Annotated in this window: 91 protein-coding genes, 4 tRNA genes and 1 pseudogene (1 of these 96 running past the window's edge); 50 read left to right on the top strand and 46 right to left on the bottom strand. The window is 43.8% G+C overall.

Going from position 1 to position 115,343, the window contains the following annotated elements:
• Together DK846_RS05325 and DK846_RS05320 are read right to left on the bottom strand one after the other, a co-directional pair.
• On the bottom strand, window positions 1-1,966 hold the 5' portion of the coding sequence (locus tag DK846_RS05325; RefSeq protein ID WP_109967899.1) for a methyl-accepting chemotaxis protein. It extends 308 nt beyond the left edge of the window; 1,966 of the gene's 2,274 nt are visible here — the first part of the coding sequence; its start codon is at window positions 1,964-1,966; the stop codon falls past the left edge of the window.
• Between the two features lie 223 nt (window positions 1,967-2,189).
• A complete protein-coding gene (locus DK846_RS05320; protein WP_109967898.1) occupies window positions 2,190-2,468 on the bottom strand; it encodes an acylphosphatase in 279 nt (92 codons plus the stop codon).
• Window positions 2,469-2,612: 144 nt separating this feature from the next.
• Here DK846_RS05320 and DK846_RS05315 point away from each other — a divergent pair, with 144 nt between their 5' ends.
• The gene (locus DK846_RS05315) at window positions 2,613-4,211 is read left to right on the top strand and encodes a diadenylate cyclase (RefSeq protein ID WP_109967897.1); all 1,599 of its coding nucleotides are present in this window, start codon (window positions 2,613-2,615) and stop codon (window positions 4,209-4,211) included.
• A gap of 17 nt (window positions 4,212-4,228) precedes the next feature.
• Here the strand turns inward: DK846_RS05315 and DK846_RS05310 are convergent, their stop codons facing one another.
• Window positions 4,229-4,381, bottom strand: a complete 153-nt coding sequence (locus DK846_RS05310; RefSeq protein ID WP_109967896.1) for a rubredoxin — start codon at window positions 4,379-4,381, stop codon at window positions 4,229-4,231.
• 59 nt (window positions 4,382-4,440) lie between these two features.
• On the bottom strand, window positions 4,441-6,288 hold the full coding sequence (locus DK846_RS05305) for a hybrid sensor histidine kinase/response regulator (RefSeq protein ID WP_109967895.1): 1,848 nt from the start codon (window positions 6,286-6,288) through the stop codon (window positions 4,441-4,443).
• 140 nt (window positions 6,289-6,428) lie between these two features.
• Here DK846_RS05305 and DK846_RS05300 point away from each other — a divergent pair, with 140 nt between their 5' ends.
• From DK846_RS05300 to DK846_RS05290, 3 genes are all read left to right on the top strand, one after another.
• A complete protein-coding gene (locus DK846_RS05300; RefSeq protein ID WP_109967894.1) occupies window positions 6,429-7,331 on the top strand; it encodes a class 1 fructose-bisphosphatase in 903 nt (300 codons plus the stop codon).
• A gap of 65 nt (window positions 7,332-7,396) precedes the next feature.
• Complete coding sequence (locus DK846_RS05295; RefSeq protein WP_109967893.1) at window positions 7,397-7,633, top strand: LSM domain-containing protein; 237 nt, start codon at window positions 7,397-7,399, stop codon at window positions 7,631-7,633.
• A 7-nt stretch (window positions 7,634-7,640) separates the two neighbouring features.
• Complete coding sequence (locus DK846_RS05290; RefSeq protein WP_109967892.1) at window positions 7,641-8,009, top strand: helix-turn-helix transcriptional regulator; 369 nt, start codon at window positions 7,641-7,643, stop codon at window positions 8,007-8,009.
• Window positions 8,010-8,038: 29 nt separating this feature from the next.
• Here DK846_RS05290 and glgP read toward each other — a convergent pair whose 3' ends face one another.
• The 5 genes from glgP to DK846_RS05265 form a co-directional block, all read right to left on the bottom strand.
• Window positions 8,039-10,216: an alpha-glucan family phosphorylase gene (gene glgP, locus DK846_RS05285; RefSeq protein WP_109967891.1), complete on the bottom strand. Its 2,178-nt coding sequence runs from the start codon at window positions 10,214-10,216 to the stop codon at window positions 8,039-8,041.
• Between the two features lie 113 nt (window positions 10,217-10,329).
• Window positions 10,330-10,402: transfer RNA gene (locus DK846_RS05280), tRNA-Gln, on the bottom strand.
• Window positions 10,403-10,535: 133 nt separating this feature from the next.
• The gene (locus DK846_RS05275; protein WP_109967890.1) at window positions 10,536-10,931 is read right to left on the bottom strand and encodes a hypothetical protein; all 396 of its coding nucleotides are present in this window, start codon (window positions 10,929-10,931) and stop codon (window positions 10,536-10,538) included.
• The gene (xerA, locus tag DK846_RS05270; RefSeq protein ID WP_109967889.1) at window positions 10,924-11,838 is read right to left on the bottom strand and encodes a site-specific tyrosine recombinase/integron integrase; all 915 of its coding nucleotides are present in this window, start codon (window positions 11,836-11,838) and stop codon (window positions 10,924-10,926) included. The genes DK846_RS05275 and xerA overlap by 8 nt, the downstream gene beginning before the upstream one ends.
• Window positions 11,839-11,979: 141 nt before the next feature.
• Window positions 11,980-12,789 (bottom strand): apurinic/apyrimidinic endonuclease family protein, encoded by an 810-nt coding sequence (locus DK846_RS05265; RefSeq protein WP_109967888.1) that lies wholly within the window; start codon window positions 12,787-12,789, stop codon window positions 11,980-11,982.
• A gap of 195 nt (window positions 12,790-12,984) precedes the next feature.
• Between DK846_RS05265 and DK846_RS05260 the strand changes: the two genes are divergently transcribed.
• Window positions 12,985-13,746 carry a response regulator gene (locus DK846_RS05260; protein ID WP_181391636.1) on the top strand — a complete coding sequence of 254 codons (762 nt, stop codon included), beginning with the start codon at window positions 12,985-12,987 and terminating at the stop codon, window positions 13,744-13,746.
• A 37-nt stretch (window positions 13,747-13,783) separates the two neighbouring features.
• Window positions 13,784-16,684, top strand: coding sequence for a PAS domain S-box protein (locus tag DK846_RS05255; RefSeq protein WP_109967886.1), 2,901 nt, complete (start codon window positions 13,784-13,786; stop codon window positions 16,682-16,684).
• Between the two features lie 54 nt (window positions 16,685-16,738).
• Here DK846_RS05255 and DK846_RS05250 read toward each other — a convergent pair.
• Window positions 16,739-16,811: transfer RNA gene (locus tag DK846_RS05250), tRNA-Asp, on the bottom strand.
• A gap of 123 nt (window positions 16,812-16,934) precedes the next feature.
• Here DK846_RS05250 and DK846_RS05245 point away from each other — a divergent pair.
• From DK846_RS05245 to DK846_RS05235, 3 genes are all read left to right on the top strand, one after another.
• Window positions 16,935-17,552: a DUF5806 family protein gene (locus DK846_RS05245; RefSeq protein ID WP_219970636.1), complete on the top strand. Its 618-nt coding sequence runs from the start codon at window positions 16,935-16,937 to the stop codon at window positions 17,550-17,552.
• 5 nt (window positions 17,553-17,557) lie between these two features.
• Window positions 17,558-18,919 (top strand): phosphoglucosamine mutase, encoded by a 1,362-nt coding sequence (gene glmM / locus DK846_RS05240; RefSeq protein ID WP_245926477.1) that lies wholly within the window; start codon window positions 17,558-17,560, stop codon window positions 18,917-18,919.
• 247 nt (window positions 18,920-19,166) lie between these two features.
• Complete coding sequence (locus DK846_RS05235) at window positions 19,167-20,753, top strand: DEAD/DEAH box helicase (RefSeq protein ID WP_109967884.1); 1,587 nt, start codon at window positions 19,167-19,169, stop codon at window positions 20,751-20,753.
• Between the two features lie 59 nt (window positions 20,754-20,812).
• On the opposite strand, the gene cas1 is transcribed toward DK846_RS05235, so the two are convergent.
• Window positions 20,813-21,760 (bottom strand): CRISPR-associated endonuclease Cas1, encoded by a 948-nt coding sequence (gene cas1 / locus DK846_RS05230; protein ID WP_109967883.1) that lies wholly within the window; start codon window positions 21,758-21,760, stop codon window positions 20,813-20,815.
• Window positions 21,761-21,859: 99 nt separating this feature from the next.
• Here cas1 and DK846_RS05225 point away from each other — a divergent pair, with 99 nt between their 5' ends.
• The gene (locus DK846_RS05225; RefSeq protein WP_146201139.1) at window positions 21,860-22,135 is read left to right on the top strand and encodes a hypothetical protein; all 276 of its coding nucleotides are present in this window, start codon (window positions 21,860-21,862) and stop codon (window positions 22,133-22,135) included.
• A gap of 5 nt (window positions 22,136-22,140) precedes the next feature.
• On the opposite strand, the gene DK846_RS05220 is transcribed toward DK846_RS05225, so the two are convergent.
• The 5 genes from DK846_RS05220 to DK846_RS17425 all read right to left on the bottom strand — a co-directional run bounded on the left by DK846_RS05220 (window position 22,141) and on the right by DK846_RS17425 (window position 28,755).
• Window positions 22,141-23,061 (bottom strand): VOC family protein, encoded by a 921-nt coding sequence (locus tag DK846_RS05220; RefSeq protein WP_109967881.1) that lies wholly within the window; start codon window positions 23,059-23,061, stop codon window positions 22,141-22,143.
• 71 nt (window positions 23,062-23,132) lie between these two features.
• Window positions 23,133-24,344, bottom strand: coding sequence for a phosphoglycerate kinase (locus DK846_RS05215; RefSeq protein WP_109967919.1), 1,212 nt, complete (start codon window positions 24,342-24,344; stop codon window positions 23,133-23,135).
• A 780-nt stretch (window positions 24,345-25,124) separates the two neighbouring features.
• Window positions 25,125-26,354 (bottom strand): nucleotidyltransferase domain-containing protein, encoded by a 1,230-nt coding sequence (locus tag DK846_RS05210; RefSeq protein WP_109967880.1) that lies wholly within the window; start codon window positions 26,352-26,354, stop codon window positions 25,125-25,127.
• A gap of 117 nt (window positions 26,355-26,471) precedes the next feature.
• The gene (locus tag DK846_RS05205) at window positions 26,472-28,340 is read right to left on the bottom strand and encodes an ABC transporter ATP-binding protein (protein ID WP_109967879.1); all 1,869 of its coding nucleotides are present in this window, start codon (window positions 28,338-28,340) and stop codon (window positions 26,472-26,474) included.
• 211 nt (window positions 28,341-28,551) lie between these two features.
• Window positions 28,552-28,755, bottom strand: coding sequence for a hypothetical protein (locus DK846_RS17425; protein WP_146201137.1), 204 nt, complete (start codon window positions 28,753-28,755; stop codon window positions 28,552-28,554).
• A 941-nt stretch (window positions 28,756-29,696) separates the two neighbouring features.
• Between DK846_RS17425 and DK846_RS05190 the strand changes: the two genes are divergently transcribed.
• The 9 genes and pseudogenes from DK846_RS05190 to scmC all read left to right on the top strand — a co-directional run bounded on the left by DK846_RS05190 (window position 29,697) and on the right by scmC (window position 36,778).
• A complete protein-coding gene (locus tag DK846_RS05190) occupies window positions 29,697-30,131 on the top strand; it encodes a hypothetical protein (protein WP_109967876.1) in 435 nt (144 codons plus the stop codon).
• 778 nt (window positions 30,132-30,909) lie between these two features.
• Window positions 30,910-31,320 (top strand): hypothetical protein, encoded by a 411-nt coding sequence (locus DK846_RS17420; RefSeq protein WP_146201136.1) that lies wholly within the window; start codon window positions 30,910-30,912, stop codon window positions 31,318-31,320.
• Window positions 31,281-31,553 (top strand): annotated as a pseudogene (locus DK846_RS18390) (PqqD family peptide modification chaperone); the annotation flags it as partial. The gene DK846_RS17420 and the pseudogene DK846_RS18390, both read left to right, overlap by 40 nt.
• Window positions 31,554-32,110: 557 nt before the next feature.
• Window positions 32,111-32,593 (top strand): PqqD family protein, encoded by a 483-nt coding sequence (locus DK846_RS05180; protein WP_146201135.1) that lies wholly within the window; start codon window positions 32,111-32,113, stop codon window positions 32,591-32,593.
• 285 nt (window positions 32,594-32,878) lie between these two features.
• Entirely contained in the window at window positions 32,879-33,289 is a 411-nt protein-coding gene (locus DK846_RS05175) for a hypothetical protein (RefSeq protein ID WP_109967874.1), read from the top strand.
• The gene (locus tag DK846_RS05170; protein ID WP_109967873.1) at window positions 33,286-33,564 is read left to right on the top strand and encodes a PqqD family peptide modification chaperone; all 279 of its coding nucleotides are present in this window, start codon (window positions 33,286-33,288) and stop codon (window positions 33,562-33,564) included. The genes DK846_RS05175 and DK846_RS05170 overlap by 4 nt, the downstream gene beginning before the upstream one ends.
• A gap of 30 nt (window positions 33,565-33,594) precedes the next feature.
• A complete protein-coding gene (scmE, locus tag DK846_RS05165; protein WP_455429689.1) occupies window positions 33,595-34,683 on the top strand; it encodes a SynChlorMet cassette radical SAM/SPASM protein ScmE in 1,089 nt (362 codons plus the stop codon).
• 114 nt (window positions 34,684-34,797) lie between these two features.
• Entirely contained in the window at window positions 34,798-35,901 is a 1,104-nt protein-coding gene (gene scmF, locus DK846_RS05160; protein WP_109967871.1) for a SynChlorMet cassette radical SAM/SPASM protein ScmF, read from the top strand.
• 25 nt (window positions 35,902-35,926) lie between these two features.
• Complete coding sequence (scmC, locus tag DK846_RS17600) at window positions 35,927-36,778, top strand: SynChlorMet cassette protein ScmC (RefSeq protein WP_181391634.1); 852 nt, start codon at window positions 35,927-35,929, stop codon at window positions 36,776-36,778.
• 465 nt (window positions 36,779-37,243) lie between these two features.
• On the opposite strand, the gene DK846_RS05150 is transcribed toward scmC, so the two are convergent.
• Both DK846_RS05150 and DK846_RS05145 read right to left on the bottom strand, forming a co-directional pair.
• Entirely contained in the window at window positions 37,244-37,657 is a 414-nt protein-coding gene (locus DK846_RS05150) for a hypothetical protein (protein WP_146201134.1), read from the bottom strand.
• 709 nt (window positions 37,658-38,366) lie between these two features.
• Window positions 38,367-38,756 carry a hypothetical protein gene (locus tag DK846_RS05145; RefSeq protein ID WP_109967869.1) on the bottom strand — a complete coding sequence of 130 codons (390 nt, stop codon included), beginning with the start codon at window positions 38,754-38,756 and terminating at the stop codon, window positions 38,367-38,369.
• A gap of 684 nt (window positions 38,757-39,440) precedes the next feature.
• Here DK846_RS05145 and DK846_RS18120 point away from each other — a divergent pair.
• From DK846_RS18120 to DK846_RS05135, 3 genes are all read left to right on the top strand, one after another.
• Complete coding sequence (locus DK846_RS18120) at window positions 39,441-39,575, top strand: hypothetical protein (protein ID WP_281269816.1); 135 nt, start codon at window positions 39,441-39,443, stop codon at window positions 39,573-39,575.
• A gap of 285 nt (window positions 39,576-39,860) precedes the next feature.
• Complete coding sequence (locus DK846_RS05140; protein WP_109967868.1) at window positions 39,861-40,220, top strand: hypothetical protein; 360 nt, start codon at window positions 39,861-39,863, stop codon at window positions 40,218-40,220.
• Window positions 40,221-40,584: 364 nt separating this feature from the next.
• Window positions 40,585-41,331: a signal peptidase I gene (locus DK846_RS05135; protein ID WP_109967867.1), complete on the top strand. Its 747-nt coding sequence runs from the start codon at window positions 40,585-40,587 to the stop codon at window positions 41,329-41,331.
• Between the two features lie 272 nt (window positions 41,332-41,603).
• Here the strand turns inward: DK846_RS05135 and DK846_RS05130 are convergent, their stop codons facing one another.
• The 9 genes from DK846_RS05130 to ahaH are packed head-to-tail and all read right to left on the bottom strand — an operon-like array spanning window position 41,604 to window position 49,895.
• Window positions 41,604-42,227, bottom strand: coding sequence for a V-type ATP synthase subunit D (locus DK846_RS05130; protein ID WP_109967866.1), 624 nt, complete (start codon window positions 42,225-42,227; stop codon window positions 41,604-41,606).
• Between the two features lie 6 nt (window positions 42,228-42,233).
• Window positions 42,234-43,616, bottom strand: coding sequence for a V-type ATP synthase subunit B (locus DK846_RS05125; RefSeq protein WP_109967865.1), 1,383 nt, complete (start codon window positions 43,614-43,616; stop codon window positions 42,234-42,236).
• A complete protein-coding gene (locus DK846_RS05120; RefSeq protein ID WP_109967864.1) occupies window positions 43,616-45,364 on the bottom strand; it encodes an ATP synthase subunit A in 1,749 nt (582 codons plus the stop codon). The genes DK846_RS05125 and DK846_RS05120 overlap by 1 nt, the downstream gene beginning before the upstream one ends.
• The gene (locus DK846_RS05115) at window positions 45,355-45,657 is read right to left on the bottom strand and encodes a V-type ATP synthase subunit F (protein ID WP_109967863.1); all 303 of its coding nucleotides are present in this window, start codon (window positions 45,655-45,657) and stop codon (window positions 45,355-45,357) included. The genes DK846_RS05120 and DK846_RS05115 overlap by 10 nt, the downstream gene beginning before the upstream one ends.
• A 1-nt stretch (window position 45,658) precedes the next feature.
• Window positions 45,659-46,714, bottom strand: a complete 1,056-nt coding sequence (locus DK846_RS05110) for a V-type ATP synthase subunit C (RefSeq protein ID WP_109967862.1) — start codon at window positions 46,712-46,714, stop codon at window positions 45,659-45,661.
• Window positions 46,715-46,731: 17 nt separating this feature from the next.
• Window positions 46,732-47,307, bottom strand: coding sequence for a V-type ATP synthase subunit E (locus DK846_RS05105; RefSeq protein ID WP_109967861.1), 576 nt, complete (start codon window positions 47,305-47,307; stop codon window positions 46,732-46,734).
• Between the two features lie 13 nt (window positions 47,308-47,320).
• Window positions 47,321-47,578, bottom strand: coding sequence for an ATPase (locus tag DK846_RS05100; RefSeq protein ID WP_109967860.1), 258 nt, complete (start codon window positions 47,576-47,578; stop codon window positions 47,321-47,323).
• A gap of 18 nt (window positions 47,579-47,596) precedes the next feature.
• A complete protein-coding gene (locus tag DK846_RS05095; RefSeq protein WP_109967859.1) occupies window positions 47,597-49,579 on the bottom strand; it encodes a V-type ATP synthase subunit I in 1,983 nt (660 codons plus the stop codon).
• Entirely contained in the window at window positions 49,566-49,895 is a 330-nt protein-coding gene (gene ahaH / locus DK846_RS05090; RefSeq protein WP_109967858.1) for an ATP synthase archaeal subunit H, read from the bottom strand. The genes DK846_RS05095 and ahaH overlap by 14 nt, the downstream gene beginning before the upstream one ends.
• A 266-nt stretch (window positions 49,896-50,161) precedes the next feature.
• On the opposite strand from ahaH, the gene DK846_RS05085 reads away from it, so the two are divergent.
• Window positions 50,162-51,733, top strand: coding sequence for a methyl-accepting chemotaxis protein (locus DK846_RS05085; RefSeq protein WP_109967857.1), 1,572 nt, complete (start codon window positions 50,162-50,164; stop codon window positions 51,731-51,733).
• Window positions 51,734-51,835: 102 nt separating this feature from the next.
• Entirely contained in the window at window positions 51,836-54,004 is a 2,169-nt protein-coding gene (locus tag DK846_RS05080) for a hypothetical protein (protein WP_109967856.1), read from the top strand.
• 27 nt (window positions 54,005-54,031) lie between these two features.
• Here DK846_RS05080 and DK846_RS05075 read toward each other — a convergent pair whose 3' ends face one another.
• Window positions 54,032-55,957, bottom strand: coding sequence for a type II secretion system F family protein (locus DK846_RS05075; protein WP_109967855.1), 1,926 nt, complete (start codon window positions 55,955-55,957; stop codon window positions 54,032-54,034).
• The gene (locus DK846_RS05070) at window positions 55,954-57,915 is read right to left on the bottom strand and encodes a type II/IV secretion system ATPase subunit (RefSeq protein WP_245926476.1); all 1,962 of its coding nucleotides are present in this window, start codon (window positions 57,913-57,915) and stop codon (window positions 55,954-55,956) included. Before DK846_RS05070 ends, DK846_RS05075 begins: the two co-directional genes overlap by 4 nt.
• A 129-nt stretch (window positions 57,916-58,044) precedes the next feature.
• Here DK846_RS05070 and DK846_RS05065 point away from each other — a divergent pair, with 129 nt between their 5' ends.
• From DK846_RS05065 to DK846_RS05045, 5 genes are all read left to right on the top strand, one after another.
• Window positions 58,045-58,878, top strand: coding sequence for an RAD55 family ATPase (locus DK846_RS05065; RefSeq protein ID WP_109967854.1), 834 nt, complete (start codon window positions 58,045-58,047; stop codon window positions 58,876-58,878).
• A complete protein-coding gene (locus DK846_RS05060; protein WP_109967853.1) occupies window positions 58,875-59,573 on the top strand; it encodes a KaiC domain-containing protein in 699 nt (232 codons plus the stop codon). Before DK846_RS05065 ends, DK846_RS05060 begins: the two co-directional genes overlap by 4 nt.
• A 44-nt stretch (window positions 59,574-59,617) precedes the next feature.
• On the top strand, window positions 59,618-60,064 hold the full coding sequence (locus DK846_RS05055) for a hypothetical protein (RefSeq protein ID WP_109967852.1): 447 nt from the start codon (window positions 59,618-59,620) through the stop codon (window positions 60,062-60,064).
• Window positions 60,065-60,146: 82 nt separating this feature from the next.
• On the top strand, window positions 60,147-61,265 hold the full coding sequence (locus DK846_RS05050; RefSeq protein ID WP_109967851.1) for a TIGR04013 family B12-binding domain/radical SAM domain-containing protein: 1,119 nt from the start codon (window positions 60,147-60,149) through the stop codon (window positions 61,263-61,265).
• Window positions 61,266-61,270: 5 nt separating this feature from the next.
• A complete protein-coding gene (locus DK846_RS05045; protein WP_109967850.1) occupies window positions 61,271-61,912 on the top strand; it encodes a metallophosphoesterase family protein in 642 nt (213 codons plus the stop codon).
• Here the strand turns inward: DK846_RS05045 and cyaB are convergent.
• The gene (gene cyaB / locus DK846_RS05040; RefSeq protein ID WP_109967849.1) at window positions 61,902-62,429 is read right to left on the bottom strand and encodes a class IV adenylate cyclase; all 528 of its coding nucleotides are present in this window, start codon (window positions 62,427-62,429) and stop codon (window positions 61,902-61,904) included. The two genes, DK846_RS05045 and cyaB, sit on opposite strands and share 11 nt — an antisense overlap.
• A gap of 49 nt (window positions 62,430-62,478) precedes the next feature.
• Between cyaB and DK846_RS05035 the strand changes: the two genes are divergently transcribed.
• On the top strand, window positions 62,479-63,171 hold the full coding sequence (locus DK846_RS05035) for an FKBP-type peptidyl-prolyl cis-trans isomerase (protein WP_109967848.1): 693 nt from the start codon (window positions 62,479-62,481) through the stop codon (window positions 63,169-63,171).
• Between the two features lie 20 nt (window positions 63,172-63,191).
• Here DK846_RS05035 and DK846_RS05030 read toward each other — a convergent pair whose 3' ends face one another.
• The gene (locus DK846_RS05030) at window positions 63,192-63,665 is read right to left on the bottom strand and encodes a peptidylprolyl isomerase (protein WP_109967847.1); all 474 of its coding nucleotides are present in this window, start codon (window positions 63,663-63,665) and stop codon (window positions 63,192-63,194) included.
• A 280-nt stretch (window positions 63,666-63,945) separates the two neighbouring features.
• On the opposite strand from DK846_RS05030, the gene DK846_RS05025 reads away from it, so the two are divergent.
• Both DK846_RS05025 and DK846_RS05020 read left to right on the top strand, forming a co-directional pair.
• The gene (locus DK846_RS05025; protein ID WP_181391633.1) at window positions 63,946-67,071 is read left to right on the top strand and encodes a PKD domain-containing protein; all 3,126 of its coding nucleotides are present in this window, start codon (window positions 63,946-63,948) and stop codon (window positions 67,069-67,071) included.
• 251 nt (window positions 67,072-67,322) lie between these two features.
• Window positions 67,323-70,961 carry a PKD domain-containing protein gene (locus tag DK846_RS05020; RefSeq protein WP_109967845.1) on the top strand — a complete coding sequence of 1,213 codons (3,639 nt, stop codon included), beginning with the start codon at window positions 67,323-67,325 and terminating at the stop codon, window positions 70,959-70,961.
• A gap of 57 nt (window positions 70,962-71,018) precedes the next feature.
• Here the strand turns inward: DK846_RS05020 and uvrB are convergent, their stop codons facing one another.
• The 3 genes from uvrB to uvrA are packed head-to-tail and all read right to left on the bottom strand — an operon-like array spanning window position 71,019 to window position 77,472.
• A complete protein-coding gene (gene uvrB / locus DK846_RS05015) occupies window positions 71,019-72,947 on the bottom strand; it encodes an excinuclease ABC subunit UvrB (protein ID WP_109967844.1) in 1,929 nt (642 codons plus the stop codon).
• The gene (uvrC, locus tag DK846_RS05010; protein ID WP_109967843.1) at window positions 72,944-74,500 is read right to left on the bottom strand and encodes an excinuclease ABC subunit UvrC; all 1,557 of its coding nucleotides are present in this window, start codon (window positions 74,498-74,500) and stop codon (window positions 72,944-72,946) included. Before uvrC ends, uvrB begins: the two co-directional genes overlap by 4 nt.
• Window positions 74,501-74,556: 56 nt before the next feature.
• Entirely contained in the window at window positions 74,557-77,472 is a 2,916-nt protein-coding gene (gene uvrA / locus DK846_RS05005) for an excinuclease ABC subunit UvrA (protein ID WP_109967915.1), read from the bottom strand.
• A gap of 327 nt (window positions 77,473-77,799) precedes the next feature.
• Between uvrA and DK846_RS05000 the strand changes: the two genes are divergently transcribed.
• Complete coding sequence (locus DK846_RS05000) at window positions 77,800-79,131, top strand: tetratricopeptide repeat protein (RefSeq protein WP_181391632.1); 1,332 nt, start codon at window positions 77,800-77,802, stop codon at window positions 79,129-79,131.
• Window positions 79,132-79,194: 63 nt separating this feature from the next.
• Here the strand turns inward: DK846_RS05000 and DK846_RS04995 are convergent, their stop codons facing one another.
• The gene (locus DK846_RS04995) at window positions 79,195-80,013 is read right to left on the bottom strand and encodes a hypothetical protein (RefSeq protein WP_109967841.1); all 819 of its coding nucleotides are present in this window, start codon (window positions 80,011-80,013) and stop codon (window positions 79,195-79,197) included.
• A gap of 65 nt (window positions 80,014-80,078) precedes the next feature.
• Window positions 80,079-81,425, bottom strand: coding sequence for an AIR synthase-related protein (locus DK846_RS04990; protein WP_109967840.1), 1,347 nt, complete (start codon window positions 81,423-81,425; stop codon window positions 80,079-80,081).
• Between the two features lie 110 nt (window positions 81,426-81,535).
• Between DK846_RS04990 and DK846_RS04985 the strand changes: the two genes are divergently transcribed.
• The 3 genes from DK846_RS04985 to DK846_RS04975 all read left to right on the top strand — a co-directional run bounded on the left by DK846_RS04985 (window position 81,536) and on the right by DK846_RS04975 (window position 86,455).
• Window positions 81,536-84,310 carry a S8 family peptidase gene (locus tag DK846_RS04985; protein WP_109967839.1) on the top strand — a complete coding sequence of 925 codons (2,775 nt, stop codon included), beginning with the start codon at window positions 81,536-81,538 and terminating at the stop codon, window positions 84,308-84,310.
• 67 nt (window positions 84,311-84,377) lie between these two features.
• Entirely contained in the window at window positions 84,378-86,192 is a 1,815-nt protein-coding gene (locus tag DK846_RS04980) for a S8 family peptidase (protein ID WP_181391631.1), read from the top strand.
• 44 nt (window positions 86,193-86,236) lie between these two features.
• Window positions 86,237-86,455 carry a hypothetical protein gene (locus tag DK846_RS04975; protein ID WP_109967837.1) on the top strand — a complete coding sequence of 73 codons (219 nt, stop codon included), beginning with the start codon at window positions 86,237-86,239 and terminating at the stop codon, window positions 86,453-86,455.
• A 7-nt stretch (window positions 86,456-86,462) separates the two neighbouring features.
• Here the strand turns inward: DK846_RS04975 and groL are convergent, their stop codons facing one another.
• On the bottom strand, window positions 86,463-88,073 hold the full coding sequence (gene groL / locus DK846_RS04970; RefSeq protein ID WP_109967836.1) for a chaperonin GroEL: 1,611 nt from the start codon (window positions 88,071-88,073) through the stop codon (window positions 86,463-86,465).
• 12 nt (window positions 88,074-88,085) lie between these two features.
• The gene (gene groES, locus DK846_RS04965) at window positions 88,086-88,358 is read right to left on the bottom strand and encodes a co-chaperone GroES (protein ID WP_109967835.1); all 273 of its coding nucleotides are present in this window, start codon (window positions 88,356-88,358) and stop codon (window positions 88,086-88,088) included.
• A 135-nt stretch (window positions 88,359-88,493) separates the two neighbouring features.
• Here groES and DK846_RS04960 point away from each other — a divergent pair, with 135 nt between their 5' ends.
• Window positions 88,494-88,955, top strand: a complete 462-nt coding sequence (locus DK846_RS04960) for a winged helix-turn-helix domain-containing protein (RefSeq protein ID WP_109967834.1) — start codon at window positions 88,494-88,496, stop codon at window positions 88,953-88,955.
• Here DK846_RS04960 and DK846_RS04955 read toward each other — a convergent pair.
• Both DK846_RS04955 and amrS read right to left on the bottom strand, forming a co-directional pair.
• Window positions 88,919-89,449: a Mut7-C RNAse domain-containing protein gene (locus tag DK846_RS04955; protein WP_109967833.1), complete on the bottom strand. Its 531-nt coding sequence runs from the start codon at window positions 89,447-89,449 to the stop codon at window positions 88,919-88,921. The genes DK846_RS04960 and DK846_RS04955 overlap by 37 nt on opposite strands.
• A gap of 2 nt (window positions 89,450-89,451) precedes the next feature.
• Complete coding sequence (amrS, locus tag DK846_RS04950; RefSeq protein ID WP_109967832.1) at window positions 89,452-90,477, bottom strand: AmmeMemoRadiSam system radical SAM enzyme; 1,026 nt, start codon at window positions 90,475-90,477, stop codon at window positions 89,452-89,454.
• A gap of 118 nt (window positions 90,478-90,595) precedes the next feature.
• Here amrS and pyrH point away from each other — a divergent pair, with 118 nt between their 5' ends.
• From pyrH to DK846_RS04930, 4 genes are all read left to right on the top strand, one after another.
• Complete coding sequence (gene pyrH, locus DK846_RS04945; RefSeq protein ID WP_109967831.1) at window positions 90,596-91,300, top strand: UMP kinase; 705 nt, start codon at window positions 90,596-90,598, stop codon at window positions 91,298-91,300.
• A gap of 45 nt (window positions 91,301-91,345) precedes the next feature.
• Window positions 91,346-91,420, top strand: a tRNA-Pro gene (locus DK846_RS04940).
• 22 nt (window positions 91,421-91,442) lie between these two features.
• Window positions 91,443-92,081 carry an endonuclease III gene (gene nth / locus DK846_RS04935; RefSeq protein WP_245926475.1) on the top strand — a complete coding sequence of 213 codons (639 nt, stop codon included), beginning with the start codon at window positions 91,443-91,445 and terminating at the stop codon, window positions 92,079-92,081.
• Window positions 92,082-92,299: 218 nt separating this feature from the next.
• Window positions 92,300-92,815: a GNAT family N-acetyltransferase gene (locus DK846_RS04930; RefSeq protein ID WP_109967829.1), complete on the top strand. Its 516-nt coding sequence runs from the start codon at window positions 92,300-92,302 to the stop codon at window positions 92,813-92,815.
• Between the two features lie 29 nt (window positions 92,816-92,844).
• Here DK846_RS04930 and DK846_RS04925 read toward each other — a convergent pair.
• A tRNA-Ala gene (locus DK846_RS04925) sits at window positions 92,845-92,916 on the bottom strand.
• A 154-nt stretch (window positions 92,917-93,070) separates the two neighbouring features.
• On the opposite strand from DK846_RS04925, the gene DK846_RS04920 reads away from it, so the two are divergent.
• From DK846_RS04920 to DK846_RS04895, 6 genes are all read left to right on the top strand, one after another.
• The gene (locus DK846_RS04920; RefSeq protein WP_109967828.1) at window positions 93,071-93,745 is read left to right on the top strand and encodes an MTAP family purine nucleoside phosphorylase; all 675 of its coding nucleotides are present in this window, start codon (window positions 93,071-93,073) and stop codon (window positions 93,743-93,745) included.
• Between the two features lie 116 nt (window positions 93,746-93,861).
• Complete coding sequence (locus tag DK846_RS04915) at window positions 93,862-96,765, top strand: PAS domain S-box protein (protein ID WP_109967827.1); 2,904 nt, start codon at window positions 93,862-93,864, stop codon at window positions 96,763-96,765.
• A 252-nt stretch (window positions 96,766-97,017) separates the two neighbouring features.
• Window positions 97,018-98,067 (top strand): chemotaxis protein CheW, encoded by a 1,050-nt coding sequence (locus tag DK846_RS04910; RefSeq protein WP_109967826.1) that lies wholly within the window; start codon window positions 97,018-97,020, stop codon window positions 98,065-98,067.
• A gap of 74 nt (window positions 98,068-98,141) precedes the next feature.
• On the top strand, window positions 98,142-100,532 hold the full coding sequence (locus DK846_RS04905) for a methyl-accepting chemotaxis protein (protein WP_245926474.1): 2,391 nt from the start codon (window positions 98,142-98,144) through the stop codon (window positions 100,530-100,532).
• A 10-nt stretch (window positions 100,533-100,542) separates the two neighbouring features.
• Window positions 100,543-102,969 (top strand): hybrid sensor histidine kinase/response regulator, encoded by a 2,427-nt coding sequence (locus DK846_RS04900; RefSeq protein ID WP_109967825.1) that lies wholly within the window; start codon window positions 100,543-100,545, stop codon window positions 102,967-102,969.
• Between the two features lie 7 nt (window positions 102,970-102,976).
• Window positions 102,977-104,284 (top strand): hybrid sensor histidine kinase/response regulator, encoded by a 1,308-nt coding sequence (locus tag DK846_RS04895; RefSeq protein WP_109967824.1) that lies wholly within the window; start codon window positions 102,977-102,979, stop codon window positions 104,282-104,284.
• An 83-nt stretch (window positions 104,285-104,367) separates the two neighbouring features.
• Here the strand turns inward: DK846_RS04895 and DK846_RS04890 are convergent, their stop codons facing one another.
• Both DK846_RS04890 and DK846_RS04885 read right to left on the bottom strand, forming a co-directional pair.
• The gene (locus tag DK846_RS04890) at window positions 104,368-105,843 is read right to left on the bottom strand and encodes an RNB domain-containing ribonuclease (protein ID WP_109967823.1); all 1,476 of its coding nucleotides are present in this window, start codon (window positions 105,841-105,843) and stop codon (window positions 104,368-104,370) included.
• Window positions 105,844-105,904: 61 nt separating this feature from the next.
• Entirely contained in the window at window positions 105,905-106,552 is a 648-nt protein-coding gene (locus tag DK846_RS04885; protein WP_109967822.1) for an SHOCT domain-containing protein, read from the bottom strand.
• A 94-nt stretch (window positions 106,553-106,646) separates the two neighbouring features.
• Between DK846_RS04885 and DK846_RS04880 the strand changes: the two genes are divergently transcribed.
• A complete protein-coding gene (locus DK846_RS04880; protein WP_109967821.1) occupies window positions 106,647-108,266 on the top strand; it encodes a putative manganese-dependent inorganic diphosphatase in 1,620 nt (539 codons plus the stop codon).
• 21 nt (window positions 108,267-108,287) lie between these two features.
• On the opposite strand, the gene DK846_RS04875 is transcribed toward DK846_RS04880, so the two are convergent.
• From DK846_RS04875 to DK846_RS04865, 3 genes are read right to left on the bottom strand one after another with little or no spacing between them, the layout of a single operon-like run.
• Window positions 108,288-109,646 carry a cobyrinate a,c-diamide synthase gene (locus DK846_RS04875; protein ID WP_109967820.1) on the bottom strand — a complete coding sequence of 453 codons (1,359 nt, stop codon included), beginning with the start codon at window positions 109,644-109,646 and terminating at the stop codon, window positions 108,288-108,290.
• Between the two features lies 1 nt (window position 109,647).
• On the bottom strand, window positions 109,648-112,152 hold the full coding sequence (locus tag DK846_RS04870) for a DNA-directed DNA polymerase (protein WP_109967819.1): 2,505 nt from the start codon (window positions 112,150-112,152) through the stop codon (window positions 109,648-109,650).
• On the bottom strand, window positions 112,152-113,024 hold the full coding sequence (locus DK846_RS04865; RefSeq protein ID WP_109967818.1) for a malate dehydrogenase: 873 nt from the start codon (window positions 113,022-113,024) through the stop codon (window positions 112,152-112,154). Before DK846_RS04865 ends, DK846_RS04870 begins: the two co-directional genes overlap by 1 nt.
• Window positions 113,025-113,080: 56 nt before the next feature.
• On the opposite strand from DK846_RS04865, the gene DK846_RS04860 reads away from it, so the two are divergent.
• Window positions 113,081-113,968 carry a dihydroorotate dehydrogenase gene (locus DK846_RS04860; protein ID WP_109967817.1) on the top strand — a complete coding sequence of 296 codons (888 nt, stop codon included), beginning with the start codon at window positions 113,081-113,083 and terminating at the stop codon, window positions 113,966-113,968.
• Window positions 113,961-114,719: a dihydroorotate dehydrogenase electron transfer subunit gene (locus DK846_RS04855; protein ID WP_109967816.1), complete on the top strand. Its 759-nt coding sequence runs from the start codon at window positions 113,961-113,963 to the stop codon at window positions 114,717-114,719. Before DK846_RS04860 ends, DK846_RS04855 begins: the two co-directional genes overlap by 8 nt.
• The last annotated feature ends 624 nt before the right edge of the window (window positions 114,720-115,343 follow it).

Raw genomic sequence — 115,343 nt, 5'->3', positions numbered from 1 at the left:
CACTCTGGACAGACACTGCACTCTGATCCATTGTGCTTGATGCAAGTTCGGTTTTCTTCTGCAGACTCTCTATCATACCTGTGATATTTTCTGCTGATTGACGTGATTCGAGAGCTAGTGATTTGACTTCACTTGCCACTACTGCAAATCCTCTTCCTGCCTCTCCAGCCCGGGCTGCCTCGATTGCAGCATTGAGTGCAAGAAGATTTGTCTGGCTAGCAATATCTGAAATGACTTTTGTGATCTTACTGATGGTCTTCATCTCGTCCATAATCTCATGAACGATCTTTACAACCTGATCTGTGGAATGGGTTATCTCTTCCATTCCATTTTCAGCCCCTTTGGCGAGATCAGTTCCTTTCGATGAGAGATGACTCGTATCTATTGCCAGGTGATTCACTTCGTCAGCCCGTGCTGAAACATCTGTCACATTTATTGCGAGATCTTCCATGGCCTTCAGAATCTGTGCAATCCCATCCTTACCTCTCTCTGCGTTTAGACTCACAGCCTGGGCGATATCTGCGAGAGCATTTGTTCCCTGACTAACATCGTTAATACTTCCATGAGTCTGAGTGACGACTGAATTCAGGCTAACTACCTGCTCATTAATTATGCTGACTGCCTGAGAGACATTGGATCCGACCTGATCTAGCGCGATTTTAAAATCTGCCCAGTCTCCCAGCATGGGTAAAGCAGGATTTATCCGTCGTGCGAAATTATAATTAGCATAGGTTTCAGAAACCACCATTGCCTCATTGACAGGAATAACTACAGAGTCAAGAGTCTTGTTCATCCCTTCGATAATGGTTCTGAACTCTCCCTTATGACGCATTGGATCAGCCCTGACTGACAGTTTTCCATCCGTCCCAGCTTTTCCAAGAGCATTTACATCATCAATTAGTGACCTGATATTGTCACGCATCTTCATGAGGGGTTCATATATCTGATCCTGATCAGACGCCTTTTTAATCGAGGCTGTGAGATCTCCCTCTGAAATACGTGTTACATATACTATCAACTCAGTCAGCCAATCATGCACATTATTAATAGCATTCTTCAGTTTTGCGTGGTCTCCTACGCATTCTATCTCCATACGGTCGCTTAAATCACCTCCCTTTATCTTTCTCAAAACACGGTATCCCTGCATTACGGGGTTTATGATCGTGTTGAGCATATCATTTATCTCGGTGATTACCTCTGCATAAGCACCTTTGAACTTACTAGGATTGCCACGTTCGGTAATGGAACCATTCTGTGCGGCTTTTGTAATGCGAAGTATCTCATTCTGTAGTTCTATGATAACATCTGCGACACTATTTACGGCCGTTCTGATACGTTCATGATCTCCTTGATATGTCTGGTTTATCCGAGAATGGATATTGCCGTTGGAAATTTTGACCAGAACCTTGCTCATATCTCTGAATGGGTAAAGGATATCATCCAGCATCTCGTTTATTCTGTTTATTAATGTCTCAAGATCCCCATGGTATCCTTCAGAAGAGATTCGTGTGCGAAGATTTCCTTTCTTCATCTCTTCTGATATCTCGAGAATATCTCTGATAGCCCTGGATTCTGCACTATTATCTATGAAAGAAAAGATAAGAAAGTCCCCATAGGCCGGGTCTGTCTGGCGTATCGTTCCTTTCCCATCAAATGTAGTATTATCAGAACGGGAAAATCTCCACTCAATATTGAGAATTTTTCCTGGAGTAACACGGGAGAGGAGGGATCCAACATGATTTGCTGAGTCTGAACCATCTGGTTGTTTTAATGGAGAAATTCCAAGCAGATCCCTTCCGATGATAAATGATTTATCTAAAGATTTGAATAATTTCCCGGCTGTCTGGTTACAACCACAAAAGTGGTTTTCTTTCATGATTAGGACCGGGCAGGGAATATTATCAATCAATGATTGTACAGCAGGGCTGTCAAAAGAATTGACGATATCTAAAGAATCTTCGCCCATAATTTAATCTCCATAATTATGCCCGAGTGAAACAGGGCACGATGATTGACGATGTACCCAGTAGTATAGCATCTTATCCATACAGTATAAATAAATATACTCTTCTGTAATGTCAAGGTTCTCATAAGAAAACAGGAGATAATTAATTCTGTTTATCGAGCGGTAGAACTTATGTTAGAACATTCTCGATTATTGCATGGTTGTACTTCTTATATGCCCTTAATTATCTACGGATTTCAAATCCGGTGTCACCAATCGGGGTTTCCTTTTTAGTAATGAGGCGATCAACCCTGATTACGTATGAATCCCTGGCATACATCGCCTCAATCATTTCATTAACACTCTCTTCTTCACCTTCGATCACTACTTCAACCGTACCATCTGTACAATTCTTCACCCATCCGTTTAGATGGTACATGGCTGCAAGATCCCTGACAAACATCCGGTACCCAACACCCTGCACACGCCCCTCCGCAATAACCCGACTCCTCTTTATCGCCATATGAATCAGTACGACATCGTGTGATTCTGATCAATAAATGTGTATCATTACTTTCCAAGGTATCCGACAGACTAAAACATCATATAATAAATAAAAACATAGAACACCTTATCGCAGAATAACTGGTTAGTCAATGGGGATGGAATGATCCGGGTTCTTCTGATTCATGGCCCTGGCGGTGATATACTGGTCTCTGATCTCACCGGTCAGATGGAGGTTGACCTGGTCCAGGCTGCTTCTTTACAGGCGGGGAAGGTACAGGATGCCAGAATTGCCTTTGATATTATTCTAGTTCCTGGACCTGGATATCCGGGTTCTACAGAACCAACCCACTCTTTAGATCTAATACAATGGAATCATGACGTCAGGTCACGGGGAGATTCCAGTGTCTTTCTGCTCTACAATGTTATTGATTCCTCTCTCGTTGTTACTGATGTTACTGCTGGTATAACAATCATTTCTCCGGGTCAGGCTGCGTCCCGTTCACTGATTTCTTCAATAAGACAGGCTTCAAACCGGGGACGTTTGGAACGTTCATTCAGAACAGGATATGATCTTCAAAGACGTATCATTGCCTCGATGCCTCTTGCCTATTTTTATGTTGAAGATGGTAAGATCACTGATTTTAATCAGGCGTGTCTGAACCTTTTAGGAAGATCATCAGATCAAATAAAAGGACTCCATATTTCGGATCTGCTCTCTTCAGATGAAGAGTCAGGTACCCGGTATGAAGCGAGTTTAATCACCCCTGAAGGGCCAATCCCAGTGAGTGTTTTCATTCTACATAGGGATTCTGATGTATCGTCGGGAATAATTTTTCTTGAGGATCGTCGCGAACCTGAGGAACTTAAAGCCAGGCTTCGTGAGACCGAACGGGAATGTAGGGAGAAACTCTGGTTGTCTGAGACACTTGTTCTTAAGATGGATCCAGATGGCGTCATCACCTTTGCAAACAATGCGACTCTCCGGTGTTTTGGATATATGGATCTGGGACTTGAGGGAGATCACATCAGTATGTTACTCCCTCCCGGAGTTGATCATGAATCTGTTGCCCCTCTCAATCTTTTTCTTGGGGTGGCAAATGAATCTGAACCAACTGCTATCCATATCATGGAACATCAAAGAAGAGATGGTGGTAAAATCTACATCGCCTGGACAACAAAAGCATACTATACACCATCAGGGGAGCTTACCGGCCTTCTTTGTATTGGCACTGATATGACTGATCAGACCCCGGAAGGTGAAGGTCGAATCAGTACCCGGATTTGGCGTGATCGGGTGATTGAAGGGACAGATATAACTCCTGAAGTATTTGATGCCATTCTACAGGCATGTATTGAGATAGCACGTGAAGGTCGCGAAGGTAAACCTGTTGGTACAGCTTTTCTTGTTGGTGACCGTGATGGAGTGATGGCCCGCTCCCGTCAACTTATTCTTAATCCGTTTTATGGTCATCCAGCTGATATGCGGACGGTTATTAAGAAAGATGTACGAGAGATGCTAAAAGAATATGCCCTTCTCGATGGTGCTTTCGTTGTTTCAGGGGATGGTATGCTTGAGGCTGCCGGACGATACATTACTGTAGACGCCAGTCAGGCATCTCTTCCAAAAGGAATGGGAACCCGGCATTCATCAACAGCAGCAATAACAACAGTCACCCGGACAGTTGGATTTGTTGTATCTGAAAGTGGTGGCCGTGTCTCGGTGATAAAGGATGGAAAAATTGTAAAGGTTATTGGGTGAATTGATCCTTGACGGTTTCATACTGTAATAAACATGGATTTGTCAGCCATGCATATCGGGCATTTCCATGTATCTGGGACATCAGCAAAATCAACTCCAGCCTGAATTTCCCCGTCTCCGGTATCTGGATTATAGATATGTCCACATATCGTGCATCTCATTGATTTCATACCTCATATTCAGTTACCTTTCCCGATAAAGCTACATGGTAATTTGGGACCCATAGTGGTCAGGTTGACGGACGACGTCTGAATGATCCTGGTTGGAATCTAATCTCAAATACAACTCCCTTTCCGGGTTCTCCTTTCTCAGTAATTGACTCTCCAGATATTGCAAGGATTTCTTTGGCAAGAAAGAGTCCAAACCCCGTGTTTTTTCCATATCCTCTATCAAAAACCCGATCTTTTTCGCGAGTATCGATTCCAACTCCATTATCTTCGTACACGATAATCAAACATTCATTCTCATCCCGGCATGAGAACCGTGATCGTGTAACGTATTTTCCATGTCTCTCTGAGTTGTCAAGCAGACAGAAGAACACCCTTTCAAGGAGTGGATCAGCAAGCACCTCAAGACCTGTTAATGTTACGTCTATCTCAATAAATTCAATTGAGACACCGGCTGTTGCTCGTTTGATAACATCATTCACTTCCTGCCATGCCGGAGCCTTGATTCCGATATCCTGATATGTCCGTGTGAAAGAAATCTGGTCTGATATGGTTTTCGCAGTTGACATAACCCGTTTCAGCATGACACCGATATCAGGATCGGTGGTCATTTCTAATGCAATGTCTGTATAGCCAACAAGAGCTGATAGTTGATTTAAAACATCGTGCCTGGTTATACTTGAAAGGAGATTAAGTTTCAGATTTGTCTCTAAATATGCCTTTTCGATCTCTTTTCTGAATGTGATATCGCATTTACTCTCTCGGCGTCCAATCCAGGAGCCATCATCCCTAAATACGGACTGACAGATATGACTTAACCAGCGTTCTTCTCCTGAACGGGTAATGATCCGATAGTCTGTCTGGAAAGGACCGGTATCTTGGTTGAAACCACCCAGGTAATGGCGTTGTATCTTCTCCATGTCATCAGGATGAGTAATGTTGATTACAAGATCGGGATTTGAAATAAAATCAATAGGCAGATATCCCGTTATCCTCTCACAGGATGGCGAGACATACCGGTATATTCTTTCTGGACTTATCAATGCCTCCCAGTCATATGTGTAATCTGCTAACGTCCTGTATTTTTCTTCACTGGTATAAACGATCTCCTCAAACTTCTTACGATCACTGATATCAAAAATGACTCCGATAATTCCGCAAATTTTTCCGTCTCCAATTTGAAGGACATTTTTTGAAATGAGTATATTATTGGTCCCTCCCTGGTGATTCTCGAAACTATATTCATATTGCTGGACATATGGGTTTTCAATAATGAGTTCATCCATGTAGTGATAGTGGTCAGCGACCTCTCTTGGAAAGAAATCATAGTTTGACTTACCTACAATATCGTTTTTATTAATTCTAACGAACTTTTCAAATGCAGTATTACAATCAATATAAATTCCATTGAGGTTTCGTAAAAAGACTGGTAAGGGAATTGCATTTAAGACAACTCTATAATCTCTGACAGCGTAATCTGACTCTGATGATACATTATCTTGCATAGATATAGGCACAACCTCTTTCCACGAGGAAGAGGTTGATATTTGTGATAAAAAACGGTTAATGGCAGTATCCAATGCAGGGCAGAGTGAGATAGGATCAGTTTTTGGAAGGACAAGATCTGCCCCCTGACTAATTCCTTCAATAATCCCCGTTTCATCACCATGTTTTATCAGAATAATAAAGGGAGTTAAATTTTTTGAACTCCTGATCTCCCTTAAGAATTCAAGGCTCTCTTTCAAGTCAAAGCCAGAAATAATAATATCGATGCTGTGATGAACCAGTGTTTCTCGTGCCTCATTCCATGATGAAATAATATGGAGCGAATAGTTTTGGTTTTTTCCGAATTCCGTATAGATACCCGAACAAAAATCAAAATCTGTATCTATCAGAAGCAGTGAGACCAAGTAAAACCTCTGGGTAGAGAATATTCATTGAATATATAAAATGTCTTTGGATGAGTTTGAAAGACTCGGAGTGTTCTTATCTCCAGATCCAAGCCGGTATATACAATAATGATCCACCTTCATTGACACAGAGTAATAGAATGGTTTATCTTCAGAAATATCTCGAAGATTGTGGCTGTGATCCCGATCTTGTTCAACTCATCCGCCTCATCTCACGCCAGATGGAGCCAATCAGAAAAGCCTTTTTAGATAATCAGTTTTATGAACATACCCTGAATGCCTCAGGTGAAGTTCAGGCAGCTTTAGACAAGTGGGCTGATGCTCATCTGATCAAAGTTATTGGTGAATCTGGATACGTCAGGGAGATTGCTTCAGAAGAACAGGAAGACATCATAAGGTTTGAGAATTCCAGGCGTGAATATGCAATGGTGATGGACCCACTCGATGGCTCATCATTGATCTCAACAAACCTTGCCGTCGGAACTATTGTAGGTATTTACGAAAGTGGAGGGGTAATGCAGAAAGGTTCAAACCTCAAAGCTGCCTGTTACACACTCTTTGGCCCTCTGACTGTTCTGGTCGTTTCTGTAGGTAAGGGAGTTCAAAGTTTTGCCTGGGATCCTAAATCCGAGCATTATTACCTCTTGAAAAAGTCATTTGATATTCCTGAAGGGAAGATATATGGATCAGGCGGGGTGTATAAAGACTACATTCCAGCCCATGAAAAGGTTCTTAGTTACTTTGATGAAAAGGGTTTCAAGGTCAGGTACTCTGGTTCATTTGTTGCAGACTGTCACCAACTCTTAGTCTATGGAGGAATCTACACTTATCCTGCCCTTAAAAAGAGTCCCAAGGGTAAGCTTCGCCTACTCTTTGAAGCAAATCCGCTAGGATACATTATCACCCAGGCAGGTGGCGCCATAACTGATGGGTATCAAAGTCCACTAGATATACAGCCTGAAAAAGTTCATCAGAGGACTCCTATCTATATTGGGAGTGCGGGTATCATTAAAAAGATCGAAGAAATTTACAGGGAACAATAATTCCTTTGATCCCATCTCCCCTGTTTAGGAACCTTTAATATGCCAGGGTCCCTCACCTAAGGCAGATGGTTAGCAGCATTGTCCTTCCAATAAAAAAGGTATATTCTCTCGTTGACAGTACCATTTCAGTGGAGATGAAAGACGAAGGACGGATCTTCCAGGGCAGGCTGGTCGCCGTTGATGAGTATCTGAATCTGCATCTTGAAGATAGTATAGAGACAACTGATGCAGCAAATAGGCGTGACCTTGGATCGCTTGTCATCAGGGGTAACAACATTCTCTCGATTGCACCGGTAGCATAATCTGATCATGACCGGATCCGAAGAAGACGCTTTCAGGCTGATAGCTAGTCAGCCTGAAGGTGTTCTGCAGAGTGAACTCTGGAAGATGCTGGGAGTTGACAGCCGGAAATGCTCCCGTATCGTTAAAAAGCTCCTTGATACCAACCGGGTGGAGAGGATTGAGTACAGGCAGGATGGCATCAAGACATTTCGTCTGATAGCTAAGAAAGGCCCGGTTGACCCCCGCTGTCTTCTTGCCGGTGAAGAGTTAATCCCTTGTATAGCCTGTGATTTGGAATGCTCAGTGAATGAGTGTAATCTTCTCCTGGATTGGATGTATCAACTTGCAATCTCTGATGTTGAAGTTGAGAATCCTGAAGAGGAAGAAGAAGCATAACTGTAATACTTCCCTTCTGATTTTAAAAATTAATGGAATGGTTCGAATGCGTTATTGCATTCTGTGCATGAGATTGCCGGAATGTAATATTTATGCACGTACTCTTTCACCATTCTTCTGGCTGAAAACTTAGGTGCATTACTCTTTATCGTCTCTTTCATCATCTGCACCCAGGCATGGGGGACATTATCAAGATTTGTATCATAGTAGAGTGGAACGATCTCTTTTTCCAGAAGATCATACAGTTCAATGGCATCCTCCCAGTCACGATCTCCACCCGAGTTTTTTTGGTTATCTCCAAATATCCATCCGTTTTTCTTGTTGTATCCCTCAAGCCACCATCCATCTCCGATAGAGAGATTGAGTACTCCATTCACTGCGGCCTTCATCCCGCTTGTACCACTTGCCTCAAGAGGTGGAACCGGGTTGTTCATCCAGATATCAACACCCTGAACGAGATATTTGGCAATCTGTTCACCATAGTCTTCAATAAAAGCGATCCTTCCACCAAACTCTGGTTGTTGGGCATACTGGTAGATACGCTGTAATATCCGCTTTCCTTCATCGTCTGCAGGGTGTGCTTTTCCTGCAAAGATGATCTGCACTGGTTTCCAGGGATTGTTCAGAATTTTTTTAATGCGGTCAAGATCTCTGAAGATAAGATCAGCACGTTTATACGTTGAGAATCTTCGTGCAAACCCTATTGTAAGTGTGTTTGGATCAATCAGGGCCCCTCCGGCGACTACGTTTGCACAATCTGCCTGGTATTTCATCCAATCACGTCGCTTGAATTGGAGGATACGGTTTATCAGTTTTATTTTTAGATTATAATGGAGTTCCCAGAGTTTTTCATCAGGAATCCTGTCAATGAGTGCCCACACATAATCCTTGTCATGGTGATCGAGCCAGTCCGGACAGATAGGTGAGAGGTATCTGTTCATCAATTGGATCAACCGCGGGTTCATCCAGGTTGGAACATGGACTCCGTTGGTGATTGATCCAATTGGAACATCATCGAGTTTCTCTTCAGGCCAGAGGAAATGCCACATCTTTCTTGCAACTTCCCCGTGTTTTACACTCACTCCGTTTGAATAGGCAGACATCCTGAGGGCAAACGCAGCCATGTTGAACATGTCTGGTGGATCTTCCTGATGAGATCCTGCTTTTAGGAACTCATCACGTGTCATTGTCAATGCCCCATAATACTGACCAAAGTACTTATCAAGCATCCAATGGGGGAATTTGTCATGCCCAGCAGGTACTGGGGTATGGGTTGTGAAAAGGGATGTCTCCTTAACCTGACGCCAGGCCTCAGTGGGATCAAGTCCTGCCTCGACTTTCTGCCTAAACCGTTCCACAAGAGCGAACGATGCGTGTCCCTCATTCAAGTGAATCGCAGAGTACTGGATTCCTAATTCATGAAGGAGGTGAGTACCTCCTACTCCAAGAACAATCTCCTGTAGAAGTCGCATTTCGTTTATACTACTGTAAAGGCGGCTACTGATATTACGCAGGTGTGGGGGATTCTGTTCAATTTCTGTGTCAATGAGATAGAGAATGATCCTGCCGATGTCTACCCGCCAGATAGAGAAATGTATCTGCGGAGTGATGAACGGGACCTGTAGAATGAGTTGTTCTCCATCTTTGTTCAAGACCCGTTTGATAGGAGCGTTATCCCGGTCAAGTTTTTCTTCAACGTCCTCCTGCCATCCGTCACTTCTAATCCGTTGGTGAAGATATCCGTCTGAGTACATGAATCCGATAGCTACAACCGGAACTCCAAGATCACTACATTCTTTTAAATGGTCGCCGGCTAGAAATCCTAGCCCACCGGCATAAAATGGAAGTGAGTGCTGCAATCCGTACTCTGCTGAAAAGTACGCAATCTTATGACGTTGATGTTCAGGGTAATACTCGGTAAACCACTGATTTTTGGCTAGCATATACCTTTGGAATTTGGCAATGACAGCATCATATTGATTGGTGTACTCCGGATTTTCGCTTCCCTCCTGGAGAATTTCAGGCGGAAGCTGCTGCAGCATCAGTACCGGGTTATGAATACTCTCCTTCCAGCCCTGCTTGTTCAGGTTTTTAAATAGCATCTGGGCTTCCGGATGCCATGATGACCAGAGATTATAGGACAGGTCTATAAGTCCGGATAACCGGTCAGGGATATGATCAAAATCGATCCATCGAATGCCTATCATATGTGTAACTACTCCGGTACTCGGTGATAGGAGATTATTTGGACGAGTACATAACTGTTGTGATGGCTGGATATCATATACCAATAATCCATCATAAAATGTAAAAAAATAAGTACCCCCGGACGGATTCGAACCGTCGTCATCGGAACCAAAATCCGAGATGATTGACCGCTACACTACGGGGGTATTATGCCTATGAGTCCATGCTAACATATGACTACAAGGCCTGTATCTATTGGATCTGATCTCTTAAAGACCGTGCTGATTCATCCGGTTGCCGTGGTTGGTATACCCGAGTAGTTCAATCAATAACATCTGGCTATTTTCGTTTCAAAAAGCCTGGAAATAATTTTTCTATGTGATCAGCAACATCTGGATCAAGGCCTATTTTTCCTGCTCTGTGAACATGGTCGCGGATGAATGTATCTTTCTGTTCCTCGGTCAAGGTCCTGTATGACTCTTTAGTGCTTCTTCCTTCAGCTACCCAGGAGATCACATAGTAATGTCTGACATTATGTGTGTCTGTTGTAAGATAGAGATCCTCACCATGGGCGAAATCAGTCCCTGTCCGAGTAACATTTCGTGGCTGGCGAATAATGTTGACATCTGTATCAGGATTAATGTCAAGCCATTTTCCATCAGCAGTCCGTATAGTTTTTTTCATTCTCGTATCGGTAATGGGATGGCCTGATATACTATACTGCTGCTCACTCATGCTCTGAAGAAGAAAGTGGGAAGAAGTCATGATAGACTCTGCGACGCTCATCAAGATCAGTATGCAGATACACCTCGGTTGTCTTTATTGATGCATGGCCCAGATTTTCCTGTACGACTCTAAGGTTTTTGGACCTCCGATAGAGTTCACTTGCGTAACTATGCCTAATCTTATGAGGGGTGATACCTTCTGGTGCATATTTCCTAAAGATATGTTGCACAGTTCGCGGTGAGATATGGTGCCCCTGTTGCCCATAGAAAAGTGGACCTGTTAGGCGGTCTCCTATCATGAGATCAATATCATCCAGGGTCTCTTGATCGACAAATACCATTCTGATCTTTCCTCCTTTCCCTTTGACTCTGATCATCTGGTCATCGATATCAATATCTTCAACATTGATTGAACAAAGTTCTGATACTCGCACTCCGGTGGCATAGATGATCCTGACGATCAGTTTGTCCCTGGGGTCTGGGATTGATCTGAGTAGTCTGATAACCTGACTATGTTTGAGATATCTGAGTTCGACATCTTTCACTCGTGGCCGATCAATGCGAGGTACCGGATTTGCTGAGAGTACATCCTGCATGATCATAAACCTATAAAAAGAGGAGAGCGAGGAGAGGATCCTGTTCAGAGTGGTGGCATGATACTCCCTACTCTGAGTCAGGAATGAGAGGTATCCTGTGATCTCAATTGCACTGACTTCTACTTCGGTCTCAAGTCGTAAAGGATGTTTTTGAAATGACTCAGGGGTGATGGCAGCCCGGCTATTTCGGGTCATCCAGATGTAATGACCAAACCGTGTTAGTGTCTGGTCATAACTGACCAAAGTTTTCGCCGAATAATTGCGCATTTTCAGATACTGGATAAACCGGGGAATCCATTCTGAAAAATATCCTGAATTCACTTGATTATACGTATAATTTCTATTTTAATAAGTTTTACGCAGAATACCTATTCTGCGCAATCTATGAATTATAATATTCATATCATTTTTACGATCTCTCATCTTCATGATCCTAGCAGACTTGATCAAAAAAGGAAAGGATCAACATTCTGATCCTATGGCAACCTGTCGCATTATTATGGCTGGGTCATCAACTGGAAACTCAAGGCTAAGTTCAAGATCCTTATGAACAGTCAGGAATGATCTAAGAAGCCCTAAGTTAAAAATGTTGTCAGGATCATCAAAGAGAAGATGCTGTCTGTCTGAATCAGGTCCCGGACTTCCTGAAAGATGACTGAATTTCATTCCAAGTTGTGCCATTCCATCAAGAAGATCTAGGTACGGTATATCTCTGACTTTTGACGTACACCAGAGATGTGGAAAGTCAGGGCAAACCCCTTTGACAGTACCTGCTCCAAGAATTTTGAGTTCATCTGGGGTTGTACCAAGATATGTTGGGCCACGCTGAAGATCGGGAAGGCTTTCAAGGATATATCGTGGATCTGGGTACAGATCCAGGAAATTATGGAACCTGGCAATTGCTTCCTCCTTTTGGCCATGTCGATATCTTCCTGCATGAAGTACAATGATCTCTGAACCTGTCCGATCTGCCGACTCCAGGGTCTGACTCATCGCCGATTCGATGTGATCTCTTATATTGAATATCCCTGAAGAGTAGAGATCTGGATCACATGGGTTCACCTGATGGAAATGGTGTGGGGCATGGATCCGTATTTTTCCAGAGTATGGCTCAAAAATTTCTATGTTGGTCTGAAATGTTACATCAGACTGGGGTATTACCAATAACTGAATATGTCCGATGGCCTCATTGTCCAGAAGTTCTGCAACTGATGGAAAGACTTCAGGTTGGGTGAGCAGACAACCTGCTCCAAATCGTGTCGGTTTGATCATATTATGTTCCAGGCATCATTCCCGATATGTAAATTTAAGACCATGAGGTCTGCCACTTACTTACATACATATTCTCATCCAGGTTTTTACGATTATTTATACAGGAATTTTTTTCATAACCCCTATATCTCTGTATTACACATAACAATAGTATCCTGAACCCCCCCGTGTTCAATGAGTGCAGGAGTAACGCCGATGAATGATTCAAAAAAGGATTACAGCATCCTCATTGTTGAGGATGATCCAATCATAGCCCGCGTTCTTGAGACGATCCTCAAAGACAGTGGCTTTTCAGCTGATGAACCTGTAAACTCAGGTGAAAAAGCTATCTCACGGGTTGCAGCCAGAAAGCCTGGTATCGTGCTCATGGACATCGATCTTCTGGGTCATATATCCGGAATTGAGACAGCCCGCATCCTTTTTCATATATTCAATATACCGGTGATCTTTGTTACAGGCCATGATGAGGAAGAGGTTCTCATACATGCCAAAGAAGCAGATCCTTTCGGTTTTCTTGTAAAACCGATCAACCAGAATATCCTTAATACAACAATACAGGTAAGTATCAATCTGCACGAAAAACTTACAGGTACCACAGAAGGTAAGACTGGAGGCCTGACACAGATTCAATGTGAAGAGTTGACAGGATCGTTAAAACCTGTTGTCCTCTTAAATGACCGTAACCGCATCATATGGATGAATGATGCTGCAGAATTCCTACTTGAGAAATCATATTCTGATCTTCTGTTATCTGACGCTCCATCATTAATTATGATGGAAGATCCAACATCTGGCGAATCAGTAGATATTTTTTCACTTGATCCTGTATTTGAACGTCCACTTAAATTAAAACAAGTTCAGCATTCAAAACAGGTAGTGCCAAAGATATTTATGATCAATGATTCATTTGGAGATATCAGCGGATATTTCCTGGAGCTCAACCCGGCTAGCGAATAAAATCGTATCCTGAATTTTAATATAAATATATTATTTTATGAATCTGCGCATTAAGACATTGTTAATTCTGGGTCTTACGCTCCTTGGAGCGATTGCACTGATTCTTGGTCTCTCACATTTAGTTTTAACAGAAAGTTATGCAGGGTTTGAAGAGAAGAATACCCGTAACTCAGTTGTGCAGGCACTCAAAGCAATTGACTATGAACAGAGTCTCGTTGAATCAAAATGTGGAGAATGGTCACGATGGAATGAGACCTATTTTTTTGTTAAAGGAGATAATCAGGCATACATTGATCAAAATCTCAACCCTGATTCATTTGAAAACCTTGATGTCGATTTACTGGTCTTTCTGAATCTGAGCCATGGTGTCGTGTATGCAACTGGATATAACACCTCATCTCATCAGGCTCGAGAAATAAATGATAGCGAACTATCTTCTATCCTCTCCACTCCTTACCTCTTTTCACATGATGCTCTCATCAGCAGTAGATCTGGATTTCTTATCACTGGATCTGATCCACTTATAGTTGTATCTCAACCAATTTTGACAAGCACATATGATGGACCCTCTACAGGTTATCTCATATTTGGTAAGTATCTTGATCCTGAAGAGATTCACAAAGTATCTGACATAACATCACTTGATCTTTCAATCGTTCCCATATCTGATACTGATGAAGGCTCAGGGCTAGATTGGGGGGATGTCCGGAATATGAGTTCTATAACTCCCTTGGTACAATTTAATGTATCAGGCCCTGACAGAGTTGTTGGATCTATTCCGGTCAGGGATATTACTGGGACAAAAAAGTTTCTATTACAGGTTACTAGTGATCGGACTATCTATAATCAGGGTTTAATCACAATCGGGAGTTTTCTAGTTCTCCTGGTGGCTATAGGTCTCATCTTTATTGTTATTACATTGTTGTTCATGGATCGTCTGGTTCTCAGGCGACTTGCTGTTCTTATAACCTGTGCCCAAAAGAAAAATAAATCCTCTACCGAAGTTTTCGAATCCCCGTTATCCAGTGGTGATGAACTCTCTGAACTTGCACAAGCTCTAATTCCAGTTTTTGATAGGGTAACACGCTCGGAGACAGAACTTCTTGAGGCACTGCGTAAGACTGAAGAAAGTGAACGTAAGTATCGTGAACTTGCCGATTCATTACCTGAATTTGTCTTTGAAGTTGATTTATCTGGTCGCTTGTCATTTCTAAACCGGCTCGGATTTCAGGTCTCTGGATATACTCCTAAAGATCTTGAGGAAGGGTTATTTGCAAGAGATCTGGTCGCTCTTGAAGACCAGAAACGTCTTGCACAAAACATGGGCCGGATTTTGGCAGGTGAACGAATATCTGGTCAGGAATATATGGCTACACGTCGGGATGGCACCCAATTTCCCATGGTCTTCTATACTATCAGAGTCCTCGAAAATGAGGATGTTGTTGGATTACGCGGGTTTGCAATAGATATCACCGAACGTAAAAAGATGGAAGTATCAAACCGGAAACTTGCTGATATTGTTCAGCATACTCAGGCAGGAATAATTACCGGTATCCATGATGAGGTTGATGTTATCAATCCAGCATATGCTTTGATGCATGGGTATACCAGGGAAGAGATTTATTCTGTCCCTATGACCTCGCTTTTCTCATCTGATTTACGCAAAGACTTTCCTGCATATCTCCGTAAAGCTGAGTTGTATGGACATTTCGTGTTTGAAGCAGATCATCAGCACCGGGATGGGACTCTCTTTCCTACCCTGAATGATCTTACGCTCATCTCTGATATGGGGGGTATGCCATACTGGATCCTGAATGTGCAGGACATTACTGAGCATCGGCTTGCATGGAAAATTCTTATGGAGAGTGAATCACTCCGTGAATCACATCGTCAAATCAAAGATGTACTCTCCCGTCTCCCTGATGCAACGTTTGTCGTTGATAAGGATGGCTGGGTAATTCTCTGGAATGCTGCGATGGAGAGTCTTACTAAGATCACTGAAGACCAGATCATTGGTAGGGGACAGCAGGAATATGCGATACCATTTTATGGATACAAACGCCCCATGCTTCTGGATCTTATTCTCAAACCTGCCCTGCTTGCCGACCAATATTATACTGATTTATCTATGCATGATGGAACTCTCTCAACGGAAGAGTATCTTCCAAAGACAGTAAATGGTCCTATGTATCTTTCGATTGTGGCAAATCCGTTGTTCGATTCACAGGGAAGACTTATTGGAGCGGTCCAGAGTATCCGTGACGTTAGTTCCCGTAAACTTGTTGAAGAAGCTCTGATGAGAACCAACGAGAAACTCAACCTACTTTCAAGCATTACAAGGCATGATATCCGGAACCGGATTACGGTGTTATTTGGTATACTCCCGATTATAAAGAGGATGAGTACCAATCCGGAGATGACTGAAATGGTTGAAATGCTTGAAAAAGCAGCATATACTATCAGGGACCAGATTGAGTTCACCGGTGATTATCAGGATATGGGAGTTCATGCTCCTGAATGGCGGGAGATCGGTGAAATGCTCGATCAGATATCTAAGCAGGGACTAGTTACAGATGGTGTAATTGAGAATAAACTTCATGGTCTGTCTATCTACGCAGATCCGCTTCTTGAACGTGTGTTTTACAATCTGATTGATAATGCTGGGAGGCATGGGGGTCATGTATCACATATTCGTGCCTCTTATGTGAGTGATGATAAGCGGGTTATTATTACAATTGAAGATGACGGAACTGGGATTCCCTATGATCTCAAGGAACGGATCTTTGAACGTGGGTATGGGAAAAATACTGGTCTTGGTCTTTTTCTTGTCCGGGAGATCCTCTCGATAACCGGAATTACAATTAAGGAGATTGGAATCTCAGGCAGTGGAGCTTGCTTTGAGATTGTAGTACCAGATGGATGTTACCGTATCAACTAGCCTGTTTAATCTCTATATTATTTAACTACTGAATAAAAAAATCAAAGAAGGATACGCCCAGATCGGAATTCGAATCCGAGTCGTCGGCGTGACAGGCCGACATGATAGGCCACTACACTATCTGGGCACAAATTTGGTCGCTTGGAACCTTCTATATGTTATCACTTACAGCTTATAAATCCAGCATACGACTTTTCTCTTTAGATAATATCAGTGGTACTTATCTCATTCAGAGATCCATGGTAATACAATGGATTTGTCGCATCGTTCACATGATCCAGGCAAGTATCATAAGTTCAAGAAGGTAGACGGAGCCTCATACAACCAGGTGAATCAGTTTCTACGCAAGCGGACATTCATTACCGCGCGAGAATGGGCTATATCACGTCTTTGTGCTGACTTTCAGACCTCTTCGGGCGCAGAGATGACCTTCATCGGACGTAACCTGCCAGAACTTGTTCCCTTCATGACTGGTACCTATTCGCCTCAGGCGGTGAACCAGGCCCGGAGTTCGTTTAAGAAAAAGGTGAACAAAGCAGGAGCAACCTTCCTGTATGGTGCGATGTGTGGTTTTTATACTCCTGAAGAACTTGATGATCTCCTCTTTGAAGCTAGTGAGGTTGCCCGGTTTTTACTTGAAATTGAGAGTACAGCAATTGGAGTCGATGAAGAGATAGAAATTGAAGATCAGGTCACTGATATCATGCGCCAGGTTGCCGAAGCATCAGCACGATTATTGAAACTTCGGGAAGATCAACAGAAAGCAAAGTTAGAAAAACGACGCAAACAGACGAAAGAAGCAGATGATCAGAGTGATTCTGATGGCGTTGACATCGAAGTCAATGATTCAGAATCCGATATGATGTGATGTTCATGGCAGAAGCAAAGAAAAAACAGTTGTTTGGAACAAATGGGGTCAGGGGTGTTGTCGGTGAATTGATGACACCGGAATTGGTTATGAAGATCGCAATGGCAGTTGGGAGTATGCGCCCGGGCACGATTGCTGTTGGAAGAGATACCAGGACGTCGGGGCCAGCTTTTATCGAAGCTGCAAAAGCAGGTCTGATGGCAGTTGGATGTAATGTTGTGGATTGTGGGATTTTGCCGACCCCGGGTCTTCAGTATCTGGTGAAGGATCACTTTGATGCTGGAATTGTCATCACTGCCTCACATAATCCTGGAAATTACAATGGGGTCAAGGTAATTGAGCCCGATGGAACAGAAATGGGGGATGAAAATTCGATTCTCGTAGAAGAACGGGTTTTCTCAAGTTCTTTTGCGATTAAATCATGGGAAGAAGTAGCATCCAGCCGATCTGCTCCGGATATGTTTCAGGAATACATTGACGGTGTTGTTAGCAAAGTTCCTGCTGGAATAGGCAAAGGAATGACTGTCGCCATTGATCCCGGCTGTGGGGCTGCATACCGGACAACTGCATCTATTTTATCTGATCTTGGATGCCGTGTGCTGACTCTGAATGCACAACCTGATGGTCGATTTCCGGCACGCAATCCTGAGCCATCAGAAGAAGGTCTTGCTCCACTGGCTGATTTGGTTAAGTCAGTTGGAGCAGCATTTGGTGTTGCTCATGACGGAGATGCCGACCGTGCAGTTTTTATCGATGACAAGGGTCGGTTTGTTGAAGAGAATAAGGAGTTTGCCCTTATTGCTGATGCGGTCTGCCATGGAAAGTCCGGAATTATTGTAACACCAGTTAGTTCTTCCCGACTTATTGAACAGATTGGAAAACGTCACGCCTGTACAGTGGATTACACTGCTGTTGGGAGTATCTATGTGGCAAGGCGAATGAGATCTCTGATTGAAGCAGGAAAATCGGTGATCTTTGGGGGTGAAGGAAATGGAGGACTCATCTATCCGGATCATCAGTTTTGTCGTGATGGTGGCATGACTGCTGCAATGATGGTTCTTCTGCTTTCAATTAAAAAACAGACTTTGAGCAGTTTGGTTGATGATCTTCCCCCATCTGTAATGTTGAAGCATAAATTTCATACTGATAAAGCCCCGGCTATGATTGAAGTTGTCAGTAAGAAATTTTCAAGTGATAGGATCAATACAATTGATGGCCTTAGAATTGACAGAGATGATGCCTGGGCTCTTATTCGGCCTTCTGGGACAGAACCATTGGTTCGGTTATTTATTGAATCTCAAGATGAAACAGTAGCAAAAGCTTTTGAGAAAGAAATTCTGGATTCTATTAGCCCAATTTTAGCATAACGCTAAATTTTTTTACATTTATTTTATTCGATTTTTATTATATTAATCTCTATGCTTAAATCTAATATAGTAATATTTATATAATAAATATTATGTTGCTATATGCCACGTCAGATACAAAAAACGAAAAACAAAGATAATTTCCAAAAAATTATACCTCTGGAGATTGACTGATTATTATTCATAGAATCAAAGCAGAACTCCTGCCATCCGTGCATATATATGTCGAAAAGTCCCATGATGTGGGATGACTATATCCTCTTTTTCGGACCTAGATCTCTCGCCACCTATCCTTCGTGCCCTCTCCGATATGGGATTTGAAGAACCCACGCCGATACAAAAACAGGCGATCCCTCTCCTCATGGCCGGGCAGGACATTGCCGGCCAGGCTCAAACCGGTACCGGGAAGACAGCAGCGTATGCAATCCCGGGCATCGAACGATGTAAGGAGGAACTCAGGGCAGTTCAGGTCCTTGTCCTTTGTCCAACCAGAGAACTTTGTGTGCAGATCGCTGCAGAATACACCCGCCTTCTCAAATACAGAAAAGATATACATGTACTTCCGATATATGGCGGTCAGGCGATTGATGGACAGATTCGTGAGTTAAAACGCGGAGTTCATATTTGCATTGGAACTCCTGGACGGATTCTGGACCATATTGCGCGCACGACTCTCAGTCTGTCTAATGTTCATCTTGTTGTTCTTGATGAGGCTGATCAGATGCTTGACATGGGTTTCAGGCCAGACATTGAAAGTATTCTTTCATATGTTCCCCGAGAACGACAGACTGTTATCTTCTCAGCAACTCTCCCAAAACCAATTCTTCAAATATCACGCAGATACCAGCGTGATCCTGAAATGGTCCGGATTGCTCACAAAGAACTCACCGGTCCGGGAATTGATCAATATTTCATAGAACTGGTTGAATCAGCAAAGGACGATGCTCTCTTCAGGCTGCTTGATCGGCATACCCCTTCCAGGGCTATGGTTTTTGCCAACACCCGTCGGATGGTAGATCTCATCGCCAGCAAGCTAAAAGCACAGGGATATCTTGCAGAGGCTCTTCATGGTGACATGAAACAGCGTGAGCGGGATCGTGTTATGGGTGGATTCCGGCATGGATCTATCAGTATTCTTGTTGCAAGTGATGTGGCAGCTCGTGGTATTGATGTTGAAGATGTTGAGATGGTCTTCAATTATGATCTTCCACAGGACATTGAGTATTATGTCCACCGGATTGGACGGACAGCCCGGGCTGGTAAAGGTGGAAAATCGGTGAGTTTTGTAATGCCACGCGACCGTTGGAGGATGAAAGATATCCAGCGGCAGACCAACACACACATGCACCGAATGTCTATCCCAACTGCTGCAGAGATTGCAGAAGCACGGGCAAAAGAAACAATATCCAAGATAAAAACAGTTATTGGAAGTGAAGACCTCACAAAATATCAGGAAGTAATCGAGAGTCTCGTTGCAGAAGGATTTGATCCAGTACAACTGGCTGCAGCATTCCTGAAAGAAAAGAGTGCCTACACCGGTTCTTCAGGTGCTAACGAAGTAGTGGGTGGAGAGTTTTCAGAGCAACCTGGTTCAGCCCGATTGTTTATCTCTGCAGGACGCAAAGATGGATTCAGTCCTCGTGATATTGTATATGCAGTATCTTCAGCATGTAACATGCCTGAGCGTGCAGTGGGAGATATCCAGATGTACCCTGCATATTCCTTTGTTCAGATCCCATCATCATATGTAAACCGGGTAATATCCCGGCTTGATGGAGCAGAGATCAGGGGAGTCAGAATCGGTGTAAGCCCGGCAAAACCTCGGCAGCAATAATTTAGCCGAACTTTCCAAACTTTTTTGGACTCTATTTGTTCTACCAAATATTACTGTTCTTAAAATCTGTGTATTTGAAAGTTTGAGTTTCCGTTTATTGCTTCAACCAACGTTTTGACCTGTGTATCGATAACATCCTGTCTGATACTATGTTGGTACCGTTCAATAAGCCTCCGGATGAGCATCTCTGAAAGGATACAGCGTTTTTCTCCACATTCATATGAATCTTCTCTGATTTCTCCGGTATTAAGTAGATCAAGAGTTACGAGATCAATCATCCTGGTCTTCCAGCAATTTACAAGATCGGTTGCCAAAGATCGCTTTCCCCGATTGAGCATACCTTGATCTGGATCGAGATGCACTCCGATGAGTGCCCTTGTACAGTCTGTGGTGAGCATAGCGTATCCGAAAGAGAGAATAGCATTAACCGGGTCACGGTAAGGTCTGCTTGTTCTTCGTTTATAGTTCAGGTCAGGTGATATCAATCTGCTCATAATTTCATAATACATATCACCAATAAGCCTGTCAACTCTGCTTATTTCATCGATTTTTATAAGGCTGTCCAATTCATCTGCTGCTTGATTGAGTATATCCAGTTCACCACTGAAGAGAATTTTTCCATCTCCTTCTTCATTCCAGCGTTCAACAGTTAGCATCCGTTCACGTACCACTCCTTTTGCACAGGCAAGAGCATAACTAAAAGGTGTAGCCCGGGCCTGATTCTCCCTCATGGTTTCATCCATTGTATATCCATAGGGTTTCAGATACCCGGCGGGTTCACCATCAGATTCAAGAAATGAAATAAAAATGTGATGTTTTAATAAGGTGGTGATCGCTGATGTCTGAATCTGATGCCCTCCCATGATCATCAAATGATCGAGATTTGTGAGAGGGATATCGGTGGTAGCGCCATGGTACTGAACTGAAAGAATTTCACGGGTTGCCTTTATGTGCGATCCATGCCCCGCTACAACCTTCCATATTGGATATCCAGTTCCTTTTTTCATGGTATACCTGTGTGTGATGTCAACGGTCTATTGTCTGAAAACATAGAATTTTTCCGGAATGATATTATGAAGTGAAACTTTTATTTTTCATCAGATACGATGTATATTCAATTTATGGGCTTGAAAGTTTGGAGCATTACACTGGTCTTTACCCTCCTGCTGTTCATCTTCATCGGTTATTTAAGCGGCTTTCTCTCTTCGCTTAATTCATTAATGTTGCTTTCAGTTCTCATGATTCTCTTTGCCGCATATATTTCGCTGACCCGCAAAGATCCGATGACCAAGGTTCCAACCCCTTTGGAACTGGAGAAGATCAAGCGGAGAAGGTATGCGGAAGAAAGCGGAATTCGTTCTGATACCGATGAAAAACTCTGACTCTCCTATTTCATAATCTCAATCAAATAACCATCAGGATCCTGAAGGTAATTTCCAGATACCTCTTTTGAATTTGGAGGATGTATTGTGACACATCCTGGTTCACTGATTGCTCCTTCTCCTTTGTAAATCGCTGACAGACCCATGTGATCTAGTCCATATCCGCCGGCTATTATCGGGGTTCCATCCGGTTTTACAACCTGGTATAGGATAATTACTGGTGATCCCTCTGCTGTTCCCATCCAGGCATACTTCTTTTTCCATTCATTTTGGACAAGGGAATGAGGGGTAATATCGACCAGACCACATTTTTCCTGGTAAAATCTTCTGCTTGCCTGAATATTATTGACATAGATAACAGCGTGTCCGAGACCTGTGATAAATTCCCCTTTCCTGTCTGTTGATGTTATGAGTTCTATCATCCGCTCGTCAGGATCTTTGACAAAGAGTGAATGATTATTGGAATTTAGTGAGTAATCTAGCCCGTCTGTTCCAGTATCTCCATGCTGAAAAGAGAGATCTGCAATAGCCATATCCCAGGCAAGATCGTCGGTGTCAATATCAGATGACAGGTAACACGAGAATCCATACAGGGTATTTCCGGTAACTGATCTGATGTATCCTTTTTCAGGATGTGTTTGTTGGACCAGAATCAGGTTGACAGTTCCATCAGCGGTACTGCAGTGGCAGATATCTGTAAACATCTGTTGATATGCTGAAGGATTAGCCCGGTTTATAATATTCCTAACCAATACTGGACCTTTTGTTACCAGTGAATGTCCATATTTCAGTCCGGCTGATTGATCTTTAAGTGAGATTGGTTCTGAGACATTCATACGTAGGATTTTTTTATAAAAATCCATGCTCCGCTGTAGGTTTGTTACATACAAAGCAATATGAGTAAGTACTATCTGCTCGTCTCCCATTGGGTTCACGAATTCTCAAATCATATTCTGCGTCAAGAGGAATGAACGTGACTATTTGAGTCTGAAAAAAGTTATGAAAATTTGGCTGCACTTTTTTCAAGTGCTGCAATTGCTGGTAATTTTTTTCCGGTCAGGAATTCAATGCATGCTCCGCCACCGGTTGAAATATGTGTGAACCGTTTATCATATCCCATCTTTTCAATAACAGCTGCTGTATGTCCGCCACCTACAACCGAAAACTGGACATCTGCTGCAGCCTTGATAATTTCATAGGTACCAAGTGCAAAATCTGTCTCTTCAAAGAGACCTGCTGGCCCGTTCAGAACAACAGTTTTAGAATTTTTGATAATATCAAGACAGGATTTCAGGCCTGTTCCGCCGATATCAAGGATTGGACAGTCGGCAGGGATTTGGTCAACCGGAATCTCAACCCTAATACCATCTTTTCGGATTGCTACTGCCTCTGGAACAAAGACCTTCTCTCCGAATTCATCCAATATTGCCTTAGCAATTGCAATCTGATTATCATATCCAAGCTGAGTGATAAGATCCGAAGAAGGTTTACCTATTGTAATTCCCTGAGCTGCAAGGAAGATATTAGCAACTACGCCGATGGTAATGACACGATCAGCAATACCATTGGAAAGTACGTGATGAGCTACATCGATAGAATCATCAACCTTAGTACCACCCAGGATGAAGGTGACCGGCCTAGGAGCTCCCTCAAAGACCCGGGAAAGGTTTGAAATCTCTTTCTCCATAAGAAGACCTGCCACTGACGGCATAACCTCTGGAAGGCCCACTATGGTGGGTTGTGAACGATGTGCTGTTCCGAAGGCATCATTGACAAAAATATCTCCCATCTTAGAGAGGTTTCTGATAAGGAGTGTCTTTGCTGATTCTTCTCCGTTAAGCTTCAGGTTCTCCTCCGCATTGAACCTGACATTTTCAAGCATAATAACATCTCCAGGATGGGCATTTCTAACTGCATCCTGGGCAGTATGGCCGAAGATGTCATCGATGAATGTAACAGGTTTTCCCAAAAGCTGCTGGAGCCTTGATGCATGAGCCTCAAGGGAGGTGAAATCTTTTTTTCCCGGCCTGCTCTGGTGGGTTACGATGATACATATCGCATCTCTGAGCGCCTGGATTGTTCTCAAATGTTCCCTGAAGCGTTTGTCATCAAGTATAACTCCTGCCTGGGGATCAATCGGTGAATTGAAGTCAACCCTGAGGAGTATTTTCTTTCGGGAGATGTCAATCTGGGATAAATTTTTAATCATAACAATCAGCGGCCGGCGGCCGATCATAACGAATATCAGTAGCGTTAATACTTGATCGCTTTATTTTTATGTATTTGGGTTTGGATCAGAGTGTTTGCTGGTTAGTGTAATAATAAATTCAAGTAATCCTGTCTCCTGGTTCTGGGTGTTTTGGAGATGTATGCTCATCTGATCAACAAATGTAAATCATATATACAATATCAAAGGCAATTAAGTCGTAAGATTATCAGTTGAGAATAGTCTTACGAGCGGGAGGTTTCAAACTAAGTTGTATCGTAACCATGAAGGTATCCGGTTCACGGATACTACTAATCGGAGCCCATATCTCGTTTTTATAACCTAGTTATATCACCTGATCAGGGTCATTGCCTGACATCTGATCGAATTTGAAAAATGAGCCCAATAGCATTGTAATATGAGTGAATGATTTTTTGAGCATTCGCAAATTAAACCGAAAAATACCCTCTATTTGCCTGACTCCATATATGCCCCGGATTTGACCTCATATCTCGCTTAAAATTTCTAAATAACTAATTTTGTCTCTAAAACTCTTATTTATCACCTTGGTTGATGATATGCCCTCAAATTCGATAATAACTATCAACTGAACAGGATCTGGAACAAGGCCATGGACGTCCTTTTTGATAGAATATAAAAATACAATGGATTTGTATCATCTATTACTTTCAAAGTCATTACCCTGCATTGACACTCATAAATTATATTCATTAAATTTGTGACTCAACATTAACTTCATTGAAGATAATTTTTATTTTGAAATTATCCTCCGTACAACCATTTCCAAAAGTGTTTATTTCCATCTTCATGATGTGAGAAATACCCATTAATCAGGTTCGGGCCAAATTGCCAAATGAGATAAAAAAGCCGGTGTGGATAACAAAGATAGATTCGAAAGGAATCAGAAGGTACCTGATACTTCATCTGCATGGACTTGCGACTGAGAAATACCCGATTCAGTGTAGGATATATCAGCCCGAGGATCCCTTTTTTCGAGTGAGATAATCTGAAAGATACGCCATATGCAGATTTCTCCAGTTCTATCTCTCCCAGGGCGGAAATAAGATATTGATCCGGGATTTCATACGTAAATCCTTCTCGACTCATCTTTTTTGTTATATCAGATCCCGTAATGAGATCGGTAAGAGTTAAGATTAGCATTACCGGGCGTTCGATTTTTAACTCTTTTGCTGATGAGATGAGTAAACCCCAGTCGATACTGTCTTTGAATTTTACATATATTTGTTTTATATCATAAAATTCCCGGATTCCCAAATGAAAGGTATGATGAAGAGTCTGATGGACAACACTATGCAGGATGAGATCCTCTGGTGTCAAAAGGTATGTCTTTGTCTCTAAAAGTAATCCTGGTCGGGCCCGGTTTATGAAAATCTCTCCAATTGCAATTTCTCTTTCACCCATACTGTGAGCATCAATTATATTCCAATGGAGTTCTACCATTGAACCGGATGGATGTCGGTAACCAGGACCATGATGATCAAATCTTCGACATTCCTCATCCCAATGGAAAGTGCCGGTGGCCATATATCCGAGTGTTTCAAGGATAGTGATTGCCTTTGGCATATCTTCCCATTTTACCATGAGATCCAGGTCAAGCATCTGCCGCATGGAGGAGCGTTCATACACTGCATATGCAAGATATGCACCTTTGAGTGGTACTACCTGTATATCATTTTGGTCAAATGCGTTCAGGATTTTTTTCAGTTCTGAGGATAACATGAGATTTCGTCCCCCATTTGCGAGATACCTCGTCATGAGGGTACGGTAGATTTCAGTTGGTAGTTCAATCCCATCATACTGTTTTAGTGTATAAAAAAGGAGAGGGATAACCCGCATCCGGTCAGCGTATGAGATGATCTGAGGCCAGTGATCATTGGGGATCGATTCCCGTCTAAAGTAGTCAGGGCTTAACAACTGAATGAGTTCAAAAAGTGAATTATCATCTTCAAAGATATGAGATAACGGGATCATATTAAGTCACCGGTTTAATATGAGGGAAAATTCAAGCATCATTAACGAACCTTTTATATAAATTCATAAAATCAGGTTACAGATTCAATATTTAAACGTGATATTTCGACAACGTCTCTATGCACTGATTAATGATGCATCCCTCTTTTCTTCGTGTATCTTTCCTTTCTTCAACCGATATACCCGATCCACCAACCGGAGCAGACTCTCCCGGTGAGTGATAACAACCATGGTTCTTCCAGAACAGACACTAATAAACTCCCTGATTAGTAGTTCTTCAGTTTCGATATCAAGGTGAGCGGTTGGTTCATCCAGAATAACAATCTGGGCATTACGCAGAAAGGCACGTGCGATAGCGATCCGTTGTTTCTGCCCGCCTGAAAGTTTGCTTCCTCTTTCTCCAACTATTGTATCATACCCGTTTTGGAGCCTGATAATTTCATCATGAATGCCTGCCGATTGTGCTGCTCTCATGACTTCCTCATCATCCGCTTCAGGTCTGCTATACCTGATATTGTTCATCACCGTATCATGAAAGAGCATCAGATCCTGTGAGACGACCGCTATCTGATTTCTAATCCAGGCTGGGTTCAGATCAGCATAATCATAATCGTCGATGAGTATCTTTCCCTGATTAGGGCGATAAAATTTGAGAAGTAAGTTGATAAAAGTGGTCTTTCCTGCCCCTGTCTGACCGATGAGTCCGATTCGGTCGCCGGGTTGTATCTCCAGGCTGACATCTTTCAGCACCGGAGTATCAGGATCATAGGAAAATGAAACACAATCTACGATAATGTGCCCGTTTGTTCTGATATCAGGATAGAGCAGGGTCTTTTTCGGATCGTCATGTTCATACTCGGTGGTCATGTCAAGGAGTTCTTTTACTCTTCCGGCAGCAAGAGCGGTTCCCTGCAGATTAAGTGGCATCTGCAGGAACGTTGAGATGGCACCGGTAAGCTGTGGGTACATTGCAAGGAATGCAGTATATGATCCGATGGACATCTGGTTCGAGAGGACGAGGCTTCCTCCATAGAGCATAACGATAAGCCTGACAATATTGGTGAATGCCATCTGGACGCCACCGGTTACCTGACCAAAGAGCATGCTTGCGATGTTTAGGGAGATATTATCGAGGGTTCTCTTCATGTACCGGTTAAGTTCCCGCTCTTCTGCTGCATGGGTTTTGATAAGGTCGATTGAACTGAAGAGGTCCTGTCCGTCAGCTGCCATCTGTAGGCCGGACTCCCGCATCCTGATACTATAGGATCTGGTGAACCTGACAACCCAGTAACTGATGATAACCGATACCGGGACAGTAATTATTACAAAGAGCGTCAGGGGAAGAGACAAGGCAGAAAGGACTGTTGCAGTCACACAAAGCGATGTGCCGGCAGTGATAATGTTCTGAAGAAAACTTCCCGAGATTCCTGAGAGACCCGCCGTATCTGAACTGATTCTGGCGAGAAGATATCCGCTCCTGGTGGATTTGAAGAATGAGACCGGGTATTTCATCACATGGGTAAAGACTGCCATCTTCACCCGGTACCCATACTCGGTATTGATCCGATAGTTGATGAGTGACAGCTCGTTTCCGATGAGGTATTTAACAATTGAAACTACCGCAAGTGTTCCGATCAGAAGTGGCAATGATGAGAAGACTTGTGAGGCAAATGGGACGAGAAATGCCAGATGATGAGCCGAGAGTCTATCCAGAACCGGCTCTATACTCTGATGCATAAAGATATAGTCGATGATCCATTTCCCGGAGAGCGGGAGGGCGGTCCCGAGGAGTGAGGAGATGAAAGTGAGGATGAGCGATGAAATGATGGCATATTTTAATGGGATGAGATACCGGGTAAAATAGAGTATGTCGCGATATTTAAATTCTCCATCTTTGCCAGGAGGTACATAGGTCAGAGAATCTCTCAAAAGACGAAGTCGACCTCGCAAGGGAATTTTACCGATCGGGCCGCTTTGGGAGGTCATGAAGAGATCACCATATCAGTGTCGATAGATATTGATAGTACAGAATATAAGTCAACAGGAATTGATGTTTAGCGAATTATTTTATTAATCACGTTTTATCTCTAGCCGCTAGTGATGATGCCATGAAAAACTTGGTGTTACATGACCGGGTTTTTCAGGACAAAGAAAAGTTGGCATACTGCAATAGAAAATTGGGGGGAACTATGAGAGATTATGAATTCCCGTAGGAAACCTGATCATTTCCATTAGAGCAAAGACCCTTACCTGATCCCGTATCACAAAAGCTGGCGGTCGCAAAATTGCCATCCACACACATCCCAGTAGCTGCACTTCCAGGGGTACACCTTCCAAATGCCCCACTGGCAGATCCTCCATCCTCACAGAATGTTCCCGCATTACTCCCAGGATAACACATTTCTCCCGACTGATGGGGGAGGTTTCCAGTGGAACAGCTTGCTGAAACAGCATCCCCGTGATTGCATGTGCTGGTTGCACCTTGACCCTCAGTTGTACAAGAAGCGGTACCAAAGTCTCTCCCAGTAAGGCAATTTCCCGCCCCGACCCCGGTTATTGTCTCTAAAGAGAGATCGATAATTTTTGTGCAATATACTGTTTCTTTCCCATCTGTTACTCATCTCAATTATTTTTTCATTACGGTAAGGAGTCGTCTCTCCTGTCTTCGTACCTGTACCAATACCTTCCTCACTCGCTTTCCCAGAAGGAGAATCCGACCAAGAAAGTGCCGTTCATAATGATAAAAATTTCCTTTATCTGGGACGGTTCCATTCCAGACCCGATACGATAGAAAAGGCTGCTCCCAGCGAGAAGGATGATTGGGAGGGTGGACAGCCCCCGGGTGTTGGTTTTCCATCTCACATGAGAATCTTTCCCGTTCAGGTTTTTGAGAGTTGCGGAACTGCTCTCTCAAGGAGCACGGTGAGATACCGGGTACCGGTGGGGGGGTTATCTGGTGTGGGTAGTATGCAGGAATGCGACAACCAGAATAAACATAACTGCGATATACAGCGATTCAATTTGTGTTCACGCTCTTGATGTATCAGCAGTCACGTTCGAACCTATTCAAGATATTTAGTGGGGGGATTTTAACATTACCTGTTAGATACGGGGATTGAAGAGAGGCTGTCCAATGAAGGATTTTGCATATAGATCTTTCTTGAAATTAGCCAAAACGGAAGATAATTTGGCCTTTGATTCTCTACAATGGACAACCTCAATGAGATATCAGGATAAAACCGAAAGAAATTTTTCTATCTATAAAAAAAGAGCATCTGTTATATTTATTTCACAAGTTAAACAGATTGTTCGGATCAATTTCCAAGCGAACGGAAGAAAATCATGGTAAAAAAGGTGTATGTCCCTCCAATAGTAATCGATTTAAGCATAGAAGGTGTGACTGGAATTGGTGGTTCTTTATGCGATACAGGACCCAGTTTTAGCGATTCAGACTGCGGCGATGGTGGTGGGTATGTGAATACTTGCCATGTCGGAGGATGGGCATCATCATCATGTAATGACGGAACGAGTCCTAATTACAATGCAGTTGTGTGTAATGCTACTGGATCAGATGCAGCAGGAGCATGTTGGGTTAATGGTGCTAATGCATCAGGGGCTTTTAGTGAATGTTTTTCAGGAAATTCTCCATCCCTTTACTGTGGATCAGGTTCCTCTGTAAAATATTCTCAGACTAATGGCACATGTAATAATGGTTCTGGTGCCGGGTTCTGTAACAATAATGGTAGTACTCAACAGCCCTTCATATCATCAAGCTGACAAAGGCGTTGTGAATCAGATCAATACGATTGATTCGATGAGGGTCCAAGCGGTACCTTCTTTTTTCTATCTGCTTTTCTTTAACTCCCTTTCCTGTCCAGAGAGAATGAGATTGATTTCTGTCAAACATTCCGACCCTTGGTACGTAAATTGTTTTTGTAACTATTCAGGCCGTCAATACAACTAAAGGTCTTATTTCAGGTGGCAATAGAGATCAGTGTTATATAGTTATCTTTCATAATAAAAAGATCCATATCTATTAACAACGTTAATAATAACCGTGCCCACAGTTTCGCAGCATCAGATCGTCAAATAGCAAGGAGAGATTAATCCCTCCCCATCTTCCAGGGATGGAACATGCTATTTTCACTGCTTTTGAGATTCGTGGAAGTAGTCGCTTGACAAAGAATTTTTTATTCTTTATCCGAGATGTCCTCGAGTGTAAGCGAAATTGAACATATCTCGTACATTGCGATACCTCCTGTTCGTCGTGAAAACCAGCCACACGTTAGTTGAATAGACAAGATGGGTTACCCTTTCCCATCCTTCTAAAGCCTGATTAGTGAAGAAGGGGTACACTACAAAATTCAGATCCGATACTATTCAAATCGGAATCCATTAGTAATCAGACGCGATGATCGTAATTACCATATCAAAATCGAAAATCAAATCGATATCATTATTCCTACGTGCTCGAATAGTCATAACTTAAAGTATATCAATTCTGGTTGATTTTGAAACCGTTCATCTCATTATCCGGTAATAATCGGAGTTTAATATGGTAAAAAAAACGTATGGAAAGCCACTTGTAATAGATCTGAGTATAGAAGGCGCTACCGGGATCGGGGCGACAGAATGTAATCATGGATTACATGTTAGTAGTTCCGTGTGTAGTACCGGAAGTGGAGCACAAACCAGTTGTACGAATTTTGGTAGTGCTGTAACTGGTACATGCGCTGATGGTGATACTCCCAACAATACAACCACCATGTGTTGGTTTGGGGATTTAAATCTACAGGGAGCTTGTAGTCGTGGGGCATCTGCGAACCGGAGTTTGTGCAATTTTGGGGGTTCACCCTCAATATGTAATACCGGAGTAGGGCAAGACAAACCTATGTGTAATTCTGATGGTAATGCAGATTCTCTTTTATGCCGTTCTGGCAATGGACAACTCCAACATTTTTCATGATGACTAACCAGATTTCAATCCCAACACCAGAATCTCATATCTCACTCCGCGAAGAGTATGATGACTGGGCACTCCTGTTCAACCCTGATACCGGAAAGGCCGTTGGCCTGACTCCTACCGGAGTTACCATCTGGAAATATCTGAATGAAGGCAAAGATCTGAATGGAATCATTGCACTGATTCAGGATGAATACGAGAGCCTCCCTGCTGATCTGACTGAAGATATCAAAAATTTCTGTGATCAGGTTGTATGGCTCGGATACGCCCAGGCTGGATCATACAAGATCATAACCGAGAACCACGTCATGAAAACCCCAAAGTCCATTGATATCGATATCACCTCCCGGTGCAACCTGAAATGCAAGAACTGCTTTCACTTGACAAATCGGGCATGATTTTTGGTACATGGAGGTTGAATCAGATAATCCATAATGATTTACAAAGATGGGAGATCTGCAAATCAAAACCCCATTCGTAATCATACGTAATGATCGTAATTACCATATTTGAAAAATTAATTTGATATCATTATTCTTACTTATTCGAATAACAATAACTTGAGTCTATCAGTTCTGACTGATTTTAAACCGTTATCCCATCATATGGGGATAACCGGAGTTTAATATTGTAAAGAAATCATATGGAAAGCCACTTGTAATAGATCTGAGTATAGAAGGCGTCACCGGGATCGGGGCGACAGAATGTCAATCTGGACCAAAGGTTAATAGTTCCGCGTGTAATATCGGAAGGGGTGCACAAAGCAGTTGTAATGATGGTGGTATGGTAACTGGTGCATACACTAATGGTTTTGCTCCCAACCATAACGCCGCCATGTGTGTTTCTGGGCATTCAAATCTACAGGGATAATGTCAAACGGGGGGATCTGCGAGCCAAAGTATCTGCAGTAGTGGGGGTGGACCCTCAATATGCTACACCGGAGGAGGACGAACCACCAGTTCTTGTAATGCTGGTGCTGCAGAATCTTTGTATGCAATTTAGGCAATGCACAACCCGGACATTTTTCATCATGACTAACAGATTTCGATCCCAACACCAGGTTCTCAGATCTCACTCCGCGAAGAGTTTGATGACTGGACACTCCTGTTCAACCCTGACCCCGACAGAGGTTACCATCTGGAAATCTCTGAATGAAGGCAAAGATCTGAAGGGAATCATTGCAGCGATTCAGGATGAATACGAGAACATTCCTGAGGATCTGACTGAAGATATCAAAAACTTCTTTGATCAGATTGTACGACTCGAGTACGCTTAAGCCGGATGATGGAGGATTACAACCGAAAACCGCTAGGTCATGAAAACCCTGAAGTCCATTGATATCGATATCACCTCACGGTGCAACCTGAAATATTATTTCGTATGGGAGAGATCTGTAAATCAGATCTCCATACGTAATCATACGCGATCCTCATTACCATGGTATCGAAAATCAAATCGATATCATTATTCCTACGTGCCTAAATAATTATTACGTAGAGTATATCTGTTCTGACTGATTTTGAAAACAGTCCTTAATAGAGGTTAATTATCAGGGTTTAACATGGTGAAGAAATTACATGAAAAGCCACTTGTAATCGATCTGAGTATAGAAGGGGTCACCGGGATCGGGGCGACACTATGCCAAGATGGATTCCATTTTAGTAGTTCCGGGTGTAGTACCAGAAGTGGAGCACAAACCAGTTGTACTAATTTTGGTGGTGCTGCAACTGGTGCATGCGCTGATGGTTATATTCCCAACCATACCGCCACCATGTGTACTCCTGGGAATTCAAATCTACAGGGAACTTGTAATCTTGGTGGATCTGCCAACCGGAGTTTCTGTGGTTTTGGGGGTTCACCCTCAACATGTTACGTCGGAGTAGGGCAAGACAAACCTAAATGTGATTCTGGTAATGCAGACCTTCTTTTATGCCGTTCAGGCAATGCACAACACGAAAATTTTTCATCATGACTAACCAGATTTCAATCCCAACACCAGGATCTCAGATCTCACTCCGCGAAGAGTTTGATGACTGGGCACTCCTGTTCAATCCTGATACCGGAAAAGCCGTTGGCCTGACTCCTACCGGGGTTACCATTTGGAAATCTCTGAATGAAGGCAAAGATCTGAACGGAATCATTGCACAGATTCAGGATGAATACGAAAACCTGCCTGACGATCTGACTGAAGACATCAAAAATTTCCTGGATCAGATTGTACGACTCGGATACGCTCAGGTTAGATGACGGAAGATTATGACCGAAAACCGCAGGGTGATGAAAACTCCCAAGTCCATTGACATCGATATCACCTCCCGGTGCAACCTGAAATGCAAGTACTGCTTTCACCGGACAAGCCCTGCAGATACCGGGGGAGAAATCCCTGCATCCGGGTGGCGACCCTTCTTTGAAGAATGCGGGAATGCCGGGATTATGGATATCACCATCGGCGGAGGAGAACCGTTCATCAAGGAAGATCTCAGGGAGATGATCGAAGGGATTGTCGCAAACAAGATGCGGTTTGCCGTCCTCTCCAATGGTGGTCTGATCACCCCGGATATTGCAACGTTCATCGCATCGACAGGACGATGTAACTATGTCCAGATATCGGTTGATGGATCCTGTACAGCCGTACATGATCGTCTTCGGGGTACCGGGGCATTTGATGGGGCAATCCGGGGAATTAAAACCCTGCAGGATGCCGGAGTGTGGGTTACATCACGGGTTACCATTCACCGGTATAACCTGAATGATCTTGAAAACATTGCTCATCTGCTCCTGGATGAGATGGGAATGGGATCCATTTCTACCAATAGTGCCAGTTATCAGGGACTGGCCCGGGAAAACGAGGAAGAAGTGAGCCTTACCCCGGCAGAGACCTGCATTGCGATGGAAAAGATCCTCAAACTTGCGAAACGGTACAACAACCGGATTACTGCATCTGCCGGTCCACTTGCACAAGGGAAAAATTTCCAGGAGATGGAACAGGCACGGATTGAGGGTCGAACCATCCCCGGACGTGGTTTTCTGACCGGATGCGGATGTATGTGGAGTAAGATGGCAGTTCGGCCGGACGGGACCTATGTTCCCTGCGGGATGCTTTCCCACATTGAACTCGGGAAGATCAATCAGCATAAACTCCTTGATGTATGGCAGAACCATCCCGAATTCAACCGGCTCCGGCAACGGTATACCATCCCTCTCTCGACATTTCCGGATTGCGCAGATTGTGGGTACCGGATGACCTGCACCGGAAATTGTCCTGCAGACGGGTATTCACGAACCGGTGATGTTTATGTCCCGAGTCCAGGTGGATGTCTAAAGAAGTTCCTTGCAGAGGGAGGACGAATCGTCAGTATTCCGTGATTTCTCTTCAAAACAACCTCCATCCCATAAAAATTGCAAAATTATTGAATAAATAATAATTTATCAGCGTTATGAAATATTTCAGATTTTGAATACTGATGATACCCGATTCCTATGACTGAAGAGACAATACCAAAAACCGTTCCTCCTCTTGGGACGTTGTACTTTTATCTCACCGGTGACTGCAACATGGCCTGCCGTCACTGCTGGATCGCACCGACCTTTGAACACTCTGACCGGTCTCAGAAAGCTCTCCCATTCGATCTCTTCAAAAAGATCGTTACTGAAGCAAAAGAAATCGGCCTCTCGGGAGTGAAACTCACCGGAGGAGAACCTCTCATCCACCCTGACATCATCCCTATGCTCCGGTTCATCAGGGATCAGCATCTCAATCTTACCATCGAGTCAAACGGAGTTGCGGTAACTCCGCATATTGCAGACCTGATAAAATCCTGTCCCGGTTCATTTATTTCCATTAGTATCGACGGAAACCGTGAATCTCATGAATGGATGCGGGGAGTTAGGGGATCCTTTGACCGGGCAAGCCAGGGAGTGAAAACCCTCGTAGAAACCGGTATCCATCCTCAGGTGATCATGGCTGTTGCCGGAAGAAACAAAGGTGAAATGGCAGATCTGGCAAAATATGCGCAGCAGATGGGAGCTGGCTCTGTTAAATACAATTTTGTCACCCCGACTGCACGAGGCGAAGCGATGGAAGCTGAAGGAGCAACGGTCACAGTGCAGGAACAGATTGAACTCTCCCGGTGGGTGCAGAACGAGCTACAAAAAGAACTGAAGATCCCGTTGATGACGAATCTTCCCTTTGCATTCAGATCGCTCTCATCGCTGTATGGACCGCAGGGGAACTGTGGACGATGCGGTATCTTCTCCATACTCGGAGTCCTTTCAGATGGAACCTATGCCCTCTGTGGTATCGGAACTAGTGTTTCTGAACTCTGTTTCGGTCATGCATCCAGGGATCAGATCAAAGGTATCTGGGAGAAAGCAGACGCATTAAACGAGATCCGTGAACATCTTCCAAAGGATCTGAAAGGGGTCTGTTCCCGGTGTCTGGTGAAGAATGTCTGTATCGGTCAGTGTGTTGCAAATAATTACTATGTGGAAAAAGATCTCCTTGCCGGCCATAAATTCTGTGAAGATGCACTAAAGGCCGGTATATTTCCGATGACTCGGCTGGCTGAAGGACAAGTACACTGAATGTTTGGACAAAAGATCATTTTTCATGTATACCCTTTCATTGCCACAGGAACACCACTGGACGATCACTGCCGATCCTGACCGGTTCTGGTGGCTGGAAACCATTGTTCCTCTCCTCACCCTCTCTCCGGGAGAGATTCTCAACTCAGGACTGATATCAGTTGCTCCGCTTTTACCTGAAGATCCCGTCCGTTCTGAAGACTGGAAGGTTTTTGGCAGTGTATATGGGAAGATAGCTCTCAACCAGAAACAAAAATTGATAGATATCGGAATTCCGGATTCGGCCGCAGATTGCCCCGAACATTTTTCATCAGGGGTAAAATTACTGATGGTTGGTATTAGTGCCATACTTCTGTGTGAGCATTGCCTTCTTCTTCATGCTGCAACCCTGGTCCGCGATGGACAGGCGGTTCTGTTAGCCGCATCCAGCGGAGGAGGAAAATCCACATCAGCCCGGCGGGTTCCTTCACCCTGGTCAGCACCCGGCGATGAGAATTGTCTGGTCATTCCTGATGGCTCCGGAGGATATCTCGTCTCGGTGCTTCCAACCGCAAGTAAAATTGCAGCCGGACAAGAGGGACTTTTCTGGAATCCGACCCTTGCATATCCACTGAAAGCGATCTGCATTCTCAAACAGGCTGATGAGGATACCATAGAATCATTTCCTCAATCCCAAGCAGCAGTCTGTATGACCAATTCGTTCAGTCAGGCAACCTGGAACCAGTTCCACCTTATGGATAAAGAACTTCAGAACGAGATGAGAACTCTTAGTTTTGCGAATGCATGTACCTTGGTCAGGAAGATCCCGGTCTATCTCCTCAATGCTACGTTGACCGGCAGGTTCTGGGAAGTTATTGAACAGAAACTATTCAGATAACAGGGATACCTGTATCTATTTTGTATTACGAGTCTCTGAAGTGATGGTTTTCAGACTGGGTTTCTCGTGATGAGTCTGCATCCGCATAGCACAAATTTTTCGCTAAAATCTTTGTAATCTCTTCAGAATCAAAGTGATAAATATAATTATTCATATTGTAAAATGGAAACGCTTGATAAAAGCTGCTGCTCATATGCCATTGGTATACAAGTAATAAACATGAGTCGGTAGTTGTGTGCCCTGTCTCAGTAATTCATGAACAATATCCGTCGTACTCTGGCCCTGTGGCACCCGGTAGGAGAGAGTTGATGCATGAATAAACCGGTGAATCTGATTTCGTTCTTGCCTTGTCAATGAATGTCACAAAAAGGGGTGTCCTGAACAAATGTTGAATCGATGCAGGATTGTTCAGAAAAAAGGGGGGTAAGTATACTATTGTCGGAAACGGGGTGGAACCATGAGTGATTATGAACTCCCGTGTGGAGCCTGAGCGCCTCCTGAGTAGCAATTCGCATTAGTTGGTCCACTAAGGCAAAAATTCGAAGGGTTCGGAGTACCTCCAACGGGATCACACACCCCAGTAGCAGTATTTCCACTATGACACTCTCCATCTGCACGAGTGGCATTATTCCCACTCCTACATTGTCCCGCTGAATTCCCAAGACCACAATATTCTCCCGTTTGAAAGGGTAACTCTCCACCTGCACAACTTGCTGAAGCACCATACCCGAGATCACATGCAGTGTTTGCACTAGTCCCATGAGTAGTACAAGAAGAGGTAACTCCTCCCCCTGTATTGCAACTTCCCGCCCCGACCCCGGTTAATGTCTCAATCGAGAGATCGATAATTTTTGGTGCAATATACTGTTTCTTTCCCATCTGTTACTCATCTCAACATTTTTTCAATATGCAAGAAGTCGTCTCTCCTGTCTTTGCGTCTGTACCGCTACCTTTTCCGCTTGTTTTCCATCTCGCATGAGTATCTTTCCTGTTCAGTGAGAGTTACGAAACGACTAACTTAAGGATCACGGTGGGATACCGGGTACTGGTGGGGTGGTAATCTTGTGTGTACTATACAGGAATGCGACGGCCAGAAGAAACATACCTGTGATATGCACCGAGTCAATTTGTGTACACACGCTTGATGGTATCAACAGTCATGTTCTAATCCTTTACAAATATAAGGAGAGACGGATTTTATAATTACCGAATTGATACAGGGATTCGTGTTGAGGTTGTCCAGTGTTAAGAATCTCACTGGACATCCTCATTCGTTACCATCTGAAAGAAAAGGACACATATATCACTTTATCCAGGTATATATTCCCGCCACACAGAGGGTCAATTTTAGGCTTGATATCTCCATATTGAGACTACTCTGGTAGTCCGATAGGATGCATAAACAAGGAAATTTTACTGCAATACGTAGAATCCCATAAATTGCAACCATTGAAGAAGAAATACATGAAGGCACAATATGCGAATGGTTCTCTGTACCATTTCAAAGAAGTTTTTCGTGGAAATTATTGCTGTAAAAAAGGAAGGGTGGTATGCTGTAGTCTAAAATGGGGGAGTGAACCATGAGAGACTATGAACTATCGAGGGAAACCTGACTGTTACCAGAAGTGCAAAGGACGCTTGGTGAAAGAGCAGCCGACCCGCCGAGACAGTACCCAGTAGCAGAACTTCCACTGAAACACTTACCAAATGTCCCACTGGCAGAATTCCCAGCTTCACAGATTGTTCCCGCTGCACTTCCACTCCAACATAATACTCCTGACTGATAGGGAAGATTTCCAGAGGAACAGCCTGCAGAAGCACCATTCCCACCAATACATGTGCCTGTTGCACCCTGACCCTGATGACAAGTAGAGGTACCAATATTTCCCCCGTACGTACAATATCTCGCCCCGACCCCGGTTATGGTCTCGATGGAGAGATCGATAATTTTTGGTATAATATACTGTTTCTTTCCCATCTGTTACTCATCTCAATTATTTTTCATTATGGTAAGGAGTCGTCTCTCTCGTGTTAATGCCTGTACCAATACCTTCCCCGCTTGTTTTCCTGAACGATAATTCGACCTGGACAGAGACGGTGCCGTTTATAATGATAAGATCTTATATCCGGGAAGAATCCATTCAAGACTCGTTTCGATAGAAAAAGATGCTCCCAGCGGGAAGAATCCATTCAAGACTCGTTTCGATAGAAAAAGATGCTCCCAGCGAGAAGGATAATCGAGAGGGCGGACAGCCCCCGGGTGGTGATTTCCTATCTCAAATGAGAATCTTTCCTATTCAGGTTTTGAGAGTTGCGAAACGACTCTCTTACGGATCACGGTGAGATACCGGACACTAGGGTGATAATCGGTGAGGGTACTATGCAGGAATGCGACGACCAGAAGAAACATACCTGTGATATGCACCGAGTCAATTTGTGTTCACACGCTTGAGGCTATCAACAGTCATGTTCGAATCCTTTCAAAATATATGGAGAGACGGATTTACTAATTATCGAATTGATACAGAGATTGGCGTTGAGGTTGTCCAGTGTGAAGATCTCACTGGACACCCTCATTTGTTACCATCTGGAAGAAAAAGACACGTATATCATTTTATTCAGACCTACATTCCTGTCAAGAACATGTTTTGTTGGGGATACTATGTCTGGACAGAATGCGATGTGTGGTAATGGAGTTACTGGTACCGTGTATCTTTTGATTGTAATCCGGGTGGAACTGCGAATTATTGTGTTGATGGCAGTAGTGACGCAGGAAGGTTCTCGTAGCCTCTTGTAATGTTCACGGTGAGATAACCGGTTACTTTCCTAATCCCATATTCCCAGATCTCCCTCCCTTAAGACACCACCGAAGACATCTGAAAAAAACAGACCTAATAAACCAGATCCGTGAGTATCTGTTCAAGGATCTTAATTGATCTTTTCCCGGTGTCATGTGAATAATGTCTATGTCGGCCTGTATGTATGGGATAACAGCATTTAATCAGAAACAAATTGATTGAGATAGGAATTCCTGATATGCCTACAGATAATACTAAACACCTCCATTTGGAGAAAAATATTGATGGTTTGTAGTAATACCATTCTTCTTTGTGAGAATTGCCTTCATCTTCAGGTTGCAACCCAGGTCCGCGATGGGCAGGCGGTTCTGTTAGCAGTATCCATTGGAGGAGGAAAACCAACATCATCCCGGTGGTTTCATCCCCCCTGGTCAGATCCCGGTGATGAAAATTACCTTTTCATTCTGGAGGGATCCGAGGGACATTGCGTCTCAATGCATACAACCATAAGGAAAATCGGAGCCGGAGAAGAGGGATTTTTCTGGAATCCGACCCTCGCATATCAACTGAAAGCGATCTGCATTCTCAACCAGGCTTATGAGGATACTATAAAACCATTTCCTCAATCACAGACAGCAGTCTGAATGACAAATTCATTCAGGCAACCTGGAATCCAGTTCTGCCTCACGGATAAGGAACTTCAGAACGAGATGAGAACTCTTAGTTTTGATAATGTATCTCCTCTGGTCAGGATATCCCGGTCAATCTCCTCAGTAATATACAAACCGGCAGGTTCCGGGATATAATTGAGTAGAAGATATTTTTATAATAGTTATAACTCAATACCGAGGGAAATAATAATTAATGTATTAATAATCAAAATCCATTAAAAACGGAAAGAGAGTAGTGTACTTATTTCTGCTGGCAATATTCAGCCGGATACCATGTGAGAAATCTCATCCTGTCCTATTCGCGTCTTCGTTCATATAGTACATAAAGTGAGAAACGATGAACCACAATCCCCCTCAAATCACCCAGTTAAATGTGGGATATTATCTGGATAATCTGCCAGAGATCAATGGAGATGAGATCGTATATTCAGGGATGAGTATGTACCCAACATTCATCGATGGTGATAAGGTAATATTTGACCGATTTTCTCAAATAAAACATGGAGACGTGATCGTCTATCCTGAACCAGGGGGTCATAGGTATATTATCCACCGGGTGATTGAAATCCAGGGAGAACAGGTTCAGACTGCTGGTGATAATAACCGAAGTCCTGATTCGTATTCGATTGATCGTCAGTCAATTATCGGAAAAGTAATCCGGAAGCGGAGGTTTGATGTATCATCATCAGTCAGAGGAGAAATCTGGGGAAGGATATACTTCAGATACCGGGTATCTATACACCGAAGGATTTTGGAATCTATTACATTTGGAAAGCCTCTGTACGAACTTCTTGTCCGGGGAGCTATCCTTGGAAAACTATTTGCTCCATTTCTTGATATCAGGCAGGTTGTCCTGATCAAAGATGGGAAGACAGAGATCAGGTTATTTTTGAATAATCATTATGTAGGGGTCCGCAAAGGAGTTGACCAACCGTGGAGTATCAGGGCTCCGTTCCGGATTTTTATTGATCCTGATAAACTGCCTGCGTATAGAGATGTAATCAGGGAGGCACTTGAAGAGGAGTTGTCCTCAATGAGAAATACACCTGATGACCGAAAACTTGGTGTGACCCAGGAAAATTGAATTCATCTTTTGTGAGAGGTATTTGAGAGTTGTAAATACTCATCTACGATATATGAGAATAATTTCTCCAATTGATGAGTGATTCTTTTATTTGATGAATAATGATCTTTATTCAATTCAGAGTGCGATGGTTCAGTATCACTGTACAAAATCAGGATACTCTGATACTAATCATGAAAACTATATGGAAACTTCCACGTTCCTAAAAAAAAGTATAATGGGCTTTCCATCATACTCAGAGCCCATGAAATATGGGCATTTTCACTAATTGGTTAAGCCTGGGTTCTGGCTTTGATCTTTTTGAGCCTGAAGAGTTCTTCTCTCTCCATCTCGTCAAGACGCATCTTGATGAAATCCCTCGTTGAAATGAGATTTGGAATAACCTTAAATTCCAGAGCATTAACCCGGCGTTTGGTACTCTCGATCTCATTGAGGAGCCTTTTCATCGTCGTCTCTATCTCAGCGCTCTTAATGATCGCTTCAACAAGCTCCTCAAAGGCTTTTGCTGTATCATCGATGACCGGAGTGGTCCCGATCACACCATACCCACGGTCCGCAATACCCTTGCGGACCTGGGAGGATTCGATCTCCGGAACCACGACACCCATGATGTTCTTGCTTTTCAGAGTGATCTCAGGATTTTCACGGACAGAAAATGCGGCAGCCTTCACACCGATTGAACCCTCAATGGTGTTTGCGATTGCCATCATCTCCTGGGCACGCTGATAGTTAGTCATCAGTGCACCACGAGTATCCCGTGCCTGTTCCAGAATTTTAAAGAACTCCATGATCAGCCCATCACGCTTCATCTTGAGGATCTTGTACCCATTCTGGGAGAGTTTGATCTTCCGCTTGGTGTCAATGAACTCAGATCGGGTCGGCTTGATGTCTGCCATGGAGGCTCACTCCGCCTTTTTACGGTACTTGGGATGATACTTCTGGATTGTCTCACGGTCGATACGGCCGAGCTGTTCTTCTGCCATATCTTTGAGGAGGTCCCAGCCGAGGTCAAGGGAATCCTCGATCGTCCGGTCTTCATCCTTGCCCTGTCTGACGAATCGCTTCTCGAATTCATCAGCAAAGTCAAGGAACCCACGGTCACGCTCTGAGAGTGCATCCTTTCCGACGATTGCCACGAGACCACGAAGGTCCATACCTTCTGCATATCCTGCATACAGTTGGTCTGAAACCTTCTTGTGGTCTTCACGGGTGAATCCTTTTCCGATACCGAGGTTCATCAGACGGGAAAGGGACGGAAGTACATTGATCGGTGGGTAGATACCCTTACGGTGAAGATCACGGTTAACCACGATCTGCCCTTCGGTGATGTACCCGGAGAGATCAGGGATCGGGTGGGTGATATCATCACCTGGCATGGTCAGGATCGAGAGCTGGGTCACAGATCCTTTCTTGCCCTTGATGATACCGGCACGCTCGTACAGGGATGCAAGATCGGTGTACATGTATCCCGGATATCCACGACGGCCTGGCACTTCTTCACGTGCTGCACCGATCTGACGCAGTGCTTCACAGTAGTTGGTCATATCGGTCAAGATAACCAGCACATGGTATCCAAGCTCGAATGCGAGGTACTCTGCTGTGGTCAGTGCGAGACGTGGTGTGATAATACGCTCGACAGCCGGATCATCTGCAAGGTTCAGGAAAACTACGGCGTGCTCTAGAGCACCAGTCCGCTCGAACTCAGCCATGAACTGGTTCTCTTCTTCCTTGGTGATACCCATTGCAGCGAACACGACTGCGAACTCTTCGTCTGAGCCTGGCACCTTTGCCTGACGGGCGATCTGGAGTGCAATCTCGTTGTGTGGCAGACCTGCTCCAGAGAAGATCGGAAGTTTCTGACCACGAACGAGTGTGTTTGTCAGGTCGATTGTTGAGATACCGGTCTGGATAAACTGACGTGGTGATGCACGTGCCCATGGGTTGATAGCAGCACCAGTGATCTCGAGCCGCTTTTCTGGAACGATCTCAGGACCGCCGTCTTTTGGTTTACCTGCACCGGAGAGGATACGTCCGAGCATATCCTTGCCCACCGGCATCTTGATCGTCTCGCCGGTGAACCTGACACCACTGTCCTTTCCGATACCAGTGGTGGACTCGAAGACCTGAACAACGACAATATCGTCAGAGGTATCAAGAACCTGACCACGCTTCTCAGTTCCATCAGAGAGAACGATGTTGACCAGTTCCTGGTATCCGATTGGTTCTGTCTTCTCAACAAAGACCAGTGGACCAGCAATCTGGGAGATCGTTCGGTATTCCTTCATCAGGCTGCCTCCCTGAGTTTGGTGAATTCTGCTTCCATACCTTTGACGATCTTCTCGATCTCAGGCTTGTATTCCTTGATGTACTTGATCTGTGGAAGGTCCGACTTTGCCTTCAGGCCAGTAATCTGAGTGATTACAACACCTGCTTTAAGGGCAGTGTTTGCCTGGTCTGAGTAGAAGCGGATTGCCTTCAGCATATCAAACTGTTTGGTCATGTCACAGTAGGTATCAACTGGGTCGTATGCATTCTGCTGGAGGAATATCTCTCGAAGCATACGTGCGACTTCGATGGTAACCTGCTGTTCATCAGGCAGTGCATCAGATCCGACGAGCTGAACAATCTCCTGCAGTTCTGCTTCCTTCTGGAGAACTTCCATTGCCCAGGTACGAAGTGGGTTCCACTCTGGTGAGACCTTCTCATCGTAGTACGGGCCAAGGGTGTCCAGGTAAAGAGAGTATGACTGCAGCCAATTGATAGCCGGGAAGTGACGGCGCTGAGAGAGCTTGGCATCCAGTGCCCAGAAACACTTCACGATACGCAGAGTGTTCTGGGTAACAGGCTCTGAAAAGTCTCCACCAGGCGGGGAAACTGCACCGATAACGGTGATAGATCCCATGTCCTTGTTCAGAGTGTTGACACGTCCTGCACGCTCATAGAACTCTGAAAGACGTGCTGCAAGGTATGCTGGATATCCTTCCTCACCAGGCATCTCTTCAAGACGTGAGGAAATTTCACGCATTGCTTCTGCCCACCGGGAGGTTGAATCTGCCATCAGGGAGACATCGTATCCCATGTCACGGAAATATTCTGCAATGGTGATTCCGGTGTAAACGGATGCTTCACGGGCTGCCACTGGCATGTTAGAGGTGTTTGCGATAAGCACTGTTCTCTCCATGAGCGGCCGGCCGGTCTTCGGGTCTTCGAGTTCAGGGAACTCAGTAAGAACCTCAGTCATCTCGTTGCCACGTTCTCCGCAACCGATGTATACCACGATCTCAGCGTCAGACCATTTGGCCAGTGACTGCTGGGTAACTGTCTTACCAGATCCGAAAGGACCTGGAATTGCGGCAGTTCCACCCTTTGCAACAGGGAAGAGACCATCGAGAATACGCAGACCAGTGATCAGTGGAATGTCAGGATTCAGCTTCTCAGTAACCGGACGGGGTACCCGGACCGGCCACTTCTGAAGCATCGTGATCTCTTCACCATTTTCAAGGACACAGACTACCTCATCGATGGTAAATGAACCGCTCTTGATATCCTTGATCTTTCCACCTTCGGAGCGTGGAGGAACCATGACCTTGTGAACGATGTTGGTCTCCTGAACAGTTCCGATGATGGTTCCGGCTTTCACAGCATCGCCGGCCTTGACAACCGGCTTGAACTCCCACTTCTTATCATGGGAAAGTCCTGGTGCATTGACACCACGTTCAATGAAACTGCCCATCTTCTCGAAGAGGAATTCGAGAGGACGCTGGATACCATCATAAATGCTGGTAAGAAGACCGGGTCCGAGTTCAACAGAGAGTGGCAGGTTTGTATTCTCAACCGGCTCTCCGGGTCTGATGCCTGAAGTATCCTCGTAGACCTGAATGATGACATTATCACCCTTGATCTTGATGACCTCCCCCATCAGCTGCTCGTTCCCGACCTTCACCACATCATACATGTGGGCGTCGAGATTGATTGCAGTGACCACAGGTCCTGCAATCCTCTTTAAAACACCCTTGTTGCGTTTTACTTCCACAGATCTACACCCACTGATCGTTTAATTCTCTCCCGCATTGACAGCCCCCCTTCCTGTTCGCCCAGGGTAATAACCGTTGGGTGAACTGAATTTTCCAGGGTTGTCCGGAGCCTCGGTGGTATTTTTGCCATATCGCCGCTGTTAAGAACAAGGATTCCCACGGTACTATCATCTAATACCTTGTGAACCTGCTCAACAACCTTCTCATCAGACTCGGCAGCATAGGTCTTGGTGATCCCTGCAAGCCTGAACCCGAGGATGAACTCACTATTACCGATAACCGCGATCTCCATTTCAGATCACCAGGTATTTCGCGATTGTATCACCTGCAAGTCTGGACTCCTTACCACGGGCTATTGCCCGCAGATTGAAGACTTCATACTTCTTCTTCTCAAGGTACACCAGAATCGGATGAATGGAGAACGGATTGATCTTGGAGAGCTGCTCCATATGGTCGAGCTGGGTTTTGGTCAGTTCTGCGTCGACCTCCTGCTCTGACTTTTCGCTTCTCAACTCCTCCAGGGCAGTGAGTACAGAAACTGATTTTATCCTGCCTACAATGGCATCAATAACCTCGTTTCTGCTGCCCATCTGGTTCATCTGCTGAAGTTCTTCTGGAGTAAAAGTAGACCCGGAAATAAAGAATTCTCGTGCATCCTCATATTTTCCGTCACCTCTCATCCTGAAGAGAGTCTTGATGTTCTTGACATCAATCTCCAACTGGACAAACTTAAGGAACTGACTTCCTCCTTTCACTCCGCGACGTGCGATGGTGAGAAGATCAGCGTATAACTGCTTGTAGAGCTCATTCTCGAGCTTGGCAAATGATCCGGCTGCACATCCTTCCTGGATTCCTGCAGCAAGAGTCGGGTACATCTTCCACCCTTTCAGGGCGTCAGCAACCCGTTCGCATGATTCTTCGCCAAGAACTCGATCAAGAATAACCTTGTCAAGACTACCGGCCGGGATGAGCACCTCTTTGATCTTACCTTCCTTCATCCCCTGCATCTTGCCACGGAGGATGGTCAGGACATTGTATATGTCCCAGCGACGGAGGTAGGCCATGGTGAACTCCTTTAGAGCACCGGGAGCGAGGTCAATGACCCGCTGGTACTCTTTGGCCAGGTTCCATGAGAGAGCGACCTCAATGAGATCGATTCCTTCGAAGGATGTTCCCAGTTCGTCCACTTCTTTCTGGTACTCAGTCTCCCCGATCAGGCGGATGATCTCAGGAAGGCTCATATTGAGCATACGCTGGTATTCCTCAGGGGCGAGCAGTTTGGCTTTCCGTACACGCAGCCTGGTGCTGACATAGATGTATGGTGCCGGACCGCCCGTGTTCTGAACCATTTTTTATCCCCCTGAGTTTATGCGAAGAGAATGTCTGACGCGTCTTTAAGTCCTGACTCCCATACCTGGCTCATAAAGGTATGGTAACTGAAGTCTACCTGAAGTTGACCGTCTGTGCTCTCGACGATGACACCACCATCGATACCTACTACGTTTCCAAAGGTGAAAGCACTGAATTCTGACTCTTTCAGAACATCTTTCAATGCTTTTTCATCCCTTGCGCAACAGCTGACAGTTCCTTTTGGAATCTCTGTCATAGCTTTACGCAGAAGTGATGAGATTGCACCTTTGTGAAAGGAATCGGGCATGGCTTCTATCTTGTCAAGTGCCTGTTTGTATACCTCGTCCATCAACTCCTTCTGAGCATTGAGGATCTGGCGTTTTACTACAAGGTGGCCTGCAGCTTCTTCCTGGGTGATGATTTGAGAGGCTGTTTTGCCAGTCTCTTCCCGCACTGCTGCCTTGACTGTCTCTGCCTTCTGCTGGGCAACATTCAGGAGTTCGACCTTTTTAGCGTCAGCTTCCCTGTTGATTACCTCAGACTCTGCCCGTCCTTTCTCTTTGATCTCTGCAATGACTGCATCCAGTCCCATGATCTATCCTCACTCACTGGAACATGAGCAGGAGTGCCACGACAAGACCGAAGATGACGATGGTTTCTGGAAGCACGGTAAAGAGGAGGGCCAGACCGAACATATCCTTGTTCTCTGCGACTGCTCCCATTGCTGCTGCTCCGATTCCCATCTCACCAAGACCTGAACCTACACCTGCAAGGCCTACTGCGAGACCTGCACCTACTGCCTTGAGTCCTGCTGCCGATGCTGTTGCTGCTGCAACTTCTACTGCTACTGCTTCTGCTGCCATATTTAAATCTCCAATAATCTAGTTCTGTTCTGTTAGTTTTCTTATCATTCCAAACGGATTGTATTTCTTTCCTCCACCGCGGTAGAACTTGGTAAAGAATTCTACGTAGTGAAGACGAAGGGGATGCAGTCCGCCACCCAGGATACCAAGTGCGGTATTGAGTGCATGACCGAAGAGGAAAACGACAACCCCCACGATGATGAGCACGACTCCTACCGGGGTCAGGTTCGCCAGCTGCGGGTTGATAATCAGACCGATCGAGATAAAGTTTGTGACCAGTGCGATAGCAACCGAGGAGAGACCGACCGCAATAAGACGCGTATATGAGAGCACGTGACTGATGATTGTCGGAACTTCCATCAGATCCAGTGCATTCTCCCGTGCGATTAATGCAAGACCAAGAACAAGCATGACTGCTCCTGCTATGGTGGCCACGTTTAGGCCTCCTGCAAGTTCAGGCATTTTGGTCAAGTCTGGCATAAGCATAATCGGGAATTTAGACCAGATAAGGACGATGATTCCCCACATAACCAGGATCCATCCGATGTTTGCATACATCTTCAGGGATTTGTGGTGTCCGTGTTCCATCCTTGAAGCATTCAGGGCTCCCCAGATTCTTCCCAGGGTAATATGCAGAATACCAATCCAGATCGAGACCACAAGCAGCTGCGGAATTGCAGATGCATGATGTGCTCCTTCGGCAGTTGCCCCGATTGGAATATGGCGTGAGAACCACAATGGTCCCCAGGGTAAGGAGAACCCAAAGAACTCAGAGAAAATTACACCAAAGATGATGCTGCTGATACTGCAGTTTCGCAGGACATTCATGAGTTGATTGCCTGCTTCGCTTCCTTTCACCATTGATCGAAGTCCAAAGCTCATCGCGAGCAGGATAAGACCATATCCAACATCTCCAAGGATCAGACCGAACATAATCGGGTAAACTATCGACATCAAAAGAGTCGGGTCAACCTCGGTGTACTTCGGACGTGAATAGATATCCATGAAGAGTTCTGTTGGGTGTGAAAAGTCCGGATTGTTATACTCGACAGGTGGACCATCATTGTAGTCCTCGACCTCGAGTTCGGTAGTGTATACCTTTCCGGCACAGACACGATCCAGGGTTTCATAGACTTTGGTCACCTGTTCGGTTGGAACCCAGCCGACTACTGCAAAAGCGAGGTCGGTGGTTGCAAACCTGAGTGGTGCCTCTGCCTGCTCAATATCAGCAGTGAGAAGTTCTTCTGACGACATTAGGAAGTATTGATGCTTTTCCCTGATTGTTGCCATTTGTGCAGAAATTTGTTCGATTTCCTTGTGAATTCCGGCAATCTTCTGCTCATAATCAGCGATTAAAGCAGATGCAGATCCGGTTTCGGCAGGGATCGCAACTTTCTGCAGCTGCAGATCAAGAAGGCTTTTCTCCACTGCAGCAAGATCTTCATTTCTTACTGCGACGGTGATGAACATCCCGTTCTTCTGCTGATTCTCCCACAACTCATGAGAAACACTGATAACAGGTTTACTCTTTACCGTTCCGGCGATACAACTGATTGAGTCATACCCTGTCAGCAGTTCCATTGGGAATGGAGCACCAGTAAATGGCCTGAGTGCCTCGATCTTTTGCTCGTACTCCTTGATTGAAGCTTCGAGCTTGGATCGCTGGGAGAGAAGATGTTCGACTTCGTCTGCTATGGCTGGAAGATCCTTTTCAATGCTTTGCTTGAGTGCCTGGACTTTAGCTTTGGCCACATCATCTAGTTGTTCAGACCCGATTCCGAATGCACTGGCAATCGATCTGATCTTCACAAGACTTGATGAGATGGTGTCAGCTCCTTTCAGCGGCATACCGATCTTAAACCCTTCCCACTGATCATCCCCTTTCTCGACATAGTCATCGATATGGAAGATGTTCATTCGGTACAGTTCGGTTACGATCGGTTCTAGTTGCTGTTTAGATGCGACGATGAGCAACTTGCTCATCTGTTTAGGCTGAAACATTAAGTTGCTCCTTGAAGCGTGTAACAAGCAGATCCACGGCCTTCGCGAGGTTCTGCCGTCCCCTGCTTTCGAGAGCTACTGCTTCTGCCTTTCCGTCACTGATAATTCTGGCATGCCGCATTTCAGCTTCTTTACGGGCATCAGCAATCTGCTGTTTCTTAAACTCTTCCGCATCTTCCTGAGCCTTGTGGATCAGGTTATCAGCTTCCAGCTCGGCACTGGCAATCAGAGACTTGCGCCTCTCCTGTGCCTGCGAAATCATCTTTTTATAGTCTTCTTCTGCGTTCTTGATATCCTTCAGGACCTCAATTTTCATCCAACCCTCCTCTCATTGATGGTACAACTATAAAGTGGACAGAGATCAGTATATGTGTTTTTATTTTTGGATTTCAGAGGGCATTAGTACTAATAAACTATTATAAACTGGAATAATATTCAGGGTTATGAGCGTATATTGTCCGCAGATAAACTTCTCTGACTTTCTTTCACCCTGATCCCCTAGGTTTCTTTCCGGTTAATTGACGGACATCATTAAACCAAACCCGGCACAATGTAATCTCATGCTCCTGCGGAGGGATAGGGTTGAACCTCATATCTGCACTTGAAACAGTCACCAGAGATTTTTCATCAGGGATATTTAATTCACGAGTTCATTCTGATGATCAGGATCCTGATCTCATTAGGGTTGCTGACCAGGTGAATCGTCTGCTTGATTCTATTGAACAGATCTGCGCCGGAAAAATGAGAGAAGCAGATGAAAGTCGGCATCTGTCTGAATACTATGATCGGGAGATACACTCAATTATTAAAGAAGTGTCAGACCTTTCTGAAGGGAAGATTGAATCGGTTTTTCATGATCCAACGTCTGATCCACAGGCAGGTCATGCGCATGATCAATGTATAACATTAAGCAAGTTTTTACAAACAATTCGGGACTCGCTTAAATTATTAGAACAGGATTCTTCAACTATATCACGACAGGTCGGCAAGGGTGATTTAAAGGATTCCATTAATCTCAATAATTATCAGGGATGTTATCAGCAGATAGCCTTACATCTGAATAATACTCTGACTTCTGTTAATATTCCATTTCATGAAGCACTTCGTGTTTCGAGACAATACGCCGCCTATGATTTTGCAGCAAGATTTAATCCATCTCTTCAGGTAAGTGGTGAGTGGCTGGAATTAAAAACCTCATTTGACGCAATTGGTGAGCAGATCAACGATGCATTTGGTATGATAAACCGGCAGGTAATGGAATTATCTGCAAATGCAGAGCAGGCAAATGCCAGTGTACAGGAAGTAGCAAATAATTCAGAGCAACTAGCGAAAAATTCGGATGCAGTATCGCAGAATACTGAACAGAGTGATGCAGGAGTAAGGCAGGTTCTCAGGGCGATGGAAGATCTCTCAGTTACTGTTGGTGAGGTATCTCAAAAAGCAGAATCTGTTTCCAGGATTGCCCAGGATTCCACTATCCTTTCCAGGGAAGGATCTGACTATGCAAAAAAAGCAGAAGAGGGAATGAATGTTATCACTCGAAATGCTGGAGAAGTAGATCAGGTTATCAGTGAGATTCAACAGGAGATGAAAAAGATCAATGAGATCGTCAAATTGATCACTGATATTGCAAATCAAACCAATTTACTAGCTCTTAATGCTGCAATTGAGGCTGCCCGTGCAGGAGAGATGGGTCGAGGTTTTGCAGTCGTCGCCTCAGAGGTGAAAGCACTAGCACTTGAGTCTCGCCAGTCTGCAGAGAAGATAACCGATATGATAAGTAATCTGCAGAAGAAGTCACAGGTTGCGACAGATGCGGTATCTGCAACATCTACTGCGGTCAAAGATGGTAATGTGATGCTATCAGACACCTTGCGGGTTTTTGGGCAACTTGTTACCTCGGTGGAGGACATTTCAACCAATATTGAGCAGGTTGCAAGTATGAATGAGGAGCAGGCTGCTGCTGTGGAGGAGATTACCAGTAGTATGCACGAAGTATCAGCTATGCTTAAAGATACCGCTAAAGAAGCTGTAGAATCAGCCCATGCAACCGGTGAGACTTCAGCATCTGCTAACCAGCTCAGAGTTATTGTGGATCAGGTTGCTGGAATCGCCGAACAGGTCTCGGTTTCAATGTCACGTTTCAAACTATAATTTCACTTTTTTCTTAATTTTCTGGTCTGGCAGAAAAACACATACTATAAATATTGATACACGAGTGTTTTAGTACGACTTATCTCTCTCCGGGGGGCTTTGATGGATCTTGCGCAATCTATATTAAAAGAACTGATTACGCTTCAGAGCAAAAACGAAGAACTGGCCCGGATAATCATCAAACTCGAGCATGAATCAGATATTATCATCAAACAATTTGAGACGAAAATAGAGGAATTACAAAAGAGTCTCAAACACGAACAAGATGAAAAATCACGTTCTGCCCGAAGATATGACGCAGAAATTCATGAATTGGAGGAGAGAAGGGACGCGCTGATTAATGAGATCAGTGAGGTCAGAAATATTTTCCAGACCCGGGTATCTCAGTTTGAAGAAAAGATTGAGTCACTTACAGGTACTCTCGAAGAGAAAGAAAAAGAAATTGCTGTTCTCACTGACGATAAAAGCAAACTGATTACCATTTATGAAGAAAAGATCTCATCTCTGCTGATAAATCTTGAAGATCAGGCAGTAGCTTTTCGACATGAACAGGAAATCCTTTCTTCCCAGGCTCGTGAACTTTCTGAGACATTAAAACTGGATCACCACCGGTTTACTACTCAAATAAAACATAATGAGGAAGATCTTCGAAATGCCGGAGAAGCCCTCAAGATAATGGACCAACGCCTGCATGAGTATGCTGACCGGGAAAAAACCCTCGAAGAGAAATCACGTGAAACCATTGATCATCTCCACCTATTAATCAACACTGAAAGACAGATCCGTGCACGTGAACTGAAGGAACGGGATCTTCAGGAGAAAGAATTCGAGGAGCAATTAAAAACAAGTCAAAAAGCTTATTCAGATCTTGGAATCCTTCTGAAAAAAGTAACTGCCGATACAGAGCGTGAAATCTCCAGGTTACAGAATCTCCTTTCTGATGAAAGTGTGAAGCGTCAGCGGTATGAAGAAGAAAGCAGGATCCTATCTGATAATCTTTCATTGATAAGACAGGAGTATGAGGAGAAACTTGCACACATATCATCTGATTTCTCGCGTACGAAGGAAAACCTTCAGGATCAGATCAACAGTCAACATGAAGAACTACGGTCAACTGTTGCTTCCCATGCTCAAACTCTCCAGGATCTGCATGAAAAAATTACTGAATTAAGTCACCAGAGGGATGAATTAGAGAGAACTCTCCGGGAAACTACAGAATCGAATCAATTAATTCAGGTTGAACTTGATTCAAAGATTTCTCAGTATGAAAAAGAAAAAATCAGGGTAGAAGAACTGGAAATTAATCTCAGGCAGGAGAGAGAAAAGCATAGCAATGAGATGTTACTTGAGCGGGAAAAACTATCTGAATCTAAACAAAGGTACCAACATGAGATCAACCATATTCATGATGAGATAAAAAAACTGGGTAATGAACGGGATCATCTTCTATCTGAAAGGCAGGCCCGGGAGGATTATTATCGTGATGAAATCAGTGGAATTCATCAGGAACTCGCAAATCTTCAGTCTTCATCACGATCACAAGAAGAGGCTCTCCGATCTGATATCACCAATCGTGATCGACAGATTCAGGATTTATTTATAAATAATGAGGCTTTACGAGCAGAAATTGATCGTGTCAGGCATCAGTATATAAAGCTTCAAGAGACAATCAGAGCAGAAAAAGACGACTCAGTTCATGCTTTATATCGGGAAATAACCTCTCTTGAAGAGAAACTGGCAAGTCGTGATCGTGATAACGCAACCCTTTCAGAAAATATACTTCGTCTGGATGCTGAGAATACAAGATTGATTCAGCAGGTTTCTCAAATAGATCAGCCTTCTGTTCCTCTTCCTAATCCTTCGGCTTCTCAAATTCCTGTAATACAGACAAAAACTACAGTTCCTCGTGTTATAGAATCAACTCCTGATTTTTCTGATACAAAAAGAAAGGAGGTCCAGATCCTTGCATCAGAACTTGAGGATCCTGCCAGGGCAGCAGACGCGGCAGTAAAATTAGCAACTATGGGGCCGGAAATTGTTGACAACCTGATACCCCTGCTTCATACTGGTTCGATACAAAGGCGGGTTTGGATAGCTGTAGTGCTCTATGAGATCAATGACAACCGTGCGACTCTTCCCCTCATGCGACTTCTTGAAACACCTAAAGTACATTTCAGGGAACTTATATGGGAAGCGAAAAATCAGTACCGCTCAAAGATCCGGTTAGCAGGGCAACCTGGTGAAACGGTATTGCGTTCCACCATTATTTGATCAGGCCTTTGTTTTAGTATTCTGTGCTTAAAAGGCAAAGTTGAATGCGAGAAGTGCCGCTATTATCAGAATACAACTGTGCTTAACTCCTGCCTTGATCGATGATTCTCCCATCATTCCTGCAATAAGACCTGAAAAAAATCCCTGCACCAGACATGTGTGATACAAAAGCCTGTCAATAGTAGTAAGTGAGAGGGTTCCTACATTGGCCAGTGGTCCTGCCATTGAAAGCCCTTCTGTACTCTGATTTGCTAAAACTGTTAGAAATTGGGTGGTGATGACTCCAATCACAAAAATAAAAACGAAAAATGAGAGGTATACAATAGCGGTATAGATAAACATCTCAGATAGCCGATCACGCTTTAAGATCTCGCTCATCCGTGCATCAGAGGCAGCAATCCTGAGCAGGTCAGCGATAGAACTACTCATCGTAGATGCTTTAGTGATAAGCGTGACAGTCCTTGCAATGAGTGCTGTTCTCACCCTGAGTTCAAACCTAATTAATGCATCACTGAAGTTTGCTCCCCAGAGTATATCACGCTGGATATGCTGAATCTCATATGCAAGGATTCCCAGATTTGCCCTGGCCATGATGGTGATTGACTGGGTAAGGGTAAGACCCACTTCATTGATTCCAGCCATCCTGTCGAGAAAATCTGGGATAAGTGACTCTATTCCCCGGATTTTATTATTCCATATAGTATAGAAGACTGCATACGGAATCAATATAATAAGCAGGGCTATCATGCACATATCATCCACAGCCATGATCATATCATCAAGTGTCCCGGCCGGAACGTGTAAGAATACCCATATCAGGAATAATAGTGCCAATGGGATAGTAAAAATAAATGAATACTCAGGTTTTTCAATAAATCCATTAAGAGGATGAGCAAGCCATTTTTTGATGTATCTAAACTGGTCAAACCTGGCGATTGTCGCAAAGAGTCGCTCTTCGCCTGTCATCTGTCTGACCCTCACGTCAGTATACTGGTTCAGCCATTTTGCCTTGACATATTTAATGGCATTTTCATCCTTGATCGAGATTGTATCAATCATCAGGATAAAGATCAGAGATCCTATCGGAAGAACGATATAACCAATTAGTGAGAGTTCAAAGACAGCTGAAGAGCCCATCATACCCATCACGACCATTATCGTTATGAGAAAGAGTGGACCTGCAATAAACACGGTAACATATATCTCTCCAACCAGGCCCAGGAATTGAAGGAACTCTTTTTGCTCAAATTTGGCTTCCTCCTGAAGTATGTGAACCCGGTCCTGAAGAAACTGAGAGAGATCACCCCCACTCTCCACTGTCGAAAGCATATCCTGAAGGAAATCACGCATCTTTTGGGATGGTGTTGTCTCACTTAAATGTCGTAATGCACTTACGACATCATATCCGAAGAAATCTGCATCACGAACAACCTGCCTGAACTCGTATGACACCTCTCCGTAAACTGCAGACATTTCTGATAGTGATTTAAGGATTTCAAGAAGTTCGGCCCCTCCTCGACGCATTGCATACATATAAGCAACAGCATTATGAAGGCCGATATTGATCTTGGTCGTCCTTGTCATCTTCTCAAGTGATGGATAAGCAAGAACGGCTTTGTACCCGATCACGCCACCAATAAAAAAGACTGCCACTGCAATAATGAGCTGGACAGCCAGTATGATTGTAACGTTAGGATTACTAGTATTAATGTCCAGATTCAGAACATTGTATAATTCTGGTTTCAGCCCGAAATTAGAGATAAAAAGAAATGATGACAGGAAAAAACCTATAAGGCCTGCAATGAGACCTGTCATCAGCCCAATAAACAGGGCCTGACGTATATATTGTTCAACAGTGACTCCGGCTCTTATAGAATTCAGATCCTTTCTGACAGGAATGAAGCTATCAGGATTTCGTGCGATCCATCGTCTGACTATAAGATCTGTTCTCATGAGGCGATCTTGTCCAGGTCTTTGATATTATCCAGCACCCGTTGTGAATCGATGTAGTATGCCTGTATGATCTTGGTAAACCTGATGTAATCGCGGAGGTCCTGATCCTTAATTGCATTTAGGACTGATTTCCGACGCTCCATCTCTTCAGTAAGGGCTTCCCTGCTCCACCCGTGAAGTGTAGAAATATCACCGAGAACCTGTGATCGTCCTGTATAGTGGAATGAATCTATAAGCGGATCGTACTCAAATACTGTATTGACCATGATATTGCCGGTAGCCGGATCAATTCCTGCTATCTCAACGATCTCTTCACTTCTTCTTACCCGGTCAGGTCCAATCTGGATTTGTTTCTGGATGCTCAGAATATTGAGTGCCTGAAGCATGTTTCTTGGAACATTTAGCGGTTCGTTCTCAAGTCGGTGAATTGCAGCATCTACACTTCCTGCATGCATGGTTGAAAATGTAGTATGTCCGGTGTTCATTGCCTGAAAGAGCGTCTGTGCTTCATGTCCACGAACCTCACCAACTAGGATATACTCAGGTCGCTGCCGCATTGCAGCTTTGAGCAACATAAACATATCAACTGATGTTCCTCCCTCAGCAACTGAATCACGGGTGATACTTGCAATCCAGTTCTCATGAAAGAGGGTAAGTTCGCGGGTATCTTCAATAGAGATGACTTTTGCAAGGGGTGGAATAAAGAGTGAGACCGCGTTGAGTGATGTTGTCTTCCCAGAAGCTGTCCCTCCAATAAAGACAAGACTCATGTTATTCTCGATAGCCATCCAGAAGTAGGCAAGCATATCTGCGTTAAATGTCTTGAGCTCCATCAGGTCGATTGGTGTGAATGGCTGTTCACGGAATTTCCTTATAGTAAATGAGGTCCCACGTGAAGTCACCTCAGTTCCGAATGTAAGTTGCAGACGAGATCCTTCAGGGAGTGTTGCGTCTATGAGGGGTGTTGCCGATGATATGTGTTTTCCTGATCGCTGGGCGAGCGTTATTGCAAGAGAGATTAATGCCTCAGTCTCAAACTGGATATTGGTCTTGATATTCTGCTCTTTGCGGTGGAAGAGAAAGATTGGAATGTTATCCCCATCACATGAAATATCCTCGATCCAGGGATCTATCATGAGAGCATTGACTCGGCCCCAACCAATGTAGTTCCTGACCAGGAAATATTCTAATTTGAATAGCGACTTTGGATCTATGGAGACTCCATAATATTTGAGGAGTTCCATGACCTTGGATTGGAGGAGAAACTTCCGATCCATCCCAGTCTCTTCATCGGTAAGAATCAGGACATCGCGAAGATCTTCATGAAGCCGTTCAAGCAGTTCATACTCGAACGGAGTGAGGGCCGGTTCATATAGGAGATACTCCTTCATCCGTGAATTTGTGTTGAGAGCAATGCATACCAGAGCACGACCAGGATCTGCCCAATACTCTCTGATTAATTCATAACCGGATGGAACATCATAATCTACAAGCGAACCATGTTTTTCAAAACTGTACTCCTCAACTCCAGATTTTCTAGCTAATGAGAATTTTTTGAGTAGTTTATTTGAGTAGTGTAAATCTCTGCTTTCTTTATCGGTGCCTAGAGACTTTTTAAGTTCTTTCTGAGTAACTACAATTGGGTTTTCAGATTTATGGTGTAAAGGATTGATCTTGATGCGGTTTATTTTCCCAGAATGTGGTTCCTGATTGTCTAAGGATTTCAGGGATTTAATTTTCGGAGTGGTGGAAGAGATTTTTGATGTTGCGGGTCCATTTTTCAGGTTTGATTCGGTTTTATTCTCCTGAGTTTTTCTGCTAAGAGAAATACGGGGAACCTTTATGGTAATGGTTTTTCTCTTTTTCGGTCCACCTATAGTTTTATCTATTCTATCTGTACCCTGTTCTTTTCCAGCCCCCGCCATGATATTGCCTACTGATGTGACTACCCCTTTCACATCTAATATTGATGAGTGAATGATATGTTATCATCAGATAAAAACGCTGAGGAATGACTGCCTATACCGGGAAGAAAGAGTATAAGTATAATAATGGAAGACTACTCATAATCGGTTTTTGGAGAGTTGATGTATACAGAAATAAATCGTTATATGCCCACTGGTCTGTCAACACTCGATCCGGTTTTTGGAGGTGGAGTTCCTCCTGGTTCTGTTATACTCCTGAAAGGAGACATTGGATCAGGAAAGATCGAATTTGCATATACTTCTCTCATTTATCTCTCCCTGATAATGGCGCGAGGTTCTCCAGACAAAAAGGTAATAATACCTGCTGATATCAGGTATATCACTGTTACCAAGATGCGGGAAGATATTCTCAGAGAAATTGAGCTGTCTTTCTCTCCTGATCTCCTGACTCACATCGCGAATGTTCAGTTTGATGATCTCTCAGACATCTATTTTGATTCGAGTCTTGTCCCAATTGGATGGTACTCAGATTATGAAGATATCATTGAGCGGATGGAAAAGAGACGAAAAGTCCATGATAGTGTGCTTTCAACCCTCGCTGATATGCTCTCTGATATTCCAAAAGAGAGTATGGTAACCATCGACTCACTTACTGAGCTTGCGACACAACATATTGCTGCCGGGACATGGCCTGATCTCACGGCATTTCTACGCGGTCTTCAGCGTGTGGCAAAAAAATGGAACACCACTTTCTACCTTATTCTGACTAAAGGTATCCTTAATCAGTGGCAGGAGACAGAGGTGGCTGATGCAGTTGATGCAGTCATTCATTTCAGATGGGAAGAATCCTCCTCGGCAAAACGACAGAGGGTTTTGTACATAGAAAAATTTCGGGGAGTTATGATCCATCTTGAAGATCGGGAGATGGTTAAGTTTGCTGTACGGATTACTCCTGGACGTGGATTTGAAGTCAGCAATATCAGGGTGATAATATGAGTGGTGATCGAATTACCTTCGGTATTAAAGGTCTTGATGAGATGCTTTCCGGAGGGCTGATTCCCGGTACCGTAGCATCCGTAATTGGGCAGTATGGGTGTGGTAAAACAAACTTTGCTCTGTATTTTCTTTGGTCCGGTCTTCTTAATGGTGAGAATGTAATCCATATTACCCTTGAAGAACGGACAGGCAGGATTGAATATTACATGCGGGATAAAGGATGGGATATTACACCGTATCTTGGAAAATCTCTCACGATTGTAAATCTTGATCCATCTGATTTTAATCTTGCAATAAACAGTGTCAAGAACGAGTTACCTGAACTGATCAAACGCACAGGAGCTCACCGGGTTACCATAGATCCAGTATCTCTGTTTGAAGACCTGTTTGATGATGATGCTACAAGAAGACGGGAAATGATGCGTTTTCTTGATCGTCTACGCGACCTGAATTGTACTTCTCTTCTCACGAGTGAAGCAGATAAAGAAAATGAGTTTTCAAGCAGATATAATCTGATTGAGTATCTCAGTGATACCGTTATTCTCCTGAGATATGCGAGAGGTGACTCGGTTTCTGATATTCATCTTGCTATAGAAGTGGTCAAAATGCGGATGTCTGGCCATTCCCGTGAGGTTAAGCCGTATGAGATTCTTAAAGAATCAATGATTGTTTACACAGAGGCAAACGTCTTCTGAAAACTGAGTAGATTTTTATAATCTGATTCTCATTATTATTCTTTATGCGGTTAATCATTCCCCTTCTTTGCCTTGTTTTCATCCTTCTTGTTGCAGGATGTGCTCAACATCAGGTTGTGGTATCTCCGAATACGGGAGCCCAAAAGGAATCTGCAAGTCCTACACAAATCTCAAACAGTCTGGAAACGTATCCGGCACCTCCTCAGGATAACGCTGTTTCAGCACAAATTAATGACAAGGACCAGGCAGACAAGACAATTCAGGTCTTTTTCTCAGGAGGTAAAGGGCAGAAGATGGTCAGGAGTTCCTGGATTATGATAAAGCGGAGTGATGGTTCTGTTGAACGGTTTGAACTTCCTCCTAAGGCACAGAGTGAGGTAGTGCTCAAAGGAACAGATGGTGAAGATCAGGTTCGGGTGTACGCTGAATATTATGACGGACAGATTTACCAGATTGCTGATAAATCACTTCGTATGCGGCAGCGACTGTAATGAAATTACAATTTAGGTTTATATCTGATTTCATTCACTTCGTTTTCAAGAATATTCTTTCAATCAGAGGCACTTTTTAGACATGGATGTACGATGGCGTGAGATTACTTCCCAGCGCAACAGTTTTGCTGCTCTCTATGCAGCCTGCGAACTCCATGGCTATCATCTTGTTTCCTCTTCAATCCCCGGGGGTGATGTTACTCTTTACAGTCTGAATTCAATTCAGGCTCCCGGCTATCTTGATGAGATCTCTGACGCATCGTGTATAACAGTCGTTGGCGGTCCTCACGCAACAGCATGTTATGAAGAACTTGTTGATGTAGCTGATTATGTTGTGGTTGGTGAGGGGGAATTTACTGTACCAAGGCTCCTTGATCGAATTGAACATGGTCTTTCTCCACCTCCGGGAGTTGCAACTCGGGATGGGCTCGTTCAGGTGGATCACTCAGTGTTGCTTGATGCCTATCCGAGTTTTAGCGAGTATAAGGGATATATAGAGATTTCCCGGGGATGTCCATATGCTTGTCAATATTGCCAGACGCCTTGTATTTTTGGACACCGTATGCGGCATCGTAGTCTTGATTCAATTAGGGAACTTGCAAAACATTTCAAACAGATTAGACTGGTGACACCGAATGCTCTGGCATATGGTTCAGACGGCCGACATCTGGAGTTAGGTAAAGTAGAGCGCCTCATGAAAATCCTTAAAAATGATGGGGATCGTGAACTCTATTTTGGAACATTTCCTAGTGAGGTACGGCCAGAGTGGATCACTGAAGAATCAGTGGAATTGATTCGGACCTTTTGCGACAATAAAAAGCTCCACATGGGTGTACAGTCTGGAAGTGACGCTGTCCTTTCAAGACTTTGTCGCGGTCATTCCTGTGCTGATGCGCTGTCAGCCTTGGATCATATCAGGGACGGAGGCCTTGTACCGGTGGTAGATGTGATTTTCGGGTTTCCGGATGAGACTGATGAGGAACAGGAGGAGACAGTCAGCCTTGTCCGTGAAGTATGTAAATCAGGTTTTGTTCATGCTCACCGGTTCATTCCACTTCCCGGAACACCACTGGCAGGCACACGATCTACCCCGGTCATACCTGAGGCAGAAGTTGCTTTAGGTTCTCTCGCCCTTGCAGGGAAAGTGACCGGTTCATGGAACGACCCTGAGTTAAGATTTTTTAGACGGGTTCCATATTAGTACTCATGTTGAAAGCGCTCCTGCTTGCAGATCTGCACGGTGAATACGGGATGATCGAGTCCTTCATGGAACTCGCTCCTGATGTCGTATTCATCGCAGGGGATATCACCAATATGGGAACTGCCCAGGATGTTGATACCTGTTTTTCACGTATCGATGTCCCCAGTTTCTCGGTTCCGGGGAACTGCGATCCCAAAGAGGTACTAGATGCCCTTGAGCGTTCCAGCAGTGTGAACCTTCATGGTTCGACAATGAACCTCGGCAAGATATCTCTGGTTGGTATAGGAGGATCTAATCCTACTCCGTTTGGAACACCTTTCGAACTGACCGATAAACAGATCGATGATCTGCTCAAAAGTTCAGTAAGTAAAATGGAAAGGGCAACTCACAATGTTCTCATTTCACATGCGCCTCCTCAGGGCATCCTTGATGAGATTGCGGGTAATCATGTCGGTTCAGCAACTGTGAAGAAGTATGTCGAGAAATTTGACCTGATCTGCTGTGCCCATGTCCATGAACAACGGGGTATTTATGAAGCTGATGGAATCAAGGCAGTAAACCCCGGTCCGGCCGCAATGGGCAACTGTGCCATGATCCATTTTGGTGAAGACGCAAAAGATATTGAGATAAAACTTCTCAACGTGTAGAAAGAAGGAGTTCAAGATAAGAGAGGGTTATCCTCTCCCCGGTAACTCCCATTTTTATTGCAGTTTCATCTACACGTGCAGCTGCCATTTCTGCATTTGAATCTGATATTAATTCTATCTCCACAAAGTTTCCAAGTCCTTCAACCTGATCAAGAGATATGGTGAAGTCCTGATATTGGTAGTACTCTCTGCGCTTTTGCACAACTGCCACCATTACAAATCCAAGGCGGGTAATGATGGAATCAAAGATTTTCGGATCAGTGATATCGAGGTTGAGTTCCTCCCTGACTTTTGAACCAAGAATAGTATCTTTGGGTCCCTTGTAGGTAACCGTAGTTTTTGTACCCGTTTCTCTGAGGCGCAATGCTTCATCTGTTATTCCAAAGTCCCGGTGGGGGGCATTATAATATGAGTCATGTTCTGTGAGTGTCTCAGTGAGGACTCCTCCTGATGCTATTACCTGTTCTCTGACCGCTTTGATGTCCGGGACCCGGACTTTAATCTCGATCTCCAGCATTGTCCTACCTTTTATCTATATGGCTTCCCATTTAATAAAGGAACCAAGAATGCCTGTCAAAGAAGGAGATTTTATAAAACTCAGTTATACCGGACGCAGTTTCGGGATGGTTTTTGATACGACCAGCGAGACCGAAGCACGTGAATCTGGTGCATTTGATGAGAAGAAGAAGTACGAGCCTGTGATAGTATGCGCAGGTAAACAACAGATTCTTCTCGGTCTTGATGAGGCTGTGATGGGGAAGGAGCCTGGGGATGAAGGTACGATTGAGATCCCACCAGAGAAGGCTTTCGGGGAGCGTGAACAGGAACTGATGCGCTCATATGAGAAGAAAGTCTTCAATGAGAAGCCATCTGTCGGTATGCGGGTAAATATTCCGAATACCGGTGAAGGCACTGTTGTTAAGATGATCGGGAATCGTGTTCTCGTTGATTTTAATCACCCGCTCGCTGGTCAGACATTGGATTATTCATATAAGATCGAAGGATTTGTTGAAGATCCAGCAGAGCAGATAAAGGGTCTGATAAGCATCTTTTCCGGACTTGAGACGAGTGTATCTATTGAGAATGGTGTTGCTAAAGTTGACCTTCCAGCTGGCATTTATTCATATAGCAGACGCTTTGTCAGCAGTAAGCCTTACATCACGATCTCAATATTTGATCTGGTCAATGGTATTGAAGAAATTCAGTATATAGAGAAGTATCCGAAACCTGAAAAAAAGGCTGAAGAAATCAAGGAATAATCCTGTTTTCTGATACGATATTACTCTTTTTTAGAGACTACCGTTGCCTTCTGGATAACAATGTCTTCTTTTGGCCGATCATTTCTGTCAGTTTTAACTTTAGCAATTGCATCGACCACATCCATCCCGCTGACTACCTTGCCAAATACTGGATGATTTTTGTCAAGGTAATTGTTGTTAACCAGATTGATGAAGAATTGGCTTCCGCCGGTGTTTGGCCCTGCATTTGCCATAGAGATTGTTCCCCGATCGTTCCGGTTATCAGCGGTGAATTCATCACGTATTGTGTATCCAGGACCGCCAGTTCCGGTACCTTTTGGACATCCACCTTGGATCATGAATTTGTCAATGACCCGGTGGAAAACGATTCCATCATAGAATCCTTCTGAGATCAGTTTTACAAAATTTCCCGTTGTAATCGGGCGGTTTTCATAAAGTTCTATCAGGATATCGCCCTTGTTTGTTGACAACTGGACCCTGGTAGGTTCTGCCATATATATTGGTTAAACCTTGGTGATGATAGGTTCTCTGATCATGATCCCGTGAGACTATCTGCGTTTCATGAGGTAGGAGTGAATGATCTCCTTTTGTTGTTTTCTATAATTCGGGCAGGTGATAAAGATATAATAATATTTATATTATGTGAAGAATATGATCTTCTATATATCGCGTTCTGATTACACCGGTAAAACTTCTTTATCCTGAAGTGTCAGGTGTGGGATTTGAAGAAGAAAGATTGGTACAATCAGGGTAGAACTGATGTGGGGAGTAAAAATGGGAAAAATTGAATTCAACTTGTTTATTATTACATCAATGTTGATTATTGCCTTATTTGGGCTTGTGAATGTGGTTTCTGCGGGTGATGTAACGATTGAAAGTTATCCCTGCTCTGAACCTCAATATTTATACGATTTAGCATCTGATAACCTCACTTTCTTTGTCGATAATTATTCGTCAGTGACAAAGAGGTTTTATGTTGCTGATAAAGAAGGAATAGCACAAGACCAGATTGCTGATAATTTCTCCAGTTCTATAAAGCGCTTTGGGACTACAACTGTTTTAGATTCTGATCAAAATACACTCCCTGATAATTATACTGATCTTTCCATTCCAGGACCTGGGAAATATATTATGACTTGGTCTGCCTGGAATGGTTCAGATCCAAACCCCTTAAAATGTACTCCCTTGACTAATGATACAACGGTACTTGTGAAACTTCCGATTAATGGTTCAATTAATCAGACATTTCCAACGTATCAATATCAGGCCCGGTTTAAATTCAATATTTCTTCAAATAGTTCAACTCCTGATATTCTGAACTGGAAATTTAGTGATGGTACTACATATCAGCAACCAACTGACAATCCTGCAAATGGGCTAAATGCATTCAACCATACTTTTCCATATACGTCTCCATCCACGCCATGGACATATGATGTTAATGTCACTGCAACTAATTCAACGGACTCCATCATTTACCCGATGAATTACAGTACATATTCTTTTGTCATGTATCCTCCTCCTGTTTCTGATTTCAATATCACCGATAATTATACACATGTATTAATTGACAAAGGCCCGGCACCATTAAAGGCAGATCTAAATTATAAGTCATGGACATTTGATGCAACGCCTGCCATTCAACTTATTCCTGAATGGAATATCTCCAATTCAAGTGGTTATGAGATTAACACATCAGAGAATTTCACCCATATTTTTGAGAAACCCGGGGTATATACCGTCACTTTGAAAACGAACACAAGTTATGGCTGGAATCAGACAAGCCTTCCATTGTTGGTATATGATAATATCACTTCCAATTTTACCCCATATCAATACTCATGTGCGGCATTCCCTGTGAATGTCACTTTTAGGGATAATTCATCTGGAAGTAATCTTGATAATATAACTTGGATTTATGATGATGGTACGGAAGACATCAATTTATCGCAGAACTGGGTCAATCATACGTATTATTTGCCAGGTCGTTACAATGTTACCCAGATTGGATGGAATAATACATTTGGAATCTGGAATCAGTCGAGTCAGTGGGTAAATGTAACTGGGCTCTATGCAAACTTTACATGGGATCCTTCTGTTCCACCAACTATCGATCGCGATTCAAGCGCAGTTTTTAATTTCACTGATACTTCTTCAGGTGTAGATCAATATACCCGTTGGGAATGGCGTTTTTCACCAGACCATATGGCCCCTACTAGAAATGCCAGTTATAGTTATTCCCGCAATGGGACGTACAATGTAAGTCTCACAGTATATGATCCACGTTGTTATGGTAGCGATCCAACAAAAGGGAATACCACAACGAAACAGGTGACTGTATATGAGAACCTGGTAGCAGATATCAGTTATTCTCCAAAATGCGGGACGTTTCCTCTGAGTGTCCAATTTATGGATAACTCTACTGATGATCCAAATGACTGGTACTGGACTTTTTATTATTTAAATGGTTCATATAAAAATGTCTATCATCAGAGTAATCCGGTTTTTGAGTATCCACAAGCCGGAACCTATCAGGTAGATCTTCAAGCAACAAACCCGCAATTAAATTGGAGTGTCAAGCATCTGAGTATCAATTTAACTAATTGCCTTCAGGCTAACATTGCTGCAAACCAGACTAAGGGATATTACCCCTTTACAGTTAATTTCACAGATAATTCAACTCCACAATCTTTAGTCTCCAGCCGTAGTTGGAATTTTGGTGATCAAACAAGCCTTGGATCTGGTTCATCGGTGATTCACACGTTCAACCAGGAAGGAAACTATAATGTGACACTTTCAGTGACTGATACTTCCGGTTTAACAAAAGTTGCAAATAAAACCATTGAAGTTGGAAGTCCGGTGTATGCTAACTTTACCCCTAATGGTACATCTGTAGTTCCGGTGAATGGATCAATGGTGGTTAAGTTTACTGATCTCTCCGCTCCACAGGCCGATATTACTAACTGGGACTGGAACTTTGATGATATTCAGCCAAATGATACTAATAAGAGTCCATATCATCAGTTTACATCCGAAGGTTGGCACAATGTTACACTTAATGTGAGTAATCCATATTATGGTGCTTGGAATGTTTCAAGATCTAGAATTAATATCAGTGTACAAAAGGCTCCAGAAGCAAGTTTCACCGTTACTCCTGATATTGCCAACCGGTTTGAGAGAGTGACGTTTGTTGACACATCAAAGGGTGAATCCATCAATGGGTGGTATTGGCAGTTTGGAGATGGAAATACCTCAATAGGTACACCTGCGGTAAATTATTACCAGAATGCGGGAACATACACAGTAAACCTGACTGTAACTAATCCGTACGGGAATGGTACTGCTTCAAATGTTGTCCGTGTAAAAGGCCCGGTGTACGCCGATTTCGTGACTGATCCGTCAGGAGAGTGGGGAATTGTTAATCAACCAATCACCTTTATCGACACATCCAAAGGTCAACCTATCCATTGGATCTGGAATTTTGGTGATGGCAACTCAACAACTACTGACTCCTCGTCAATTGTTCACGCATACTCTACAGAGGGATCATACACTGTCAATATGACTGGGACCAACTGGGATGGTCAATCTGGATCGGCAGTAAAGACGATCCTGATTGAAAACAAGTCAAGACCAAAGGATGTGAATTTCGGGGCTGCAGGGAAGAAGTACAGTGGAACTCATCCGTTCACTGTCCAATTTGAAGATTACACTCCAAATCAATCAAACGTAACTGAGTGGTACTGGGACTTTGGTGACCGTACAAATTCGTTCAATACAACTCCAATTGCTCCGTCTCACACCTATGTAAATCCTGGTGAGTATACAGTAACTCTGTCTGTGAAGAATGACATGGGAGTAAATGAGAAGTCCCGTGTTGCATATGTGGTCGTAGTGTGAGATCGGAGAGATCTTATCCAAACTACTATAGATGTAACCTGGATTACAACTCCTGATATCCTTTTTTTTGTGCTCGCTTGAATTAAGTATTCATTTCGCAGACGGGTACTGATACACCTTTAATATTTGAAATTCCTCTATTTTTTGGCGTATTTCAACACCTATATATATGATGAGAAATATAACCCTGATTAACTCCTCTTGCGAGTTGCATCCCATTATGGTATGCGTCACGGGGATTTCCTTCATTCATGAATGATTTACAGGGGAAGTGTGAAGTAATGGCATACAAAACTGCATATCCGGTCATCGCGGGGCTGCTAATCCTGGCATTCCTGATAACCGGAAGTATGGCGGAGCCACAACAAAAAGGGGTAGTCTTTGTTAATTCTGTTCCTGCTGGAGCTGAAATCTACCTCACTAATGTGTCGGTCTCGCCTGACAACCTGACAGTGTCGGATACAGAGGGTCTCACTCCGCGAGAGTTCTTTGTGGAACCTGGGACCTATCGGTTATTTTTAAAGAAGTACGGATTTATTACCTGGTGGAATGAATCGTTCACCGTCACCCCGGGAACGTATCTCAACTTCAGCACGGTAACACTCACACCAAACAATCCGGTATATGGTGCCATCCATCTCGACACCAATCCGTCAGATTCGGATCTGACTCTTCACCGTGAGATACCAAATGTCACCAGTTTGATCTACAGTAAAACTCCTGCATCTGTAGAGTCTCTTCCCCCAGGAACCTATATTTATAACATCACCCGATCCGGGTATTATCCTAAAAATGGAACTACAGAGGTTACTGCAGGGAACGTGACTGAACTTCGTATCAATCTTGATCCAATTCCGGAGACATCACCTGTTACCTTTAAGAGTGATCCGACAAGTGCTGATGTCTACATTTACCAGATTAGCAGGATGAATGCAGACCAGCAGAGTGCACTCGTATCTAAAATGGACAGTGCTCTGAATTCTTTCAATGGTTCTCATGAAGAATTTGCAGCAAAGATACAGAACGTTGTCTCAACAGAGGATATCACGCCTGATTCTCTGAAGTATACTGCCGGGATAATTGGTAACACGACAACTACCCAACAACTTTACTCAGGAGAATACTTCTCAGTCTTCTTCAAGGACCGGTACCACTTGGGCTACAAATTCTTCAATGTGACTGCCAACACCCCAAGTACAGTTGAGATAGAACTGACGCCGTTCACTAATTATGTGCAGGTCTACTTCGAGACCAGTGTGGATGATGATGATCATCCAGAGCTTGGCATACCAAAAGGAGCCAATGTAACATACGATGGCGAATTGCAGGAGAATCGGACTCCGTGTTGGATCAGTCTTCCTGCCCAGAAGATCGTCAATGTAACATTTGACCGGATGCCAATGAACCTGCCAAAAACAGTAACTGTTGACACCACTCTGTTTGTTGGTCGCCCTTCAAAGTGGGGACAGATCATCAGCCTTGATCGTGCCACATACTTCATTCAGGCAGAATCGGATGCACACTCCTCCATTCAACCATCAGGTCTCATCCCTGTTATTGCAGGAGAAACCAAGGAGTTTTCCCTGAGTGGAGAGCATCCGGCATATCTTGCTCATAACCTGACTGTGGATCGGACGAGCGAAGGAAAACCTGTATTCAATATAACCTATAATCTCGAAAATGTTACATATCCACATGAAAAGACACTGGGCAATGCGACCCTTTACCTTTCTTCTCTTAAGAAACAGGTAGCTGTTAATGCAACAGCAGGAAAAGGTGGTTCAGTAAACAATGCCGGTATAACCTTCTACGACTATGGTGACGACAGTGTGGCATATAACTTCACACCAGATGCCGACAACCAGGTCAAACAGTTATATCTTGATGGTGAACCGGTACCGTATGCACCATCCTATGTGATTCAGGGCTCAAAGATGACGTATAACCACACGTTATACTGCACCTTCCGCCCAACCAAAGTTACGGTATTTGCAAACTACACGAGCGGAGGAAAGATTGATCCATCTGATCCCTATCAGGTGGACTATGACGGGTGTACCAAAAATACAACCGGAATTCCTGATCCTGGATACTATCTTTCTTATCTCAGGCCCGAGTTTGAATCTGGCGACTCATACATGGAGTCTGAAGGTTTCAAGACCAACTTCCAGGTGTGCAATCTCCATACAAATCTTACCTGGCATGCTGTCTTTGAAAAGCAGTGGTTCAATGTGACATCATCTGTCATCCCTGAAAATGCTGGGATGATAGTTCCATCTGGCAACACCACTGCTACGTATGGGCAGACTCTTACTTTCAACTCAACTGCATTCTCAGGATATCAACTCGCAGATATAACCGACAATGGTGTCTCCAAGGGCCCGGTCAGTTCTTACACTCTGAATGTAACTGAGAACCACGAGATTGTTGCACATTTTCAGCCTGACGTCCTGACCATCACGGCGGTTGCTGGTCAGGGCGGTCAAATCCAGCCCAATGGCACAGTTAATGTTACCTTCGGGAACACACAGTGCTTCAACATCACCGCATTCAGTAATTACTTCATCTCCAATGTGGAGGTTGATGGCATTAGTCAGGGTAACAATACAAGTCCTATGACATATTGTTTCCCGAATGTGACTAAAAATCACTCGATTAACGCAAGTTTCAGTAAGTATGCATACACAATAACACCATCGGCAGGAGTAGGCGGAACAATTTCTCCGTCTACCCCACAGAATGTAACCATTGGTGATTCGATCACCTTCACCATAGCTGCAAACCCCTGTTATACTATAGGCGATGTCATTGTGGACGGGGTAAGCAGTGGACCTCAAGTTAGTCCATTTGTCTACACATTCCCGAATGTAAATGCTGATCATACAATTCAGGCAGTGTTCCAGATTAAAACCTACAACATTCTAGTAAATCAGTCCAATGGTGGGAATATCTCCCCTGCAGGAACAAATGGGATCGTTCAGGTGAACTGCGGGTCTAACCAGACCTTCACGATTACTCCTGATACTGGTAATGCCCTTTATGATCTGATTGTAGACAACAGTTCAGTGGGACCAATCAATCCGTACACCTTTGTAAACATCAGTTCAGATCATACAATTGAACCTGTCTTCGTTCTCCCGCCAGTTCCTGATTTCGAAGCAGATCGTGTTAGGGTTCCACCAAAGTACCCTGTAACCTTTAAGGATCTCACCATCAATAATCCGACTGACTGGCTATGGGACTTTGGTGATGGTGAGGTAACAAATGTTCGTGAACCGGTTCATCTGTATGCAAAAACAGGTAACTACACAGTAAAACTTACTGCTTTCAATGCAGCAGCACCTAATGGTGTCACTGTCGAGAAGAAGGATTACATCTGTGTTACCACAGATCCGATTGCCTGTATGATGGCAAAACCACTGGGAGGAACGGTTCCTCCGGGATTAACTGTTGAATTCACAGACTGTTCACTGAACACAGAAGATGTCTCATGGGGCTGGGTCTTTGGTGACAGCAGTGCAGGTTCACTCTCTAAGAACATATCCCATACCTATACTGCCCCAGGAGTGTACCAGGTAACTCACCAGGTTGACAAGCCATTCATAGCAAAGGATTATGCATACGAGACGATCACAGTGATGCAGCAACCAGTAGCTGATTTCATGGCTCACCCGGTTTCGGGAAAATCTCCACTTAGTGTCCAGTTCGAGGATAAATCACAGGGATTCCCAACTGAGTGGTTCTGGAACTTTGGAGACAACACCGCATCCTATGACCAGAATCCATTGCATGTATACTCTACACCTGGCAATTACACGGTAACTCTGAAGGTGTTTAGCAATGAAGGTACTTCAGAAAAAGTAAAAGATGGATATATCTCCGTTCTTTAAACTTTTTTAAAACGAATTGTGACGATCACTACTTTTGATCGTCGGTAAAATGGTGTATTATTCCAAATCTTTCTTCAATGCTGCAATTTTGTCCCTGAGCATGATTGCTTCTTCAAAATTAAGAAGTTGGGCAGCAGTCTTCATTTGTGACTCAAGGTCAATAATCAATGCCGGGATTGAAGATTTTGGAACCGGCTTTCCCACTGGAAGTTCAATCTCCTGTTCTCTGATCGGCTTTCTGATCGTCTGTGGGGTTATGCCGTTTTCTTTGTTATATTCGATCTGAAGGTTTCGTCTTCGATCAGTCTCATCCATTGCTGTCTGCATGGAACCGGTTATCGTATCAGCGTACAATACAACATGAGCCTCTGAATTACGGGCTGCCCGTCCGATAATCTGAATCAGACTTCTTGCATCACGGAGAAATCCTTCTTTGTCAGCATCAAGAATACCGATGAAACCAACCTCCGGGATATCCAGACCCTCTCGGAGAAGGTTGATTCCCACTAAAACATCAAAGATACCCAGCCTTAGTTCCCTTATGATCTCAGTCCGTTCCAGGGTATCAATATCTGAGTGAAGATATCGTGTTTTCACTCCCCGGGTTTCGAGATACTCAGTTAGTTCTTCTGCCAGTCTTTTGGTCAGGGTTGTGAGGAGAACACGGTCTCCGTTTTCGATAGTTTTTTGAATCTCTGCCTTGATATCCTCCATCTGTCCCTGGATAGGTCTGACTTCAACTATCGGATCAACAAGACCTGTTGGCCTGATGATCTGCTCGACTACCTGCTGTGAATTGTCTTTCTCGTAATCTGCAGGAGTAGCAGATACAAAGATAACGTGTTTGAGATATTGCTCAAACTCAGGAAACCTGAGTGGCCTGTTATCAAATGAGGAAGGGAGTCTGAATCCGTAGTCTACCAGTGGTATCTTACGAGATCGATCTCCGTTAAACATTGCCCTGACCTGGGGGATTGTCTGATGGCTCTCGTCGATAAAGAAAAGAAAATCTTTTGGAAAATAATCAAGGAGGCAATATGGTTTTTCTCCAACTTTCCTGCCATCAAAGTGTCGTGAATAGTTTTCGATCCCTTTGCATGATCCGGTCTCCCTGATCATCTCAAGATCGTACTTAGTTCTCTGCTCTAATCTATGAGCTTCCAGCATCCCGAGATGGGGTAGACGTTCTGCAAGGTCGGCCTCGATAGATTTTATTGCAGCTTCTTTCTGCTCTTCAGGAATGATGTAATGACTAGCCGGATATACATAGATATGTCTGAGTTTTTCTACAGGTTCTCCGGTAGTCCGGTTTATCTCGGTAATCCTGTCTACAACATCTCCAAAGAGTTCTATCCTGATAATATTGTTATAATAACTCGGAACCAGATCTATGGTCTCTCCTTTTACCCTGAATCGTCCTGGGATGAGTTCAATGTCATTGCGTTCATAGAGATTATCTACAAGTTTTGATATGATCTCTTTACGCCCAATCTTCTGATCAACTCCGAGATCAAATCCCATACTTTTGTAGGTATCTGGCCTGCCAAGACCATAGATACAGGATACTGAAGCAACAACAATAACATCACTCCTCCCAAGTAGTGATGCAGTTGCGGAGAGCCTCATCATCTCGATCTTCGGATTTATTTGTGCATCTTTTTCGATGTACTGATCCTTTTTTGCGATATAAGATTCAGGCTGATAGTAATCATAATATGAAACAAAATATTCGACCCGGTTGTGGGGAAAAAACTCTCTGAATTCATGATAGAGCTGGGCTGCCAGGGTTTTGTTGTGAGCCAGCACCAGAGTCGGCATATTCAGTTTTGCGATGACATTTGCCATCGTGAATGTTTTTCCTGACCCGGTAACTCCCAGGAGAGTTTGTGCCGGATATCCCTTGTTATACCCTTCAACCAGTTTCCCAATTGCATCAGGCTGCGAACCTCGTGGCTGATATTCTGATACGATTTGAAAATCTGTCATGATAGTGCTTTTTTCCTTCTTATCTGACGTTGGTATGTTATGGCAAATCGGTGAGCTTCATCCCTGATCTCCTGTACCAGGAGGGATGCGGGGCTTTTCTTTGATAAAGGAATTGGAAGGGCTCTGCCTGTAGTAAAGATCTCTTCCTCTCTCTTAGCTATTGATATGAGTGGAATTGAAAGATTTAATTCTCTAAGTTCTGCTTCAGCTGCATGGAGTTGACCCTGGCCACCGTCAATAATGATTAGATCAGGAAATGGCTGTTCTTCTTTTTTTAATCTGCTATATCTGCGTTTCACAACCTCAGCAATCGAAGAAAAATCGTCAATACCCTCTACTGTTTTAATTCTAAACCTCCGGTAATTCTTCTTGTCAGGTTTTCCATCCTGAAAACTCACCATTGAACCAACCGTTCCGGTTCCTGAAAGATGTGAAATATCAAAACATTCGATAACATCCGGAGGAGCAGGCAGATGTAATGCCTCACCTAGTTCAATAACTCTCATTTTCCCGGCAAAGAATGATGCCTCAATGTTCTTCATTACGAGATCGAGCAGATGTTTTTTTGCCCCCTGAACTGGGATTGTAAGGGTAACTTTAGTCTCTCTGATGTTCGAGAGATACTCCTCAATGTTTGAATCCGGCATTTCCGGGAGAATAAGTTCGTTTGGTGGTTTAACACCGGCATAATACTGGATGATAAATTCTTCAAGAAAATCTTCGGTGTCAGGAAAAACGAACTCTTCTTTGCTGGTCAGCGTTCCCCTCTCAATTGTGAAGAGAATCAGATATACTGTTCCTGACACTATCTGATAATTAATGATATGTTCATTTGCCTGTTTCTGACGTTGAACGTATTGTCTCTCTGAAAGATGTTCGATGGCAGTAATCTGATCTCTGATTGCAAGTGCCGCTTCGAAATCCTGTTGCTCTGAATGCTCCACCATCTCACCTTTAAGACTGGCAATGAGATCCTGGTTTTTACCTTTCAAGAGCAGATCAGCACTCTTCACCTGGTACTGATATTCCGGTTCTGATACTTTTCCCTGACAAGGAGCAGAACAGGTTCCCAAATGAGAGCGAAGACAGGCCCGTCTGGTCATTTTCCTACAGGTTCTCAAATGGAAGGTCTGTTTGATGAATGCAAGAACATGATCACGTTCAGCAGCAGAGACAAATGGGCCGTACAGGGTGCCCCCCTTCTTCCCGCCCCTGTACCTGGCTATACCAATTCTTGGGAATGGATCATCGCTGATCCGAATGAATGCGTAACTTTTGGCATCCTTGAGATCAATATTAAATTTTGGCTGATGACGTTTGATAAGGGTATTTTCAAGGATTAGCGCTTCAACCTCTGACGCAGTAATGATGAAGTCAAGATCCGCAGCTTCGCTGACCATCCGCTTTGTCTTGGCATTATGATCGGTCTTTTGAAAGTAACTGGAAACTCGTTTCTTCAGATTTTTTGCTTTACCGATGTAGATAATCGTCCCTTCTGCATCCTTGAATAGGTAACAGCCTGGATCCTGGGGGACATCTTTGAGATCGATCATAGGTTATCTGCAGCTGTCATTTGCGATTTGACATTACCTGATTTAGACGAAAAAAGTTATTTATTCTTTTTAGCTGATACTCGGACTTTTCCGGTTTTATTTTTAATTGGTTTTTCCTGAAGGGGAAGCAGTTTTTTAAGAAACATCCCAGTATAACTCTTTGTATTTTGAGCAATCTCTTCAGGAGTACCTGACACAATAATCTCACCCCCGGCATCTCCTCCTTCTGGCCCTAAATCTATAATATAATCGGCTGACTTAATAACATCCAGATTATGTTCAATAACGATAACTGTATTACCCTTTTCAACTAGTCCGTCCAGGACAGTAATCAGTTTTCGAACATCGTGGAAATGAAGCCCTGTTGTCGGCTCATCAAGAAGGTATACTGTTTTCCCTGTGGCTCGCTTTGAGAGTTCACGGGTCAGTTTAATCCGTTGAGCTTCACCGCCGGAGAGTGTTGTTGCACTTTGTCCAAGTTTGATGTATCCAAGACCCACGTCGAGCAGTGTCTGGAGTTTATTTCTGATCTTAGGGATATTTCCAAAGATCTCCATCGCCTCTTCTACGCTCATTGCGAGGGCATCTGCGATGGATTTCCCCTTGTATTTTACTTCAAGGGTTTCTCTGTTATATCTTTTCCCTTTACATTCTTCGCATTCAATGTACACATCAGGCAGGAAATTCATCTCTATCTTGATCAATCCGTCTCCCTGGCAGGCTTCGCAGCGTCCTCCTTTTACGTTGAATGAGAAACGTCCTGATTTATATCCCCTGACTTTTGCCTCTTTTGTTTCTGCATATAGAGTCCTGATCTCATCAAAAACTTTGGTGTAGGTTGCCGGGTTGGATCGAGGTGTGCGGCCTATTGGTGATTGATCAATGACAATTACTTTGTCGACCTCTTCATCAAAGATAAGTTCATCATGAGCGCCCACGTCAACACGGGAGTTGTATACTGCCTTTTGAAGAGCAGGATAGAGTGTATCGTAAATGAGGGTGGATTTTCCAGATCCTGAAACTCCTGATACGAGTGTGAGTGTCCCCATTGGAATTCTGGCTGATACTCCCTTGAGGTTATTGGCTCGACAACCATTGATTGTGATAAACCGTTTACTGGTTCTACGTTTCTGCGGAACCTCTATCTTCATCCTTCCTGACAGATACGCCCCGGTTAATGATTCAGGATGTTTTTCTACCTCGTCAGGTGTGCCTTCGGCGACTACAGCGCCACCATGGGTACCTGCTCCAGGCCCCATATCAATAACCCAGTCTGCTGCCCTGATGGTATCTTCGTCGTGCTCGACAACGATGAGCGTATTACCGAGATCACGGAGCTGACGGAGTGTTTCGATTAAACGGTTATTATCACGCTGATGAAGTCCGATAGATGGTTCATCAAGGACATAGAGCACTCCCATGAGATTTGCACCGATCTGGGTTGCAAGTCTTATCCGCTGTGCTTCTCCACCAGAAAGACTCCCGGCAGTTCGGGAGAGTGTGAGATAACCGAGTCCAACCCTCTGCAGGAAGATGAGTCGTGACTGAATCTCTTTCAGAACCTGCTGGGCGATCTCCCGCTCTTTATCTGTCAACTGGAGAGTTTCAAAAAACCTGATACATGAAGAAATTGAGAGATCAGTTACATCCACGATCGAATGTCCGGCTATCCTGACGGCAAGTACAGTCTCTTTCAGGCGTTTTCCGTGACAAACCGGACATTCGCTGATCCGCATAAACTTTTCGAGTTCACGTTTGCGATACTCTGATTCGGTCTGTTGATAGAGTCGCTCTGCCTGAGGAAGCAGCCCTTCCCAGGTACCTTTGTGTGACCAGGTCCCCTGCCCCTGTTTGTAACTCATGTGAAAGTTGATCTGATCTGGTGAGCCGAACATCAGGACTTCAAATTGTTTAGGGGTAAGGTCTTTAATCGGGGTATGAATAGTAAAGCCGAAATGTTCGGCTACTGCTCCAACAAGTTGGGAACGGTATCCGTCCAGGAAATTACGGTAAGTAGCAATAGCTCCTTCTGCAATAGACTTCTCTTTATCTGGAATAATCAGGCCTGAGTCAAAGTCCATTCTTATTCCAAGACCCTTACATTCGGGACAGGCTCCGAATGGACTGTTGAATGAGAACATCCGTGGCTGAAGTTCTTCAAAGGTCATACCACAGATCGGGCAGGCCATCTTAGCAGAGTAGAGATGATCAATTCCTTCTTCCCCTACTACGATAACAAGGCCATCTGATCTTGTTGTTGCCTGCTCTATAGCTTCAACAATACGTGAATGATCTGATGAATCAAGACGATCGACTACGAGGTCGATAGTATGCATCTTGTACCGTTCCAGAACAATCTCGTCTTCTGTCCGGTATATTTCACCATTGACCCTGACTCTTGCAAATCCTTCCTTGTTTAAGTCTTTAAAGAGTTGCTGATATGTTCCCTTTTTCTTCCTGACTAATGGTGCCAGGATAGTTATCATCCCTGAAAATTCCTCTTCTATCTTCTCTGTTATCTTCTCAGGTGACTGTGCAATGATAGGGAGATTATGTTCAGGGCAATAAGCGATTCCGATACGGGCATACAAAAGACGGAGGTAATCATAGATCTCTGTAACCGTTCCCACTGTAGATCGTGGATTTTTACTTGTTGACTTCTGCTCAATGGATATTGCTGGTGAGAGACCTTCGATGCTGTCCACATCGGGTTTGTTCATTAGGCCGAGGAACTGCCTTGCGTACGAGGAGAGGGATTCTACATACCTGCGCTGTCCCTCAGCATATATCGTATCAAAGGCAAGGGTGGATTTTCCTGATCCTGACAAACCAGTAATAACCACCAGTTCGTCACGCGGGATAGCGATGGTAATATTTTTGAGGTTATGCTCGCGTGCTCCTTTGATTAGAAGTCGTCCACCTGTGTGTCCGGGAGTTTTTTTTTCAACAACTCCTTCATCAGATGGATGAATTAATCTCCCTCCGGGCACTTTGTTTGGGATATGAATATGGAGTTTGTGGCCTGGTCTGGCCCAGTTCCCGGTCTTTGGTAGGAACAGGAATTGTAGATATCTGAAATCATCTGCCTACTATGAGCCGCATGGCACGATTATACTTTTTGAAGTCTATTAAAACATCCATATTTTTTTTATTTTATTAATTTACACTTATTTATTGAATATTTTATATTTTGAGAATCTGTATCTGATTCTTCTTTTCCTGATGTCAAACATGGAAAAACGGGAACCTAATAACCCTCCCCGGATAATATGTATGTAACTCTGTTTCAGGATGGGATAATGGGATTAGATGATTCATTTCACGAAGGACTGAAAGCTTTTCGTGACGGACGATATCAGGAAGCCATTCAGTTACTGCATGAATCTGTGGCAGCTAACGAACAGAATCATAAAGCATGGAATGCTCTGGGTGTTACATATACTAAACTTGGAGAACTAGAGAATGCCCTGAACTGTTATGAGAATGCACTCAAATATGATCCTGGTAATCTCTCATATGAGCAGAATCGCGATCAGATCGTTAAAAAAGCTTTCAAGAAGATAAATCCACCTGAAGAGGATAGAATCCCGGAAAAAAACCAGGATAAACAAACCAACTGGATAATCCCGTATCAAAAATACCTCATACCGTCTGCTGTGTTGATCTTAGTTGTGATTCTGGCAATCTTTTTGCTTGTTATACCTTCATTTACTGGCAATCCTAATGTACCGCCTTCCCATTCTCAAACACCGGTTCAAACAGTAGTTCCAGAATCTACTCCCATTTCTTCTGGTAATGAAACTCAAACCAATAATTCTAATGAGTCTACTACATCTGATAATCCAAACACGGAGTCATCAACAGGTTCAGGCGGACAACAGCCATCCCTTGTTATCAGAGGTGATCTGAATGGAAAATATACTAAAGGGCTTTCAGAATTAACCTTTACAATTATTCTGACTGATGGCAGTCAGCCACAATATTTGCCACGGGTCAGTTATCTCTGGTCAGCTGGCACGATGGATCCTATAACAGTTCTTCCTGCAAACCCGGCATCAGGAACTATCAAGCCAGGTGACGAACAGGAGGTTACGTTGCAGATTCCAGCCGAACAACAGCCACGTGGTGGTGAAAAATTCAGTCTTGAGATCCGGCCACCAACAGGATTGCCTGCATTTTATTCAATGACCCTTCCTGATAATTACCGGGGTGGTATCATTACAAATCCATTGTCTGGAAATATGGGTTATTCTTCGTCCGGTTCTACTCAGTCTGGTGTACCGGTATCCAGTCTTGTCGTTGATGATTCAGTGAATGGTTTTTATTCAGGAGAACTTGAGGAGTTGTCATTTACTCTTCGTGAACAGGCTACCGGATCGCCTCAGGATATTTCTGATATTACATACATGCTCTCGGTGAATGATGGAACCCCTGTAAAGATTACTAAAAAGCTCCCGGCATCAGGAACGATTAATCCGGGTGAACAACAGCTTGTAACGTTAAGTATACCTGAAGATTACCGTCCACGCGGAGGGGATACATTCACTCTTGATATTAAACCAGATAATGGATCGTCTGTTCAAATTCGTAAGACATTATCATCTGCATATAAAGGTGGAATAATCGCATAACTCTTTTTTTCTAAAAAGAAGGATAGAAACTTTCGAATTGAAAAAATGGTTTTCTTTCCGAATTCAGTATCTTACTCCCGACCATTCACCACCATTTGTGTCACTCTCAGCGGTTCCCCATGTTCCGGTGAATGCACAACAATCATTTCTAATGACTACTGTAAATCTCCCTGAGTTCATTTTTCCTGAAGCATCTTGTTCTGTCCATGTTCCGGTTAAAACAGGTCCTGACATGGTTCCCTGAAACGATCCTTTCTGTTTACCTGAATATGATCCATCGATTGTTACTTCGCGAAGGGAATAGCCTGCCTCTGACATGGTGACATTTCCCTTGTTCGTCTTCCAGACACCGGATATGTCACATCCGGTTTCTGTTGCACGCCCTCCCTCAAGAGGTTCCCAAACTGCGGAATAACTCACTTTGTTTGCAAGTTGATGATTCGTATTTTTCTCTATAGCAGGTAGTAATTGAACACTCACACTGTTTTCATGATCTTGGCAAGTATAATACCGGGTGACCCTGGTAAGAGGAATATTTTCAGACAGACGCTTACTCGAACCGATGTCAGCACTTTTCTGATAATATGTGTCACCGAGGTACATACCGATCTCTGACCCTGATCCAGGATTTTGGAAGTTCTGGTATTGTACCTGTGTCGGTCCGGTTTCAAAACCTGCTTTATAAAATGGTTCCTGGATAGTGGTTGTGGTCAGTATTCCCGGTCCGTCCGGAATGGCAATAACTCCGTGTGATGGTAATGGGATGTTCCCACCATTCCATGCCTCTGAAAATGAACTGGTTAGTGAGGCCAGAGTTTCTGCCGAAACCGGTGCGATAAAGAGAAGAGAAAAAATGATAATTGGAAACAGAATTTTCTGCAACTGTACACCTCTGCATAATCTCACCGATTATTACAGATAACTATTGTGTCCCTTTCAGATTTTGTTTACCTGATATTAGGGTAATGTAAGTCTAACTTTCCTATCCGTGCAATCATCCGATTCTTCTTAGCGAGAGCTGCGGTTGCTGCCCGGTCAACTCCTTCACGCATCTCTTCAAAATCCCGGCTTTCTTTGTCCACCAGTTTTTTAAGAGGTGTATATGCTGCCTCTCTAAACCGTGGTCTGAATTCTGTTTCTTTTCCATCTCTAACCAGTACTGGTTCTGCCCTGCCGGTTTCGACCCGTCCAATCTCAGCAGTCCTGACTCCTGCCTGGTCCAAAACTTTCTTTACGCTACAGATAGTCGCTTCAGGGGCAACTACTAGCATTGCATCAAGTGAAACACCGAGAGGATCAATCTCCAGTTCTTCGAGCATCGTTCTAACCACAGGATCAACCAGTCCCAGAACCTCTTCTTCTTCGACGATGAATCGGGATCCTGCGGTCTCCGCCATTTCGAAGATATCTCCTCTCAGTCCTCCGTTTGTTACATCAGTCATTGCATGAATCTGGTTCAATACATCACTTTTTAACAGGGCATCAGCCCCTTTCAGAAACTGGAGGTTGATGGTCCTGTCCACGATTTCAGGATATCCATAATAGAGAGCAGTAGTCGCAATGGTTCCCCCCCCGGCTCCTTCGGTCATAAGAAGGACATCACCAGATCTGGCTTCTCTACGGGCAGTGATATGATCAGCAACTCCTACACACCCTACACATCCTGTGAGACGTTCTCCTATCACCATATCACCGCCGATACGAAGAGTTGATCCTGACACAAGCGGTACTTGCATCACTTCTCCCACTGTAGTGATACCTGCAGTATAATCGAAAATTTTAGAGACATCCCCGTCATCAGCGACATGGATGTCTGAAAAGAGCATCACAGGCTTTGCACCCATGACATAACAATCACGAAGGGTTGCTCTGGTTACATGAAATCCAGCAAGAAAAGGAAAATCACTGAGCCGGGAGTGCATCCCGTCCACGGTACTGATGATGTATCTCCCCCCTGCTTCGACAACACCGGCATCGTCCATTTCATCGACCCCGACATTTGCACCAGTCTTCCCTATGATCTCTGCTATTTTGCGATGTGCGTAAAAATCACCCGTTCCTCGTGAACCAACACCAAACTCTCCCATTGCCACATCTGCTTTTGTACAGGTAAGAAGATCGCTGGTAAGGTTACTGGTATTTTTTACTTCAGTGATGACTGCGTGCGCAAACTGTTCAGCATATTCCTGTGATACTGATTTGATCTCACGAATCCGTGATGAGAGATCCCTTACTATTTCAGCCTCTGCCCGACCAGATTCTATATTTCGCCGGACATAGCCTTCAACATCCATGCATCCTGATTCGCATACCGGCGATAAATAAGTCTTCTTGATATTCTTTCCATACTATTTCATATGGTATTGGTTCTTTATTGAATCGCACTTCTGGTGAGGTCGAACAGATGATACTATCTCATAATTGCAGATCCTTGCTATTTTTCTCTCTTATACTTCTGACATCTCTTCTTCCTTCCCAGATTTTTGCAGATGATTCCTTTACCGGATTAATAGATGATGATATATCGTCAAACAGTTCACATGAATCAGTTCTCCCTGTTTCCTCTTCCTGGAAGGATAAATTATCAAGTGATCTGCTTCAACTTGTAGCCCCCTCTGTCTCTTCATCCGGTAGTACCGCTGCAGGTCTTACCCGCGAGATGGAACTCATGGGCGAGCTCAGATTTGATACACAGAACCGTTCTGAAGTTCATGTTGCTATCAGCCTGATTGAGGGTAGTTCTCTCGGCAATGTTACCAGGTATCTGAATGAATCGAGATCAGATCCTGGGTTTGGATTAATTAATGGATGGGTCCGGACTGATCAGATTTCCAACCTTTCATCTCTTCCAGAAGTCAGGGAGATTCATATACTTCTCCCACCGGTTGGTTCAGGGATTATTCAAACCACAAACCAGACTACTAAATCCGATTCTAAATATCTCATAAATCAGATGTCTGAAGAACAGCCCGCCATTTCACCAGAATGTAATGATGATCTGGGGTCCTCAGTTAACTCAAGTCAGGCTGTGAATATTTCAGATAATTCGTGGAAAAGAAAACTCTCAACTGATCTTGTTCAACTTCTTGACGACAAATATCTCTCTCCCGGTCAATCGTCAGGGAATGCTGCTGACCTGATGCGAGCGACTGGTGAACTGCGAGGGTTAAATAATAATCAGAGTGAGGTGATGATTACCACCCGTATCAACTCTGGTTCATCTTTAGTGCCTGTACGATCGTACTTCAATAGCGCTGATTCTGACAGCCGGTATGGCCGTATTTCAGGTTGGATGACTCTTCAGAATCTTTCCCGGGTTGCAAAGGAACCTGCAGTGTTATCTGTGATGTCTCAACTCCCTGCTTTCACGTCACGTGTCACAACTGATGGGGATGATATTCTTCATACTCGTGAACTTCGGAATTCCACAAATCTTTCAGGAAAAGGAGTAAAGGTGGGTATCATATCAGATGGCGTATCCAGTCTGGATAATGTCGTCAGTAGTGGAGAACTCCCTTCAGGGATTCACGTAATCAGTAACAATATTGGTGGTGATGAGGGTACAGCGATGCTTCAGGTTGTACATGATATCGCACCTGATGCAGAACTCTACTTTTCTGATCGTGGTTCCAGTCAAATCGAGTTTGTTCAGGCGATGGATCAATTGATCAGTGACGGATGTAAGATCATCTGTGATGACATAACCTACGTTGAACCTTTTTTTGAAGATGGTTACATCGCCCGTAATATCAGGGATCGGATTCTTTCTTATGATATATTGTATATCACTTCAGCTGGTAACTTTGCCCAGGAGCACTATCAGGCTCCATTTCATGGGTACATGAATCAGGGATATCTTTGGCATGACTTTCAGGGTACAAATGGCTCTAAAGACCTGAAATTTACTGCACCACCTCATTCTGCAGGGCATGTTATTTTGCAATGGGATGATCGGTTCTCCGAATCCTCAAACAATTATGATCTCTTCCTCTATAATGACGAGATGCGTGAGATTGGCAGGAGTGTAAAAATTCAGGACGGGGATGACGATCCGATGGAGTACTGTCGATTTATAAACGAAAATGACAGTTCTAAAAATTTCTTTGTCAGGGTAGTTCAGGCCGGGGGAGAGAACAGGACCATTGAACTATATGTTCTGCCAGTTGGAGGAAGTCAGGTTTTGATGGACCCCTGTGTCCCTGAAGATTCCATGTTTGGTCAACAGGCTGTTGCTGAAGCAATATCGGTAGGTGCTGTGGTTCCTGATCTGAACACAACTACAATAGAGCCGTACTCTTCTCGCGGTCCGATTACAATAAAATATCCGGCCCCGGAACTCAGGCAAAAACCTGAACTCTCTGCACCAGATAATGTACTGGTAAGTACAGGAAAGGGAATTCTCGGATCCTTCTCCGGGACAAGTGCTTCTGCTCCCCATATTGCCGGTATGAGCGCTCTTCTCTGGGAGGCAGATCCTGATCTCAAAGCAAATGATGTGAAGAATAGACTCATAAACGCTTCACCTGTTTCAGGTTCTGGTTGGAATCCCGAGACTGGATATGGCATACCCGATGCCCGACTTCTCATCCCTGCAAATTACACAATGAACCGGTCTTTAGATCCCTGTCTGGTAGTAAATGACTCACGTCTTTCTAAACCCAGAGAGGTAGAACAACCTGACCTCCTTGCCCTGTATGCAGGATGGAATATGATTTCAATTCCGTATCCGCTCAGGGAAGGGAATAATACCGGGAGTATTTTCTCGGCTGTTAATACAACAAGTCACACTATCTGGCGATATTCATCTGATTCCCGGCACTGGGATCCTGTGGGAACCAGTGACATTCTTCACCAGATGGATGTAATCTGGGTCCATGCGGAGAATCGTACTGATATCTGCCTGACCTATGATGATAATCGGAGAAATATGACTGCGCGACATCTTACAGAGGGGTGGAATCCTCTTGGTATCCCTGGAAGAAACACCCTTACTGCCTCAGATCTTCTTGCTCCTCTCGGTTCTTCCTGGTCATATGTTCTGGTTTATGATTCCCGGGAGCAGCAATTTCGCCAGATTATTATTAATGGAGGAACAGGCGCGTATTCTGATGCTCGGCTTCTGTATCCCACAGAGGGTTTCTGGATTTATATGAATAGCCCGGGTATTATTATTCCATGATTACCAGGATCGAACGGGAGGACTTATTTGTCTCCATGTCGAATTCAGAGTACCTGGGTTGTTCATAGTGGGGTCTTATGAAACATACTGCAGGCGATATAGCGTAAGCGGTATCGTTCTGATAATATCTCTGCTCATCTGTTGGTTGATTCCTCTGGTTATTGCTGACCAGATCAACCCAGAAGAGACCGAACGGGTCATCCTCTATACAGCAGCTGGTGTGCCGTCCCCGATAAACCTCTCCTCATTAAATAATTCTGCAGTATCTGAAAATTGTACTGTTGTTCTTCGTGCGCCACAGTTGAATTTTCTTGTAGTAGAAATACCTGTGAACAATTCGTCTTTCTACCAGAATGAACTTCTCAAAATATCAGGAATTAACAATATTGAACCGGATCCTATCCGGATTCCAGATTTTTTTTCTAGTACCCCTGTATCCAATGTGAGCATTTCTGAGCAATGGGCTTTCAACCGGACAGATTTCCCTCAGGCATGGACCCTTCTCAAGCCCGGGCTTTCAAGTCCGGTTTCAATTGCAATTATCGATACAGGAGTAGACTCATCTCATCCTGAACTGAAACCGTTTATTAACCAGCATGGATTTGACTGGGTTGATAACAGCACAATAATGCAGGATGTTGATGGGCATGGAACATATCTCGCTGGAATCGTATGTGCTATTGTGAATGGTGACCAGAATTCTTCTACAGAAAGAAATCTCACTATCATTCCTGAGAGGGTCGGTACCAATGCTACGGGTATCTATGCCTCCCGTTCAGCTGTAGCAATTCAACATGCTGCAGATAACGGTGCCAAGATAATTTTAATGGGATATGGAGGATCAGGACAGTGTCCAGCTGAAGAGGCAGCGATATCCTATGCATTAAGCAAAGGTTCTCTTCTCATTGCACCTGCAGGTAATGAGGCATCCAACGAAGGACATTATCCTTCAGATTATGATGGCGTTATCTCTGTTGGTTCAACAGCAAAAACTGATGGACTCTCCTATTACTCTAATTATGGTATCTTTGTTGATCTCGTAGCCCCGGGAGAGGGTGTTCTCTCTGTGTGGCCAGACAATACAATGAGAACAGGTACAGGAACAAGCCCGTCCACAGCACTCGTTACCGGGGCAGCAGCCCTGATATCTAGTGTTAATCCGGATTTAAACAAAGATGAGATCAGATCAATCCTTGAATCAACATCTCATGATCTTGGAAGGACGGGGCGGGATATTTACTATGGGTATGGTCTTCTTGATGCCGGTGTTGCTGTCGCTGAAGCAGAAAAACAGCATACGAATGTGCAAAGCTCATATTCACTAAATCTATCATCCGGATTGGATCAGATCAAACGCAGTGGTTCTTTTGGAAAAGGAATTATTGGGATAAATTTGAGTCCTGGTTGGAATTTTGTATCAGTTCCATCATTTCCTGCTTCAGGCAAGACTGGTGGTGATCTCTTTCAGGGTATCAATACCGACGGGCATACAATATGGAAATATAATGCCGTCGACCAGGACTGGGTCGCAGTAGAAAAGCAGACCAACCTGACTCCTCTTGAAGGATTCCTACTTTACTCAGATAGGCAGAGTTCGCTGCCGCTGGTCCTGGATAACCGAACCAAAGCACATGAACTTAATATGAGTTGCGGATGGAATCTGGTGGGACTGCCAAACATGTCTCCCATGACTGCGAAAGATGCCCTTTCTCCAATATCAAAGAACTGGGTCTCACTCCTTCAGTATAACAGCACTAAACAGAATTATGATCCTGCGATAATTCCCGGAGCTAATGGCTCTCACTCTGACTCGCGAATGCTTTCGCCCTTTTCAGCATATTGGGTTTACATGAATGCTGGAGCCATCTACCATCCTGTCTGATAAAACAGAAAAGCTATTACCGGTAGCAGGAGAACACAAGAGCAATGGTTGCCCTCGGGGAACGATTTCTGTATGCCTCGGAAATTGCAGGATCTCTGGTGATAGGACTTGTCTTTATCGGTACTGCACTGAGTGGTGATACAGCAGCTGATCTAAAATGGAAACTGATAATCGGAGCTGTACTCTGCTTCAGTATATCTCTTGTTTTTCTTGTTATGTACCTGAACTCAGTAAAGGACATGCAGAAAAAGCGAATATCGTAAAAAAAGATTAGATGATGATTGCGTTGGACATTTTGTCCTTCTCATCATCGAATTCTGCGACAACGGCTTCAGTGGTAAGAAGCATACCTGCAATTGAGGCAGCATTCTGAAGACCTGACCTTACAACCTTTGTTGGGTCAAGCACACCAGCTGCAAGAAGGTCTTCATAGACATCTTTCTTGGCGTTGTACCCGAATGACTCACTCTTGTTTGCCTTAATCGTTGAGATCACTTCTGCACCTTCACGGCCTGCGTTGCTGGCAATCTGGCGGAGTGGTTCTTCAAGTGAGCGTCTGACGATGTTTACTCCGATCATCTGTTCGTCCTCGATCTTGAGGGCATCAAGTGACTTAGCTGCACGGAAGAGTGTGACACCGCCTCCTGGGACGTATCCTTCTTCCACAGCTGCCTTGGTTGCATTCAATGCGTCGTCGATACGCATCTTCTTCTCTTTGACCTCTGTCTCGGTTGCTGCTCCTGCCTTAATGACAGCAACACCACCACCGAGCTTGGCAAGTCTGTTCTGAAGGGTGGTCTTATCGTATTTCTTCTCTGCTACGTTCAGCTGTGACTCGATCAGTTTCTTGCGGCCTTCGATATCACTCTTCTTGCCCTTTCCACCGACAACAGTTGTCTTGTCCTGGTCCACCTTGATAGCACGTGCCTGTCCGAGCATGTCCATGGTGACATCTTCGATGTTCAGGTTTCTGGTTTCAGAAATTACAGTTGCACCGGTGAGGATGGCGAGATCTTCAAGCATCTCCTTTCTAACATCTCCAAACTCTGGAGCCTTGACTCCACATACCTTGATTGCACCACGGATAATATTCAGAATGAGTGCAGTCTGTGCTTCTCCGTCAATATCATCAGCGATGATGAGCAGTGGCTTACCTGTTGATGCTACCATCTCAAGAACCGGGACCAGCATTTTAACACTGCTAATCTTCTTGTCTGTCAAGAGGATCAGTGGTTCATCGAACTCAACAACCCGACGCTCCTGGTCGGTGACCATGTAGGGTGAGATGTAACCGCGGTCAAACTGCATACCTTCGACATGCTCAAGGTTGGTCTCAAGAGTCTTGGAGTTCTCAACCGTGATGACTCCATTATATCCAACTTTTTCCATTGCATCAGAGATCAGTCCACCAATCTCCTCGTCATTGTTTGCAGAGATGACAGCGATACGCTTGATGGTGTCCTTATCCTTAACCTCAATTGTCTTGCTCTTGAGGTCTGTTACAACAGTTTCAACTGCCCGGTCGATACCCTTCTTGATCTCGATTGGGTTAGCCCCTGCTGTAATATTCTTGATACCCTCGGTGATCATCGCCTGGGCAAGAACAGTTGCAGTGGTTGTTCCATCTCCGGTAGTGTCCTGAGTCTTGGAGGCGACTTCCTTAATCAGCTTGGCACCCATATTCTCGAACTTGTCTTTCAGTTCGATCTCCTTGGCGATGGTAACACCATCGTTGGTAACAACAGGGCCGGCTGGTTTGTCAAGAACGACGTTGCGACCCTTTGGGCCTAGTGTGATCTTAACGGTATTTGCGACCTTGTTGACACCCTCAAGCAGTGCATGACGGGCGTTCTCACTGAACATTATTTGTTTGGTTGCCATGTGTATTACTCCTCAGTCAAATTTTGCAACGATATTCTTGAACTCGACAATAATATAGTCTTCTTTATCAAATTCAACTTCTTCCTGGCTGTATCCGCCATAGATAACCTTGTCACCAGCTTTGAGTGGCAGGGGTTTTCCATCTTCAAAGGTGCCAACTGATATGACATCTCCCTGCTTCTTTTTTTCCTTTGCTGATTCAGGGATATAGATGCCACCCTTGGTCTTTTCTTCCTGTTTGTAGGGCTTGATTAAAACCCGTGGTCCGATAGGTGTAATCGACATACTAATCTCCTTCAAATGATTATTACAATTAGATGTTGATTATTACTTCTATATAAACTCTCGTTTGGTATCTGATATCATCTCAATAAAATTGATATCATATCGATCGAAGATACTTTGTGGAGATTAAGATTCATGCATCAGCGATTAGTCCTTCAATATCTGCCAAAGCCGGATCGTAAAGATTTGATCGATGACGCCTACTGGCTTTGTGACACCCTTGGTCTCTCATCCGGACGTGATATTGAAGATTTGTCGATTCGAATAGTGTTGAGTCTTCTTAAAGAGTCTTCTAAAAAGGAAGGCATCGCATCTGAACAGTTAGCAGATCTTCTTGGTATTACTACAGGTCGGGTAAATCATCACATCAGAAATCTATCTCGTTCGGGAGTTATTTATCGGAATAGAAGACTCATTCATCTTCGGGGGAGAAGTATGAAGGAATCTGTTCAGGAACTAAGGAAGGATGCAGACCGGATTTTTGATGACCTGGAGAAAGTGGCATCAGAGATCGATTCTATGATGGGTTTGCCTGGTTCTGTTAATGGTTTAAAAGAATCTCATGCACTGGTTCTTCCTTCCTCACCTAAAAGATAGATTTGATGGATTTGTTCTCTCATTTTTCTTGTATGTGATCCTTCCCAGTATATTTTTCTACAATTCCTGCACCATGTTATTTTTTCTTCATCAGGAGAAGAATTAAAAATTATCGATGGATTTTCTCTTAAGAACTCTGATAGAGCCTCGTCTGATGCCGGTGCCAGAAGGTGATTGCATAGTGAACACCGTGTAAGCCTGAGATTAGGTTTGATATATCCGGCAATGATCAATGTTCGGATTTGGTCCTCAAGTCGTTCACTTACAAGATAGAATACCCGATTAGGATCCCGTCTTGCTAGTTCAGCATCCCTTGTAAGAAGAATTCTATCTTCTTTCTTAGCGATTATAAGCAGAATTGAGTCTTCTTTAGGATTTCCCGGGGTCAGATCATTTGCATTCAGTGTGTCATATCCTAAAAGACGCAGAAATCTACAGAGTGCTCCAAACATGCGGTCACAGATAAACCGTGATTCAGATAATCTATCTGGCATCTTTATGCAACAATATGGATCGGTTCATTACAATTCGCACATCGGGCTTTATCCAGATTATCAGTATTGACTGAGTACCCTTCCCTGTTAATGACAATCTTACCACATTTAGGGCAGTATGTGTGCTCATATTTGTGTCCACCCACATTTCCGAGATATGGATACATAAGTCCTTTATTCCTGGCAAGTTCGTAGATCTTCTCAAGTGTTTTAATCGGTGTTGCAGATCTCTCTGTCATGTGAAAGTCTGGGTGGAACCGGGTAAAGTGCATCGGGGTATCAGGCCCAAGGTTGGTGATTACCCAGTCGATTAGTTTTCCCATCTCCTCCATGCTATCATTCAGACCCGGTATGATAAGTGTTACTGTCTCAATGTGTAAGCCGAGTTCTTTTGCCCTTAAAGTTGTATCAAGGACAGGCTGAAGATGAGCCTTGCAGATGGTCTGGTAGAATTTCTCAGAAAATGATTTGAGATCCACCCGCCATGCATCAAGGACCGGAGCGAGATTATTCAGTGCATCTTCTGTCATGTATCCATTGGTTACATAGATCGTCTTCAGGTTTTCATGGTGAGCCAGGGCTCCAATATCCCTGGTGTATTCATACCATAATGTTGGTTCATTGTATGTCCATGAAATAGATGCGCAGTTGTGCGACCGGGCCCTTTTCACTGCTTCTTCTGGAGGAATCATCTGAAGCATCCTTTCAATGTGGTCTGGTTGGGAGATGTGCCAGTTCTGGCAGTGGGAGCATGAAAAGTTACACCCGATACTCCCGAGGGAGTACGAGTAGGTACCTGGTAAAAAATGATTAAGAGGTTTCTTTTCAATGGGATCAATTGCTTCAGCCGAGACCCGGGCATAGGTCCTGGCGAAAAGCCTCCCTCCCTGGTTTTCTCTGACTCCGCATTTTCCAAACTTCTGATCCTTGATGTGGCACCGGTGGTTGCAGAGCGAACAGATCACAGAGTTGCCTGAACCTGCCTCATACTGGAGTGCTTCTTTCCCCTTGAAATTTGATTCATTCATACGGTCTCCCACCAGAATTTGGTTATGTTGAATTTTTTATGATGTCCTGATGATTGATATCAGCCATTAATTCTGACGACAACCTATATCCCCCTTTTCATGAAACATATCAGGTTAAATGTCCACCATTGTTCTTTCTCTGGGTGGGTCGATCCTCATGCCAGGACTCGATTCACCTAATATTAAACCCTATATCCCTGTTCTTGAGAAAATTGCTTCAATTCATCGTCTTTTTGTGGTGGTGGGTGGCGGCGGTGAGGCCCGGCGCTATATTAGTGTAGCACGATCCCTGGATGTTGATGATGCTTCTGCAGATGAACTTGGAATTCTCGTTACCCGGCTAAATGCCACTTTACTAGTTCAGGCACTGAAAGATTCTGCATGGCCAAAGGTAGTTGAAAATCATACTGAAGCTCTTGCCGCAGCTGAGTCAGGAAAGATAGTTGTCATGGGTGGTGTCACTCCGGGTCAGACCACTGATGCTGTTGCTGCGGTCCTGGCCGAGCGCTCACGTGCGTCTGTATTCTTTAATCTCACTTCGGTTGATGGCATTTACTCTGCAGACCCACGAACCGATCCTTCAGCCGAACGATATGGGATGATCACCCCCTCCCGACTTCTAGAGATCGTGATCCATCAACAGTCTGCAGCCGGGATGAATACGGTTATGGATGTAGTTGCAGTAAAGATGGTTGAGCGATGCGGTATCCCGTTGATCGTGCTTGATGGAAGAGATCCTACAGCGCTTCTCACTGCTGTTGAGAGTGGAATATGTAGGGGAACTGTAGTTAGCAGAGAGGGTTTGAGCCCGTTGCCTCTCTGATACCACAACGCTTAAATGAATAGTGTGCTAACATTAGTAGCGCACGGGGTAATAGGGTAGCCTGGTCCATCCTAGAGCGTTTGGGACGCTTTGACCGCAGTTCAAATCTGCGTTACCCCATATCTGTTTTATGAGTTCTTCTGTGCCTTGCACGATTTATCGTCTTCTTTCAACAGAGTATGATCTCACTTCTTCAGAAGATGAGTTCCTTCATTTTGAAAATCCATATCAGATCCTTATAGCAACCATACTATCGGCCCAAACAACCGATCGGACTGTAAATCTGGTAACAAAAGATCTTTTTGCCAGGTACCCGGATCCTGTATCACTTTCAACTGCCCGTCAGCAGGATGTGGAAAAAATTATTCATCGGACTGGGTTTTATCGGGCAAAAAGTCGTAATATCATTGCTGCTGCCCAGGTTCTTGTGAATTTGTACGGTGGGGAGGTTCCTGATGAAATCAATAAATTGATAGAACTTCCGGGTGTTGGTCGGAAAACTGCAAACATTGTAGTTCATCATGCATTCGACAGGGCTGACGGAATCGCTGTAGATACCCATGTAGGGCGGCTATCAGGGAGACTTGGGCTTTCTGATGAATCAAATCCAGATCGAATTGAACAGGATCTTCTCAAGTTATTTCCAAAAAAGATATGGGGAGATATTAATGGCTTATTTATACTCCATGGCAGAAAGGTATGTCGGGCAAGAAAGCCGTCATGCAGTTGCTGTGTTCTCTCTTCTCTCTGCCGGTATGCAGCGTTGAATACGCTGCAATAATTTGTGTTCACTTTTCCGACACATATTTCATGATATTCCCCCTAACTGTGTGTGGTGATGCCATGGTTATCCTAAATTCTTCCACATCCGTGTATGTAGATGTGAATTTTAGGTGAACTGGCAGTTTCAACGATTCATTAATCTTTATACCGTTTCACCTTTATTCTCTGTTAGCGGATGCTTTGTACCGTGTTAAGACTTCTAATACCACGATAAAGATGATTTCTCTATATACAAAACGACTTGAACTGATTCCGATCACTGTTGAACTCTGTAATGCAGACTTGACTTCTTCAGAAGTTCTCGGAATACATCTGAATTGCTGTATACCGGATTCCTGGCCACCTGCCCTTCTCACTCCTGAAACTCTAGATGAATTTATCGTTCTTCTCACTGCTGAATGTGAAAGTCGGTTGTATGCATATTATTGGGTAAAAACCGGGGATACTCCTGATGATCGGGTACTGATAGGAAGTGGTGGATTTGTACGGGATAAAGAAGGTGCCTTTGAACTTGGGTATTCTGTTCTCGAAGAATATCAGCAATTAGGGTATGCAACAGAAGCTGTGAATGAAATGATAAAATGGGCCCGGACAAACCCTGGTGTGGTTTGTTTAAAAGCTTGTACATTTCCATCCCTTATTGGATCAATCAGGGTTCTTGAAAAAACCGGATTTATTCGTGATGGACTTGGATCCGAAGAAGGTTCAATAGCCTATCGGCTTGCCCTTTAACTTTTTAAAAATAGAATAAAAACGAAAAATGGACCGAGCGGGAATTGAACCCGCGGCCTCTACCATGCCAAGGTAGCGATCTACCACTGATCTACCGGCCCGCCTTACTAGGTTGTATGAAGTTCTATATATAACCTGTCTTTTTCTCAGTCATGAATATGTGATGAATCGGAACCTTTCTGCATCATCAGGTATGAGTAATAAGTGCTAATTGTTATAACTGGGAAAACTCCTAGGGAGTAGACACGGGAAAATATGCTCGGAATTATTGGTGGAACTTCACTCCTTGAGTTCTCGTTCGGTGATTTAAAGAAAGAAATGGTCCATACTCCGTATGGATCATCAGAGGTACTTCTTGGTTCAGGAGTTGCGCTTCTTCTAAGACACCAGAACCGACGTGCTCCACATCGGATAGCCTATCGCGCTCATCTTTCAGCCCTTGCTATTTTGGGAGTTAACCGGATCATTGCCATAGGTTCGACAGGATCACTACACCATTCTATATCACCTGGCAGTCTGGTAATACCTGATGATTACATTACTCTCACCGGCTCGCCGACCATATTCAACCATTCGATAGGCCATATCAGTCCAGAATTTTCACAAGAATTGATTAACTGCCTTATTGAAGCAGTGCCGAATGCCCGCGTAGGTGGGACATATATTCAAACTGATGGTCCTCGAATAGAGACCGCTGCCGAGATTAAATGGATGACGGAAATTGCAGATATTGTCGGCATGACTATTGCATCGGAAGCAACGGTGGCAAAGGAACTTGAAATTCCCTTTGCTGCTATCTGTACGGTAGATAACTATGCGAATGGGATCGCCAGTGAAGAAGTCACCTATGATCAGATCGTTGCGAATGCCCGTTTATATACAGAGCGAACCGGGTCAATGCTTGAGACGATCATCTCCCTGTGTACCTGAATCTCTGTGCAATTGCCTGCAACTAAAAAATTATTCCTGATTGAGAATAAGATAGGTTTTATCCACTCTGAAACATACCATATGATTATTAATCAGTTACGAAGGAGGAAGGGAGATTGGCGTTAACGTCGATCCTGACTATTGGAGATCCACAACATTTTTCTAGTATAATCAGATTATTCTCTGAAAATGGCGCGAAGGTGGATATCTACTCCGTCACTGATATCAAAGAAAGTTTTAAAAAACTGCAAACGACTCATATCGATGTTATAATATCTGAATTTAACCTTGGACCACAGAATGGGATTGATTTTATAACAAGGTTGAAAAAACAGATCCAATCAAGCCCTATATCAATCTTTATCGGTGATCAGGGATCTGCGATTGCGAAAGAGGCACTTAAGGCCGGCATCGATTATTATTTCCAGAAGAATGGAGATCCCGAATTTGAGAAGGTTTTGTTAAATACCTTCATCCGGCAGATTGTAAAATGGAAACAGGCTGAGGAAGCCCATCAGTATGCAGAAACAAATTTTCACACCATTGTTGAGGCAACTGAAGATTCAATATATATGGTCGACCGGCATTATCGGTATCTATATATAAATACACCTCATCTGAAGCGACTTGGAATCTCTGGGGAAGATTATGAATCAAAGATGTATCGTGATCTCCACTCAGAGGATGAGAATAAACGTTTTATCAATTCGATGAGTCAGGTTCTGACCCATAGTAACTTTTACCTTGAAGAGTACGAGAAAGAGGGGAGGTTTTACTATCGAAAGTTCATCCCTATCAAGTACCAGTCTTCTTCCCAGGTTCTTGCAGTTACTGTAGTTTCAACTGACATCACCGATCGGGTCAGATTAGAGGACGAAGTAGCAAAAAGTGCTTCCCTGACAACTGCTACCCTTGAGTCTACATCTGATGGAATATTTGTTGTTGATAGGGCTGGAAAAGTCATCAACTACAATCAGAAGTTCCTTGATATGTGGTACATTCCTGAAACTGTTATAGAAGAGAAGGATGAAGAAGTAATACTGGCCTATCTTGAGGATCAATTAGAAGATCGGAATTCTTTCATTGAGCGGATAAACTGGCTTAAGAATAACCCCGACAAGGATGCATTTGATGTTCTGGAGTTTCGTGATGGCAGGATTTTCGAGAGACTCACTCTTCCCCAGCGTATCGGTGGAACAACTGTTGGGAGAGTTTGGAGTTTTCGTGATGTAACCCAGCAGCGTTCAACACTATCAGCCTTACAGATCACACAGGCGAATTACCGGAGCGTGGTTGAGTCTACCGGAGATTCGATCTACATGGTGGATCTCGATTCATGTTACATTTTCATGAATACATATCACCGCAAGAAATTGGGTGATCTCGCTGACAAGTACCTTGAACAACGGATGCGGGTAATGCTGCCTCCAGGTGAGGACAAACGGTTTGATGAGGCGGTAAAACGTGTCTCAACATCCAAAAAGATGTTCATGGACGAGATCCACTGGGGCGGTCGAGATTATATCAGAAGGTTCAGTCCGGTCAAAGATGATGATGACGGAGAAGTCAGGGCGATTACAGTTGTACTCACTGATATAAGTGAACGAAAAGCAGCTGAACAGGAGATTCACAACTCTGAAGAACGTCTGAAGATCCTCTTCGATCATGCACCTGAAGCATATTTCCTTACAGATATTAAAGGAACTTTTGTTGATTCAAATCGTGCAGTAACAGAACTGACTGGTTTTACAAAAGAAGATCTACACGGTCGCAATATCTTTACGATGGGGCTCATCGCTTCAATGCATATCACTAAGACTGCTGTGCTATTTGCACGTAATGCTCTTGGAAAATCGACCGGACCTGAAGAGATGACAATTCATCGTAAAGATGGATCAACACTCTACGCCGAGGTTGTAACCTATCCGATCAAGATTCAGGATCAGAGTCTTGTAATGACCATCGCTCGTGATATCACTCAGCGAAAAGAGGCAGAGGTAGCACTCAAAGAGCGTGAAGAACAGTACCGGCTTCTCGTCAATAATGCAAATGAAATAGTTCTTGTTCTTCGTGGCGGTACAATCATCTTCTCAAATCCGAAGGCATCATCAGTCTTTAAAAAGACCCGTGAAGAATTGGCTGGTCATGATCTCGATTCCCTGGTTCATGCTGATGACACCGAAGTGGTTCAAAATCTGATTACAGAGGCAGCTAAAAGTGGAGCAATACATGCCGGGAATGTTATCCGAATGTATGATAATGTAGGTGATATCAGGTGGCTTGAGGTAGGTATGGTGGGTGTTACCTGGACAGAAGGACCTGCATTGTTATTTCTAGGAAATGATGTTACTGATCGAAAGATAGCACAGGATGCATTGGTCCAGAGCAACAAAAAACTGAACCTGCTGTCCAGTATCACAAGGCATGATGTACTAAACCAGATAACAATTTTACTGGCTTATCTAGATCTTCTTAGGAAAAAGAACACTGATCAGAATCTAATCCCCTTTATCGATAAACAAACTGAAGCTACCCAGGCAATAAGAAGTCAAATTGTCTTTACCAAAGAGTACCAGGATGTCGGGGTCAAAGCACCACAATGGCAGAATGTAGGAGAGAAAATACGGACTGCCAAAGAAATGCGTAAATCCGAGTTCATCGGGTGGGATGAAGGACTTGAAAGGCTTGAGATTTTTGCTGATCCTTTGCTTGAGAAGGTTTTTTCAAACCTGATCTCTAATTCGCTGATGCATGGAGAACATGTTGACAATATCTTCTTTTCAGCAGTTCAGAAGGATAATGGAATCACGCTGGTGTATGAAGATAACGGTGTTGGTATTGCATCTAATGAGAAGAAAAAGATATTTGAACACGGGTACGGTAAAAATACTGGTTTTGGTCTCTTTCTTTCAAGAGAGATCCTTGCTATCACCGGGCTGATGATCACTGAAAATGGAAATCCAGGCTCCGGTGCACGATTTGAGATCCAGATTCCTGCCAATGCATACAAATACATCTGAATTATTTCATGGTTTTTGAATAGCAGAAAGAACGCGAGGGAAAAACTGGAATTTATAATCATTGTGCATATTATCTCATATAACGTCTGTATTGTGCTCTCGCCCGGATAGGTTTTTTCTACATTATTTATTCAATTGTCCTGATTACTCCCTCGATTTGATATTAAATATAATACCTGTATAAAAGGGAGTATTAACATCCGTTGGTTTTTATATTTAATAACTGCATAGATGGAGTAATTCATCTCAATTATGGCTAACATTCTTCATTTTTCAATAGGTGGGGTGCAAGGTGCCATACCCCTTGATGAGAGCATGTATCTGGTACGGATGGCTGCATTCGACACTAAACCTTCTGATTCTCCTGGGGTGTCCGGTACCTTAAATCTTCATGGAACCCGGGTTTTGGTTTATTCTCTAAGAAGCCTTTTTGGATTGCCGAAGCGTTCTCCATGCCTGAACGATAGCCTGATTATTGCCAAAACCGGGAAATCCACTGTTGCACTCTGGGTCGATGAGACATATGTTGTCAGGGATAATATGGGAAATGAGATCCCGGATGTACCACCTGAATATTCTATTCCTGGTATTATATTTACAAAGGAACTTGTATTCATTAGTGATCTAACCCTTTTTCTGGAGTCATGGAATACTGGGTATAATGAAATTTCTATACCTCTTACTAACAGAATTGCGGATTTACCAAAAACGCAATCAAACTATTTTTCAGGTTTAGATGAATCTCCTGATATAGGAAAGATTAGAAAACAACTTTCAGATCGTGCCAGAGATCTTGCCAGGCTTGAAGGTGGCTTGCCTGAACCCTCCTCACTGGAGGTTATAAAATTCAGGTTGGTTTACCGTGATTATGCAGCAGAAATGCGGTTTGTGCGGGAGGTTGTTCTTACCAGAGAAATCACCCCTGTTCCAACAGCACCTGACCATATTATCGGAGTTTGTCCTGTCAGGGGAGAGATTATTCCTTTGGTTGATCTCAGAGTTCTGCTCTCTATTCCGGAACGAGGCCTTACTGATTTGAATCAGGTTATTGTCCTGACTGATGGCCATATTACATTTGGTATTCTTGCAGATCAGATAACTGGGATTAGTCTTCTTCCTATTGAAGAGTTACAAAAAGCAGGCCCTGAATTTGCACCCGGGCAACCAAATTACATCTTTGGTATTATGAATACAGGTCTGATAGTTATTAACGCAGCAGCAATATTAAAAGATCCAAAAATGATTGTGGATCAATCCGGCGAATTAGAACATTCCGTAGCAACAGGTAAACGGGCAGTGTGAAAAATGTCTGGTAAGAGTATATTCTGGCAGGTAATCATTCACAGAGTTTTAGAAATGTGGTAATGAGGAGTTCTATGATGATTCAATTTTTCAGAGATTTGAGAGTAGGTACAAAAATATTGGTTATTTGTCTCTTTTTAGCTATTATTCCGACATTACTGCTTGGTGTTGTAGCGTATTCCAGTTCTAGCAGTGTAATCAACGAACAGATTGAGACATTGCTTGAGACACAGGTTCAGGACATGAAAGGCTGGACCAATGATGTCTATAAACTGACCCGTGTTAAGGTTAATAGTGACCTGAATGTTTTAAAGCAGAATTTTTACTCAAAAGGAACACCCTCAATCGTTGATGGAAATATGACACTTATCGATAGAAACGGTAACCGGTATGTTGTCAATAATAATTTTGAAATCGTTGATAAAGTTCAGGAACTTGTGGGTGGGGCTGCTACTGTCTTTCAGGTATACAATAACTCGTATGCTGTCAGAATTTCAACAAATGTTATCGGTACTGATGGGGAGCGGGCAGTAGGTACTCATCTGACTGATAATGTGTATGATGTGGCCGTTAAGAAAGGGGAGACCTATTATGGCAGGCGTGATCTATTTGGTAAAAATTATGTTACTGCCTATGAACCGATAAAAGATCAGAATGGTGAAGTCATTGGTGTGCTCTTTGCAGGAACAGAAGAAGGACAAACTCTGGATATCGTCAAGAAAAGCATCAATGAGACGACAGTTGGCAAGCACGGATACATGTATGTTTTTGATGGTTCCGGAAACGTACTGATTCACCCAGCTCTTGCAGGACAAAATATCTCGGATATGAAATACATCAGGGAGATGTTTGACAAGAAGGAGGGATCCATAGCCCATAATTATAATGGGACAATGGTTTTTGATGCATATACCTACTATGAACCTCTTGACTGGTATATTGTCTCACGTGCTGATCTTTCTGATTTTTCAGGCCCGATTGATACTCTTCGAAATACCATATTTGCATTGGTTACAGCCTCCATTCTTCTCGGTGCCATCATCGCGATAATGTTCGGACGCTCAATATCAGTACCTCTTCAACAGGTGGTCGTTATGATCAAAGAACTTCGCAACGGCCATGTTTCAGCAAGATTAAAGATCCACCGTCAGGATGAGATCGGCATTATGGCTGCTACGATGGATGAATTTGCAGATGATCTTCAGACCAATGTTGTAGAGACGATAAAGAAGATTGCTACCGGTGAGTACATCATTGAGTTTTCTGAACCTGTGGATGATCGTGATGAGATCAGGCCTGCTTTAAGAATGATGGTTGAGTCACTTGATCATCTGCACAAAGAAACGATCAAACTCACCAATGTTGCCCGTGCTGGTGATCTCTCTGTAAGAGGTGATGAAACCGCATTCTCTGGTGGATATCGAATGATTATCGCAGGGTTCAATAAAACGCTTGAAACGATCACTGAACCGGTCAATGAAGCCATGCGTCTAGCCCGGTATTATGCTTCAGGTGATTTTACTGCCCGTTTTGATGAAACTATTCCTGTTGCTGGTGAGTTTGTTGCATACCGGGATGCGTTAAACACTATTGGTATAGAACTCTCGCGATTGATGAAATTGATCACAGAAGAGTTGTATGAGGGTGTTTCTGTACTTTCTTCTGCGTCAAGTGAGATTCTTACTGTAACGACACAACTTTCGTCTGCAAGTTATCAAACCGCAGAAACGGTGAATGAGACTTCAGACACTGTAGAAGCGGTAAGAAAGAAGACCGAACTTGCAAACCAGAAGACAAAAGCCGTGTCTGAGAAAGCACTCCGGGCTATTCAGGTATCTGGTGAAGGACAGAGATCTGTTCAGGAGATACTTGATGGTATGAATCATATCCAGAGGCAGATGGACATGATTGGGATTAATGTCATCAAACTATCTGAACAGAGTCAGGCAATCGGAGAAATTATCGCCACTGTTACTGAGATCTCTGATCAATCCAACTTCCTCGCGGTTAATGCTTCAATCGAAGCAGCAAAAGCTGGAGAATTCGGCAAAGGATTTGCTGTGGTGGCACATGAGATCCATAACCTTGCCCAGCAATCAAAACAGGCAACAGCCAATATCAGGACAATTCTAACTGATATTCAGCGTGGTGTTACGTCAACGGTGGTTTCTACCGAACGGGGAACAAAAACTGTGGCTGATGCCGCCCGCCTTACAAGTGATGCAAGAGAAGCAATTGAAGTGCTCACCCGAACCAGTGCTGATTCATCACAGGAAGCGCTTGAGATTGCAACTTCAATTCAGGATCAGGTTGCTGGAATGGATCAGATATCCATGGCAATAGAGAAGATCCGTGATGCAGCTCAAAAGAACCTCGATACAACCAGAAAAGCAGAGAAAACTGCAGAAGATTTACACGAACTTGGAGTCAGACTAAAGAAGATTACCGAACAGTATCACGTCTGAACCTGATGCCATGATCAGTTCTGACGAAGAGTTCCATGAGTGGCTGCTTGCCACATTCCGCGAAGAGGCTGATGAGATTCTCACAGATATATCCCAGGGTCTCATCAGTCTTGAAAAGGCAAAAGAAGAAGATCAGGCTGAACTGATTGAACAGGTTTTTAGGAAAACCCACAGTCTGAAAGGAGCCGCTCGTGCAGTAAATCTTAAAGAAATTGAGTCTGTATGTCAGAACATAGAAAATGTTTTTTCAGCACTCAAACGAGAAGAGATCAGTTCAGACTCTGGAGTTTATGATCTGCTCCATCGTTCTATCACAGTCATCTATTCGCTTCTTTCTTCCAACCCTTCGTCAGAATTTATCTCATCCGAGATAGTATGTGCCTTAAGGACGTCCCTGATTGAGAAAAAAAAAGGTGCCGTTTTTGAATCAGATGCCTTTCCAGAAATGATCGGATCAAATATCCCCCCTTCTGGATGCAACAATGTTTTGGATATTTCATCTCCATATAAATCTCACTTTGAACCTACTAAATCAGAATTTTCTGCACCTGAATCCATTGTATCTGGTCAGGAAACAAGACATGAATTACAACCCGGTGGTCGGGGTACACCCGGACATACCCCGGGAACTGATACAGTCAGGATATCGTCGCATAAATTAGATCAGTTAATAGGCGGCTCAGATGATCTTCTTACTACCAGGCTTTTCATTACACAACGCCTTCGGGAACTGGAAGATATGATGAGTACGTTTTCTCTCTGGAAGTGGAACTACTCACAGATTGAAGGGGATCTTCACCAGATTCGCGAGTTTACATACGGTATTCAGAAATCATCTCTTCCACCTGATATTTTACTCCCCCTTGAGAGGTTAATTGATTTTTTTAAATTTGATCATGAGTTTGTGGTTAGTCTCCAGCATGATCTCTCACTCCATATTCGTGCAACCGACATGGATCGATCGGCTCTTGAGGTCAGTACGAGTGAGATATCTGATCTTATTCATGATGCAGTTCTCCTTCCGATATCCACAATCCTCTCTCCATTTCACAAATTTGTTCGTGACTATTCACGTGAATCAGGAAAATTAGTGGACCTGAAGATAGAGGGTGGCGAGATTGAGATGGATCGACGTATTCTTGAATCACTTAAGCCTGCGTTAATGCATCTGATCCACAATTCTATTGATCATGGATTTGAAACTCCTGATGTAAGGCGAGCGAGAGGAAAGCCAGATAATGGTCTTCTTTTGGCCAGGGTGACACCACATTCCGGAAGTAAAGTCAGTATTGAAATAATTGATGATGGAGCCGGTATCGATCGGGAGATGGTTCGCGAGATTGCTGTTGAAAAAGGCGTTATTACCTCAAAACAGGCGCCGCAACTGACCGATGAAGAAGCACTGTGGCTCATCTTCAGATCCGGTCTTTCAACTTGTCGAGAAGTTAGTGAGTTATCAGGCAGAGGGCTTGGTCTGGCTATTGTCGATGATGTGGTGAGCAGGCTAGGGGGAGATGTGATGATCTCATCAGAATCTCTGAAAGGAACCTCAATTACCATAGTTCTGCCTGTACGTATGGCCACTCTTCGGGGTGTCGTGGTAAGAGCAGGAGGCCAGACTTATGTGCTCCCTCTTCAACAGGTTAAACAGGTTATCAGGGCTGATCCATCATTGTTCAAATATCGGGGATCACGACTTGTTGCTCGCATTGATAAGGAAACTGTCAGGGTGGTTCTGCTAACTCAGGCACTTGGAATTCCTGATCCTGGACCGCGACTTACAGGTACCGCTCCAGTTCCGATCGTAACGATGGAATATGGAGGCAGACAGATTGCATGCGTTGTAGATGAGGTGATTCAGGTACAGGAAATTGTAGTTAGACCACTGGGGAGCCTCCTTAAGAGCGTCAAACGAATCACGGGAGCTGTCATACTCGGTGATGGTACAGTGGCAATGGTCCTTGACCCCATTGAACTGATCCAGGAAGCATTCATCTCTGGGCGTCAGGAACGTCCAGTTGGTAAAACTGAACGTGAAGGGAGGAGGATCCTGGTCGTTGAAGATTCTGTCACCTCACGTGCACTTTTAAAGAGAATTCTGGAGATGGCAGGATACCTAGTACAGACGGCATGTGATGGCGTGGATGCATTCGCAAAACTTAAGGAGTATGAGTTTGATATGGTCGTATCTGATGTCGATATGCCCCGGATGAGTGGGTTCACTCTCACCGAAAAAATCCGGACAGACGACCGTTATGCTCGTCTCGGGGTAGTTTTAATCACATCGCTTGATTCTGTTGAGGATCGAGAGCATGGAAGAGCAATTGGTGCAGATGCATATCTGGTGAAGAGTAATTTTGAAAAAGACTCCTTCCTTACTGTCATCAGTGATCTTCTTTCAGGAAAACCATCTTCAGAGATGGAAAAAACTGGTTGAGAGATAAATGGATACATCTGCCATATTGCCAAAGAAGATTCTGATTGTTGAGGATAACAGGACCCAGGCAGAGTATCTCCGCTATATCCTGTCAAAGGAAGGGTATAGTGTATCGCTGGCATCAAACGGTGCAGAGGCCCTTTCTGTGATCTCTGATAATAAGCCGGATCTCATTCTCACAGATGTCCTGATGCCTGAGATGGATGGGTATACGTTCTGCCGGACAATAAAAACTAATCTAAATAATGCAGATATTCCCGTTATTCTTGTAACAAACCTGTATGATCCAATTGATGTAATTAAAGGTCTGGCAGTAGGTGCAGACAACTTTATTATCAAACCGTTTGACCCGTCATCAATTAATGGAAGAATTGTGGGCACGTATCTCACAAGAACTACTCCGGATCCTGGCAATCCGGATTTGTGCCTGGATGTCTCTTTTGCAGGTGAAGTTTTTAAAATAAGCGCTAATCGCAGACAGATTTTGAATATTCTTCTCTCAACATATGAGATAGCTGTCAAGAATTACTCAGAACTACAGGAGACTCATGATAGACTCAATTACCTGAATGAAGAACTTAAAAATACTGTTCAAGAACTGCAGAAGTCAAATACTGATCTAATTTTTGAGAATTCAGAACGTAAGCGGGTTGAAACTGCACTTGCAGGTGCAAACAATAAACTCCAACTCATGGCTACTATTACCCGTCATGATCTTTTAAATCAACTTACTTCACTTCAGGGATATCTTGAGATTGCCTACTCTGATCGTGAGGAAAATCCTGAAAATGCCTGGGCATATATCAAGAAGGCCATGAAGATTGTTGGACAGACTGTAGAGACTGTTCGCTTTACTGATGAGTACCAGCATATCGGGATAAAATCTCCAGTATGGCAGGGCATCAGAAATCTCGTTGAAAATTCACTCAGGCACACTTCATTAAACCAGATACGGTTCGATAATGAAATCCCTTCTGATATCCAGATATATGCAGATCCCCTAATCGAGAAAGTGTTTGCAAATCTGATCCACAACTCGGTAAAATATGGGCTAAAAAACACTTTCATCAGATTTTATGTTGAAAATCGCGAAAATACTTGTTTTCTTATCTGTGATGATGACGGTGTTGGTATTCCTGTTGAAGAAAAAGAGAAGGTATTCACATTTCAGTACGGTAAGAATACCGGACTTGGGCTTTTCCTTTCACGTGAAATTCTCTCTATTACCGGTATAACCATCTGTGAAACCGGCTGTCCCGGAATTGGTGCCAGGTTTGAGATCTGCTGCCCAGCAGATGTCATTAAGATGATATAATGGGAATTATATTCCAATATTACCATTGATTTTCTTTACACTTCTTGAAAACATAAGGATAATATCTGTACCAACTCAATATATCACCTGATTTTTCCGGTACAATCAAAGTCTATGTACCCTTGATAGGGATCAGTTCTGAGAAGACGTACCCTGACTTTCTGTCCAACATAAAGACCCCGACATCCTTGAACAACCCTTCCTTCAACAGGAGGACTCAGTATTCTGACATAGGTACCTTTATCTGAAGCACCAGTCACAAGTCCTTCAAATAACTGCCCGATCCTGTTTTGGAGGAGCACTGCCGCTGCAGCCTTCTGCATGTACCGCTCAACTTTTTTCGATCCCTTTTCGCGACCTGTAAGCCAGGTACTTAACTCTTTCAATTCTGCATTTGTATATGGATTCGTTTTATTATCGAGGACTGATTTGATGATGCGTTGAATGATAAGATCAATATATCTTCGATTTGGTGCAGTTCCATGCGTGTAATCTGTGACCGCAAGTGCAAAATGTCCGACTGGTGGTTCACCCGGGATGAGCGGAACATACTCACCTGGCCCCATGAGTTTTACTATCGTGAGAGAAAGATCTGGAAAACGTTCAGGATCGGCCTTTCTGCGTCTGATCAAAAATTTTGCCAGTGCCCGGGTATCAGGTGCCCGTGGAAGTTTTTCCCTGTATTGAGCAGCTGTCATTCTGATCCCCTCCCAGTTTTTTGGTGTCCGGACAATTCTCTGGATCATTGGCATATTTGCTGAATTCAGAAATGCAACGGTGGTTCCATTCGCTGCTACCATGAATTCTTCTATCAGGCATCTGGCCATATTCTGATCCTGAACAACCAGGTCCAGAACTTTTCCCTGACTTACAATTGCATTAGCTTCAAGAGTACCAAGATCAAGTGCTCCCTGTTCCCGGCGGTGTTGCTTCAATCGCTCCGCCGCAGTATTCTGTAATTCAATTTGTTCTTTAAGTCCTGGTACCGATTGAACAGCCTTGGGAACTCCGGATTTTCCTTCAAGCCAGTCACCAACCTCCTCGTAGATGAGTTTAGCCTTGTTAACTACAACAGCCCGGTAGAGGCCACCTGGCCTGAACGTTCCATCGGTCATGACTGTATACTCTATCACCATCGCAAGATGATCAGGCCCGGGAAGTAGTGATGAAACACCTTTAGAGAGGGGATCCGGAAGCATTGAGAAGGTTTCTATCCCCGTATAAACAGAAGTTCCATTATGTGAAGCATGCCTGTCAATGTGGGTATTTTTTAGAACAAAAAAATCGACATCTGCGATAGCGATTTTAACATGAATCTCACCATTGTTCCCTTTCTCACAGTATTCGATTTGATCGAGATCCATGGAGTCAACATTATCGATTGATGACCAGAGGAGTGCTCTCAAATCACGGGTTTTTATGGGCCAGGGTTCTATCTTTTTTTCTGTAACCTGTTGAACTTCATTAAGTGCTGATTTTGGAAAGACTGGTTCAAATCCGTATTTTACCATCGCGTTGTATGCGATTGTTTTGAGGTCTACCTGATTGTTATTCTGCATGATGTGATTGTTCCTGCATTTATGATCTGATGCTAGCTTTGATCCACCAGTATTTGACTGATTACTTCAACCTGTCCCGGTTCATGATCTCAGTTTTTAGTTTGTTGAATTCTTCTTTTGTGATATGGCCTCGTTCATAAATCAGGATAAGGTTGTCCAGTTCTTTCATCCGGTTTTCCAGTATCTGATCCCTTTTTGTTTTTGTGGGCTCGCCCCCCTTGCTATTATCGTTTTTCTTCTGAACGAGACTCGGCGTTATACATAGAATAAATATACCACCTGCAAGAACCATCCATGCGGTAGGAATCGTAAAACCAGCATTTTGCATCATACCTGATACTATTGGATCCTGGGTTCCTCCCATTGAAGCTGACAACCCTCCCCCGAGTGCCATTTGCATTACATATCCAAGCCGGGTCCCATTTAGGATATCATATCCAGCAGTTACTGCTGCAAGCCCTCCGCATATGTAAAGGAGAAAAAATTTTCTTGTATACGTAATGTAAGCAGAGATTCCTGCAATCAGAAGATATAGTACCCCTGTGCCGGTTGGCCCATTCAGGTACGTAATCTGCCCGAGAAAAGGGACCGGGAAAAAGGTGGTCAGTCCCCCGATAAAAAGACAGAGTGAACCCATATATCCTGCAATAAGGGTGACTCCATCCAGTGCCGAGGATGCAACATCTCCAATATTCACATCATCTGCCATAATTGGTACTCTGGAATTTGGTGACGAGATATATCAATCTGCATGAGACAGACCAATAGTATATGTCTGCACATGCATAACCTGTGGAACAGGTATGCAGACAATATATGTTCTCGGACACCGGCAGCCTGATACCGATAGTATTGCCAGTGCAATCGCTTATGCAAACCTCCTTGGAAAGGTCAAAGAAGGTTCATATGTCGCAGGTCGGTGCGGAGAAATTAATTCAGAGACACAATATGTCCTTAATGAAACGAATCTCCCTTCGCCAACACTTATCGAAAGTGTTGAACCTGTTGTGGGTGATATTCCATTCCTTTATCCTCAACGAGCACCTAATGACATGGCTGCGATAGATGTGGCAGCACTGATGGATGAGCATGATGTCAGAAATATTCCAATTGTTGATTCTGATGATCATCTGCTCGGTCTTGTAAGTGAACATGGTCTTGCCCGTGCATATGTATCACCTCACGCAAGCCAGCCACTTCGTGTTGGTCCTATCAGTACTGAAACATTAGCCCGGATTTTACAGGCAGAGATTGTGCATATTGCCCATTCAAATCTTGATGGGCAGGTTGCTATTGTTATTGATGCCCTGCATGTTTCCCTATCCCGGCTGGGTTCACAAGATGTAGCCATTGTCGGAGACAATGAACCCGCCCAATTAGCGCTGGTTTCAGCTGGCATTGGAGCTATGATCATCGCTGAAGGCGCTCCCGTTGGTGAACGTCTGCATGATGCAGCCAAGTCTCGCAAGGTAACACTCCTTAAAACTGATCTTGATGCCTTCAGTGTCGGCCGGATGATTCACCTTTCTCATCCTGCCACAGCCATCATGGGGACAGATGTAGAAGTTGTCCATATGGATGATTCTCTCTCATCAGCTACGAGGGTTGTTACCAATTCACCATACCGGACAGCCTGCGTGGTTGATGAGAATTATTGTCTACTTGGAATGATCTCTCGAAACTCTTTTGTCGAAGAAATTCACAAATCGGTGATCCTTGTTGATCACAATGAATTTGCCCAGGCAGCTGAAGGGATAGAAGAAGCTGAAGTACTGGAGATCATCGATCACCACCGTCTTGGAACCATCTCAACATTACGTCCGATTCAGTTTAGAAATGAGCCTGTTGGTTCAACCTCAACAATCATTACACTCAGATATATCGAAGAGGGGGTTACACCTTCTAAAGAGATAGCTATGTTACTCCTGGCAGGGGTTCTTTCAGACACGCTTGTGATGAAGATGTCGACAACAACTGCAAGGGACCGTGAGGCAGTTGAATATCTTTCCAGTCTGGCAGGTCGGGATCCTCTGGAGTTCGGGAGTACTCTCATCCAAAAAGGTATGGATCTCGATCAGGTTCCCCTTCATGAGCTTCTTATCAGGGATGTAAAAGAGTATACACTCTATGACAAGAAAGTGATCATCGCACAGATTATGACCGCTTCTGACCAGTATCACTCATCTCATGATGATGAGATCAGAGAAGAACTAATTGCAATAAGAGATAAGACGGGTGCAGATCTTTATATTGTCCTTTTCACTGATGTTATAGGTCAGATCAGTTACCTCTATGCTGCCGGGGATGCAGGATTGATTAATGGAATTGGGTATGAAATACAGCCGGTTGAGCTGCCGGGTGTGATGTCCCGAAAGAAAGATTTTTTCCCTGTATTTGGCCAGAAACTACGTAGCGTTCTTTAATCGCTACCTTTTTCTCAATAATCAGTTTTTCGATTTTTTATTTTCCATGGCTGCCGAGATGAGTGCTTTTGTCATATTATCTGAAAAATATGCATGAGTATATGATCCCATACAGTTTTCAACAAATATCCCGTCATGGCCATCGGAAATTCCTGATCCACGGGAGAGGTGTATTGCATATCTGGCATCCCGATCTGGATCGACCCTTGAATAATGAAATTCATGTCCTCTGATCTCAGTTCCCGCTGGTGCAACAGATGGCCCACCGATAGAATGACCAGTGGTGTACCCAAGAGCCTGAAACCTCTTTTCCATATGTGCTTCTATCGGCAGAATACCCGTCCATTGTACATATCCTGTATCACTGTCTAGTCCCTTACCGAGATACATAAGTCCTCCACATTCTGCGTATATTGGCACACCGTTCTCTCCAGCAGTCCGGATCTGTTCGCGGGCCTGCCCTGATTCAAGGGTTGAGGCATGAAGTTCAGGGTAACCTCCGCCCAAATAGATCATATCTGCAGAAGGAAGATTGTCCACCATCGGGCTGAAAAAAGTCAAATCAGCACCATGTCTGACTAACCTTTCGAGGTTGTCCTGGTAATAAAAACAAAATGCCGGATCTCTGGCTACTGCAATACGAACTTTTTCTGGCTCGCTTCGAATATCCACATTTGTATCTGAAAGGGGAGGAGCAGATCTTGCAATGGTTATCAACCGAGGTATATCGGCGTACTCCTCAAGTATGTTGGCAAGCGCTGCTGGGGCATGAATTTCTTCCCCCATGACAAGTCCGAGATGTCTGCTCCCGATTTCAAGATCTTTCATAACCGGTATATGACCGACCTGATCAACGCTATTACATGCCTGAAGAATGGTCTTGTGCCTGGAACTACCTACCATATTCAGGATCATTCCAGAGATGGAAACATCGGGATCATGTCTGCTAAATCCCTCTGCTATTGCATGTACACTTCCAGACATTCCTTTAACCGGTATGACCAGGATAACAGGCGCTTTGAGTAGACGGGCAACATGAGCAGTACTCCCTTCTGATGATCCATCCAGCCCATCAAACATTCCCATCACTCCTTCGATGACTGCAATGTCTGCTCCCTTACTGGCGTTGATGAAGGTATCTGTAAGAGTCTGCTCACCCATCATTATTGGATCAAGATTGCGGGAAATCCGTCCGCAGATTTGAGTATGATGACTGGGATCGATAAAGTCAGGGCCTACTTTGAAAGGTTGCACAATAAGGCCCCGTTTAACAAGTGCTGCCATTAATCCCCGTGATATTGTTGTCTTTCCACAATCGCTGTGGATACCGGCAACTATTATCCTTGGGATTGAGGTTTTTCCTGAATTATTTTCAGTCATATTAGAAAAAGTCTGAAAGGGTAGTTCTGCTTGGATCCATATCAGACCAACTCCAGCCTATAGGTTCCAGTATACGGGATATTGGTTGTTTTATTGTTTTGTCCAGCATAAGTTCCCTGTCAACCACAAATTCTGTGGGGACCTGATCTCCATATTCAAAGCAGAGTACATCTGTCTTTGGATACTTTCCTTTGACTGTCTTGATATAGAGGCGTTTAGGTTTACTGCCTTTTCCAAAGTTCATACCCAGATATTCGTTGGCATATTTGGCACCCCGAATTTGTGCATCAGCGATGTCATAATCTTCTAGACCCTTACCGATTCCTCCGGGAATTCCGATCTCATCTAGTGGGTATCCTCCTGCCCGGTATTTTTTTATAACATCTCCCAGAAATTGCTTAATTTCTGGCAGTTCTGCACCTTTCAGGATCCGGTTCATCATCTCCTTCATTACTTCCCTGGTGAGGAGAGGAGAGTCTGAACGTTTTGCTTCAAACCCTACCATATCGATCTCATCCACATCTTTTCCTTCTTTCCAGATGAGATTGCCCGCGTAACGTTTTTTCTTCCCTCCCTGAAAGAATCTGCGATATACTTTCTCAAATTTTATTGAAAAAAAGTGATGATCAGCATGGAGAGTATCTCTGGCAAATTTATCATAACTCCCGTTCAGTTCCTTTTCTATGGATCTGGCAATCTGAATTGTCTGTTCAAGATCTCCCTGTGGGAGCTGAACCATACATGAGTCAGTGTCGCCGTAGATGACCGAGTATCCTTTGGATTCTATAATGGATCTGGTATGTTCAATAATTGCTCTGCCTACAGAGGTGACAGCAGCACCGATTTCTCTATCATACAGTCTGAACCGGGAATACCCGCTTACGCCGTAATAGGTGTTCATGATAACCTTGATGACATTCTGCTGCATGTCAAAGAGATGATATTCCTGAGATCCGAATGGGTAGAGGTTCCGTGTATTCTTCTTTTCATCACGCTCTTTAAGCAGTTCGCTGATGATACTCCTCGTCAGGCCATCAGGCTGGCCTTTAAACCTGATGCCGTTAGGAGCAATCAGTTCCCCTTCTGGATCTTTTGTCTCCGGAGAGGCATTGATTGTCATCATCGCCATTGGGTACAGTGATTTCAAATCAAGAACTACGACATTTTCCTTTAGACCGTGGCTTGGATCAAAAACTGTGGCTCCCTCAAATTCATCTCCGGCTGCATATCCTTTTGATGGAAGAACAAATTTTCCGAAAGCTTTGCGTAGAATATAAATGTCAATAACATTTGATGAATTCAGAGTCCGATCCAACGGGCAGCCGACATATCTGGATATTTCCTGATAAAATTCAATAATGCTGTTTTTTTGATTAATTTTAACGCAAAGTTCGACATCTTTGTAGTTATACTCAATCAGCTGGGCAGGGCTGTCTTTCCAGAATGAAGTGGTCATCCCTGGTGAATAGTGGAACGCTTTTACATCGCCAACCTCACGCTCTCCAACTGCATCGAGTCGATAAGAATCGAGCTTCGTGCTCTGCATCTTTTTGTATGCTGCAAGGAGATCAAATTCTATCCGACCTCGAATAGTACTACGTTCAGAAGGACCTTTGAGACGGGCCAGAATATCTGTAGGAAGGTTGAGTTTTTTAATTCGGCCCAGAATAAAAGGAAGGTCGAAATCGATGAAGTTCCATCCGGTGAGTAGATCTGGATTATTTTTGGTAATATACGATGCAAATCCTGCCAGTAACTCTTTTTCTGTTTGATAGATAAGTACTTCATGACAGGATTTGTTGAAGCATCCGCTCTCCAGTGGCCCCGTTGAATTTATGAGGGACGGTGTTATTGTTTTTGACTCGTTTTGCAGGATGAATGTTTTATACACATCGTCAAAAGAGTCCCAGGCAGTGATACAGATGATAGCATCGCGATCAGGGTCCGGAAGTCCGCCTTTGTCATCCTGGCATTCGATATCAAGGATGCAACTTCGGGTTGGAGCCATGATGTTATCCGGAATCACCTCCTGGTATGGTACCTGAAATTGATCTTTTGGGATTTTTACTCCTGCAGTTATTCCCATGTCGATCATAAACCTGGTTGCGAATGGAATATCAGCTTCAAAATGAGTGTAATCAGTTCGCACATCCCTGACATCGGTGGGGCGCTGGGTGTACATCCTGCGAACTTCTTCGCGGTGTATGGACCAGTACGGGGTCTCTTCCACCTTAATAACCTGCATGGGAAGAGGAACTGTTGAAAGTTGTTCTGCCTTTACATAAAGATAGGGTTTAAATCCCGTAATCATAATTTCGCGGGAGGTACCATCTTTTTCTCTTCCGTATAGGTGAATGACTGGTCCATCAGGTCCATTTGAGTACTCGACCTGATTAATCCCTAATAGAGTTTTTCCTGTGTCCTCTGCATCTCCTTGAAAATTCAATTCCGTCTGAATCTTATTCTGGGACAAAGCAGTTTTTGTTGTATTTTTATTTTCGTCCATTATTTATTTCCTTCAAGAGTCCTGCAAAGTCCTGACACAAATGTACCGGCTGCCTGCATGTGAGCATGTTCCCAGGGATCCAGGTCCCATTGTTCAATTTCACAAATCCCCTCCTTTCCAATAATTGCAGGCACACCAAGGCAGCAACCAGATATCCCGTATTCACCTTCCAGAATACAGGAACATGGTATGCATGTTTTATCATCACGGGCGATTATTCGCACGAGTTCTGATATATGCCATGAAGGACCGAATTCCGTCGCTCCTTTTCCCTTGATGATCTCCATGCTGGATCCCCGAAGATCTGAAAGTACTTCATTTCTTTTCGATTCAGGGAGAGAGGGATCAACTCTGCTGAAGATGGGTACCTGGTGTTCTCCATGTTCCCCAAGTATGCATCCAGGTCCCTGTATGTCTAATTGATGAAGTGTATAAGAAAATCTGGCACTGTCTAATTGCCCTCCAAATCCGATAATCCGGTTTTTTGGAATCTGGGTGATAGTATGGAAATACCAGGTGATGATGTCCATCGGGTTAGTCACCACGATTAGAATTCCGGAAAAACCGTTCAGGTATCGGGCGCAACTATCAGCTGCTGGCAGATTTGTATGAAGAAGATCTGCACGCGTTTTTACTGTAGGATTTCGAGGAAGTCCAGCCGTGCAGATGACTATGTCACAATTCCGCATATCTTCGGGATCTGTTGAGATCTCAACATCTCTTCCCGTGTGCAGAATGTCAAGCCTTTGTGCCTCCTGGAGGTCGCGATTCTTATCGTATATTACCATCCGGCTGACCAGGCCACGGGCATTGAGAAGGTTAGCTACTCCTCCTCCGATCGTTCCTGCTCCGAATATGGCGAGGCTTGTCATGCCATACTCATAGGTATGGCGAATACATAACTACCATCATATTGATCTCTCTGATGATGATTCGACTTCAGAGGGGTCCGGTCGAGGTTGGTGGAGTTACACTGAGTAACCATCTCATCCTTGCTGCCGGTGTGCTTGGCACCAGTGGCTCATCTCTTGCGCGTATGCTCCGAGAGGGAGCTGGTGCAGTGGTCTCCAAATCCATCGGGCCTGAACCACGGACAGGACATGCAGGTCCGTGCCTTGTGGTTCTTGAGGATGGTGTCCTTAATGCAATGGGTCTCCCAAATCCGTCACATGAGTTCAAAGAAGAATTAAAACCTCTCGAGGGGGAGCCTGTTATTATCAGTATATTCGGAGGGAACCCGGAAGAGTTCAGCGAAGTTGCATCATGGTTTGCTAATTCTGCAACCGCTTTTGAGCTCAATGTCAGTTGTCCTCATGCATCCGGCTATGGTGCCCAGATAGGGACTAATCCTGACTTGGTTCAGGCTTGTACTTCAGCTGTCGCACGATTCAACAAACCTGTCTGGGTGAAACTTACACCCAATGTGACTGATATCACTCTGATTGGAAAAGCCGCTGAAGATGGGGGTGCGGATGCCCTGGTAGCAATTAATACAGTCAGGGCTATGCGGATTTCTCTTGAGGCTAAACGTCCTGTTCTAGGCAACCGGTTTGGTGGATTATCTGGAAAAGCAATATTTCCTATCGCAATCAGGTGCGTGTATGAGTTGTATGAGTCATGTAATATTCCGGTTATAGGATGTGGGGGCATTTCATCAGCTGATGATGTGGTTGAGATGATGATGGCTGGTGCATCTGCAGTTGAGATTGGGTCTGCATTGCGAGGAAATCCGGGACTATTCAGAGAAATTTCCTCTGCCCTTTATGATGATAATGGATTTTTGCCAAAAGAAATTATCGGGTGTGCACATGAGTGATAATCTTCCCGTCATGGTAAACATAACCAGAATAGTCGAAGAGAGTACATCTGTAAAAACTGTTTTTTTTGATAAGAAATTTGAAGTTAGACCCGGCCAGTTTGTCATGGTCTGGGTTCCCGGGGTTGATGAGATCCCGATGGCACTTTCTGGACCTGATTCAATTACTGTCCAGGAAGTTGGTGATGCTACCATTGCTCTTGGGAATCTGAAACCCGGGGAGTTGATTGGTATACGAGGTCCATTTGGGAATGGATTCTCCCCGAATGGGAATATTCTGGCAATTGCAGGAGGTGTAGGTGCAGCCCCTTTACTGCCTCTGGCACGACAGTACTCAAAAATTACCTTTCTGCTTGGTGCCAGGTCAGCTCCAGATCTTCTATATACCCGCATCCTTTCTGAGTGTACAAATCTTATGATCGCGACTGATGATGGGTCAGTAGGATATCATGGATTTGTTGCAGGTCTTTTGCGCGAAATGGATCTTTCAATATACGATTCTGTATGTGTTTGCGGACCAGAACTTATGATGAAATCAGTCCTTGATGTTCTTGATGCAAAAGGAGCCCTGAAAATGGGACAATTTAGTCTTCACCGATACATGAAATGCGGGGTGGGGTTATGTGGTTCATGTTGTATTGATCCTGAAGGATTATGTGTCTGTAGAGATGGTCCGGTATTTCGTGGTGATATTCTTCAAAAGAGTGAGCTTGGAAGATATCATCGGGATGCATGTGGAAGGAGAAGTTGATCCTCATAATTCTCTGGTATGCGTGATTCAATCCTTTTTTTCCTTTTCTTTGAAACAACCCATTCTACAAGAACTAATACTTTAAATATTATTTATTTCTCAAATAACCACTAGATCCTTAGTATTTGCTCTGTTTTGAATGAGAAACCTTATACGATCCTTGGTGCAACAAAAATATGTAATCCATGTTGTAGGATGTGGTACATCTACATCGCGCTGACACGCTTTGTATGCTGGTACTCCTAACATCAACACTGCCACATTCTGCAGCATGGTCCTATTTTTGTTTCACGATATTCATCAACTTACGACAGAATCTCCATGATGGTTTCAGTTACTGTTGTGTTTGCGTAACTGCGCTTTTTGGTAATGTAAGTAAAAAAGCCAAAGAATTGAGGTTATCTAGTCACTTCTGTATGTCTGTTGATGTGTTATTACTCGGCTTTTTGAGAAACCATTATATGTGCTAGTGATCTACTATTGTATCCCACGCTCACCACGAGCGTGTAACGCGGTTGTTTTGTTGAACTGCGAGGGTAGATGCCTGGAAAGGTATATAATCTTTAATGTTCAACATAAGAGGCCGTTTGATGGGAGCCCGAACTGTGAACAGCGATGTTGCAA

The organism is Methanospirillum lacunae (assembly GCF_003173355.1).
In the GTDB taxonomy this organism is placed as follows: domain Archaea; phylum Halobacteriota; class Methanomicrobia; order Methanomicrobiales; family Methanospirillaceae; genus Methanospirillum; species Methanospirillum lacunae.
The sequence above is the reverse complement of the archived record's forward strand: the minus strand, read 5'-3'. Positions and strand labels throughout refer to the sequence as shown.

Bases quoted from the DNA above. Each gene is read 5' to 3' on its own strand.
- DK846_RS05100 (WP_109967860.1), bottom strand. From the start codon at position 47,578: ATGGCAGCAGAAGCAGTAGCAGTAGAAGTTGCAGCAGCAACAGCATCG.
- DK846_RS05110 (WP_109967862.1), bottom strand. From the start codon at position 46,714: ATGGTTCAGAACACGGGCGGTCCGGCACCATACATCTATGTCAGCACC.
- DK846_RS05220 (WP_109967881.1), bottom strand. From the start codon at position 23,061: ATGGGAGACGAGCAGATAGTACTTACTCATATTGCTTTGTATGTAACA.
- uvrB (WP_109967844.1), bottom strand. From the start codon at position 72,947: ATGACAGATTTTCAAATCGTATCAGAATATCAGCCACGAGGTTCGCAG.
- DK846_RS04955 (WP_109967833.1), bottom strand. From the start codon at position 89,449: ATGCCAGATAGATTATCTGAATCACGGTTTATCTGTGACCGCATGTTT.
- DK846_RS04910 (WP_109967826.1), top strand. From the start codon at position 97,018: ATGGCTAACATTCTTCATTTTTCAATAGGTGGGGTGCAAGGTGCCATA.
- DK846_RS04890 (WP_109967823.1), bottom strand. From the start codon at position 105,843: ATGCAGAATAACAATCAGGTAGACCTCAAAACAATCGCATACAACGCG.
- DK846_RS04885 (WP_109967822.1), bottom strand. From the start codon at position 106,552: ATGGCAGATGATGTGAATATTGGAGATGTTGCATCCTCGGCACTGGAT.
- ahaH (WP_109967858.1), bottom strand. From the start codon at position 49,895: ATGAAAATTGAGGTCCTGAAGGATATCAAGAACGCAGAAGAAGACTAT.
- DK846_RS17420 (WP_146201136.1), top strand. From the start codon at position 30,910: ATGGTAAAAAAAACGTATGGAAAGCCACTTGTAATAGATCTGAGTATA.
- glmM (WP_245926477.1), top strand. From the start codon at position 17,558: ATGGCAGAAGCAAAGAAAAAACAGTTGTTTGGAACAAATGGGGTCAGG.
- DK846_RS05000 (WP_181391632.1), top strand. From the start codon at position 77,800: ATGGGATTAGATGATTCATTTCACGAAGGACTGAAAGCTTTTCGTGAC.
- DK846_RS04860 (WP_109967817.1), top strand. From the start codon at position 113,081: ATGATTCGACTTCAGAGGGGTCCGGTCGAGGTTGGTGGAGTTACACTG.
- DK846_RS05065 (WP_109967854.1), top strand. From the start codon at position 58,045: ATGTATACAGAAATAAATCGTTATATGCCCACTGGTCTGTCAACACTC.
- cyaB (WP_109967849.1), bottom strand. From the start codon at position 62,429: ATGCTGGAGATCGAGATTAAAGTCCGGGTCCCGGACATCAAAGCGGTC.
- DK846_RS05300 (WP_109967894.1), top strand. From the start codon at position 6,429: ATGGTTTATCTTCAGAAATATCTCGAAGATTGTGGCTGTGATCCCGAT.
- scmE (WP_455429689.1), top strand. From the start codon at position 33,595: ATGAAAACTCCCAAGTCCATTGACATCGATATCACCTCCCGGTGCAAC.
- DK846_RS05235 (WP_109967884.1), top strand. From the start codon at position 19,167: ATGACTATATCCTCTTTTTCGGACCTAGATCTCTCGCCACCTATCCTT.
- DK846_RS05265 (WP_109967888.1), bottom strand. From the start codon at position 12,789: ATGATCAAACCGACACGATTTGGAGCAGGTTGTCTGCTCACCCAACCT.
- DK846_RS05140 (WP_109967868.1), top strand. From the start codon at position 39,861: ATGGTTTGTAGTAATACCATTCTTCTTTGTGAGAATTGCCTTCATCTT.
- DK846_RS04895 (WP_109967824.1), top strand. From the start codon at position 102,977: ATGGATACATCTGCCATATTGCCAAAGAAGATTCTGATTGTTGAGGAT.
- DK846_RS05080 (WP_109967856.1), top strand. From the start codon at position 51,836: ATGGATCTTGCGCAATCTATATTAAAAGAACTGATTACGCTTCAGAGC.
- DK846_RS04920 (WP_109967828.1), top strand. From the start codon at position 93,071: ATGCTCGGAATTATTGGTGGAACTTCACTCCTTGAGTTCTCGTTCGGT.
- DK846_RS05095 (WP_109967859.1), bottom strand. From the start codon at position 49,579: ATGTTTCAGCCTAAACAGATGAGCAAGTTGCTCATCGTCGCATCTAAA.
- cas1 (WP_109967883.1), bottom strand. From the start codon at position 21,760: ATGAAAAAAGGAACTGGATATCCAATATGGAAGGTTGTAGCGGGGCAT.
- DK846_RS04975 (WP_109967837.1), top strand. From the start codon at position 86,237: ATGGTTGCCCTCGGGGAACGATTTCTGTATGCCTCGGAAATTGCAGGA.
- DK846_RS05115 (WP_109967863.1), bottom strand. From the start codon at position 45,657: ATGGAGATCGCGGTTATCGGTAATAGTGAGTTCATCCTCGGGTTCAGG.
- pyrH (WP_109967831.1), top strand. From the start codon at position 90,596: ATGTCCACCATTGTTCTTTCTCTGGGTGGGTCGATCCTCATGCCAGGA.
- DK846_RS05075 (WP_109967855.1), bottom strand. From the start codon at position 55,957: ATGAGAACAGATCTTATAGTCAGACGATGGATCGCACGAAATCCTGAT.
- DK846_RS05170 (WP_109967873.1), top strand. From the start codon at position 33,286: ATGACTAACCAGATTTCAATCCCAACACCAGGATCTCAGATCTCACTC.
- scmC (WP_181391634.1), top strand. From the start codon at position 35,927: ATGTATACCCTTTCATTGCCACAGGAACACCACTGGACGATCACTGCC.
- DK846_RS05245 (WP_219970636.1), top strand. From the start codon at position 16,935: ATGGATTTGTCGCATCGTTCACATGATCCAGGCAAGTATCATAAGTTC.
- DK846_RS04875 (WP_109967820.1), bottom strand. From the start codon at position 109,646: ATGACTGAAAATAATTCAGGAAAAACCTCAATCCCAAGGATAATAGTT.
- scmF (WP_109967871.1), top strand. From the start codon at position 34,798: ATGACTGAAGAGACAATACCAAAAACCGTTCCTCCTCTTGGGACGTTG.
- DK846_RS05020 (WP_109967845.1), top strand. From the start codon at position 67,323: ATGAATGATTTACAGGGGAAGTGTGAAGTAATGGCATACAAAACTGCA.
- DK846_RS05275 (WP_109967890.1), bottom strand. From the start codon at position 10,931: ATGAGTGAGCAGCAGTATAGTATATCAGGCCATCCCATTACCGATACG.
- DK846_RS05295 (WP_109967893.1), top strand. From the start codon at position 7,397: ATGGTTAGCAGCATTGTCCTTCCAATAAAAAAGGTATATTCTCTCGTT.
- DK846_RS05105 (WP_109967861.1), bottom strand. From the start codon at position 47,307: ATGGGACTGGATGCAGTCATTGCAGAGATCAAAGAGAAAGGACGGGCA.
- DK846_RS05210 (WP_109967880.1), bottom strand. From the start codon at position 26,354: ATGATCCCGTTATCTCATATCTTTGAAGATGATAATTCACTTTTTGAA.
- glgP (WP_109967891.1), bottom strand. From the start codon at position 10,216: ATGATAGGCATTCGATGGATCGATTTTGATCATATCCCTGACCGGTTA.
- amrS (WP_109967832.1), bottom strand. From the start codon at position 90,477: ATGAATGAATCAAATTTCAAGGGGAAAGAAGCACTCCAGTATGAGGCA.
- DK846_RS04960 (WP_109967834.1), top strand. From the start codon at position 88,494: ATGCATCAGCGATTAGTCCTTCAATATCTGCCAAAGCCGGATCGTAAA.
- uvrC (WP_109967843.1), bottom strand. From the start codon at position 74,500: ATGATCGATCTCAAAGATGTCCCCCAGGATCCAGGCTGTTACCTATTC.
- DK846_RS04855 (WP_109967816.1), top strand. From the start codon at position 113,961: ATGAGTGATAATCTTCCCGTCATGGTAAACATAACCAGAATAGTCGAA.
- DK846_RS05060 (WP_109967853.1), top strand. From the start codon at position 58,875: ATGAGTGGTGATCGAATTACCTTCGGTATTAAAGGTCTTGATGAGATG.
- DK846_RS05150 (WP_146201134.1), bottom strand. From the start codon at position 37,657: ATGGGAAAGAAACAGTATATTGCACCAAAAATTATCGATCTCTCGATT.
- DK846_RS04865 (WP_109967818.1), bottom strand. From the start codon at position 113,024: ATGACAAGCCTCGCCATATTCGGAGCAGGAACGATCGGAGGAGGAGTA.
- DK846_RS05175 (WP_109967874.1), top strand. From the start codon at position 32,879: ATGGTGAAGAAATTACATGAAAAGCCACTTGTAATCGATCTGAGTATA.
- groL (WP_109967836.1), bottom strand. From the start codon at position 88,073: ATGGCAACCAAACAAATAATGTTCAGTGAGAACGCCCGTCATGCACTG.
- DK846_RS18120 (WP_281269816.1), top strand. From the start codon at position 39,441: ATGTCTGGACAGAATGCGATGTGTGGTAATGGAGTTACTGGTACCGTG.
- DK846_RS05225 (WP_146201139.1), top strand. From the start codon at position 21,860: ATGTATATTCAATTTATGGGCTTGAAAGTTTGGAGCATTACACTGGTC.
- DK846_RS05320 (WP_109967898.1), bottom strand. From the start codon at position 2,468: ATGGCGATAAAGAGGAGTCGGGTTATTGCGGAGGGGCGTGTGCAGGGT.
- groES (WP_109967835.1), bottom strand. From the start codon at position 88,358: ATGTCGATTACACCTATCGGACCACGGGTTTTAATCAAGCCCTACAAA.
- DK846_RS05130 (WP_109967866.1), bottom strand. From the start codon at position 42,227: ATGGCAGACATCAAGCCGACCCGATCTGAGTTCATTGACACCAAGCGG.
- DK846_RS04905 (WP_245926474.1), top strand. From the start codon at position 98,142: ATGATGATTCAATTTTTCAGAGATTTGAGAGTAGGTACAAAAATATTG.
- DK846_RS05145 (WP_109967869.1), bottom strand. From the start codon at position 38,756: ATGGGAAAGAAACAGTATATTATACCAAAAATTATCGATCTCTCCATC.
- DK846_RS04990 (WP_109967840.1), bottom strand. From the start codon at position 81,425: ATGGATGTTGAAGGCTATGTCCGGCGAAATATAGAATCTGGTCGGGCA.
- DK846_RS04985 (WP_109967839.1), top strand. From the start codon at position 81,536: ATGATACTATCTCATAATTGCAGATCCTTGCTATTTTTCTCTCTTATA.
- DK846_RS05255 (WP_109967886.1), top strand. From the start codon at position 13,784: ATGAATCTGCGCATTAAGACATTGTTAATTCTGGGTCTTACGCTCCTT.
- DK846_RS04880 (WP_109967821.1), top strand. From the start codon at position 106,647: ATGCAGACAATATATGTTCTCGGACACCGGCAGCCTGATACCGATAGT.
- DK846_RS05315 (WP_109967897.1), top strand. From the start codon at position 2,613: ATGATCCGGGTTCTTCTGATTCATGGCCCTGGCGGTGATATACTGGTC.
- DK846_RS05260 (WP_181391636.1), top strand. From the start codon at position 12,985: ATGAATGATTCAAAAAAGGATTACAGCATCCTCATTGTTGAGGATGAT.
- DK846_RS05205 (WP_109967879.1), bottom strand. From the start codon at position 28,340: ATGACCTCCCAAAGCGGCCCGATCGGTAAAATTCCCTTGCGAGGTCGA.
- DK846_RS05135 (WP_109967867.1), top strand. From the start codon at position 40,585: ATGAACCACAATCCCCCTCAAATCACCCAGTTAAATGTGGGATATTAT.
- DK846_RS05030 (WP_109967847.1), bottom strand. From the start codon at position 63,665: ATGGCAGAACCTACCAGGGTCCAGTTGTCAACAAACAAGGGCGATATC.
- DK846_RS04930 (WP_109967829.1), top strand. From the start codon at position 92,300: ATGATTTCTCTATATACAAAACGACTTGAACTGATTCCGATCACTGTT.
- DK846_RS05035 (WP_109967848.1), top strand. From the start codon at position 62,479: ATGCCTGTCAAAGAAGGAGATTTTATAAAACTCAGTTATACCGGACGC.
- DK846_RS05215 (WP_109967919.1), bottom strand. From the start codon at position 24,344: ATGATTAAAAATTTATCCCAGATTGACATCTCCCGAAAGAAAATACTC.
- DK846_RS05045 (WP_109967850.1), top strand. From the start codon at position 61,271: ATGTTGAAAGCGCTCCTGCTTGCAGATCTGCACGGTGAATACGGGATG.
- DK846_RS05190 (WP_109967876.1), top strand. From the start codon at position 29,697: ATGGTAAAAAAGGTGTATGTCCCTCCAATAGTAATCGATTTAAGCATA.
- DK846_RS05055 (WP_109967852.1), top strand. From the start codon at position 59,618: ATGCGGTTAATCATTCCCCTTCTTTGCCTTGTTTTCATCCTTCTTGTT.
- DK846_RS05290 (WP_109967892.1), top strand. From the start codon at position 7,641: ATGACCGGATCCGAAGAAGACGCTTTCAGGCTGATAGCTAGTCAGCCT.
- DK846_RS05310 (WP_109967896.1), bottom strand. From the start codon at position 4,381: ATGAAATCAATGAGATGCACGATATGTGGACATATCTATAATCCAGAT.
- DK846_RS05125 (WP_109967865.1), bottom strand. From the start codon at position 43,616: ATGAAGGAATACCGAACGATCTCCCAGATTGCTGGTCCACTGGTCTTT.
- DK846_RS17425 (WP_146201137.1), bottom strand. From the start codon at position 28,755: ATGTGTTATCCTGGGAGTAATGCGGGAACATTCTGTGAGGATGGAGGA.
- DK846_RS04900 (WP_109967825.1), top strand. From the start codon at position 100,543: ATGATCAGTTCTGACGAAGAGTTCCATGAGTGGCTGCTTGCCACATTC.
- DK846_RS04870 (WP_109967819.1), bottom strand. From the start codon at position 112,152: ATGGACGAAAATAAAAATACAACAAAAACTGCTTTGTCCCAGAATAAG.
- DK846_RS05025 (WP_181391633.1), top strand. From the start codon at position 63,946: ATGGGAAAAATTGAATTCAACTTGTTTATTATTACATCAATGTTGATT.
- DK846_RS05050 (WP_109967851.1), top strand. From the start codon at position 60,147: ATGGATGTACGATGGCGTGAGATTACTTCCCAGCGCAACAGTTTTGCT.